96 protein-coding genes (1 of these 96 running past the window's edge) are annotated in these 115,343 nt (G+C 58.9%); 38 read left to right on the forward strand and 58 right to left on the reverse strand.

All coding sequences use genetic code 11. The features are described from left to right. Positions 1-239 (reverse strand): hypothetical protein (locus N645_RS17025; protein WP_036161293.1); only part of this gene is annotated, 239 nt, incomplete at its 3' end. A 1,070-nt stretch (positions 240-1,309) separates the two neighbouring features. Between N645_RS17025 and N645_RS0111440 the strand changes: the two genes are divergently transcribed. The 4 genes from N645_RS0111440 (at position 1,310) to N645_RS0111455 (ending at position 5,787) form a co-directional block, all read left to right on the forward strand. Next, complete coding sequence (locus tag N645_RS0111440) at positions 1,310-2,620, forward strand: CmpA/NrtA family ABC transporter substrate-binding protein (RefSeq protein WP_152521692.1); 1,311 nt, start codon at positions 1,310-1,312, stop codon at positions 2,618-2,620. 60 nt (positions 2,621-2,680) lie between these two features. Further along, entirely contained in the window at positions 2,681-3,667 is a 987-nt protein-coding gene (locus tag N645_RS0111445) for an ABC transporter permease (RefSeq protein ID WP_024461651.1), read from the forward strand. Positions 3,668-3,681: 14 nt separating this feature from the next. Next, on the forward strand, positions 3,682-4,533 hold the full coding sequence (locus N645_RS0111450; RefSeq protein ID WP_024461652.1) for an ABC transporter ATP-binding protein: 852 nt from the start codon (positions 3,682-3,684) through the stop codon (positions 4,531-4,533). A gap of 69 nt (positions 4,534-4,602) precedes the next feature. After that, positions 4,603-5,787 (forward strand): alginate export family protein, encoded by a 1,185-nt coding sequence (locus tag N645_RS0111455; protein ID WP_024461653.1) that lies wholly within the window; start codon positions 4,603-4,605, stop codon positions 5,785-5,787. Between the two features lie 12 nt (positions 5,788-5,799). Here N645_RS0111455 and N645_RS0111460 read toward each other — a convergent pair whose 3' ends face one another. Then, positions 5,800-6,015 (reverse strand): hypothetical protein, encoded by a 216-nt coding sequence (locus tag N645_RS0111460; protein WP_024461654.1) that lies wholly within the window; start codon positions 6,013-6,015, stop codon positions 5,800-5,802. 158 nt (positions 6,016-6,173) lie between these two features. Here N645_RS0111460 and gmk point away from each other — a divergent pair, with 158 nt between their 5' ends. The 3 genes from gmk to spoT all read left to right on the forward strand — a co-directional run bounded on the left by gmk (position 6,174) and on the right by spoT (position 9,355). Continuing rightward, positions 6,174-6,791: a guanylate kinase gene (gene gmk, locus N645_RS0111465; RefSeq protein WP_024461655.1), complete on the forward strand. Its 618-nt coding sequence runs from the start codon at positions 6,174-6,176 to the stop codon at positions 6,789-6,791. Positions 6,792-6,913: 122 nt separating this feature from the next. Next, positions 6,914-7,189: a DNA-directed RNA polymerase subunit omega gene (gene rpoZ, locus N645_RS0111470; protein ID WP_024461656.1), complete on the forward strand. Its 276-nt coding sequence runs from the start codon at positions 6,914-6,916 to the stop codon at positions 7,187-7,189. Between the two features lie 57 nt (positions 7,190-7,246). Continuing rightward, complete coding sequence (gene spoT / locus N645_RS0111475) at positions 7,247-9,355, forward strand: bifunctional GTP diphosphokinase/guanosine-3',5'-bis pyrophosphate 3'-pyrophosphohydrolase (RefSeq protein WP_024461657.1); 2,109 nt, start codon at positions 7,247-7,249, stop codon at positions 9,353-9,355. Positions 9,356-9,408: 53 nt separating this feature from the next. On the opposite strand, the gene galK is transcribed toward spoT, so the two are convergent. The 3 genes from galK to N645_RS0111490 all read right to left on the reverse strand — a co-directional run bounded on the left by galK (position 9,409) and on the right by N645_RS0111490 (position 13,093). Continuing rightward, entirely contained in the window at positions 9,409-10,554 is a 1,146-nt protein-coding gene (gene galK / locus N645_RS0111480) for a galactokinase (RefSeq protein WP_202960797.1), read from the reverse strand. Next, the gene (locus N645_RS0111485; protein WP_024461659.1) at positions 10,551-11,597 is read right to left on the reverse strand and encodes a UDP-glucose--hexose-1-phosphate uridylyltransferase; all 1,047 of its coding nucleotides are present in this window, start codon (positions 11,595-11,597) and stop codon (positions 10,551-10,553) included. Before N645_RS0111485 ends, galK begins: the two co-directional genes overlap by 4 nt. 311 nt (positions 11,598-11,908) lie before the next feature. After that, complete coding sequence (locus tag N645_RS0111490; RefSeq protein ID WP_024461660.1) at positions 11,909-13,093, reverse strand: MFS transporter; 1,185 nt, start codon at positions 13,091-13,093, stop codon at positions 11,909-11,911. Positions 13,094-13,356: 263 nt separating this feature from the next. Between N645_RS0111490 and N645_RS0111495 the strand changes: the two genes are divergently transcribed. After that, a complete protein-coding gene (locus tag N645_RS0111495; protein ID WP_024461661.1) occupies positions 13,357-13,740 on the forward strand; it encodes a RidA family protein in 384 nt (127 codons plus the stop codon). Here N645_RS0111495 and N645_RS0111500 read toward each other — a convergent pair whose 3' ends face one another. From N645_RS0111500 to N645_RS0111520, 5 genes are all read right to left on the reverse strand, one after another. Beyond that, complete coding sequence (locus tag N645_RS0111500) at positions 13,741-14,634, reverse strand: chemotaxis protein (protein WP_024461662.1); 894 nt, start codon at positions 14,632-14,634, stop codon at positions 13,741-13,743. It lies immediately after the preceding gene. Between the two features lie 82 nt (positions 14,635-14,716). Beyond that, a complete protein-coding gene (locus tag N645_RS0111505; RefSeq protein WP_024461663.1) occupies positions 14,717-15,709 on the reverse strand; it encodes an alpha-L-glutamate ligase-like protein in 993 nt (330 codons plus the stop codon). Next, a complete protein-coding gene (locus N645_RS0111510) occupies positions 15,706-17,280 on the reverse strand; it encodes an inactive transglutaminase family protein (protein ID WP_024461664.1) in 1,575 nt (524 codons plus the stop codon). Before N645_RS0111510 ends, N645_RS0111505 begins: the two co-directional genes overlap by 4 nt. Next, positions 17,277-18,068 carry an ATP-dependent zinc protease gene (locus N645_RS0111515; protein WP_024461665.1) on the reverse strand — a complete coding sequence of 264 codons (792 nt, stop codon included), beginning with the start codon at positions 18,066-18,068 and terminating at the stop codon, positions 17,277-17,279. Before N645_RS0111515 ends, N645_RS0111510 begins: the two co-directional genes overlap by 4 nt. Positions 18,069-18,169: 101 nt before the next feature. Continuing rightward, entirely contained in the window at positions 18,170-19,045 is an 876-nt protein-coding gene (locus N645_RS0111520; protein WP_024461666.1) for a lysophospholipid acyltransferase family protein, read from the reverse strand. A 193-nt stretch (positions 19,046-19,238) separates the two neighbouring features. Here N645_RS0111520 and glyQ point away from each other — a divergent pair, with 193 nt between their 5' ends. The 4 genes from glyQ to N645_RS0111540 are packed head-to-tail and all read left to right on the forward strand — an operon-like array spanning position 19,239 to position 23,667. After that, complete coding sequence (gene glyQ, locus N645_RS0111525; RefSeq protein ID WP_024461667.1) at positions 19,239-20,210, forward strand: glycine--tRNA ligase subunit alpha; 972 nt, start codon at positions 19,239-19,241, stop codon at positions 20,208-20,210. Continuing rightward, the gene (gene glyS, locus N645_RS0111530; RefSeq protein ID WP_024461668.1) at positions 20,207-22,282 is read left to right on the forward strand and encodes a glycine--tRNA ligase subunit beta; all 2,076 of its coding nucleotides are present in this window, start codon (positions 20,207-20,209) and stop codon (positions 22,280-22,282) included. The genes glyQ and glyS overlap by 4 nt, the downstream gene beginning before the upstream one ends. A gap of 3 nt (positions 22,283-22,285) precedes the next feature. Further along, positions 22,286-22,891, forward strand: a complete 606-nt coding sequence (gmhB, locus tag N645_RS17030; RefSeq protein ID WP_024461669.1) for a D-glycero-beta-D-manno-heptose 1,7-bisphosphate 7-phosphatase — start codon at positions 22,286-22,288, stop codon at positions 22,889-22,891. Between the two features lie 2 nt (positions 22,892-22,893). After that, positions 22,894-23,667, forward strand: coding sequence for a 1-acyl-sn-glycerol-3-phosphate acyltransferase (locus N645_RS0111540; protein ID WP_024461670.1), 774 nt, complete (start codon positions 22,894-22,896; stop codon positions 23,665-23,667). A 216-nt stretch (positions 23,668-23,883) separates the two neighbouring features. Here N645_RS0111540 and N645_RS18355 read toward each other — a convergent pair whose 3' ends face one another. The 10 genes from N645_RS18355 to N645_RS0111590 form a co-directional block, all read right to left on the reverse strand. Next, positions 23,884-25,842 carry a carbohydrate-binding protein gene (locus N645_RS18355; protein WP_024461671.1) on the reverse strand — a complete coding sequence of 653 codons (1,959 nt, stop codon included), beginning with the start codon at positions 25,840-25,842 and terminating at the stop codon, positions 23,884-23,886. A 257-nt stretch (positions 25,843-26,099) separates the two neighbouring features. Then, positions 26,100-27,137 (reverse strand): sensor domain-containing diguanylate cyclase, encoded by a 1,038-nt coding sequence (locus tag N645_RS0111550; RefSeq protein WP_024461672.1) that lies wholly within the window; start codon positions 27,135-27,137, stop codon positions 26,100-26,102. Between the two features lie 131 nt (positions 27,138-27,268). Next, positions 27,269-28,576 carry a glycosyltransferase family 4 protein gene (locus tag N645_RS0111555; RefSeq protein WP_024461673.1) on the reverse strand — a complete coding sequence of 436 codons (1,308 nt, stop codon included), beginning with the start codon at positions 28,574-28,576 and terminating at the stop codon, positions 27,269-27,271. Positions 28,577-28,584: 8 nt separating this feature from the next. Beyond that, positions 28,585-29,568, reverse strand: a complete 984-nt coding sequence (locus tag N645_RS17520; RefSeq protein WP_024461674.1) for a lipid A deacylase LpxR family protein — start codon at positions 29,566-29,568, stop codon at positions 28,585-28,587. Between the two features lie 163 nt (positions 29,569-29,731). Then, positions 29,732-30,046 (reverse strand): DUF3144 domain-containing protein, encoded by a 315-nt coding sequence (locus N645_RS0111565; protein WP_024461675.1) that lies wholly within the window; start codon positions 30,044-30,046, stop codon positions 29,732-29,734. After that, positions 30,030-33,179 (reverse strand): efflux RND transporter permease subunit, encoded by a 3,150-nt coding sequence (locus N645_RS0111570; RefSeq protein ID WP_024461676.1) that lies wholly within the window; start codon positions 33,177-33,179, stop codon positions 30,030-30,032. Before N645_RS0111570 ends, N645_RS0111565 begins: the two co-directional genes overlap by 17 nt. After that, a complete protein-coding gene (locus N645_RS0111575) occupies positions 33,176-34,408 on the reverse strand; it encodes an efflux RND transporter periplasmic adaptor subunit (RefSeq protein ID WP_193744975.1) in 1,233 nt (410 codons plus the stop codon). Before N645_RS0111575 ends, N645_RS0111570 begins: the two co-directional genes overlap by 4 nt. Before the next feature lie 53 nt (positions 34,409-34,461). Next, positions 34,462-35,406, reverse strand: a complete 945-nt coding sequence (locus tag N645_RS0111580) for a hypothetical protein (protein ID WP_024461678.1) — start codon at positions 35,404-35,406, stop codon at positions 34,462-34,464. Beyond that, complete coding sequence (locus N645_RS0111585) at positions 35,406-36,275, reverse strand: ABC transporter ATP-binding protein (protein WP_024461679.1); 870 nt, start codon at positions 36,273-36,275, stop codon at positions 35,406-35,408. The genes N645_RS0111580 and N645_RS0111585 overlap by 1 nt, the downstream gene beginning before the upstream one ends. Beyond that, positions 36,272-36,649: a GntR family transcriptional regulator gene (locus N645_RS0111590; RefSeq protein WP_024461680.1), complete on the reverse strand. Its 378-nt coding sequence runs from the start codon at positions 36,647-36,649 to the stop codon at positions 36,272-36,274. Before N645_RS0111590 ends, N645_RS0111585 begins: the two co-directional genes overlap by 4 nt. A gap of 262 nt (positions 36,650-36,911) precedes the next feature. Here N645_RS0111590 and N645_RS0111595 point away from each other — a divergent pair, with 262 nt between their 5' ends. Next, positions 36,912-39,245, forward strand: a complete 2,334-nt coding sequence (locus N645_RS0111595) for a Tex family protein (RefSeq protein ID WP_024461681.1) — start codon at positions 36,912-36,914, stop codon at positions 39,243-39,245. Between the two features lie 142 nt (positions 39,246-39,387). On the opposite strand, the gene N645_RS0111600 is transcribed toward N645_RS0111595, so the two are convergent. From N645_RS0111600 to N645_RS17530, 7 genes are all read right to left on the reverse strand, one after another. Further along, the gene (locus N645_RS0111600; protein WP_024461682.1) at positions 39,388-40,728 is read right to left on the reverse strand and encodes an HlyD family type I secretion periplasmic adaptor subunit; all 1,341 of its coding nucleotides are present in this window, start codon (positions 40,726-40,728) and stop codon (positions 39,388-39,390) included. Between the two features lie 66 nt (positions 40,729-40,794). After that, entirely contained in the window at positions 40,795-49,182 is an 8,388-nt protein-coding gene (locus N645_RS18035) for a calcium-binding protein (RefSeq protein ID WP_152521693.1), read from the reverse strand. A gap of 3 nt (positions 49,183-49,185) precedes the next feature. Beyond that, a complete protein-coding gene (locus tag N645_RS0111615; protein WP_152521694.1) occupies positions 49,186-49,980 on the reverse strand; it encodes a hypothetical protein in 795 nt (264 codons plus the stop codon). Next, entirely contained in the window at positions 49,977-52,253 is a 2,277-nt protein-coding gene (locus N645_RS0111620) for a peptidase domain-containing ABC transporter (RefSeq protein WP_024461685.1), read from the reverse strand. The genes N645_RS0111615 and N645_RS0111620 overlap by 4 nt, the downstream gene beginning before the upstream one ends. 176 nt (positions 52,254-52,429) lie before the next feature. Further along, positions 52,430-53,650 carry a glycosyltransferase gene (locus tag N645_RS0111625; RefSeq protein WP_024461686.1) on the reverse strand — a complete coding sequence of 407 codons (1,221 nt, stop codon included), beginning with the start codon at positions 53,648-53,650 and terminating at the stop codon, positions 52,430-52,432. Between the two features lie 152 nt (positions 53,651-53,802). Next, a complete protein-coding gene (locus N645_RS17525; protein WP_152521695.1) occupies positions 53,803-54,498 on the reverse strand; it encodes a hypothetical protein in 696 nt (231 codons plus the stop codon). Between the two features lie 102 nt (positions 54,499-54,600). Continuing rightward, positions 54,601-56,085, reverse strand: a complete 1,485-nt coding sequence (locus tag N645_RS17530; protein ID WP_024461688.1) for a sorbosone dehydrogenase family protein — start codon at positions 56,083-56,085, stop codon at positions 54,601-54,603. Between the two features lie 171 nt (positions 56,086-56,256). On the opposite strand from N645_RS17530, the gene N645_RS17535 reads away from it, so the two are divergent. Next, positions 56,257-56,841, forward strand: a complete 585-nt coding sequence (locus N645_RS17535; RefSeq protein ID WP_024461689.1) for a PH domain-containing protein — start codon at positions 56,257-56,259, stop codon at positions 56,839-56,841. After that, the gene (locus N645_RS0111645) at positions 56,819-58,300 is read left to right on the forward strand and encodes a PH domain-containing protein (protein WP_024461690.1); all 1,482 of its coding nucleotides are present in this window, start codon (positions 56,819-56,821) and stop codon (positions 58,298-58,300) included. The genes N645_RS17535 and N645_RS0111645 overlap by 23 nt, the downstream gene beginning before the upstream one ends. 67 nt (positions 58,301-58,367) lie before the next feature. Here the strand turns inward: N645_RS0111645 and N645_RS0111650 are convergent, their stop codons facing one another. The 4 genes from N645_RS0111650 to N645_RS0111665 form a co-directional block, all read right to left on the reverse strand. Continuing rightward, positions 58,368-59,345: a YheT family hydrolase gene (locus N645_RS0111650; protein ID WP_024461691.1), complete on the reverse strand. Its 978-nt coding sequence runs from the start codon at positions 59,343-59,345 to the stop codon at positions 58,368-58,370. Between the two features lie 11 nt (positions 59,346-59,356). Beyond that, positions 59,357-60,244: a fatty acid desaturase gene (locus N645_RS0111655; RefSeq protein WP_024461692.1), complete on the reverse strand. Its 888-nt coding sequence runs from the start codon at positions 60,242-60,244 to the stop codon at positions 59,357-59,359. 201 nt (positions 60,245-60,445) lie between these two features. Next, entirely contained in the window at positions 60,446-61,816 is a 1,371-nt protein-coding gene (locus tag N645_RS0111660; RefSeq protein ID WP_024461693.1) for an MATE family efflux transporter, read from the reverse strand. Next, entirely contained in the window at positions 61,813-62,292 is a 480-nt protein-coding gene (locus N645_RS0111665) for a YaiI/YqxD family protein (RefSeq protein WP_024461694.1), read from the reverse strand. The genes N645_RS0111660 and N645_RS0111665 overlap by 4 nt, the downstream gene beginning before the upstream one ends. 152 nt (positions 62,293-62,444) lie before the next feature. Between N645_RS0111665 and N645_RS0111670 the strand changes: the two genes are divergently transcribed. Together N645_RS0111670 and N645_RS0111675 are read left to right on the forward strand one after the other, a co-directional pair. Then, positions 62,445-63,326: a TraB/GumN family protein gene (locus N645_RS0111670; RefSeq protein ID WP_024461695.1), complete on the forward strand. Its 882-nt coding sequence runs from the start codon at positions 62,445-62,447 to the stop codon at positions 63,324-63,326. A 213-nt stretch (positions 63,327-63,539) separates the two neighbouring features. After that, on the forward strand, positions 63,540-64,082 hold the full coding sequence (locus N645_RS0111675; RefSeq protein WP_024461696.1) for a PEP-CTERM sorting domain-containing protein: 543 nt from the start codon (positions 63,540-63,542) through the stop codon (positions 64,080-64,082). Between the two features lie 114 nt (positions 64,083-64,196). Here the strand turns inward: N645_RS0111675 and N645_RS0111680 are convergent, their stop codons facing one another. From N645_RS0111680 to N645_RS0111690, 3 genes are all read right to left on the reverse strand, one after another. Further along, on the reverse strand, positions 64,197-64,550 hold the full coding sequence (locus tag N645_RS0111680) for a DsrE family protein (protein WP_024461697.1): 354 nt from the start codon (positions 64,548-64,550) through the stop codon (positions 64,197-64,199). A gap of 178 nt (positions 64,551-64,728) precedes the next feature. After that, entirely contained in the window at positions 64,729-67,941 is a 3,213-nt protein-coding gene (locus N645_RS0111685; protein ID WP_024461698.1) for an efflux RND transporter permease subunit, read from the reverse strand. Then, positions 67,938-69,002: an efflux RND transporter periplasmic adaptor subunit gene (locus tag N645_RS0111690; RefSeq protein ID WP_024461699.1), complete on the reverse strand. Its 1,065-nt coding sequence runs from the start codon at positions 69,000-69,002 to the stop codon at positions 67,938-67,940. Before N645_RS0111690 ends, N645_RS0111685 begins: the two co-directional genes overlap by 4 nt. 218 nt (positions 69,003-69,220) lie before the next feature. Between N645_RS0111690 and N645_RS0111695 the strand changes: the two genes are divergently transcribed. The 4 genes from N645_RS0111695 (at position 69,221) to N645_RS0111710 (ending at position 72,165) form a co-directional block, all read left to right on the forward strand. Then, the gene (locus tag N645_RS0111695; RefSeq protein ID WP_024461700.1) at positions 69,221-70,495 is read left to right on the forward strand and encodes an NAD(P)/FAD-dependent oxidoreductase; all 1,275 of its coding nucleotides are present in this window, start codon (positions 69,221-69,223) and stop codon (positions 70,493-70,495) included. Between the two features lie 30 nt (positions 70,496-70,525). Then, positions 70,526-70,951, forward strand: a complete 426-nt coding sequence (gene trxC, locus N645_RS0111700; protein ID WP_036161307.1) for a thioredoxin TrxC — start codon at positions 70,526-70,528, stop codon at positions 70,949-70,951. An 84-nt stretch (positions 70,952-71,035) separates the two neighbouring features. Next, on the forward strand, positions 71,036-71,635 hold the full coding sequence (locus tag N645_RS0111705) for an exopolysaccharide biosynthesis protein (protein ID WP_024461702.1): 600 nt from the start codon (positions 71,036-71,038) through the stop codon (positions 71,633-71,635). A gap of 65 nt (positions 71,636-71,700) precedes the next feature. After that, positions 71,701-72,165, forward strand: coding sequence for an NADAR family protein (locus N645_RS0111710; protein ID WP_024461703.1), 465 nt, complete (start codon positions 71,701-71,703; stop codon positions 72,163-72,165). 11 nt (positions 72,166-72,176) lie between these two features. Here N645_RS0111710 and N645_RS0111715 read toward each other — a convergent pair whose 3' ends face one another. The 13 genes from N645_RS0111715 to N645_RS0111775 form a co-directional block, all read right to left on the reverse strand. Continuing rightward, positions 72,177-72,467: a hypothetical protein gene (locus N645_RS0111715; RefSeq protein ID WP_024461704.1), complete on the reverse strand. Its 291-nt coding sequence runs from the start codon at positions 72,465-72,467 to the stop codon at positions 72,177-72,179. 150 nt (positions 72,468-72,617) lie between these two features. Next, on the reverse strand, positions 72,618-72,944 hold the full coding sequence (locus N645_RS0111720) for a type II toxin-antitoxin system RelE/ParE family toxin (protein WP_024461705.1): 327 nt from the start codon (positions 72,942-72,944) through the stop codon (positions 72,618-72,620). Next, complete coding sequence (locus N645_RS18190) at positions 72,941-73,114, reverse strand: hypothetical protein (RefSeq protein WP_193744976.1); 174 nt, start codon at positions 73,112-73,114, stop codon at positions 72,941-72,943. The genes N645_RS0111720 and N645_RS18190 overlap by 4 nt, the downstream gene beginning before the upstream one ends. A gap of 341 nt (positions 73,115-73,455) precedes the next feature. Next, positions 73,456-73,803 carry a hypothetical protein gene (locus N645_RS17050; RefSeq protein WP_024461707.1) on the reverse strand — a complete coding sequence of 116 codons (348 nt, stop codon included), beginning with the start codon at positions 73,801-73,803 and terminating at the stop codon, positions 73,456-73,458. 104 nt (positions 73,804-73,907) lie between these two features. Further along, on the reverse strand, positions 73,908-74,819 hold the full coding sequence (gene xerC, locus N645_RS0111735; protein ID WP_024461708.1) for a tyrosine recombinase XerC: 912 nt from the start codon (positions 74,817-74,819) through the stop codon (positions 73,908-73,910). 118 nt (positions 74,820-74,937) lie between these two features. Continuing rightward, the gene (locus N645_RS0111740; RefSeq protein WP_024461709.1) at positions 74,938-75,627 is read right to left on the reverse strand and encodes a DUF484 family protein; all 690 of its coding nucleotides are present in this window, start codon (positions 75,625-75,627) and stop codon (positions 74,938-74,940) included. A gap of 7 nt (positions 75,628-75,634) precedes the next feature. After that, entirely contained in the window at positions 75,635-76,465 is an 831-nt protein-coding gene (gene dapF, locus N645_RS0111745; RefSeq protein ID WP_024461710.1) for a diaminopimelate epimerase, read from the reverse strand. Positions 76,466-76,474: 9 nt separating this feature from the next. After that, complete coding sequence (lysA, locus tag N645_RS0111750; RefSeq protein ID WP_024461711.1) at positions 76,475-77,728, reverse strand: diaminopimelate decarboxylase; 1,254 nt, start codon at positions 77,726-77,728, stop codon at positions 76,475-76,477. Between the two features lie 20 nt (positions 77,729-77,748). After that, complete coding sequence (locus N645_RS17820) at positions 77,749-77,904, reverse strand: lipoprotein (RefSeq protein WP_081666090.1); 156 nt, start codon at positions 77,902-77,904, stop codon at positions 77,749-77,751. Positions 77,905-78,207: 303 nt separating this feature from the next. Next, on the reverse strand, positions 78,208-78,771 hold the full coding sequence (locus N645_RS0111760) for a gluconate 2-dehydrogenase subunit 3 family protein (protein ID WP_024461712.1): 564 nt from the start codon (positions 78,769-78,771) through the stop codon (positions 78,208-78,210). After that, positions 78,771-80,456 (reverse strand): GMC oxidoreductase, encoded by a 1,686-nt coding sequence (locus N645_RS0111765; protein ID WP_024461713.1) that lies wholly within the window; start codon positions 80,454-80,456, stop codon positions 78,771-78,773. Before N645_RS0111765 ends, N645_RS0111760 begins: the two co-directional genes overlap by 1 nt. A 197-nt stretch (positions 80,457-80,653) precedes the next feature. Next, complete coding sequence (locus tag N645_RS0111770) at positions 80,654-83,509, reverse strand: class I adenylate cyclase (RefSeq protein WP_024461714.1); 2,856 nt, start codon at positions 83,507-83,509, stop codon at positions 80,654-80,656. Then, a complete protein-coding gene (locus tag N645_RS0111775) occupies positions 83,509-85,266 on the reverse strand; it encodes a response regulator (protein ID WP_193744977.1) in 1,758 nt (585 codons plus the stop codon). The genes N645_RS0111770 and N645_RS0111775 overlap by 1 nt, the downstream gene beginning before the upstream one ends. Before the next feature lie 236 nt (positions 85,267-85,502). On the opposite strand from N645_RS0111775, the gene N645_RS0111780 reads away from it, so the two are divergent. From N645_RS0111780 to N645_RS0111800, 5 genes are all read left to right on the forward strand, one after another. Further along, positions 85,503-86,969, forward strand: coding sequence for a DASS family sodium-coupled anion symporter (locus N645_RS0111780; RefSeq protein WP_238559247.1), 1,467 nt, complete (start codon positions 85,503-85,505; stop codon positions 86,967-86,969). Between the two features lie 204 nt (positions 86,970-87,173). Then, on the forward strand, positions 87,174-87,872 hold the full coding sequence (locus N645_RS0111785) for an ABC transporter ATP-binding protein (protein ID WP_024461717.1): 699 nt from the start codon (positions 87,174-87,176) through the stop codon (positions 87,870-87,872). A gap of 15 nt (positions 87,873-87,887) precedes the next feature. After that, on the forward strand, positions 87,888-89,123 hold the full coding sequence (locus tag N645_RS0111790) for an ABC transporter permease (protein ID WP_024461718.1): 1,236 nt from the start codon (positions 87,888-87,890) through the stop codon (positions 89,121-89,123). A 6-nt stretch (positions 89,124-89,129) separates the two neighbouring features. Continuing rightward, complete coding sequence (locus N645_RS0111795) at positions 89,130-90,395, forward strand: ABC transporter permease (protein WP_024461719.1); 1,266 nt, start codon at positions 89,130-89,132, stop codon at positions 90,393-90,395. 33 nt (positions 90,396-90,428) lie between these two features. Continuing rightward, positions 90,429-91,505: an efflux RND transporter periplasmic adaptor subunit gene (locus tag N645_RS0111800; RefSeq protein ID WP_024461720.1), complete on the forward strand. Its 1,077-nt coding sequence runs from the start codon at positions 90,429-90,431 to the stop codon at positions 91,503-91,505. A 242-nt stretch (positions 91,506-91,747) separates the two neighbouring features. On the opposite strand, the gene N645_RS17825 is transcribed toward N645_RS0111800, so the two are convergent. Together N645_RS17825 and argH are read right to left on the reverse strand one after the other, a co-directional pair. Further along, positions 91,748-92,254, reverse strand: coding sequence for a transposase (locus tag N645_RS17825; RefSeq protein ID WP_081666094.1), 507 nt, complete (start codon positions 92,252-92,254; stop codon positions 91,748-91,750). 139 nt (positions 92,255-92,393) lie between these two features. Continuing rightward, positions 92,394-93,803, reverse strand: a complete 1,410-nt coding sequence (gene argH / locus N645_RS0111805) for an argininosuccinate lyase (RefSeq protein WP_024461721.1) — start codon at positions 93,801-93,803, stop codon at positions 92,394-92,396. A 132-nt stretch (positions 93,804-93,935) separates the two neighbouring features. On the opposite strand from argH, the gene N645_RS0111810 reads away from it, so the two are divergent. Then, positions 93,936-94,988 carry a sensor histidine kinase gene (locus N645_RS0111810; RefSeq protein WP_036161311.1) on the forward strand — a complete coding sequence of 351 codons (1,053 nt, stop codon included), beginning with the start codon at positions 93,936-93,938 and terminating at the stop codon, positions 94,986-94,988. Positions 94,989-94,991: 3 nt separating this feature from the next. Continuing rightward, positions 94,992-95,726, forward strand: coding sequence for a LytTR family DNA-binding domain-containing protein (locus N645_RS0111815; protein WP_024461723.1), 735 nt, complete (start codon positions 94,992-94,994; stop codon positions 95,724-95,726). 99 nt (positions 95,727-95,825) lie between these two features. Here N645_RS0111815 and N645_RS0111820 read toward each other — a convergent pair whose 3' ends face one another. Genes N645_RS0111820 through N645_RS0111835 form a run of 4 tightly spaced genes read right to left on the reverse strand, consistent with a single transcriptional unit; the run spans position 95,826 to position 98,307 of the window. Then, entirely contained in the window at positions 95,826-96,386 is a 561-nt protein-coding gene (locus N645_RS0111820) for a hypothetical protein (RefSeq protein WP_024461724.1), read from the reverse strand. 39 nt (positions 96,387-96,425) lie between these two features. Next, complete coding sequence (locus N645_RS0111825; RefSeq protein WP_024461725.1) at positions 96,426-97,298, reverse strand: hypothetical protein; 873 nt, start codon at positions 97,296-97,298, stop codon at positions 96,426-96,428. A 32-nt stretch (positions 97,299-97,330) separates the two neighbouring features. Continuing rightward, the gene (locus N645_RS0111830; protein ID WP_051174457.1) at positions 97,331-97,936 is read right to left on the reverse strand and encodes a zeta toxin family protein; all 606 of its coding nucleotides are present in this window, start codon (positions 97,934-97,936) and stop codon (positions 97,331-97,333) included. Continuing rightward, positions 97,933-98,307, reverse strand: a complete 375-nt coding sequence (locus N645_RS0111835) for a hypothetical protein (protein WP_024461727.1) — start codon at positions 98,305-98,307, stop codon at positions 97,933-97,935. Before N645_RS0111835 ends, N645_RS0111830 begins: the two co-directional genes overlap by 4 nt. Before the next feature lie 183 nt (positions 98,308-98,490). Between N645_RS0111835 and hemC the strand changes: the two genes are divergently transcribed. The 8 genes from hemC to N645_RS0111875 all read left to right on the forward strand — a co-directional run bounded on the left by hemC (position 98,491) and on the right by N645_RS0111875 (position 108,405). Beyond that, positions 98,491-99,426, forward strand: a complete 936-nt coding sequence (gene hemC, locus N645_RS0111840; protein WP_024461728.1) for a hydroxymethylbilane synthase — start codon at positions 98,491-98,493, stop codon at positions 99,424-99,426. Beyond that, positions 99,423-100,277, forward strand: coding sequence for a uroporphyrinogen-III synthase (locus N645_RS0111845; RefSeq protein WP_024461729.1), 855 nt, complete (start codon positions 99,423-99,425; stop codon positions 100,275-100,277). Before hemC ends, N645_RS0111845 begins: the two co-directional genes overlap by 4 nt. Beyond that, positions 100,270-101,487 carry a uroporphyrinogen-III C-methyltransferase gene (locus N645_RS0111850; RefSeq protein WP_024461730.1) on the forward strand — a complete coding sequence of 406 codons (1,218 nt, stop codon included), beginning with the start codon at positions 100,270-100,272 and terminating at the stop codon, positions 101,485-101,487. The genes N645_RS0111845 and N645_RS0111850 overlap by 8 nt, the downstream gene beginning before the upstream one ends. After that, positions 101,484-102,743 carry a heme biosynthesis HemY N-terminal domain-containing protein gene (locus N645_RS0111855; RefSeq protein WP_024461731.1) on the forward strand — a complete coding sequence of 420 codons (1,260 nt, stop codon included), beginning with the start codon at positions 101,484-101,486 and terminating at the stop codon, positions 102,741-102,743. Before N645_RS0111850 ends, N645_RS0111855 begins: the two co-directional genes overlap by 4 nt. A gap of 89 nt (positions 102,744-102,832) precedes the next feature. Continuing rightward, positions 102,833-104,932, forward strand: a complete 2,100-nt coding sequence (locus tag N645_RS0111860) for a di-heme-cytochrome C peroxidase (protein WP_036161314.1) — start codon at positions 102,833-102,835, stop codon at positions 104,930-104,932. Between the two features lie 245 nt (positions 104,933-105,177). Next, positions 105,178-106,338 (forward strand): serine hydrolase, encoded by a 1,161-nt coding sequence (locus tag N645_RS0111865; protein WP_024461733.1) that lies wholly within the window; start codon positions 105,178-105,180, stop codon positions 106,336-106,338. Beyond that, positions 106,335-107,477 (forward strand): GNAT family N-acetyltransferase, encoded by a 1,143-nt coding sequence (locus tag N645_RS0111870; protein WP_024461734.1) that lies wholly within the window; start codon positions 106,335-106,337, stop codon positions 107,475-107,477. Before N645_RS0111865 ends, N645_RS0111870 begins: the two co-directional genes overlap by 4 nt. A 67-nt stretch (positions 107,478-107,544) precedes the next feature. Further along, a complete protein-coding gene (locus N645_RS0111875; RefSeq protein ID WP_024461735.1) occupies positions 107,545-108,405 on the forward strand; it encodes a CPBP family intramembrane glutamic endopeptidase in 861 nt (286 codons plus the stop codon). On the opposite strand, the gene N645_RS0111880 is transcribed toward N645_RS0111875, so the two are convergent. The 5 genes from N645_RS0111880 to N645_RS0111900 all read right to left on the reverse strand — a co-directional run bounded on the left by N645_RS0111880 (position 108,387) and on the right by N645_RS0111900 (position 113,742). After that, positions 108,387-110,864 (reverse strand): EAL domain-containing protein, encoded by a 2,478-nt coding sequence (locus N645_RS0111880; RefSeq protein ID WP_024461736.1) that lies wholly within the window; start codon positions 110,862-110,864, stop codon positions 108,387-108,389. The genes N645_RS0111875 and N645_RS0111880 overlap by 19 nt on opposite strands. 54 nt (positions 110,865-110,918) lie before the next feature. Further along, positions 110,919-111,737: a response regulator gene (locus tag N645_RS0111885; protein ID WP_024461737.1), complete on the reverse strand. Its 819-nt coding sequence runs from the start codon at positions 111,735-111,737 to the stop codon at positions 110,919-110,921. A 105-nt stretch (positions 111,738-111,842) separates the two neighbouring features. Then, complete coding sequence (locus tag N645_RS0111890; protein WP_024461738.1) at positions 111,843-112,229, reverse strand: TfoX/Sxy family protein; 387 nt, start codon at positions 112,227-112,229, stop codon at positions 111,843-111,845. 150 nt (positions 112,230-112,379) lie between these two features. Beyond that, complete coding sequence (gene yaaA / locus N645_RS0111895; RefSeq protein ID WP_024461739.1) at positions 112,380-113,153, reverse strand: peroxide stress protein YaaA; 774 nt, start codon at positions 113,151-113,153, stop codon at positions 112,380-112,382. Positions 113,154-113,256: 103 nt separating this feature from the next. Further along, positions 113,257-113,742 carry a DUF4265 domain-containing protein gene (locus tag N645_RS0111900; RefSeq protein WP_024461740.1) on the reverse strand — a complete coding sequence of 162 codons (486 nt, stop codon included), beginning with the start codon at positions 113,740-113,742 and terminating at the stop codon, positions 113,257-113,259. A gap of 88 nt (positions 113,743-113,830) precedes the next feature. Here N645_RS0111900 and N645_RS0111905 point away from each other — a divergent pair, with 88 nt between their 5' ends. Together N645_RS0111905 and N645_RS0111910 are read left to right on the forward strand one after the other, a co-directional pair. Next, entirely contained in the window at positions 113,831-115,117 is a 1,287-nt protein-coding gene (locus tag N645_RS0111905; protein ID WP_024461741.1) for a M48 family metalloprotease, read from the forward strand. 87 nt (positions 115,118-115,204) lie between these two features. Beyond that, positions 115,205-115,343 carry the 5' end (the start) of a TRAP transporter small permease subunit gene (locus N645_RS0111910; protein WP_024461742.1) on the forward strand. The gene runs 446 nt beyond the window's last position, so the window shows 139 of its 585 coding nt (coding positions 1-139); it begins with the start codon at positions 115,205-115,207; its stop codon lies off the right edge, out of view.

The raw sequence follows: 115,343 nt of genomic DNA on the forward strand, positions 1-115,343 counted from the left end.
AGGTTGGTATCGGGGAACTTACCGATATCTTCGGCGGAAATGGCATCAACCACGCCCGAAGAATCGCGCTTGATATCCATTGCCCGCTCCAGGGAGCCACGGATACCGGTTACGACCACTTCTTCCAGCATGGGCTCACCCTGCTGCGCGAATGCACCGCCGCTGAAGCCAGCCAGGGCCGATGAGGCCACGACTGAAGCGATCAGGCGCTTTTGAAAACTCTTACGATTGGGATTCATGGAACTCTCCTTACTGAGACCAGGTTATTATTGTCGGCACACAAGGTGCCGCAAATCGTTTGCCAGCAATCTGTAAATAGCTGTTGTACGGTTTTTGGGTTGATCACCACCGCTGAGCCAGGGGCAGAGTCCCTTACTGTTTTTTGTCATTTCCTGCTTCGGCATCCAGACGCTCTCACTCTCCGAAAACCGATCACCGCAAACCCAATTCGGCGTCCGCTCACACGACACAGGCACCTAATTGCCAGCTGGCATAAGCGCGCTACTTTTTATAACTTAGCGGGCCCACTGACGCTTAGATAATCCTCTATGTGCCGACTACCCACATTAGGGTAATAGTGACCATAAATATTAGTCTTCTAGACTATTACACTCCCGCCCATACCTTGTCAACAACCAATTGCTTAGACGAAACAATCAGTTATGAGCGATTGATGAGTTATTCCTCATAAGTCAGGGCGTGCCCAAAACGCAAACAGTTACCTCCGCGAAAGGAAAGAGTGTACGCAGACTTTATTGTATTACTATATTATTTTTATTTAAGCATTTCCTCCTCATCAGCCTAACAGAGCCAACTGCATTGCCGTGCTTGCCCCATCCTCGCGCACCCGAAAACCCACCCGCCGTACCAACTTGGCGCACTCTTTGTGTCGCCATGCCCGCGCTTGAGGCAACCACCCGAGAATTATCCTGATCCACAATGAAGCATCCCCTTGTTTTTCGATCCACCGATGTGCAAATAGAACAATCCTCGCCTCATTTCCGGGAAATTTCCTAAATCTATTCAAACTTCGTTTCCTTGGCACAGCTTTTGAATACACCAGCTCGTGCACCCGACATTCATTTGTCCCTTTAGTTTGCGATCGTGAGCCAAGCCTACTGACTGTTCCTGTCGCCCATTCAGCGATCCGGAGCGATCAGTTCAGTCATCCGTGTTTTTCACTTTTCAGGAGTCAACAATGAACACCTTTCTTGACGCGCTTCGCTCTTTGCGTCGCTCATTGCGACGCCCTCTATCATCCTGCTTTTGTCAGATCTCAAAACGGTTGGGATTTGCATTGATTGCTTTAATGAGCCACTCCACATTGGCCGTTGGGCCACCCGAGAAAGCAGACCTGCGGTTTGGCTTCATCAAGCTGACCGACATGGCCCCTTTGGCCATTGCACTGGAAAAAGGCTACTTCGAGGATGAAGGCCTTTTCGTCGAGCTGGAAGCTCAGGCGAACTGGAAAGTGTTATTGGACGGGGTGATCGACGGGCAGCTGGACGGCGCTCACATGCTGGCCGGTCAACCACTGGCGGCCACTATTGGCTACGGCACCAAAGCCGATATCATCACCCCCTTTTCCATGGACCTGAACGGCAATGGCATTACCGTTTCCAACCAGGTTTGGGAGGCAATAAAGCCCCACCTACCAACCGACCCGGATGGGAACATACAACATCCGATCCATGCCGATGTCCTGAAGCCGGTCATTGAATCCATGGCCAAAAAAGGTGAAAACTTCAAAATGGGAATGGTGTTTCCCGTGTCTACACACAACTACGAGCTCCGCTACTGGCTCGCCGCCGGCGGTATACACCCGGGCTTCTACGCTCCCCACAAAGGCGACACGTCAGGCCAGAAACAGGCCGATGCCTTTTTGAGTGTAACGCCGCCACCCCAGATGCCTTCGACGCTTGAAGCAGGCACTATCCACGGCTACTGCGTCGGTGAACCCTGGAATCAACAGGCGGTTTTCAAAGGCATCGGTGTACCCGTCATCACGGATTACGAGATCTGGAAAAACAATCCCGAAAAAGTATTTGGGATCACCCGGGAGTTCTCCGAAAACTACCCCAACACCACCATCCGCCTGACCAAGGCGTTGATTCGGGCGGCCAAATGGTTGGATGCAGACGATAACGCCAACCGGGAGGAAGCCTCGAAAATTCTCTCTCAGCCCTACTACGTCGGGGCCGACTATGAAGTGATTGCCAATTCCATGACCGGCACGTTCGAGTATGAAAAAGGCGATACCCGAGAGGTTCCGGATTTCAATGTATTTTTCCGCCACAACGCGACCTATCCTTATTACTCGGACGCCATCTGGTACCTCACGCAGATGCGCCGCTGGGGGCAGATCAGCGAATCCAAACCGGATGAGTGGTACTTCGACGTGGCCCGACAGGTATATCGCCCGGACATTTATGAGCAGGCAGCCCAGGCGCTTATTGCGGAGGATTATGCGAACGCCGACGAATTCCCCGACTTCGATAACGAGTCCGGTTTCAAGCCCCCTCAGGATGACTTTCTCGATGGCGTTACGTACGACGGGACAAAGCCGACCAACTACATCGAGTCTTTGAAAATCGGTCTGAAGCAGAACGACACCCTGTAGTTTGGCATTTATATCTGTTGGGCGTCGCATAGCGCCCCACCTGACCCGGAGGACGTCATCATGACTTCCACAACCTTTCAGAAACCCAGATGGTTTCGCTGGCCCATCAGCGGCGATCGACTGACGAACATCGTCAGCGCCATCACCTTGCCCGTGATTGGACTGGCTCTTTTCATTGGCGCCTGGCACATCGGCGCCCAGCAGGTAAACACCTCGCTGGGCACCTTTCCCGGGCCCGCTGCCGTCTTTGAGCAGTGGCAGAACCTGATCGATGAACACCAGTCGGAGAATCTTCGGGCGCAAGCGTTTTACGAACGACAGGAGAAGCGTCACGAGCGGCAATTGGACAAGAATCCGGATGCACAGCTCACCTTTCGGGACTATAACCGTCGCCCGACATTTTTCGATCAGATAGTTACCAGCCTGTTTACCGTGATGACCGGTTTTCTTCTGGCTACTGCGGTGGCTATTCCATTGGGGATAGTCATCGGCCTGAGTACTACCACCTACAGGGCAATCAATCCGATCATCCAGATATTCAAACCGGTATCCCCTTTGGCGTGGCCACCGCTGGTCACCATGGTGGTGAGTGCGGTTTACGTCAGCGATGACCCGATGTTTGAAAAGTCCTTTATCACCTCGGTGATTACCGTGGCGCTGTGCAGCATCTGGCCAACCCTGATCAACACGGCCGTGGGCACCGCCAGCATTAACAGCGACCTGCTCAACGTCAGTCGGGTGCTGAGCCTCAACTGGTTCACTCATGTAAAAACCATTGTACTGCCCTCGGCCATTCCCATGATGTTCACCGGACTTCGGCTGTCACTGGGCATTGCCTGGATGGTATTGATAGCTGCGGAAATGCTCGCCCAGAACCCGGGGCTGGGAAAATTTGTCTGGGACGAATTCCAGAACGGGTCCTCCAACTCCCTCGGACGCATTTGCGTGGCGGTGCTGATGATCGGGTTCATCGGCTTTTTGCTGGACCGCTGTCTGCTGCTGATTCAGAGCCGCGTCAACTGGGATAAAACAGCGATCTCTCGCTAACCAAGGAGTTTGATATGAGTCAAGTTCACCTCGAATTAACCCAGGTCGGGATCGATTTCCCCACCCCCAAGGGTCCGTTCAACGCACTCAGGGATGTAAACTTGAAAATCGGTCAGGGCGAGTTTGTTTCGCTGATCGGCCATTCCGGCTGCGGTAAATCCACAGTGCTCAATATAGTCGCCGGTCTGTATCAAGCGACCAGTGGCGGCGTGGTGCTCAATGGCAGGGAAGTGAACTCTCCGGGACCCGAGCGTGCAGTGGTGTTTCAGAATCACTCGCTGCTCCCCTGGCTGACGGTTTACGACAATGTCGCACTCGCGGTCAAACAGGTCTTCAAGGGCCAGAAGTCCAGGGCGGAAATACGTGACTGGATCGAACACAACCTGGCACTGGTACAGATGACCCACGCCATGCACAAGCGCCCCGGTGAAATTTCCGGCGGCATGAAGCAACGGGTCGGCATTGCCAGGGCGCTGGCCATAGAGCCGCAGGTGTTACTGATGGATGAACCCTTCGGCGCGCTCGATGCACTGACCCGCGCACACCTTCAAGATTCGCTGATGGACATTCAGGCCACCCTGGGCAACACGGTCATCATGATCACCCACGATGTGGATGAGGCGGTTTTACTGTCCGACCGGATCGTGATGATGACCAACGGCCCATCAGCTACCATCGGAGAGGTTCTGCCCGTATCCCTGGAACGCCCGCGGAACCGACTCGATCTGGTGGACAGCCCCGAGTACAACGAGTGCCGCAGTGCCGTACTGCGTTTTCTCTACGAGAAGCAGAAGAAGATTGAATCCATTGACGCCAAACGAAAGGCCAAAAAAAGTTGGGCGCAAAAATTGAAAATTACCGGCTAGCTCCTCTATAGACAAAACCATCTTTTACCAAAAATCCATTACCCGATTACAGAACTGGAGAAACCTGCAATGCACAGAATGACTTATCCCCTGAGCGCCTCGCTCGCCCTATGCCTGAGCGCCCCGGCCGCTGTTGCTCAAAACGGTATTGTCGAAGCCCTGCAAAGCGGCGAGACCCAACTGCATCTGCGCACCCGTTTCGAAGATGTGGACCAGGACGGCGTGGAAGGCGCCAGCGCCTTCACTCAAAAAACCCGCCTGACCTATGCCTCCGGACGCTATGAAGGCTTCAGCCTGCTGCTGGAGATGGACGACACCACCGCGATCACCGATGTCGACTACAACGACGGCACCGGCATCAACCCGGGCACCGCCGTCATCGCCGACCCGGGAGGCACCGAGATCAACCAGTCCTACCTGGCCTATCAGGCCGGCGCCACCCAGGTGAAGTATGGCCGCCAACGCATTCTGCTGGACAATCAACGCTTCGTCGGTGGCGTCGGCTGGCGCCAGAACGAGCAGACCTACGATGGTTTCTCGGTCAGCAGCAAAGCGGTGGATCAATTCGAGCTGTTCTACGCCTACGTGCACAACGTGAACCGCATTTTTGGTGAGAGTGTGGCCGGTGGCGATCACAAGCATCAGAGCCATCTGCTCAACGGCATATACACCGGGCTTAATGCCGGTACCCTGGTGGCCTACGCCTATCTGCTCGACAATGAGACAGCGCCGGGGCTGGCCAGTGATACCCTGGGGCTGCGCTGGCAGGGCACCGTCAACGAGACCTTCAGCTACAACCTGGAATACGCCACCCAAAGTGAGGCGGGCGACAACCCGACCGAATATTCCGCAAGCTACCTGATGGCCGAAGGGCTGGCCAAGGTGGAGGGGTTCAATCTCAAACTGGGCTACGAGGTGCTGGGCTCGGATGACGGCGCCGCGCCGTTCGCCACACCCCTGGCCACGCTGCACGCCTTCCAGGGCTGGACGGACAAGTTTCTGGCAACGCCCGCCACCGGGGTAGAGGATATGTACTTCAGTGTGGGGCGACCGGTCGGGCCCGTGAACCTGACGCTGGTGTATCACGACCTGAGCGCCAATGAGGGGGATGCCGATTATGGCTCCGAGCTCGGGTTGGTAGCTGGCACCAAGGTGGGGCCGGTGGGCTTGACCCTGAAGTACGCGGACTACAGCGCCGATGAGTTCGCCACGGATACCCGCAAACTGTGGCTGATGGCGGCGGCCACTTTCTGATCGGTCGATTCGTCAGGCGTTATCTTCCGGGCCCAGTTCCTCATCAATCAGCCCGATCACGGTGCCCACACCGTTTTCGCGCAGCCGCTCCAGGAGCTGGGCCAGGTCGTCGACCCGCTGCGGGTCAAGCAGCCCCGCCTCGTCGGGCACCAGGCGGCCTTTGTCGATCATCCGCTGCACAAAGGCCTCGCTGGCATTCAACCGCTCGGCGGCGGCCTCTTTCGTCATACCTTGTGTCACATTCACCTCATTGGTCGTTTCTCACCGGTGTCCGGTCGATGAACCCCGGTTAAAGCTGTGTCATAATGCCGTTTTTTAGCGCCAAAGTCGCCCTGCATTGCCGGCGTTACCCACTCAACCCAGACCGACCCGAGAAGAGCAGCTTCATGAGCAGCAAAGGCATTCTCTACACCGTTTCCGCCCCCTCCGGTGCGGGCAAAACCAGCCTGGTCAACGCCCTGGTGAAATCCAGCCCGGAAGTCTGTGTCTCGGTGTCTCACACCACCCGCACCATGCGCCCCGGTGAGCAGGATGGCGTAAACTACCACTTTGTGGACCACGCCCGCTTTGAGGCCATGCTCGCCGAGAGTGCTTTTCTGGAGCACGCTCAGGTGTTCAGCAACCTCTACGGCACCTCCCGTCACTGGGTGGAAGATACCCTCAACCAGGGGCTGGACGTCATCCTGGAAATCGACTGGCAGGGCGCCCGACAGGTTCGCGAGCAACTTCAGGACACCGTCAGCCTGTTCATTCTGCCCCCGTCGCTGGCGGCCCTGCGCCAGCGTCTGACCGGGCGCGGTCAGGATCAGCCGGAGGTCATTGAGGCCCGTATGAACGAAGCGATCAACGAAATCTCCCACTACCGGGACGCGGACTATCTGATCATCAACGATGACTTCACGACCGCACTGGCCCAGTTCCAGGCCCTGATCACCAGCCAGCACCTTAGACGCGACCGGCAGGAACAGGTTCACAAAGCCATGCTGGACGAGTTATTGGGCTGACGCACGGCGCGCAAATTGTGTACAATATCCGGTCCGATTCCCGAATTTCCCGGCGCCGGCGCCCGGACCACTTGAAGGTCCAGGATACCGACGCCATATCAATACTGTGAGTACGAGACACTATGGCACGCATTACCGTTGAAGATTGCTTGGATCACGTCGACAACCGTTTCGAACTGGTGATGGTCAGCGCCAAGCGCGCCCGCCAGCTCGCCGTGGGCGGAAAAGACCCGCACGTTCCGGAAGAGAACGACAAGCCCACCGTCATCGCGCTGCGCGAAATCGAGGAAGGCTTTGTCGATGCCAGCATCCTGCTGGAAGCGGACGAGCCCATCCGCCAGGAAGCGCCCAGCGCCGAACACATTCAGGAGACTGAGGCCCAGCCCGGCAACGAGTAAGCGCCTCGCCATTTAATACCCGGCCGGGTCCGCCCCGGCCTCGTTTGGAGTAAGGCCTTGCAGACGATCGAAGCCTTGAGTCACAGGCTTTCATCCTACCTCGAGTACAGCCAAATCAATTTGGTGAAGCGGGCCTACTTTTACGCGGAACAAGCCCACGACGGACAACGGCGCCGCAGCGGCGAAGCCTACATTACCCACCCCCTGGCCGTCGCCGACATCCTCGCCAGCATGCACATGGACCATCAGAGCCTGATGGCCGCCATGCTGCACGACGTCATCGAAGACACCGGCATCAGCAAAAAAGCCATCGCCAAGCAGTTCGGCGATACTGTGGCTGAACTGGTTGACGGGGTGAGCAAGCTGACCCAGATCGAGTTTGAATCCCACGCCGAAAAGCAGGCCGAAAACTTCCAGAAGATGGCCCTGGCCATGGCCAACGACCTGCGGGTCATTCTGGTCAAACTGGCCGACCGACTGCACAACATGCGCACCCTGGGCGCCATGCCGCCCCACAAGAAGCGCCGCATCGCCAAGGAAACCCTGGAAATCTACGCCCCTATCGCCCACCGCCTGGGCATGAACGATATCCGCCTGGAATTCGAGGACCGGGGCTTCTACGCCATGCACCCGCTGCGCGCCAGCCGATTGCAGGCGGCCCTGAAAACCGCCCGGGGCAACCGCAAGGAACTAGTCGAGCAAATCCAGACCGCTATTGAGAAGCGTCTCGAGCGGGAAGGGCTGATCGCCATAGTAATCGGCCGGGAGAAGCATCTGTACAGCATTTACGAAAAAATGCGGCAGAAAAAGAAGTACTTCAAGGAAATCATGGACGTCTACGCCTTCCGCATCATCGTGGACAGCGTGGACACCTGCTACCGGGTACTGGGGGTCATTCACAACCTGTACAAACCGGTAGCCGGGGAGTTCAAGGACTACATCGCCATTCCCAAGGCCAACGGTTACCAGTCCCTGCACACCGTGCTGCTGGGCATGCATGGCGTCCCGATCGAAGTTCAGATCCGCACCAAGGAAATGGACGAGATGGCCAACAACGGCATCGCCGCCCACTTCCTGTACAAGAACAGCGGCGATGAGAGCATCAGCCACAGCCGGGCCCGCCAATGGGTTCAGGGCCTGCTGGAAATGCAGCGCCGGGCCGGCGACTCGCTGGAGTTCATCGAGAACGTCAAAATCGACCTGTTTCCCGACGAAGTCTACGTGTTCACCCCGAAAGGACGCATTGTCGAATTGCCCCACGGGGCCACGCCGATTGACTTCGCCTACGCGGTCCACACCGACATCGGCCACAACTGCGTGGCCTGCCGGATCAACGGCCGGCTCGCGCCCCTGTCTCAGCCCCTGCAGAGCGGTCAGAAGGTCAACATCATTACCTCGCAGGGCGCCCAGCCCAACCCCAATTGGCTCAATTTCGCCGTATCCGGCAAGGCCCGCAGTGCCATCCGCCACTTCCTCAAGCACCAGCGCCATCACCAGTCGGTCGCTCTGGGCAAGCGGCTGCTGAGCCGCTCGTTGGCGGATGTCGGCCTCAAGCTGGATCAACTGAGCGAAGAGCAGGAAAAGCAGTTGCTCACCGCCACCCAGATGAAGTCCATGGAGGACCTGCTCGAGGATATTGGCCTGGGCAACCGGGTCGCGCAGGCGGTAGCCAAACTGCTGCAGCCGGACGCCGACGTCAATCCCCCCAGCGGCAGCATCTACTCACCGCTGACCATCGACTCCGCCGAAGGCATGATGATCACCTTCGCCCGCTGTTGCCGCCCGATTCCGGGCGACCCGATCATCGGTCACATCAGCTCGGGCAAGGGCCTGGTGGTCCACCAGGACACCTGCCGCAACATCACCGAGCTGCGCCACAAGCCGGAAAAGATCAGCTACGTCAATTGGGCGCCCACGGTCACCGGCGAGTTCCTGGTGGACGTGCGAGTAGAAGTGGAGTCCGAGCGGGGCATCATCGCCACCCTGGCCACCCGGGTGACCGAGCAGGGCGGCTCCATTGAGCACATCAAGGTGAACGAACGGGACGCCCACAACAGCGTCATCAACCTGTGCATCGGCGTGCACAACCGCATTCACCTGGCCAATATCATGCGCCGGGTGCGCAATCTTAGTTTTGTGCTGCGGATCAATCGGGCGAAGAACTGATTCATTGACACCAAAGGATCGCCGCCGCCCGTTTGGGTATCAAGCCGGTCGGTTCACTCCAAAAATGCGCCGTTCTCCGGGGTACAGACATAGGTTTGCGCCCGCAAGCCCGTGCGCTTCTGATACTCCTCGGCCACGGCGCGTCGCACATCGTCAATCAGGTTCGTCGGCACCAGCGCAACCGCGCATCCGCCAAACCCGCCGCCGGTCATTCGAGCGCCCCCCTGCGCACCCAGCACCTGCTGAATGATCGAAACCAGCGCGTCGATTGGCGGCACGGTTATTTCAAAATCGTCTCGCATAGAGTCATGCGATTGCGCCATCAGCCGGCTCACGGCTCGGTAATCGGATTCCGCCAATGCCCGGGCCATTGCCAGGGTTCGCGTATTTTCTGACACCACATGGCGTGCCCGACGGAACACCACATCCGACATCGCTGATTGTGCCTGTAGCAGGCGCTCCATATCGACTTCTCTCAGGGAATTGACCTCCAACACACTGACAGCCTGCTCACATTGCTGACGACGAAGGTTGTACTCGCTTCCCACCAATCCGCGCTTGACGTTTGAGTCGACGATGACAATCTGGAAATCGGGATCAATGGCACGATGCTCAAACTGGAGCGACTGACAATCCAGAAGCAGAGCGCCCCCCTGCTTTCCCAGCGCGGAAGCCATCTGATCCATTACGCCGCAGGAACAGCCGACAAATTCATTCTCGGCCCACTGGCCGAGCAACGCCGCATCGACGCCAGAGAGCGGCAACTCATAAAGGCTGGCGATCGCTTTGAGCAAGGCAATCTCCAGGGAAGCGGAAGAGCTCAGCCCCGCGCCTTGTGGCACATTACCGGTGATGGTCAGCTCCAATCCGCCCACGGGGTGCCGGACCATTAGCGCCTTGAGCACACCTCGCACATAATTGCTCCAGGGTTGAACCGGATCCTGCGTGATATCATCGAGAGAGAAGTGATTGACGTCCCCAGAATAATCCAACGCCAACACCGACACCGTCCGATCCGGGCGTTTGGCGGCGGCCACCCAGGTGCCAAAATTGATGGCTGCAGGAAAGACAAAACCGCCGTTGTAGTCGGTATGCTCACCCAGCAGATTGACGCGCCCCGGGGCATAGGCCACCGTTTCCGGCCGGCGACCAAAGGTGCGCTCGAAAGACTGTGTCAGTGTCGCCGTCTCGTCCATCATTCCGCCTGCTGTTTGTAGTGAACACGGGGCAAAGCCCGCAAACGTTCTGCCGCCTGTTCGGGTGTGAGATCGCGCTGCGCTTCCGCCAACATTTCATATCCCACCATAAACTTTTTCACACTCGCCGAGCGCAACAAGGGCGGGAAGAAGTGAGCGTGCAACCGCCACTCGGGGTGACTCTCTCCGTCAAACGGGGCGCCGTGCCAACCCATGGAGTAGGGAAAAGACGTTTGAAACAGGTTATCGTACAGCGTGGTCAAGTGCTGGATGGCCTCCGCCAGTAACCGGAAGCGGTCCGTGCTGAGCTCCGATAAGCGCGCTATGGGAAAGCGCGGTAGCAGCAGGGTTTCATAGGGCCAGGCCGCCCAATAGGGAACCACTACCAACCAGTCCTGGTTCTGAAACACTACCCGGATTTGTTGTGCCGTTTCGCGCTCGACATAATCGTCCAACATGGCGCGGCCCTGCTCCTGGAAATACCGGGCGAACCGTTCCTGTTTTCGCGCCGCCAATGTGGGCAGCTGTTGCTGCGCCCATACTTGCCCATGAGGGTGAGGATTGGAGCACCCCATCATCGCCCCCTTGTTCTCAAACACCTGCACCCAGCGGTACTGCTCACCCAGTTCCCGGGTCTGCTCAGACCAACAGGCCACAACACGCTCCAATTCATCGATACCCAGCTCGGGCAAGGTCTTACTGTGATCGGGCGAAAAGCAGATGACCCGACTGCAACCCTGTTCGGACGCCAGAGTAAACAGTGGATCCTGGTCCTGCGTGACCGGTGTGTCCGGTGTGAGCGCTGCAAAGTCGTTGTCAAACACATAGGTTGCGGCATAGTCGGGATTCAGCTCACCATTGACTCGGCGATTACCAGGGCAGAGGTAACAGGTGGCATCGTACGCCGGTCGGCGCTGGGTATTGGGCTCCTCGGACTGCCCCTGCCAGGGGCGTTTGGAGCGATGTGGAGATACCAGCACCCAGTCACCGGTCATGGGGTTCAGGCGTCGGTGGGCATGTTCAGCCGGATCAAAGCTGTCATTCATAGTGGGTCACTCATTACTCCTGAACCAAAGCGCATGGACGGCCGATACGGCGCCTGGGGATAAGCAATGAGAGTAACAGGCGCCGGATGAATTACCACAAAGGTTATCGGGTTCTGACTCAGTTTTGAATGTCAGGATCTATCGCCGGGGCGATAAATGAGTGCCTTTTATACCTATTTTTATATATATAACGAAATAATATTGCTCTAATGATCAAAAAAACACACCCAGCCACCAATAATATTATTTATATTAGTTTTTGATGGCCTTTTCATCATTTGTCAGGCCTGACCACTCCGCCCGCGGCCTTTTTAAGCCTGACGCCGCTCCATCCGCCAGGCCAAGGCAAAGAACACCAGCCCCGCCACGGCCGTAGTGGCACCGACATAACCCGTCGAACTCCAGCCAAAGCCCGCCGAAATGGCCAGGCCGCCGAGCATGGGGCCAATGGCATTCGCCGTGTTGAAAGCCGCGTGGTGGGAGGCGGCGGCCAGGGTCTGGGCGCCTACCGCCACATCCATCAGATGGGTCTGAAGGGGCGGTGATACCGCGGCCACCGTGCCCACCAGGAAGGTCATCATCAGAATGCTCCAAAGCTCACCGGTGGCCGACGGGAACACCAGGTAGACCGCCAGGCTCCAGAGCAGAGCACCGCCCACCGCCTTGAACTGGAACTTGTCGAACAGCCAGCCGCCAAGAATATTGCCTAGAAAGCCGCCCGCGCCGAAGGTCGCCATGGCAATGGGAATCCAGCCTTTCTCCACCTCGGTGACGTACAGCAGGGTAGGGGCCAGATAGCTGAACACGCAGAAGACGCCGGCAAAGCCGGTGGCACCGATCATCAGGGCCAGCCATACCTGGGGGCGGTGAAAGGCCTTGAGTTCGGCCACCGGTCGGTTACGGGGCTGGTTTCGATCCAGGGGCAGATAAATGACGATCAGGATCACCGTGAGAAATGACACCGCCGCCACCAGAACGAAGGCATAGCGCCAGCTGATGGACTGACCCAACCAGGTCGCCAGCGGGTTGCCGATCAACACCGCCAGGGTCAGGCCGATCATGACCCGGCTGACCGCTTTGCCCCGGTCTCTGGGCGGCGCCAGACTGGCCACCACCAGGGCAGCCACCCCGAAATAGGTGCCGTGGGGCAGGCCGGCAATAAACCGGAACGCCAGCAGGGACTCGTAGCTCGGCGCCAGGGCACTGGCGATATTGGCCAGGGTGTAAAAGCCCATCAGCCCGATCAGCAGGTGCCGCCGGAACAGGCGGGCGCCAAACACCGCCAGCAGCGGTGCCCCCACTACCACACCCAGTGCATAGCTGCTGATGACATGACCGACCTGGGGCTCGCTCACCCCCAGCCCCTCGGCGATACCCGGCATCAGGCCCATGGTGGCGAACTCCCCGGTACCGATACCAAAACCGCCCACGGCCAGGGCGATTTCGATCAGCCACATCTGGGCTTTGGTCAGGGTCGGGCTGGTGGAAGTGGTCATGTGCGGTCCGTAATGTGAACGACGCCACCGCCGGTATGCCGCCTGCTGTGCTGCATACCGTCATTCGGAGCGTTGTTGTGATTGTCGTTTGTGGGGAAAGAGGCTTATGGTGGGCTGCACCACAAAGGCGCGCATTGTAACCCATTTCGGGTACCTCGCGCAGGGCGTCCCCATGAGAGCGCCGCGCAATATCTGGCCCTGACGCCCGCCAATCACTATACTGGGTGGTTTTCCCACGCAGAGCATTACCGAAGGATTCTGTTATGACCAACCGCGCCGTGATCCACACCGATAAGGCCCCGGAGGCCATCGGCACTTACTCGCAAGCCGTCAAAGTCGACAACACCGTGTACCTGTCCGGCCAGATTCCGCTGAACCCGGAAACCATGGAGTTGGTGGACGGAGGCTTTGAAGCCCAGGCCGAGCAGGTCTTTAAAAACCTGGCGGCGGTATGCGAAGCCGCCAATGGCAGCCTCAACCATATCGTCAAGCTGAACCTCTACCTGACCGACCTGGCCAACTTTACCGTGGTCAATGAAGTTATGGCCCGGCATTTCCGCCAGCCGTTCCCCGCCCGTGCTGCGGTGGGTATCAACCAGTTACCCAAGGGCGCGCTGTTCGAAGCCGAAGGCGTCATGGTGCTTTAATCAGCCCTCGGTCAGTTTTTTGGCGCCGCGGAGCATGGCATGGACCAGCTCCTCGGCGTCGAACTTGGTGAGCGCCTCATTGGCGCCAACCTGATGGGCATAGCTCACACTCATTTCACTGTTCAGTGAGGTGTGCAGAATAATATAGGCGTGACTCAGCGCCTTGTCGTCGCGCACACTGAAGGCCAGCTCGTAACCATCCAGCCCCGGCATTTCGATGTCACTCACCAGAATATCAATCGCGTTGTTGTCTTTGGCCGCCTGGCGCATGCGCTGCAGGGCTTTTTCGCCATTGGTCAGTACCTGGTAGGGAATATTCAGTCCGTCCAGCGCATCCTGGAGTTGCTTGCGGGCCACATGGGAGTCGTCCACCAGCAGGATATTCAGAGGTTTGAGCTGCTCCCGCTGGACATCGGTCAGCACCGCCCGACGGCGGCCCGGCGGATCGGGGTAAACCTGGGCAAAAAGCAGTTCCAGGTCGATCAACTGAACCGCCTGATCCTCGTGCATATACAGGCCGGTGACAAAGGCCCGCTTGCCCAGCATCTGCGGGGGCGCCTTCACCTCTTTCCAGTTGGCATCCACAATCCGGTCGATGCCGCGCACCAGAAAGCCAATGTCTTTGCGCTGGCAGTCGGTGATGATGATTGACCCCCGGCGCATTTCCTCGTCGGACAGGGGTCTGTAGCCCACCGCCGCCGCCATATCGATGACCGGAATGGTTTTGCCCCGCACGGTGGTCGCGCCGAGAATCGCCGGGTGTTCCTGCAGAATGCGGTTGAAGCGGGTATAGGGAATGATCTCACGCACCTTGAGCGTACCCATCGCAAAGCTCTGGGTGGGTGTGAGTTTGAAAAGCAGCAGTTTCTGGGCGTGTTGCGCCTTACCGTTCATGGGCGGTCTCGGAGTCCGAAGTACATCTGATGTCAGGGTGGTACACTAGCGTATCGGCGGTTTGCGCGTAAACCGAAGGGAATCAGGCAATTTTTTGGGCTGGCCCGGCCGCCGGGTCTTCGGGGATCGATTCGGCAAAGGCCTTCATCACATAATCCACCCGGGCCTCCGGCGTCTTGTGCAAGCCGGCCTTCAGGGACTCAATGTGGCGCAGTCGGGGCAGCAGCCCCAGGCCATTAGCCACCTGAATCGCCAGCCCCGGACGAGCATTGAGCTCCAGGAGCTGGGGCCCACGGCTTTTGTCGAGCACGATGTCAGTACCGATGTAACCGAGACCGGTCATTTCATAGCAGCGCGAGGCGAGCACCAGCATGGAGCGCCAGTCGGGTACTTTGATTTCATTGAGGGGTTTTTTGGTATCCGGGTGCACCGATACGCCCAGGCCAAACTGGACTGCTTTCAGGCAGCGTCCCGTGGCAATATCCAGCCCCACGCCCACGGCCCCCTGGTGCAGATTGGCTTTACCATCGGAAGCGTGGGTGGCCAGGCGCAGCATGGCCATCACCGGGTAGCCTTTGAAGACCACTACACGGATATCCGGCACGCCCTCGTAGGAATAGCCTTCAAAAATGTCGTCGAACTCAATCAGGTCCTCGACGATCACCACATCGGGCTTGCCCCCCAGGGAGTACAGGCCGGCGAGGGTGTTGGACATGTGCCGACGGATTTCCTCGATGTCGATCTCCGCCCCGGAGGCTTTGACAAACTTGTCGCCATGGCGGCCCGTGATCACCAGGATACCCTTGCCACCGGATCCCTTGGCCGGTTTCACCGCGAAGCCGTCGAGCTCATACAGCTGCTTTTCGATATGGCTGATCGCGTGCTGTTCCGACACCACAAAGCGCAGGGCCGGCGTTGCCAGACCAAACTCCTCGGTGAGCAGTTTGGTTTTCAGTTTGTCATCCACCAGCGGATAGCGCGAGCGGGTATTGTAGCGGCCAATGAACTCCCGGTTGCGGGCATTCATGCCGAGAATACCCAGCTTTTTCAGGCGCCAAGGGCTGATCCACTTCATGACTTGTCCGACTCCGCGGCGGCTTCCTGCTCCAGCGCCATGGCCCTGAAGCGGCGCAATTCAGACAGTTTGTAGCCGGTGTATTGGCCCATCAGCATGATCAACGCCAGGATTACCAGGTTCAGCTCCGGAAAGTTGAAGCTCAGGTGGTTGGCCAGAGGCAGTTGCATCAACAGATACGCCATCACTGCCACCAAAAGACTGCCTCCGCCCTGGATCACCACTTCGTGGGCCCCTTCCTCCTCCCAGAGAATCGACATGCGCTCAATGGTCCAGGCGATGATGATCATCGGGAAAAAGGTGATGGTCATACCGGTACTGAAACCCAACTGATAGCCGAGCAGGCTCAACACCGAAATCAGGAATATCACCAGCACCACCAGCGTCGCGATCCGGGCCACCAGTAGCAAGTTCAGATGTGACAGGTAGCTGCGCAGCATCAGCCCGAGCGACACCACCGCGACAAAACTGATCAGGCCGGGCAGCAGTGAGGTTTGCAGAAACGCCAGGGAGATCAGTACCGGCATAAAGGTACCGGAGGTTTTCAGGCCCACGATAATGCGCATGAACACCACGACCAGAGCGCCCAGCGGCAACAGAAAGAGCATTTTGAACATACTCTGCTCTTCAATCGGCAGCTGCTGAACCCCCAACAGGGCAAAGACACTGTCACTGAATTGCGCCGCCGCTAACTCTTCGGCGGGCACCGTCTGGCGGATCATGGAGAAGCTGACTCCGGAGTTACGTCCCCCGGTAACATCGAGCAGGGAGGCGCCGCCGCGATGCCAGAGCACCAGGTTCTCCGGCACGCCCTGTTCACCGGTCTGTGGGTTGAACAGCACCCACTCCTCGCCATTGTAGGCTTCCACCATCGGGGTCAGTGTCTGGCGACGACGGGCATCTTCCAGAAAGAGGCCCATCACTTGGCGGGCGGGAATATCGGCCTGGTTCAGCAGTCGTTCCAGCAGCAGGGAGCGGCTGCCCACCTCTTCGATCAGCAGGGATGCATTCTGATCGCCGGTCGGGTTATTCAGTCGCTTGATCAGCTCACGGGTCAGGCTCTCGGGGGTACTGGATGTCTCCAGCGCCCGGGACACCAATTGGTTGGCGGCCGTATCCTGAGGCTCCTCCCAGTACATCGGTCGGGGCTGAGGAATGTTCTTCTCGCCGGAGGTCGACTCAGGCACCGGCTCAGGTTCCAGCTCTCCGCCCGATGGACTGGCAATCAACTGAGCCTTGTAATAAAGGGTTTGCGGACCGCTGGCATCACGTTTGGACCACTCGCCCCGCCGATCCCCCCCCTCTTCAATAATGGAGAATCCGTATCCGGGGGAAGTGGCGTGCTCGGTATGCAGGCGAAACCCCGGTGGGCTGTCCGGCAAGTCCAGGCTCACCAACACCTCGTCGCCGGTGGCCTGCAGGTCCACCCGGGCTTCGACCAGCCACACCGGCCGCTGCTCACCGGGCCAGAAAGGCAGCTCCATTTCCACGTGCCGTGCCCAGGCGGTCGCCAGTCCGGCCACCACCAGACTTGCCACTATCAGGTAAAACGGGACGCGGGACTGGGTCATTGTTCAGAGCTCTGGTCTGTTTCCGAAGCCTTGGGGGGTTTAGGCTCAGTGATATTGTCCCGGGCGACGTCCACCAACATGACGTCGCGCAAAATATTTCGGCCAACGAGCAGCGGAAACTCCATATGACTGCGGTCGGACAAGGTGAATTCCGCCATCTGGGTCAAGGAGCCCATGGTGATGCGCATTTCCACCACCGGCCGCTTATCCACTTCCTCACTGCTGGCCTGAATAATGCGGACTTTGCGTGACCGGGGGCGCTCCAGCTCCACCATTTGGTCCAGGTCCGGGTCATGAATGGCAAACCGCACCCACTCGTCGCCATTGCGTTCAAAAATTTCGATGTCCCGCGCGTCCAGGGACGAGGTGGTCGCACCGGTGTCCACCCGGGACTGCAGAACAATGCCCAGGTCTGTAAACAGAACCCGCTCTTTGGCGCCGACTATTTTTTTATCTGTGGCGTCAGTAGGGGCCGATAGAGCCAAACCCTGGGGACAAACAGTACTGGACGCACTCTCGTTGGTGTTCTTCCCGCCATCGTCGTCACGCTCGCGGCGCCCAGCGCTGTCCTGGCGTTGCTGCTCCATACTCTGGCGCAAGAGGTCCAGCGTTTCGGCAATCTGCCGCTGTTGTTGCTCAAAAGTCAGATCGCGTTGCTGTTGCGCCAGCAGGCATTGATTGGCGGCTTCCATATCCGCTTTTTTGACGAGAACGTGATGGGTGCTGCAGGCCGACAGAAGGGCCAATAAAGGCAGCAAGGCCACCCATTTCAGGGGACGGTTGTTCATGTTTCCCTTCCGGTTATTGATCGAGTTTACATAGTGTACCTTAGCGCGGCGCCCAGCGACGCCTCGCGAACGCTTTACAAAGGTTAAGGCCTGTAAATTGTTCAATAGCGGGGCGCGTAGTCATCCGGTAGCCGGCGAAACCGCTTGTATTCCCATTGGTACTGGGTCGGCGCTCTGAGCACACAGTCTTCCACGCTGCGGTTCAGGCCAGCGACTGACGCATTCGCATCCTCCGCGTATATCCGTTCGTCTGCGGGCAGAACCACCATTTTGAAACCTTTTGGAACCCGCTGGGCGAACACACTCACGACCTTGCAGCCAGTGCGTTGAATCAGACCGTGCACCAGTGTCATGGTAAGCGCCGGTTGCCCGAAGAAGGGCGCCACTTCCGCACCATTGCCACGCTCGGGCACCTGGTCGGGCAGAATCGCGACAATCTCACCCCGCTTCAGCGCTTTAAGCAGTTGACTGACTCCTCGGCGATTGGTCGGCGCCATATCGATATTGTCTTTGCTGCGCCCTTTGAGAATCATCTCGTCCAGTGCCGGCTGACGAGGCGGCTGGTAGAGCGCCGTCAAACGGGCGTAGCTGGCCAGAAAGGGACCAACCGCTTCCCAGTTGCCTAAATGGGGCGCAAGAACCAGTACACCTTGCCCTTCGGTCAGGGCCGTCTTGAGCGCCTCGTCGTTTTCCACCTCGACAATATGCCGCTGCAGCCACTCCCAGGAGTGCAACCAGACCGCCGCCGCCTCCGCGACGGTTTTGCCGGTCTCGGTGAGGCTCTGGCGCACCAGCCGCTCCCGGGCCCGATCTTTGATATGGGGCTGGCACAGTGCCAGGTTCTGCCGGGTAATACGGGCCGAGCGGCCACTGCTGAGCCACATCAGCCAGCCGGCAAAGCCGCCGAACACTCGCCCCACAGACAACGGCAGGCGCCCGAGGAGCTTCAACATCCATACGGCGAACCGTTCTTTCATGCCTAAACCACCGTTAAATCGCCAAAGTGCGCGCAGTTTACGGCAACCAGCCGTACCAATCACCCCCCAACTACCGCTATAATTCGCGGCTGTTTTCGCTCAGGGCCCTGGTGCACCATCAGCGTCCTGGCGACTGGCGCGTTATATAACGCGACTTCAATTTCTCGACCTCATGCTCGGAGGCAGGTTACCCGTGTCAGACAGTCAAACCCCCGCCGGCGCCCACTCGCCCGATGTCAGTACCTTTCAGGGGCTGATTCTCGCCCTGCAATCCTACTGGGCACGCCAGGGCTGCGTGATCCTGCAACCGCTGGACCTGGAGGTGGGTGCGGGCACCTTTCACCCGGCCACTTTCCTGCGTTCGATCGGCCCGGAAACCTGGAACGCCGCCTACGTGCAGCCCTGCCGCCGGCCCACCGATGGCCGCTACGGCGAGAATCCCAATCGGCTGCAGCACTACTACCAGTTTCAGGTGGTAATGAAGCCCTCCCCGGCCAATATTCAGGAGCTGTACCTGGGTTCGCTGAAGGAGCTGGGCATCGATCCCGCGATCCACGACATCCGCTTTGTGGAAGATAACTGGGAATCGCCCACCCTCGGGGCCTGGGGCCTGGGCTGGGAAGTCTGGCTGAACGGCATGGAAGTCACCCAGTTCACCTACTTCCAGCAGGTGGGTGGCCTCGAGTGCTACCCGGTCACCGGGGAGATCACCTATGGCCTTGAGCGGATTGCCATGTACCTGCAAGGTGTGGACTCCATTTACGATCTGGTCTGGACCGTGAACCCGGCGGGCGACAAGGTCACCTACGGCGATGTGTTCCACCAGAACGAAGTGGAAATGTCCAAATACAACTTCGAGCAGGCCGACACCGAGTCGCTGTTCAACAGTTTTGATGTCTACGAGCGCGAGAGCGAGCGCCTGATCGGCGAGGGGCTGCCCCTGCCAGCCTATGAAATGGTGATGAAGGCCTCCCACGCCTTCAACCTGCTGGACGCCCGTCACGCCATTTCCGTGACTGAACGGCAGCGCTTTATTCTGCGGGTGCGCAGCCTGGCCCGGGCCGTCGCTCAGGCCTACTTCGACGCCCGCAAGGCCCTGGGCTTCCCCCTGGCCCCCGAAGCCCTGCGCAATGAACTTCTCGCGGCAGAGGGAGACGACCAATGAGTGCCGATTTTCTGTTTGAACTGGGCACCGAAGAGCTGCCCCCCAAAGCCCTGAAAACCCTGATGAACGCCCTGCGCGAGGGCATCGCCGGCGGCCTGGACACCCAGGATCTGGACTACGATGCCATTCACGCCTACGCCAGCCCGCGCCGCCTGGCGGTATTGGTGAGAGACCTGGCCGAGCAGACCCCGGTCAATGAGGTAGTCACCTACGGTCCGCCAGCCAAGATTGCCTTCGATCAGGACGGCAACCCCACCAAGGCCGCCGAGGCCTTTGCCAGTAAAAACGGCCTGAGCGTGACCGAGCTGACCACGGAGAATGACGGCAAGGCGGACAAACTGGTGGCCCGCTCCAAGGCCGGCGGCCAGTCGGTGGTGGAGCTGTTGGGCGATATCGTCAATGACGCCCTGGCCAAGCTGCCCATCGCCAAACGCATGCGCTGGGGCGCCAGCCGCACCGAATTTGTCCGTCCGGCCCACTGGCTGGTGATGCTCTACGGCGACGAAATCGTCGACGCCGAAGTGCTCGGCCTGCGCGCCAACCGCTGCACCCGCGGCCACCGCTTCCATTACAACCACGAGCTGGACCTGTTCAACCCGAGCGACTATCTCGAGAAACTGGCCTCCACCGGCTATGTGCTGGCCGATATGGACGCCCGTCGGGACCTGATTCGCGAGCAGGTGGACGCGGAAGCCAAAAAAGTCGGCGGTACGGCGGTGATCGACGACGATCTGCTGGATGAAGTGACCGCGCTGGTGGAATGGCCGGTGGCACTGCTGGGCAACTTCGAGAAGCGCTTCCTGAACGTGCCCGCCGAAGCGCTGATTGCCTCCATGAAAGAACACCAGAAGTACTTTCACCTGGTGGACGCTCAGGGCAAGCTGATGCCCCACTTCATCACCGTGGCCAATATCGAAAGCGACGATCCGGAGCAGGTCATCGACGGCAATGAACGGGTGATCCGCCCGCGCCTGTCCGATGCTGCCTTCTTCTTCGATACCGACCTCAAGCACACTCTGGAAAGTCGCCGTGAGCAGCTCAAGCCCATCGTGTTCCAGAAACAGCTTGGCAGCGTGTTCGAAAAAACCGAGCGCATCGCCGCCTTGGCCAAACAGATTGCCGCGCAACTGGGCGCTGATGAAGCGCTGGCCGAGCGTGCCGGCACCCTGTGCAAGTCGGATCTGGTCACCGAAATGGTGCTGGAGTTCGACAATATGCAGGGCATTGCCGGTTACTACTACGCCCGCAACGATGGCGAAAACGAAGACGTCGCCCAGGCCATGCAGGAGCAGTACCTGCCCAAGTTTGCCGGCGACGCGCTGCCGGAAACCACTACCGGGGCCATCATCGCCCTGGCGGATCGCCTGGATACCATTACCGGTATTTTTGGCATCGGCCAGCAGCCCACCGGCTCGAAAGATCCCTTTGCCCTGCGCCGGGCCAGCCTGGGCGTGCTGCGCCTGCTGGTGGACAAGCAACTCGACCTGGACCTGCGCACCCTGCTCGAACAGGCCGTGGCCCAGCACACCGGGCTGACCGACACCGATGGTCTGGTGGATCGGGTACTGGATTATATGCTCGAGCGCTTCCGCGCCTGGTACGAAGACGCCGGCATTCCGGTGGAAGTGTTCCTTGCGGTAAGCGCGCGCAAAGTGAGTAATCCGCTGGATATCGACCAGCGGGTGAAGGCGGTGCACGAGTTCTACCAGTTGCCCCAGGCCCAGGCGCTCGCCGCCGCCAACAAGCGGGTAGCCAACATTCTGGCCAAGTCCGGCGCCCCGGCCGGTGAGCTCGACCCGGCCCTGCTGCAGGAGTCCGCCGAGAAAGCCCTGGCCGAAGCCGTACAGGCCAAGGCAACCCTCGTCGAGCCGCTGTTTGCCAAGCGCGCTTACACCGAGGCGCTGACGCAACTGGCGGATCTGCAGGAGACGGTGGATGCCTTCTTCGACCAGGTGATGGTCAACGCTGAAGATGAGCAACTGCGCAATAACCGCCTGGCACTGCTCCAGCAACTGGGTGACCTGTTCCTGGCGGTCGCTGACATTTCTCTGCTCGCTCCGGCGAAAGGCTGAGCCATGAAACTGATCATTCTGGACCGGGACGGCGTGATCAACGAAGACGCCGGCGATTACATCAAGTCCGTCGAGGAATGGCAGCCCATTCCCGGCAGCATTGAAGCCATTGCCCGGCTCAGTCGGGCCGGTTTCACACCGGTAGTGGCCACCAACCAGTCCGGCCTCGCTCGGGGCCTGTTCGATCTGGACGACCTGGAGGCCATGCACGCCAAGCTCACCGCCCTGGTGGAAGAAAACGGCGGCAAGCTGGAAGCGATTTTTTACTGTCCCCACCACCCGGACGAGGACTGCAAGTGCCGCAAACCCAAAACCGGCATGCTCGATGCCATCGAGGCGGTGTTCAACACCTCGGTGCAGTCGGCCTGGTTTGTGGGCGACACCAGCAGAGATCTGCAGGCCGCACTGACCAAGGGCTGTCAGCCCTGCCTGGTGCGCACCGGGCGCGGGCGTGAGACCGAAGCCGAACTGGCCTCGTTCCTGGATGCCGCCGAGCTGGAACAGGTGCGCATTTTCGACCACCTGGAGGCCGCGGTGACAGCGCTGCTATCAGAGCCCGAACAGGCCGACGCCCCCTCCAATCCGCAAGACCACGAAGGACAGCGTTAACCGTGTTGTACAAAGCCTTTCTCTACGTCCGCACCACGATCTTCGATATTGGCTACTACGGATCGGGGATCCTGTTTGGTGCGTTGAGCACACTGATCTGGCCGTTTCTTCCCTACCAATGGCGCTACCGGCTGATCAATCAGTGGAACCGCTTTGTGATGTTCTGGCTCTGGTTCTGCTGCAATATCCGCATTGAGGTGCGGGGCGATATCCGCAACGATCTGCAACCCTATGTGGTGATGTCCAAGCACCAGGGCGTGTGGGAAACCCTGTACTTACAACTGTTCTTCCAGCCCATTTCCACCATTCTGAAAAAAGAACTGCTGCGCATCCCGTTTTTCGGCTGGGGCCTGGCCGCACTGAAACCCATCGCCATCGACCGAAGTAATAAAACCCAGGCGCTGCGTGATGTGAAAAAGAAGGGCGTTCAGGCGATCAAGGATGGCAACAACGTCCTGATTTTCCCGGAGGGTACCCGCACCCGTCCCGGTCAGGTGGTGCCCTACGCCCGCAGCGGCGCCGATATCGCCTGCACCGCTGGCTGCCCGGTCATCCCGGTGGCCCACAATGGTGCCGAATGCTGGCCCCATAAGGATTACCTGAAATACCCGGGCACCATCACAATGGTGATCGGCGAGCCGATTTCCAGCGAGGGGAAAGATCGCAAGCAATTGACCGAGGAAGTCCGGGACTGGATCGAGTCCACCGCCAAAACCCTCCCCGTCGGTCGCAAAGACGGCCGCAGACCCTGGCTTGAGTCCCAATCTGACGAATAAACCCCACGTACCAATAGTAACCGGCGGATGCGCTTCGCTCCGATGCGTCGGACCGATCCGCCCTACGTGTGGCACTGTAGATCGCGTAGGGCGGATCGGTCCGACGCATCGGAGCGCAGCGCATCCGCCGTAATTCAAACCCTGTCGCACAAAAAAACCCGCGGAGCGAACTCCGCGGGTGTCAGCCTAAACCGGGTTGGGGTCAGTCAGATGCGATCAGGGTGCAACGCAATTACTGATCACACCGGCACCGGCGTTGGCCAGTACATGCCCTTTGGCATCCGACGCGGGCAGCGCGGAGTAGCTGTAGGGGGGTGTGTAGCTGACCGTTGACTGGACATTGGGGCCGGCAATGATGTCGTCCCCTGAGCCTTCTTCCCAGGTGATATTGGAGAAGATGTTGTCCTGGACATCCCAGTAGCCGATTTCGTCACTGTAGAAAGAGACAATCGGGTTCTGGGAGTTTTCGAACACATTGCCGTCAATCCGGATGGTGGCCCCCATCCGCGAGTTGATACCGGTGCTGATCACGCCCTCGTAGTAGTTGTTGATGACATGGCCCTCACCAAAACGGAACAGTGGCAAACGGGAGTTGGCGTTCTCCCAGTGGTTGCCCCAGAAGGTCACCCGGCGGTGGGAGTCATCGCCATCACTGCTGCCCCACAGGGAGGTTTTCCAGCTATCGCGCAGGATGTTGTAGCTGACCGTGATGTTGTCGATGTCGCCCTTGCCACTGACCAACTCGTCGTAGTAGTCCTTGCCCACATCCAGCGAGTTGTAGAAGGTGTTGTGGTCAATCCAGATGTTGCTGGACGGGCCGTCAATGGTGATGTGGTCCTTGTCGCCAATACGGACATAGCGCATGGTGACGTTGCGGACAATCACATTGTTGGCACGCCAGATCTTGATCCCGATACCGTCAAACAGGGCGTTGTTGCCCACACCGATGATGGACACGTCGTTCATGTCCTTGATATCGAACTTGCTCACGCTGGAGTTTCCGGGCGTGATGGTTCCATCGACATAGATGGTCAGCGGATTGCTGCCTTTGTTATCCAAGGCCGCTTCCAGTTCGGTGCCCGAGGAAACGGTCACCACATCACCGCCGGCACCGCCCGTGGTGCCACCACCGAGGGAGGCAAAGCCGCGTACCGTGTTGGCCTCCTGACAGGAGAGCGGGGAACCCGGATCGCTGGGTACCGAGCTGGACGAGGAACTGGACGACGAGCTCGAGGATGAGCTGCTGGAGCTGGAGGAACCATCCCCGCCGCTGACTTCAATGTAATCGAAGTTCGGCCCACCCGAGGATACCGTGGCATCAGCTCGGATTACATTGCTGCCCGCCGCCAGGTTGACCGTCACGGTCTGGGTGTCCCAACTGGACCAGCCACCGGAGCCCTCGAAGTCAACGCTGGAATGCGCCACCTGGCCATTCACGCTGACCGTCATCGGACGGTTGGCGGTCGTGCCGTTGGCGTACCGGAACGTCAGGGTCGCGTTGCCGGAATCCGCCTGATTGACCACCCATTCAATGTAGCTGTTGCTGTCGTTGAGAAGGTCAACGAAGCCGCTGCCACTGTAGCCGGAGTGATTGGTGGCCACCACGCCGTCAAAATCGACCGCGTTTTCCGACTCGTAGCGAACGGTTTCGCCGCCAGAATCCGAGGAGCTGGACGACGAACTGCTGGAGCTGCTGGATGAGCTACCGCCGCCATCGGAGTCGTTGTAGATTTCGAATTCGGCAATCTGCGGTGCACTGTTGGCGCTTTCAATAACCAGGTTGACCTTGTACATCTGTCGGTCACCAAAGCCGCTGATCACCCGCTCGCTGCCCAAAGTAGAGCCTGACGCTAGCACTTCGTTGGTATCGTGATTTTCAAGACGCCACCCGGTGGTGGCGCCATTGAGTTCACGGATGATCACAGTATTGAACGTGGCATCAAAATTTTTCACGCCGATCCGCTCACCACTGGTGCCACTGGGCTGCCAGTAACTGTTCAGATCGCCGTCATTGACGTTGCCATAGCTGCTGCCACCGCCTTTACTCGAACCGTCAGCACCGCCGCTGAGCGCGAGGTTGCTGCCGAGATCGGCGTGGGCGATGGTGGCCAGGGAGCTGCACAGAGCCACGGCGAGGCACCGGCGTAAGAACCGGTTGGGGTTGATAGTTTCCATGATGCTTGAACCTTTTGATTAACGTTATGGTTGTCGGTTTAGGCTGTACGCATCCTTTCAGCACTGCTCCTCTCTCACGGGGCGATTCAAGCACATCGGGAAATTTCAAAAACGAGACGTCGTTCGCAGTTCGGGCCAGTCAAGTCCTGGCCCGAAACGACTTTCGTCAGAATCTTTTTTGGTTAGACAGATTTGAAATGCTGAAGATTTTTTATATTAAAAATGTTTAGATCGATCAACAATCGACGCAGCGTTGATCAAGCAAACGCCCGGAAGGTCATCCCGTTTCGACCAGCGGCTTTGGTGTCATAGAGCGCCTGATCGGCAGTATTAACCAATTTGGTGGTCAACACGCCGGGGCCGGCATTGGCGGCGGTCACCCCGACACTCAGAGTCAGGGGTATCTCCAAGTCCTCGACCGTCACCGGTCGACCGCTGACCCGCTCGACCAGCCGCCGCGCCAGAAACTGTCCCATGTCCGCCGGGCACTGAGCGGCAAACACCAGGAACTCATCACCCCCATAGCGCGCCACCACATCCTGCGGGCGCAGTGCACTGCGCAGTCGCTGTGCCACTTCGCGCAGAATTTCATCCCCGACCAGGTGACCATAGCGATCATTGACCTGTTTGTAGTGGTCCACATCCACCAGCATCACACACACATCGGAGCCCAACCGCTGCGCCACCGCCAACTCCCGTTGCAACAGGACGTCCATCCCCTGGCGGTTCCAGGCCTTGGTCAGCGGGTCGATCAGGGCGTCCCGACGGGCTTCATCCAGTTCCTCGAGCAGCTGGGTCTGTTCCGCACTGAGCGCTTCCACCCGCAGCTCGTTTTCTACCCAGGCCGCCAGACTGCGCAGGGTATCTTTCTGTTCTTCGGTCAAAGTCCCCGGCACATAATCCACCAAGCACAAGGTCCCGACCAGCTGGCCCTGATATTGAATGGGCTGACCCGCGTAAAAACGGACATGGGGGTCACCGGTCACCGCCGGGTGGTCTTGGAAGTCCGGATGCGTCTGTGCATCTTCCACCAACAGCAGCTCATCGTGGTTGATGGCGTGGGCGCAGAAAGCGATGTCGCGCGGCGTCTCTGGCACTCCGAGCCCCTGAGCGGATTTGAACCACTGCTTGTCCCGGGAGATCAGGGTGACCAGCGCAATCGGTACATCAAACAGCTTGCTCGCCAGTCGGGTGATCCGGTCAAAGCGTTCCTCGGCCGGGGAGTGCACCATCGCCAGGGCGTCAACGGCGGCTGTACGTTCAGCCTCATTGGCGGGAATGGCGGGCTTTTTCATGGAGAGACTGCCTTTGGGGTTTTGTCGGGCTTTTGTCGGGTTACGCTGCGCTAACCCGACCTACTCGGTATCGGTGGCACGGTTCGAAACTCGAGAATCGCAAACCGTTAGTACACAGTTAGCTTAACGGTTCAGGAACTATTGTGCGAATCGTCACGGGCCACGAGGCGGTTTTTGGCCTCGATCCATTGGCTCATGTACTGTGTGCTACGGTGTTGATGGTGACGCAACATGGTGCCGACAATATTGCGACGTCGATGGTCGACCAGAGTGGTTTGCAGGGTACCCAGGCGATCGAGCAGGGCACCCTCAAACCGTTGGGGGGAAAATCGCTGAGACAGGGTGGTCCGGCTTTGGATCTGGGCCGAGTGCCATCGGGCTTGATCCCGATACAGAGCGACCGCGGCCGCCACCAGGGCATCGGCATCATCAGCCACCGCACCCGGCCAACGGTCTGGGTCGGCCATGGCTTCGGCACCGATCGAGGTGGCCACACTGGGCGTGCCGCACACCATGGCATCCAGCAGCTTGCCCTTGATACCGGCCCCAAAGCGCAGCGGCGCCAGGCAAACGCGGGCCCGCCCCATCACCTGGCGGGCATCCTCGGCCCAACCGAGCACCCGAAAGCCCTGCCGGGGGTTATGCAGTGCGGTGGCTTTGGGTGGCGGATAGGCGCCGTATAAATGCAACTCCACGTCGGGCAGGGCGGCGCGCAGGCGCGGCCAGAGGTCGTGTTTCAACCACAGAACCGCATCCCAGTTGGGGGCGTGGCGAAAGTTACCGATGCTGACAAAGTGCTCGCGCGACTCGAAGGGCAGGGGGCTCGGCTCGGGCGAGGCCCAGAGGGGTAGGTACATCAGCAGCGACGGCGGCACCTCGAGGGTGTCCGTCAGCAGCTGCATTTCAAATTCGGAAATCATCAGGCTCAGGTCGCAGCGATAAATCGCGGCCAACTCGCGCTGTAACAGATCGCTGTCGGCCATTTCCTGAAACAGTTCGTCGGGGGCGGCAGTTTCCGGGGCCACCGACTGGCGCTCGGCTTCCGAGCCGGCAAGGGCCTGACGACGTTTCAGGCGTGCCCAACGGGCGGCGCGCAGGCTGTGCAGATCTTCGGTATCGAGCAGCCTCACGGCGTTTGGGCAGGTTCGCTCTACCCGCCAGCCAAACTGCTCCTCGGTCATAAAGCGATCAAAGAGCACGGCTTCCGGCGTCTGCTCGGCGAGCCAGTGATCAAAGCTGTCCGCATTCAGTTCAACGGCCGCTTCCGCGATACCCCGCGCCGGAAGATTGAGCCGGTGCGGGGAGGGCTGGGCCGCGCTGGCAAAGGTGATCCGCCAGTCGGCCAGCTGAAACGCCTCCAGCAGTTGCACCATGCGGGTGCCCGCCGCTGAAGAATTGGGTTCGGGCCAGACACTGCCGAGGACAATCAGGTGTGGCATAGCATGACTTACAGTTTCCAGCCCAGTTTCAAGGCGCCAAAACGCTGACGGGCGGTGGCGTTCTTATCCAATGTACTGTTGTTGACGAAGCTGAAGGTCAGGCTGAAACGCTCCCATGCGTAGGAGGCGCCGATGTAACCGGCGTATTGATCGTGGCGCAGATCACCGCTTTGCCCGGAGCGCAGGCCGCCCCCACTGACAAAGATCTGGTTGTACACATATTCCGCACCGCCTCCGATATAGATACTCCAACCGCCATCAATGGCCATGGGAGTACTGACCCGCCCGACAATCTGGGCCGCGGTACCAAAGCTGCGGTCGAGTCGGGTGCCGTAGCGGAGGATGACCGCCGCCCCGGCGGCGCTCTCCAGATTACCCAGAGTACCACTGCCCACCAGGAGCAGATCGGCATGAGGCTCTTCGCTCGGCGCCGGACCAAACCGCCAGACGCGGGTGCGCTCAACCTGGCCGACCGGCTCGTCTTTGACCTGATAGTCCCAGCCCCGGGGTTTGGTCGCCCCCACCATTTTGTGCACGGCCCGTTGCACTTCTTCGGCGCCGGAGGACGGGCCGACAATACCTACGGTGACCCCGAGCGTATCGGCCACATCGTCCCCGATCACGGTATAGGCCGCCCGCAGTTGCAGGAGACCGGCGTAGGGCGCATCGTTCGGGTCTGGCACCGGCTTTTCAATGTCTTTCGGAGTCAGCATGGCCTGGCCGATGGTGAACTCGGTCACCTGCAGTTCGCCATAGGGGTCGGGCAGTAACCACCCCTCAAAGGGCCTCACCAGAAACGGCACGTCGTACCGCTCCGGAACGGTATCGGCGAGGTCGAACCAGGACACGTAGAGACCGTTGGTATAGCCACCCCCATCGGTACCGGCAAAGAGGTCGTTGTGCCAGACACCGGTAATCCAGTCCACATCCGCGTAAGCAGGGAGAGTCAGTAAGGCTGAAACGGCACCGGCCATCAGCTTGGGTAAATGCATGCTTGCACTCCATCGAAGCCGATCCGAAAGCCGTCGGCGAGTTCAAAGGTGACACAGGGGTACGCAGGGTAAAGCTGGCTGGATGCCCAGCCCACCCGACGACGCTCTGGAGGCTAGCATAAGCCGGCGTCACCACACCGTAAAAAAGTGTTGGAATGTGACTTCAGTGCAAGGGTTCATCCGGACGTTCGTTGGCGATGTACACCTTGTAATGCTCCCGATAGTCCTCCAGGTCCGCCTCCAACTGCTCGCGGAACTGGCCGCTCAAAAACGACAGAGCCGACGGAATTTCATCGGTGTACTCCTTGCGATCCAGGGATGAGGTCGCCACCACAAAGGCACTGAAACGGGAGCAGGCCTGGAGCAGGGCGGCGGATACCAGCGCCGGGTCACCGGCCTGGTCCACCGCCTGATTGGCGTTTTCGATAAATTCGTCCACCAGGTTCCAGAAGGTGTCTTCGTCATGGGGTTGGTTCATTCAAGGCTCCTTCGTCATCAATGTCTGGACCCTGACGACGCCCGCGCCAGGTCGCCCAGCGCTGCCCGACCCGGTCAGCGGCCAGGTACAGGGTCGGCACCAGTATCAGGGTCACCGTGGTGGCAAAGAGTACCCCAAAGGCCAGGGAAATGACCATCGGAATCAGGAACCGCGCCTGCACGCTCTGCTCGGCCATGATCGGCATCAGGCCAATAAAGGTGGTGACCGAGGTGAGCACAATGGCCCGGAAGCGGTCCCGCCCGGCCTGAAGTACCGACTCCAGCACCGCCAGGCCCTGATGGCGCAGGCTGTTGATCCGGTCCAGCAGGACCAGGTTGTCATTCACCACCACCCCGGCACAGGCGATAAAGCCAAGCATGGACAGCATGCTGATTTCCCGGCCCATCAGCAGGTGGCCGATAACCGCGCCCATAAAGCCGAATGGAATGGCGGTCAGGATGATCACGGGCTGCCAATAGGAGCGGAAGTTGACCGCCATGATGCCGTAGATCAAGAGCACCGCCAGGACAAAGTTCTTGCTCATCGAACTCATGAAGTCCGCCTGGTCCTGCATATTGCCATCGGGGGACAGGGTCAGCCCCGGGAACCGCTGCTGCCACTCGGGCAGGTGTTCACGCAACAGTTCCGACACGATGGCATTGGCGTCCTCGCCCTCTTCGACGCTGGCGCTGATACCGATGGTGCGCTTGCGATCACGGCGTTCAATGGTGGAGTAGCCGGGCACGAAGTCGATCCGGGCCACCTCCAGTAGGGGTATCTGGGTGCCATCGGCCAGGCGAATACGCATCCGGTCCAGTTGGGAGATATGCGCCCGCTCCTCGCGCGGGTAGCGCACCAGAACCCGAACGTCCTCAATACCCCGGGGAATGCGTTGTACCTCGGCGCCGTAAAACGCCTGACGCACCTGCTCGGCCACCTGACCGAGGGTCACCCCCAGGGACTCCGCCGCCGGACGCAACTCGATATTGATTTCCTGGCGGGCCTTCTCGATGGTGTTCTCCACGTCATACACCCCCGGAAACTGGGCCAGCACCCGACTGACCGCTTCGGCGGCCTCGCGCTGGGCATCCAGATCGTTATCGGCGATGCTCAGGTTCAGGTTGATATCGTCCCCGGCGGCGTTGATGGTGAAGTCCAGCCGGAATTCCTTGGCCTCCGGAATATCGCCGATCAGTTCCCGCCAGCGGCGGCTCACTGCCGGGCTGCCGATGTCCCGCTCCTCGGCACCGACCAGGCCCACCGACACATAGACGTTTTCACCCCAGGCCCAGGTCTGGATGCCTTCAATGAGGTCTTCTTCACTCCCGCCGGTCAGCTCCTCATCCTGATCCAGCCCCAGGGCCGCCGATTCGACCTGACGCATGATGCGGGTGGTTTCATGGAATGGGGTGCCCTCGGGCAGGGTGACCCGTGCTTCCAGGTAGTCCGAGGGCACCATGGGCATAAAGCTCACGATCAGCCAGCCGCCGATAAACACCCCCAGGGACAGCAGAAACGCGACCGCAAACCCCGCCAAGGTGGCCAGTTTGTGTTCCAGCATCCGGGTGAGGTAACGCAGATACACCCGGTCGGCGAACCAGTCCAGACTGTCCGCCACTTTTTGGCGGGCGTGAGTCAGTTTGCGCAACAGTGGGTTCTTACTCTCCCGTTCCGGTTTCAGGTGAGAGAGGTGGGAAGGCAGTATCAGTAGGCTCTCAATCAGGGAAAACAATAGGCACAGAATCACCACCACCGGGATGGCAAAAGTGACGGTGCCCATGGCGCCGGGGACGGCCATCATGGGGGCAAAAAAGATCATGGTGCTGATTACCGCCAGAAATACCGGCGTCGCGACCATTTTGGCACCGCTGGCCGCGCTGGACGTGCCTTTGAGACCATGCTGATGGCGGGTGTAAATACTCTCACCCACAATAATGGCATCGTCCACTACAATCCCCAGAACCAGTAAGAACGCAAACAGGGAGATCATATTCACGCTCACCCCGGCATAGGGCAGCAACCAGACCGCACCGGCAAAGGCGGTGGCGATACCCACGCAGACCCAGGCCGCCAACACCGGGCGCAGGAATAGCATCAGCACCACAAACACCAGCAGCAGGCCGGTAATGGCGTTTTCCAGCAGCAGGTTCAACCGGCTCTCATACAGGGTCGACATATCCCGCCAGACTTCCAAGGTCATCCCCGCCGGCAAAATGTCCCGGGTCCGCTCAATGTAGGCTTCCACCTCCCGGGCGGAGGCGACGATGTCCGGATTCTCAGTGATCGACAGGTCCAGAAAGACCGCCGGTTTGCCGTTGAACTGAGCGAATACGCTCCAATCATCAAAGCCGTCCCGGATCTCGGCCACATCCCTCAACATCACCTGGGTGCCATCGGCGGCGGTGATCACCGGGATTTTGCCGAAATCCTCGGCGGTGTAGGCCTGGTTGCGGGTCTGAATCTGGATATCGCCGCCGTGGGCGCGAATCACCCCGGCGGGCACATTCAGGGACGAGCCGGCAATGGCGCGAGACACATCCGAAAAGCTCAGGCCATAGCGACGCAGGCTGGCTTCGGACACCTCGATACCCATCTCATAGGGGCGGGTGCCGTTGAGCTCCACATGGCTGACCCCATCCAGCAGTGTCAACTCATTGCGCACCCGCCAGCCGGTTTCCTTCAGGGCCGCCTCACTGACGTCCCCGGACAGGGCCAGGCTCATCAGAAAACTGCGCCCGACAATCTGCCGGGTCACCGGGCGCTCGACGTCACCCGGGAAGGTACTGATGGCATCCACTTGGGTCTTGATGTCGTTCAGCACCCGCTGGGGGTCATAGCCTTCCACCACTTCGGCCCGCACCGAGCCCCAGCCCTGGTTGGAGGTGGAGGTGATTTCCTCGATGCCGTCGATATCGGCGATGGCCTCCTCGATCCGGATGGCCACCTGTTCTTCCACTTCCGAAGGCCCGGCCCCGGGGTAGTTCATGGAGACTTCAATGAAGTTGAGCGATACCGTCGGGAAGACTTCTTTATCCAGTTTGCTGGTGCTCACTAACGCGCCGATGAAGATCAACACCATCAGGAGGTTGGCAGCCACCCGATTCTCGACAAACCACTGAATCAACCGGTTCATACGCCGCCCTCAGCCTCCGGCTCCGCCGGCGCGTCTTCGTCTTCCGCAGGCTCGGGGGTTGGCTCCTCCTCACCGGCAATCCGGACCGCCACGCCCGGGCTGACATAGCCCTGGCGGTCGATGATCACCGGCTCACCGACGCGCAGGTCTCCCTTGACCCAGATCCGTTCCCCGTCAATGGTCAGTACCCGCACCTGCTTTTCCACCACCTCGCCGTCATCACTGACACTGTACAGCCGGTCGCGCTGAAACACGGCGGTGATCGGTAAAGAAACGATATCGGTCAGCGGCTTGCCTTCAATCTCGGCGGTCACAAAGGAACCCATCAGCAGCGGCGCGCCATGACGCTCGGTGTTGAAGGGCTCCGGCAGTTCCGCCACGGCATATAGCATGCGCGACTGCGGGTCCAGGCTGGCCTCGGTGCGCACCAGGCGGGCCGACCACTGGTGGTCTTCGCCCAAGGCTCGCCCGTGCAGGGTCACCGACGGCTGGGCCGCTTGGGTCAGTTCATCACCAAACGGCAGGTTGAGCAGCGCCGCCTGAGCATCGGTCAAGGGCAGGCGCACCTGGGCGAGGGTGTCTTCATAAACGTCCGCCACGGGCGTGCCCGGCCCGATAAACTGCCCCTGATCGGCCATGGTCTGTCGGATGCGACCATCGAAGGGCGCGCGTACCTCGGTGCGCTCCAGGTCTAACTGGGCTTGGTCTCGCGCCGCCCGAGCGGAGGCCACGGCCGCTTCGGCCGCGGCAATCTGGGGCTGGCGCAGAAACAGCGCATTGGCCTCGGCATTGCCCAGGTCCCGCCACTCGCGCTCGGCCTGACGGGCCCGGCCGCGCTCTTCGGCCAGCAGACGCTCCGCCTCACGCAGTTGAGCTTCGGCCTGGGCGAGGGCATTGCGGTAGTCCCGAGGGTCCAGCCGCACCAGCCAATCCCCTTTCTGGAACCGACCGCCGGGCACAAATTGCGGTGCCGACTCGATGATCTGCCCACCCACCTGACTGACCAGTTGGATATCCCGACGCGGCGTGACGGTACCCTGGGCCTCGACGGTCAGCGCCCGGTCCTCCAACTTCACCCGCTCCACCTCCACCACCGGCCGGGGTGGCTCGGGCTCCGGGCGGGGCTCGGGCCGGGGCTTGAGATTGAGCAGCGCCACGAAGCCCAGCACGCCCACCACAATAATCAACAGCGACAAAGGCACGCGCCGCAACCAGCCGAATAACCTCAAAATCGTCTCCTTAATGTGTTTCCCAGTCTGCAAACCATAATGCGGGCATCAGTTTACAGCTCATACCGGTAATTGCGCAGCCAGATGGCACCGACGGTAAAACCTGCCGCGACCACCAAGCCCGCCCAGAACGCCGGTTCACTCAGGGTTTCACCCCACTGGCTCAGCCAGGCGTCCGGTTGTGCCTGGGCCTGCACCAGCCCTTCGAAGGACCGATGGGTGGGCACCCAGATCGCCTGCCACAATTCCACACTGCGCAGTATCCACAGCTCCAGCACCATCGCCACCGCTGGCACCCCAAAGGCCACCAGAAACGGGGATTTCTTGGCGTAGGCGGAGGCCAGCAGCAACCAGGCCCACAGCGGCAGGAACCAGAGTGAGAACTGCAACCAGCCGGACACCAGCGCCAGGCTATGGCCCAGAAAGGTGCCGATCAGGCTGCCCATATCCGGCAGGTCCACCCCCAACTGCCAACTGATATACCCCAGCAACATCAGCAGGTGCAGCAGACCCACCAGCAGCGAGGCGCCAATAAAGATTCCCGGCCCCACCAGCGCACCGAACGCCAACTTGGTCAGTACCACCCGGGTTTCCGACACCGGCAGGGATTTCCAGAACAGAATGCTCTTGTCGCGCCGGTCCGAGTAGAGGCTGCCCAGCAGGTAGACCTGACTGACCAGCAGCAGCGTCAGAATAAAGGGGATGGCAATCGCCGCCAGCGCCGCCCGAAGCACCTGAGGATGGGTGCTGAACAGATCCCCGGACATCAGCGCGCCCACCAGATCCGCGCCGTTTTCAAACTTCTGCAGGTTTTCGGGCGCGCCGCGCAGCTCGTTGAGCGCCGCATTCAGTTCGATATTGCCGGTGATCATGCCCATGGCCATCAGCGCGGCAATCACCGCCGCCACCCACAGGGGCGTGCGCAGGAAGGTACCCCGGGATTCCCAGAATTCGCGCTGGCATTGCATCCACACCGGACGCCATTGAGTCAGGTTCATCAGGCGGCCCTCCCCGGTTGTACCCGTTCCAGCTTGGCGACAAACAGATCCGCCAGCCCCGGGGTTTTCACCTCGCCCAGAGGCGCCAGGCGCTCCGCGCTGACCCCCTCAAAAATCAGACACTCACCACCCAACATGGAACGCTGATGGATCGGGCCCAGCGCTTGCGCCTCCGCCAGCCGATCGCCGGTGACCCGCAGCTCAATAAAATCCTGCTCCAGCGCTTCCATCGAGGTGTTCAAGCGCAGCTCGCCATCCCCGATAAACACCACGTCGGTGAGCAGATGCTCGATCTCCTCCACCTGATGGGTGGTCACCAGAATGGTTTTCTGCTCGTCGAAGTAGTCGTTCAGCAGGCTGGTATAGAACTGTTTGCGGTAGAGAATATCCAGCCCCAGGGTGGGTTCATCCAGCACCAGTAGCTGACTGTCGATGGCCATGATCAGCGCCAGATGCAGCTGGGTGACCATGCCCTTGGACAGCTCTTTTACCAGCGAGCGCCGCTCGATGCCGGTTTTCGCCAGAAAGCCCTCGGCTTTGGCCCGATCGAACCGGGGGTGCACCCCGGCCATATAGTCCAGCGCCTCACTGACCTTGAGCCAACCGGGCAGGATGGCGGTATCGGCAATAAACGACACCCGCTCCATCAGGGCGGTGCGCTGACGCTGCGGGTCCAACCCGAGCACCCGCAGATGTCCCTCCACCCGGGCCAGACCGAGAATGCCCTTGAGCAGGGTGGTCTTCCCCGCGCCATTGGGGCCGATCAGGCCCATGATCCGACCCGGCTCCAAAGTCAGGTCGATGCCTTTCAATACCGTTTTGGGCCCATAGGCCTTGCGCAGGCCGCGCGCGTCAATCACCGCTGTCATGCCTTATCCTCCCGTTGATAATCCGCCAGAGCGCGCCGCAGCGCCTCGCCCTCAATGCCCAGACGACGCGCCCGCGCCACCACCTCGGGCAGTTCCTGCTCCAGAAATAGCTTGCGCTCGCGCGCGAGTAAGTACTCACGCGCACCGGCGAGAACAAACATCCCCAGGCCCCGTCGCTTTTCCACCAACCCCTCGTCCACCAGGGCCTGATAGGCTTTCGCCACGGTGAGGTGGTTGATCTGATAATCCGCCGAGAGCTGCCGCACCGAGGGCAGGGCATCCCCCTCGGCGATCTCCCCCTGCAATATCAACCGCACCACCCGCTCGTAGAGCTGGCGATAGATGGGTTGGTCGTCATTCCAGATATCGGCCACAATGGTTCCCTTGGTGAACTGGTGTTATACATAACTATAACACCAAATCGAAACTTCACAAGTACATTTGAGCATCACGACCGGGCCGGGAAGGAGTTACCCAGGCGGAGCATTCTGTTCGAAGTACCTACAATCAGAAATCCGGCCTAGCCGCTCTCACAAAAATTCCCCAAAAACAAGACTGGTCTGGCGGAGCCAATTGCGGATAATGAGCGGCCTTGGCATTTTGTTTAACCAGAGATTCTCAACCTTAGGTCAGCGCATGAACAGCATCTCCCAACGCATCGCCGAAGAACTGAACTGCCGCGAACAGCAGGTCGCCGCCGCCGTCGCCCTGCTCGACGAAGGCGCCACCGTGCCCTTCATCTCCCGCTACCGGAAAGAAGTCACTGGCGGGCTGGACGACACCCAGATGCGTAACCTCGAGGAGCGCCTGCGCTACCTGCGGGAGCTCGAAGATCGCCGCGAGGCCATTCTCAAGAGCATCGCCGAGCAGGAAAAACTGACCCCCGAGCTCGAGCGGGACATCAAGGCGGCGGATACCAAGACCCGCCTGGAAGATCTCTACTTACCCTACAAGCCCAAGCGTCGCACCAAGGGCCAGATCGCCATCGAGGCGGGCCTGGAGCCCCTGGCCGAGGCGCTGCTGGGGGATCCGAGCCTGGATCCGGAGACCGAAGCCGCGAAATACCTGAACCCCGAACACAAGATCGACGACACCAAGGCCGCACTGGATGGCGCCAAGTACATCCTGATGGAGCGCTTCAGCGAAGACGCCGAGCTGCTCGGCAAGCTGCGCCACTTCCTCAAGCACGAAGCCAACCTGAGCGCCCGGGTGGCGCCGGGTAAGGACGCCGACCAGTCCCAGGAAGTGCAGAAGTTCCGGGATTATTTCGAGCACGATGAGCCCCTCAAGAGCGTGCCCTCTCATCGCGCGCTGGCCATGTTTCGGGGCCGCAACGAAGGCATTCTCAACCTGTCTCTGACGCTGGGTGAGAAGGAGCCCGAGCGCACCGAAGCCCACCCCTGCGAAGCCATGGTGGCCGATCACTGGCAGATTCGCGACCAGGGCCGGGCCGGGGACAAGTGGCTGGGCGAGGTGGTGCGCTGGACCTGGCGGGTCAAACTGCTGACCCACCTGGAAACCGACCTGCTCAGTGAGCTGCGGGAGGTGGCCGAGGAAGCCGCGATCAAGGTGTTTGCCGCCAATATGAAAGACCTGCTGCTGGCGGCCCCCGCCGGTCAAAAGGCTACTATCGGCCTGGACCCGGGCCTGCGCACCGGGGTGAAAGTGGCCGTGGTAGACGCCACCGGCAAGGTGGTCGACCACGGCGCCATTTTCCCCACCGCGCCTCAATTCAAAATCGCTGAAGCCGAAGCGGTCATTGTCGCGTTGTGCAAAAAGCACGATGTGGAGCTGATCGCCATCGGCAACGGTACTGCCTCCCGGGAAACCGAAAAATTTGTTCAGGACATGCTGAAAAAGCACAGCGACCTGAAAGCCAAGAGCGTGATGGTGAACGAGTCCGGCGCCTCGGTGTACTCGGCCTCCGAGTTTGCCGCCAAAGAATTTCCGGACCTGGACGTCACCATTCGCGGTGCCATTTCCATCGCCCGCCGTCTGCAGGACCCGCTCGCAGAACTGGTGAAAATCGATCCGAAATCCATTGGTGTGGGCCAGTACCAGCACGACGTATCCCAGACCCAACTCGCCCGGGAGCTGGACGCCGTGGTGGAAGACTGTGTGAACGCCGTGGGCGTGGAAGTGAACACCGCTTCGGCGCCGCTGCTGGCCCGCGTGTCCGGTCTGAACCAGACCCTGGCCAACAATATCGTGGAATTCCGCAACGCCAATGGGGTGATCCGCTCGCGCAGCGAACTGAAAAAAGTGCCGCGCCTTGGGGACAAAACCTTTGAGCAGGCAGCGGGCTTTTTGCGCATCGCCGGCAGCGACAACCCACTGGACGCCTCCGGCGTGCACCCGGAGGCCTACAGCGTGGTGGAGAAGATCGCCCAGATCAACGCCCGCGAAGTGAAAGGTCTGATCGGCGACTCGGCGTTTCTGCGCAGCCTGAAAGCGGCGGAGTACACCGACGAAAAATTCGGGGTCCCGACGGTCACCGATATCATCCGCGAGCTGGACAAACCCGGCCGCGACCCCCGCCCGGAATTCAAAACCGCCCAGTTCCAGGAAGGCGTGGACACCATCAAGGACCTGGAGCCGGGCATGATTCTGGAAGGCTCGGTGACCAACGTCACCAACTTCGGTGCCTTTATCGATATCGGCGTTCACCAGGATGGCCTGGTGCACATCTCCGCCCTGTCCAACACCTTTGTGAAAGATCCCCGCGAAGTGGTCAAGGCGGGCGATGTGGTGAAAGTCAAAGTGATGGAAGTGGACGTGCCGCGCAAACGCATCGGCCTGTCCATGCGCCTTGACGATGAGCCGGGTGAGAAAACCGACGGCCCCAAAGGCGGCCCGCGCCGCGCACCGAAATCAAGCGGTGGCCAGAACCGTCAGGGCAACCGTGGTGGTCAGGGTGCCGGTGTGGGCAGTATGGGCGCCTTGTTGCAGGAAGCTTTGAAGAAGAAGTAAGGGCGTTTCAACGTTATTTCAACGGCACGACACGCGTGCCGTTTGGTTGGGTGTCCACGGGTACGGGCGCGCCCCATGCTTCTCTAAGGGAGCCTGAAATTATATGGCACCGTCTTGGTTCCCTACATACCTGAACCTGCCGTCAACGCTCATGCGCCGCCTCAGACAACGTTTTCCTGACGGGTGACAGCAGATACTCAACCACCGACCTGGAACCCGTCTTTATCTCCGCTGACACCTGCATACCCGGCCGTAAATCAAAGTGTATACCTTGCTTTACCAGTTGCTGCTGTTCGAGCGTAAGGATTGCCTTGTATCCAAACTGCCTGGATGTTGATGTATCACTACTATTCTGGTCACTTATAGAGTCTGCACTAATATTCTCGACAGTGGCATCAATCATTCCGTAACGTTGAAATGAATAGGTCGATAATTTAATCTTCGCGTTCTGTCCAGAATCAATAAAGCCAATATCCTTGTTCTCGATAAAGACTTCCGCTTGTAACGGCTCATTGTCAGGGACGAGTGTCAACAATACGGTTCCCGAGGGAACCACCGAGCCTTCAGTGCTCACCGCGACATTCTGGACAATGCCATTTTGTGGAGCCGTTAACTCGAGAAGGTGATTTCTATAAAGCTGCTTGCCCAAATCCTCCTTGAGCTGAGCGATTTTCTGATTGTTAACGCCTCGCTCTTGCAATAGTCTTTGGCGGTACATAGTGGTAATGCGATCCACGCGAAATTCGGCTTGCGCCATTTCGGCCTGAAGGGCTTTGATATTATGGCGTTGAGCACGCAAGTCCTGCTCCGCTTCTATCCGATCCTTTCGCTTGTCCATTAATTCAAGTCGCCCACTGTTACCCACCTTCGCCAACTTTTCGTAGGCTTCCTCATTAGCGCGATAGATCGGCAGTAGCTCTTCCAGCTTTTCTTTTACTTGCGACGCAGAAGCCAATTGCTCCTGAATCCGGATTAGCGCTGATTTTTGTTCATTGAGATCGGCAGTCAATGCTGCTCTATTTATAAGGAACTGCTCATGAACCTGCTGAAATAGGAGCGCGTCATCTTCATCAACGGATTGAAAGGGTCGTTCGTCGAGCTCCGCCTCAATCCGCCTAACTTGCAGCTCGGTCAGCTTAAGCTCCAACTCAAGCTTTCGCGTATCCGCTTGAGAGATGGCAGAATCCATCAATATAAGGGGTTGACCGGCGTCGACCAACTCCCCCTCACGCACCAGGATCTTCGACACTCGCCCGCCTTCCAGAGGCTGAACGACCTTAAGACGCGTTTGGGGAATGAGTTTACCTTCCGCACGGGCAACGATATCGAGCTTCCCCCAAAAAGCCCAAAGAACAACGAGACCTAACAGCGTCAGGAGAATCCCAAGGATCAGCCGAGGTAACGGGGAGGGAGGTGCACGCAAAATACTCAACAAATGCGGTGAAAAATCCGTAGTGTTCTGGGACGTAGGTTTATATACCATGTTATTCGAACTCTTCTGTAGGCCTACCGGAAACGCCAGTCCAGTAGGCCTATGGAGAAGCAACTACTAGCTGTTGCTCGCCAAACCGGGCTGAATGGATTGAGGATTGCTGCGTGACGCCGACAATGTAGACAGAATGTCTTTATGCGACAGCTCGGACAGCTCGCCTTTCAATCCGTATTGGTAAGCCACTTCTCCGCCCAGGGCGTCAGTATCGCTGCCTTCCAGATGGGCATCCAGAAGGGAGTCCATCACTCCCCACCGATCCTTGCCCGATGCATTGAACTTGTCCACCAAGTTATTCAGATCAAACTGTTGCACTTTATTGGCAAACAGTGCATCGCTTGTGCTCTCACCGAAGTCGCCCGCAGCTTCCATGACGATCTGCAACCGAACTTCTGGGCTTTCATCGGCTTCTCGGTCATACCAATCATTTAATATTAATCCCTCCTTATCACGCCAGTGGCGACCCTGTCCCGTCTCAAGGACAAGATTATTTCCATGACGTTTTAGCATTAAATCATCCAAGCAGACCTCCCCGCCCAGAGAGATCGCATAGTTATCCACGTCCTCATCAACGGTAACACTATCCATGCCATCTCCCTGGTTGTGCAGGAGCAATTCGGCATTAGACTCCACGTCAAGCAAGTCGTCACCTGAACCACCAATCAGGATATTATTCCCCTGGCCTCCGGAAAGGGCGTCGCTACCGCTTCCTCCCGACAATAAATCATGGCCGCAAGCCCCGGATAGAGTATCGCTCCCCTGACCACCTACTAGAACGTCGTTTCCATAACCACCATTGAGCTGGTCTGCCCCCTCTTCGCCGAACAGCTGATCGTTCCCGGCCTCTCCATACAGGCTGTCTTTCCCGGAACCGCCGTGAACGAGGTCATGACCACCTCCGGCATGAACTTCATCATTGCCTTGGCCGGTATAAATCACGTCATCATTATGCTCAGCTGTTATCGTGTTTCGGCGTTTATCTCCATAATGCGTTTTCTCAGACACCAACAACTCACTTAATGACACCTCATCTCCATTTTCAAACCGGAACGTGGATACCGGACTGTTCCCCTCTTCATCAATATTGAATGTCAACCCCTGATCAGCCAACTCATTACCATGACGATCAACCATATAAACCTGTACGACGTTTGACTCACCCTTTACTGAGCTACGCGCCACCACGTTACTTCGGCCGATATGCTCACCAAACTGAACGCTGTTGGTGCCGGAATTGTCCTCAATGGTATCCAGACCATTCCCTAAACGATACACATATGTATCATCACCTAGACCACCTTTAAGCACGTTATTTCCGGCATTTCCTACCAAGGTGTTGTTACCCGAATTGCCTTCTCCGGTAAGATTGGCATCGCCCACTAGCATGAGATTCTCAAGGTTTTCTGACAGTTTATAATCGATAAAGCTTTCTACTGTGTCGACACCTTCTCCCGATCGCTCAGTAATCTGATCGGCGTCGCTATCTACCACGTAAATATCATCGCCCAAGCCTCCGTGCATTTCATCATCACCTCCTTGGCCGTCCAGGCGATTATTGGCTTCATTCCCAAACAACACGTTATCAGAAGAGTTGCCGGCACCGTCAATATCCTCGGTACCAACCAAGTGCAATTCCTCCAAGTGGTCATCCAAGGCGTAGGTAGCGGAGCTGTAGACAATATCGTAGCCCTCATCCGTCTCTTCATGAACTTCGTCTGTATACCAAACCGTTTCCGTATAACCAGAGCTGGAATCACTTCCGTTCAGGTCAACACCAAAGTCGCCTTTGCCATCACAGTTTGACTCATTCGTTCTCTCTGTCCCGCACGCATGATCTTCATTGGAGTAATGGTCGTTTACTTTTTTACTGTCGCTGCCATTTTTACCTCCCTTACTGCCCGGGTTACCTGGAGAGGTTCCCGGCCCATCGTTCCAGTTATAATCATGCCCTGGCGGGGGTGGGTCTTCGCCATTCCCTACGCCCTCATTGCCTTTTTGCGGTTTATCATCGTCACCGTCCTGATCATCTTCGCCGTCGCCGGGGTGTATGATGGTTTTCGAATAACCGTCTACATAGTAAATATCATCGCCGGCTCCACCCGCCATGAAATCAAAACCTTCACCGCCGTCCAGACGGTCATTGCCATCTCCTCCAAACAGCTCATCTTCACCAGTGCCGCCGTCCAGTTCGTCATTGCCAGATCCACCATCCAACACGTCATATCCGGAACCGCCAAACAGAATGTCGTTATTGTTATTGGCATAGCTGACTTCACCGTAGTAGGGGTAGCCACCGTAGGAGGTACCTCCATACGAACAGGCATCCGATTTCAGGCCATCATCTCCTCCATAGAGGTAATCGTCGCCTTCACCTCCATAAAGCATGTCGTCGCCGGACCCACCATCCAGGTGGTCATTGCCAGCGCCGCCATCCAGAACATCATCATTGGATGTTACGTAGCAGCTATAACCTCCGTAATAGCCGCCATAGTAGCCTCCATACGAAGAAGAACTTTCCAGAACAGCATCATCGCCACCATAAATATAGTCATCGCCGTCGCCACCGTAGAGTTCATCGTCACCGCCGGCGCCATCCAGGTTATCATCCCCGCCTTCACCCTGAATCAGGTTCTGGAAATCATTACCATTCAGTTGATTATCCCCGTTGTTACCGAGTACATTCAGGTCTTTTTCACCCGTCAGCGTCAGTTCCTCTACGTTCTCGGATAGACTGTAACTGACGGAGCTTTGAACACTGTCATAGCCATCGTCAACCGATTCGTTGATGGTGTCCTGAGCATTGTCAACGATGTACTGATCATTACCCGAGCCACCTTCCATAAGGTCGGCACCAGCGCCGCCATCAAGAAAGTCATCACCACCTTTGCCAATCAGGTGGTTATCCCCACTATTACCGTGAATCTCGTTGTCTGAACTATTGCCTACGCCTTGAGTATCATCGTAGCCACCCAATTCCAGCGCTTCGACGTTAGCGGACAGTGTGTAGTTCACGGAGCTATGTACCGTGTCATACCCTTCATTGATGTCTTCTTGAATTTGATCAGCCACATTGTCCACGTAATAGCTGTCATTGCCTTCTCCTCCGGCCATGGTATCGGCGCCTTGACCGCCGTCCAGCCGGTCATGCCCCTGACCACCTATCAAATCATCATTACCCGCCTGGCCGAAGAGTTCGTCGTTACCCGCTCCGCCCTTCAGAGTATCGCCACCCTTTCCAGAACGGATCTCATCGCTTCCACCTCCGCCTGACAACTCGTTAGCGGCATCATTGCCAATGATCAGATTACTTAGATCATTACCCGCGCCATCAATAGCCTGGTCACCCGTAAGGGTCAGATGTTCCAGGCTATCGCCCAATGTGTAATCTACGCGGCTTTCTACCGTATCGATCCCCCCCGCGAACTCTTCGATTACCGTGTCGTTTTGGTCATTAATGACGTACGTATCATTTCCCAATCCACCAATCAGGGTATTGGAACCTCCGACCCCATCAAGCCGATTATTGCCGTCGGTGCCCGTTAGGGTGTTGTCCAAATCATTACCGGTACCGTCCAAATCACCGCCGACAAGCAACAGATTTTCAACGTCGCTGCCCAGCGTGTATGACACATGGGCTTCGACGGTGTCTCTGCCTTCCCTCTCGGCTTCTACGACAATATCCTGCCCGGACCGAACAATGTAGGTATCGTCGCCGGCCCCGCCGGAAAGGGTGTCATTGCCTTCTCCACCATCCAGCGTGTCATCGCCGTCGCCACCGCTCAAGTAATCGTCGCCGTCACCACCGAACAGAAAGTCGTTACCGGCCCTGCCATTGAGCGTGTCATCGCCCGCACGGCCTTCGAGGCGGTTGTCTTCATCGTTACCGGTTAAGCGATTGTTAATGGCGTTACCGATAGCGTCAATGGATTGATCGCCAGTTAAGGAAAGACTCTCCACATGACCGTTATCATCGGAAAGCTCGTAAGAGACCGAGCTGAATACTTGATCTTGGCCGGCACCGGTACGTTCGATGATACGATCATCCGCATGATCGACGATATAAGTATCATCGTCTGCGCCGCCCTCCATGGTGTCGGCACCGCTTCCACCATCCAGATAGTCGTTTCCCGAGCCCCCAACGAGCTCATCGTCACCGGTGCCCCCCAGCAAGGTATCATCGCCGGAACCACCCAAAAGCCGGTCATCACCAGCCATGCCCGACAAAGTATTATCGAGCTCGTTGCCCGACAGGTTGTTATCAAGCACATTGCCTTTACCACTAACGGCCGCGCCCGTCAGAATCAACTCCTCAACATTGTCTGGCAATTCGTAGTTTACGGATGCCTCAACGCGATCCTGCCCCTGATCTTCATTTTCATGAACTTGCTCGTCGACATTGTCTACAATGTACACATCATCGCCACTGCCACCACTCATGTCGTCCGCGCCGGACCCGCCATCAAGCAGGTCATCGCCGTCTTTGGCGATAATGACATCGTCACCTTCATAGCCAAACAGGCGATCATCGGCGTTGGTTCCCGTCAGTGTGTCATCGCCGCTGGTACCTTCCAAGTCAAAACCAAGTTCGAGCACCTCTTCATAGCTGGCAATGGTGCCATCTGAGAACTCAAAGTAGCTGATTGCGGGCTCCCGGTACGGATTGTCCGGATCAAACCCTTCAATATGAATTTCATCGCCCTCATTGCCCGTGCGGATCAGCAGAGACCCCAGTCCGAGGCTGATATTGCCGAAGGTAATTGAACCGCCGAAGCGCAGGGTGTTCTCTCCGCCTGAGGCGCTATCAACAATTGAGACTGATCCTTCTCCCGGGGTATAGATGTAAATATCTTCGCCGGCCCCGCCAATAAGCGTATCGCCGCCACCGCCACCGATAAGAACGTCCTGACCCTCGCCACCTTCCATGATATCGGCACCAGCACCACCACTTAGGTAATCGCTGCCATTTCCACCCAGCAGAATGTCGTCGCCACTGCCACCTTCTATATGGTCCTCACCATCACCGCCTATCAGGGTATCGTTCCCTCCATGGCCAATCAGTGTGTCATCTCCGGCTCCACCATCCAGGTGGTCGTCCCCTTGATACTGTTCCAGAATATCGCTTCCGTCCCCCAGAAGCTGATCATCTCCATCGCCGCCAAGCAGCGTATCCGAACCACCTCCACCAACCATCGTATCATTACCGACTCCGCCACTAAGCCAGTCATCAGCGTGATACTGTTGGTCGGTGTTTCCTCCGTCCCCCAGTATTTGATCATTGCCGCTGCCACCGTAAAGTTGATCGTCTCCGCCATAGCCGGCCAACTGATCATTACCCGCATTACCATAGAGTGTGTCGTTCCCATGATAGGCACCATTCAGATCAGCGGAATCTCCAACCACCAAGTCTTCTCCATCACCCCCCAGTAGCAGGTCATTTCCGCCACCCCCGGATAGCTCATCATCGCCTTCACCGCCATCCAGATAATCGTCCCCATGAAATTCAGGATCAACGTTCAAGCCATCGCCTTCGAGACGGTCATTTTCCGGCCCACCGACAAGTGTGTCGTCTCCTCCGCCTCCTACCAGGGTATCTTCGCCAGATCCACCATATAAATAGTCGTTTCCATGATATTCTCCGTCCAGAGTACTCGCATCATTATCGCCTACCAAGGTATCTGAGCCATCGCCTCCAAGGAGAGTATCTCCGGCTCCGCCACCAACCAGTAAGTCATCACCTGTTCCTCCTGACAAGTAATCAGACCCATGGTACTGGCCATCCAGCCCAACATCGTCGCCCCACATTCTGTCCTTCCCTGATCCGCCAATCAGTGTGTCTTCGTCGGCTCCACCAACAAGCTGGTCGTCACCAGCCCCACCATCCAGCAAGTCCTTACCTACATTAGCTGGATCCACATCACCGGGGTTCAAATCTTCACCCCAAAGGTAGTCATCCCCACTACCGCCGTATAAGCTGTCGTCTTTGGCACCACCAAACAGCCGGTCATTTCCGGAGCCACCATCCAGATAATCGTTCCCCGCGTACTCGGGATTCATTCGAGTCGGGTCCGAGTCATCTCCCCAAAGAAAATCGTCGTTCTCGCCGCCAAACAAACGATCATCATGGGCACCGCCAACCAACCGGTCATTGCCTGAGCCGCCACTCAGATAATCCTCTCCTGCGTATTCTACGGGAGTATTTTGATAATCATCGTTATCACCCCAAAGACGGTCGTCCCCCTCGCCGCCGTAGAGCTCATCGTTGCCACCTTGTCCCAGGAGTATGTCATCACCCTGGCCACCATTCAGGTAGTCGTTACCATGCAATTCGGGATCAATGGCACCGATCAACCCTGGAATATGCGTACTGTCGCCTCGGATGTAATCGTCATCTTCTCCACCGAAAATCTTATCGTTTCCGGCACCACCTCTTAGCGAGTCCTCTCCCGAGTTGCCGTATAATTCGTCATTACCGTAGCCGCCGTCGACGACATCATCACCATCGCCAGCCTCCACATAATCGTTCCCATCGTTGACAAGGGTTACCCCTGAAGCTCCTAAAGTGTGACTTGCATTGTCACTGCTAGCAGGGTAAACAGACCAAGTGGCGCCCACGATGATCGCATTATCCGGAGCTACGTAAGGTGTTTCTTCAGGGCTCGGTATCCGATAGCCCGAATAAGTGCCTCCCGCATAAATGTAATCGTCTCCGGCTCCCCCAAATATTCTATCTTCCCCGGAACCACCGCTTAACAGGTCACTCCCTTCTCCACCCTCTATCAAGTCATCTCCGTCGTACCCGACAATAGAATCATTTCCAGAACCACCACTTATACTGTCGCTACCACCGGATCCAAAAAGAACATCGTTGTACCCATGCAGTGCATTGCCTGTTGTCACCACATTGTTCAGCTCGTTATAGCGATACTCACCATCATCCTCCAGCGGTTCCAAGTCGCCGTTTATCACATACTGAAAAACTGGGTCTTCGGGCTCTTCCTCTTCTTCCCCAACCCAAATCAGCTCAATTCCAAGATCTCCCTCGTTCCAATCCTCTATTCGGAAAATTTCGGAATCAGCCAGACTCACCTTCAAACTGTTAACGCCCTCACCATCCTCAGATAGATAGTATCGGGCACCGTTGCCAGCATCCCAATAATCCTGATCTTCTTGTCGCTTACCCTCTCCCAACTCATTGCCGTTAACGATGATTCGGCCTTGCCCGTCCTCATCCTTAATAAGACCAACGCCATCACCGTCACGGTATACGTAGGTATCAAATCCTGTGCCACCTTCTAGGGTATTTAGACCCTCACCTCCAACAAGCCAATCATCGCCGGCTCCGCCTTTTAGCGTATCGTTCTCCTCACCACCCCAGAGGATATCATTGCCGTTACCTCCCTCCAGATCGGATCCACTGTCGCTTCCCACCAATAGATCGTTCTCTTCGCCGCCGGACATAGTCGGAACGCCGTCACCGGAGCCTTGGGAGTCTCCCTCGTTATCCAGACGGTCTACCCAAATGTTCTGAAAATCAATGGTCTCCGTCAGACTTTCGTCCAGACTGGTGACGTACTCTTCCATTAAATAGCCCGTGGCGGGAGACAGCGCCTCTTCCAGCGTCGGAATACCGGTATCCGGAGAATAGTCTTCATTGGCTTCCGCAATCATATTCCGGTTGCCATCGCTCCCATCCGGGTTTACACCATAGCGGGATTCATAGTCGAGAATATCCTCTCGCCGCCGATTGAACATTCTGTATACTTGGCGAGCTTGATCATTAGTGATCGTCTCAGCGTCCACACCGTCATCGTATAGACCAAAGATGTGACTTTCATGGTATCGTCTTTTGGCGATACCAGCGTCATCTCCACCGTTGCTGGCATACCTAATCTCGTACCATGCTTCTGCGCGATTCCCCTCATCCAAAGCACTAGAAAGCCCGGGGCCTATCAGAGTATAATTTGTGTAGGCCAATGAAGTAAGCGCCACTAACTCATGAGTCTCCGATAACTCGGTAAATATTTCAGCGGCTCTTTCAGAGTTCAGATGTCGAGCCAATTGACCCTCAATAGCGTTTTCCGCTCTCTCCCTTTCAGCATCAAATAACGTGTTCGCTTCGTCTTCATCAACAGTTAAATCAAATTCATAGTCATCCATTATCTCTTCTGCTGTAGTTTCCGACTCTCCATTTAGAGCGGCCACTATTTCCTCCAGCGAAAGCTCGTCCTCTAAAGACAGCGTGATTCCCAAGGACTCCATATCATCCGAAAGAGTTGCCTTAACTTCCCATTCATTCTCGCCATTTACAACCAAAGCGTAGCCATAGCCAATTGTTGGAATATGATTGACACCATCATCATATACGGAACGACTAAAGCCCTCGCCTTCAGTAATAACTGAGCGGACTTCAGTGGCGTAATCATCCACCCGCCTAAAATTAATTGTCATATTTTATAGCTCCTTGCTTTCTCCGATTGCTGAACACTTACTTTTACCAATTGACATATTACGAAAGTCAAACAACCTAATAATGTATGAGTCTTCTTGATTTGGAAGAGAAATAGACAGCATATATTTGTTTTCTTTATAGTTTATAATAATGCTTTTCCTATGATTAGCTTCTCTCCTTGTAATAGGTGATGACTTCTCCCTTACTGACTCTATTTTTTTACATCTAGGCAACTCAATTTCATGGAAAATTCCTCCATATATGAACTCTTTATCAAGAGCTTCTCTTTCCCTTTCAGGAACATAACCTACTTTTCTTTCAGGAAGCTGGTATCGGGGTCCGGTATAGAGTATTACGGTGTTATTACTTCCGTCGTCCCATACAGCGTACTGGTCATCGGCGTAGAAAAACTTTCCGGAGGGAATTTCTGTCGACTCTCCGCCCCCTGTCTTAACCCTTGAGTATTCCTCTCTCGTGGTAAATTCTCTTTTCTTGCAACTTCCTACATACCGTTGCAACTTATCATCATTCCAATCATCTACTTCTACGGTCGGCGGAACAATGGTAATTAAGTCCGGATTTTTTGTCAGATCATTGATAAACTCATTACATATATCGCCATATGACATATACGATGGAATCGACCACTCAACGGAAGACCATGATTGAATCATCTCACGAGCTCTTTGCTCTGCGGATCCTTTCCGGTAAGGCCCTTCCTGATTCTTTAAATCATTTGCCGAACATGCAAAAGATGTGAGCGCCATAAGAATAAGTATCAATAAAGACTGTTTCATGATGGTTCGTGCTCCAAATTTGAACTTAGGGGTGTTTCCTCTTGATCCTTTCTATCCACGGCTAGATGGCACTCAAGCTGGCTTCCAAGCGTCACCACTTTATCCACCATTAGTCCTTTAGGCAGTTGGTGCGTAATAAACAGCAAAGTTACTTTTCCCCGTAGTTTATTAACGGTTCTCGCAAATTGTTCAGCCGTGGATTGATCAAGAGCGCTAGTGGCTTCATCAAATATCAAGACGCCCGGGCGTTTAAGCAATGCGCGAGCAATGGCCAGGCGCTGTTTCTGGCCTCCCGATAGGCCAACACCACGCTCACCCAGTTCGGTTTGGTAGCCCTTTGGAAGCTGCTCGATAACCTCATGAATTTCCGCCATTCGACAAGCCTGGGTGATCTGTTCAAAAGTAGCGCCCGGGTTTGCGACTATGAGATTTTCATGTACGGTACCAGAGAATAGCTGTGTCTCCTGAGGTACTACACCAAAGTATTGCCGCAGCTCATTGGCTGCGAGATGCCTGACATCCCGGCCATCGATTTTTATCCGTCCATCAGACGGACGATGGAAGCCCTGGAGTAGTTTGGCCAATGTGCTTTTACCAGAGCCCGAGGGCCCCATAATTGCAACGGCACTACCTGACTCTACAGTTAGATCCAGTTTCTGGTACAAGTAGGGAAGGTCTGCACTGTACCGAAAGCTTAGGGATTGACACTCAATATGACCTTTGTCGGATTGGGTCCGGACCGGAGTAACCGCGTAGGGCTCAGCCGGGGCGTCCATTACGTCGCCCAGTCGTTTGACGGCGATGTTTGCCTGTTGGAATTGTTGCCAGAGGCCCACCATACGCAGCATTGGCTGAGAGAGGCGGCTGGCGAACATCTGGAAAGCGACGAGCATGCCTATCGTCAATGTATCGGTGGTCATTACCAGCCACGCACCTACGCAAAGTACTGCTAGCGTCTGAAACTGTTCGAGCGTATTCGCGGCAACGTTGTAGGTGTTGGACAGACTGCGTGACTTAAAGCTCGCCTGCAGGTAAGTAGATAAGAATCCACCAAACCGCTGGCGTAGCTGAGGTTCCATTTGAAGTGACTTCACTGTCTCCATGCTGTTGATGTACTCGGTGAGGAACGCCTGGTTTCGGGCGCCGTGTTGAAACTGTTTATTCAAGCGTTCGCGCAAGGTGGGCGTAATCGCCAGACTCAACACACTGATCGCAAGGATCACCGAAAGCACAATCAAGGTAAGCTGCCAACTGTAGTAAAACATGATGGCCAGGAATATAAAGAGGAAAGGCAGATCCAGAATAAGGGTAACGGCCGCACCGGTGATGAACTCCCGGATCGTTTCCATTCCCTGAATACGGGCTACCAAGGTCCCGGTAGGACGATGCTCGAAGTACTTAAGCGGTAGGTTGAATAAATGACTGAATACGTGGCTTCCCAGTATTGCGTCTATGCGGTTACCTGTGTGCAGCACCAAATATTGTCGCACCCAGGTCATCGCTGCGGTAAAAATCATAAACATACAGAGTGCAACACCAATAACAATCAAGGTATTGAGGGTATGGTGGACGATTACTTTGTCGATGATCACCTGAGTAAATATAGGCGTGGCCAGGGCGATGATCTGGATCGCAAGTGACGCCAGCAACACGTCACGCCAGATGGGTTTGTACTTGACCAATTCCGGGATAAACCAGCGGTAGCCAAATTTCTTGGGCTGGCTGTCCAGTTCGTCTTGCTTTGGCTCCTCCTCCACAACAGAGAATTTCAATTGAAGGGGATAAAGTCCGCAGGCTGCCTCAGGGGCATTCAGCAACTTTGGGGTATTGGTGCCAGCGTCAAAGTAAACAAGCTGTTGATCTTGTTGCCTTTCGAAGAGCAGAACGAGCAAGGTATTGCTAGAGGAGTTCAGCTCTTTCGAAATACCAACTCCACCAGATTCATTTTCAGAACCCTCAACAAGAAACGAGAAACAGGGCAATTCATGAGAATTCAGGCTATCGGTGGATTTCTCGGTAATCTCAATTGCGAAACCCAGAGCACGCCCCGCCAGCGCTATTGAGGCCACTGTGTAAGGAGGTGGGAATTGCTGACTGATTAACTTTGGACTGAAAAGTACCTGGTTGAGCCGACAAACACTGCCCAGAGCCCATAGGAAATGGTCTTGTGAAATTTCGAGCTCGTAAATATCGGTGGAGCCTTCTAAGCCCCCATGTGAGTTCGCCCCTCTTTTGAGGTTCCCCCACATTTCCTGATTGTTAACCGCGTCCATTGGTTTGTCCCTTTCACCTACTTCTCTAGCCAGAAGGTAGCTTTGTTTTTTATAATACAATCGTATTAATTGAGATCTCTTACGTTGTGCCTTTTATCTTATCTTAACGAAATAAGGTTGCAAATTGCGACATTGGAAACAACTGAAGTAGTTGAATCGTAAGAAATGTGACGCAGCTAACACTTTAAAAGCTGCAAACAACGGTTGGCCACTCGGTCCACGGTAGAGGTGGTGTGTTGTGTCGAATCACAACCGAATGAGTCCTGGACTCGATCGCCGCCCCCGCTTTTCCTGAGCAATTGCTCAATCTGTTTCTCTATGTCGTCTGATGTATGCTGTGGTCCGATAATTTCTCCCCTGCCCAAGCGCTTTATATTTTTGGCCATAATCAGCTGTTCTGTATGCAACGGTGCCAGAAGCACCGGAACATTATGAGAAAACGCAACTGCCATTGTTCCATGACCAGCGTGACAGATGGCCAAGTCGCAAGTGCTCATAGTGGCTTCAATGCAGTAAGGCTCTCTGCTGAAAATAAGGTTCTTGGAATCATACCGATTTACCAGACTGTTACTTATATCTGGAGAAAATATAAGTGCATATGCTCCGCACTTCGCCAATGCATCCAGAAGAGCGGTTTTATTTCGGTATCCGTTTTTCAGATAAACAAAAACTCTTTTCCTTTCGTTGCTAGGCCAATTTGGCACAATCCCGTTTGAATTGTTGTCGAAGCAACCCCAATATTCCTCGCCGCATCTTCCCCTGTAATGATCCAGTTCCGGGAGGGTACATAGAAATTGTTCATCCACATTAAAAAGATGGTGAAAGGACTCCAGTGGATTCAGGTTCATGTTACGCATGCACACATTGATCGTGTTCAGCACTTGGCCCTCGCTTTTCAACAGCCGATCCCGAGAAATCTTTCCAGAATCATCGAAACTGGGCATTGGGGTCTCTTTGGGGGGCAGGAAAAAGCCGTTTCCGATGGTTGCTTTTGGGCAACTGAATCCTCTGGCAGCCAGCATCGCCGTGGGTGCGTAATCAAAGACCATTAAGTCTGGTTGAATGTAATCGAACAACTTTCGCCAAGCGCGAAGGACTCCCAATAAACCATGCGCACTCTGGTAACCATAATGCAGGAGAATTTCCGGGTAGCTGCGCGGGGGGTTGGGTGCGGTGCGCGACATTGGTAGCCATAGCGGGGCTTGCAGTAAATCGTACCCATAACGACCAATCGTCTTTTGGGCTCTCGATAGGTCTCTAAGTATGAAAATGACTTCGCAGTCCGATTTTCGTAGTGCATCCGCTAGCGGCAGGAGTCTGTTTATATGGCCCAGATCAGCTCCGAGCTCCCAGACAATTACGACCTTTTTCATTTTATCCCTTAATTTTTTATTCATTCCTATTGTTCGATCCCGACCTTCTTCTGAGCAGGGGTTCTGCCGACTGAGCAAAGCTTCAGGCTTATAAATAGGCTATCAGCAATTAGCTGACTTGTCACCGGTACCCTAACCCGATGTTGGCCTTTAAAAGTCGACCGGGAAAATGCCAATCAGTCACAGTCTTCCGCCGAAAGACCGTTGATCCAATCGCGCAACAGCGCTTCGCCGTCTTCATCCACCCGATTGCTGCCGATCGGTGGCATCTGGTCGGCGTGGTCGCGCAGTGCCATGCGGCCGACCAGAACCGAGGCATCGGCATCGCCCGGGTCCAGACGCAGCGCTTCCTCATCGCTGTTCTGAGCGGTGACGTTACAGAGATTCATGTCCGCCAGGGCGGTGGTATGGCGCAAATCCATATCCAGATTGGTGGGCCCATCCGGGCGGTGGCATTGGGCACAGTTGGTGTGCAGATAGGCTCGTGCCCGGTCTTCCAGATCCGCCGCTTCTTCATAAGGGTCGGCCAGTTCAGGGCGCGCTGGCGCCTGTGCCAGTACGCCGATGGTATGCAGGGTGTCGAGCTGGTGGCCTTCGCGCCCCGTGCTCGGGTAGGTGAATTCCCTGTTGAGCTGGGCACTTTCCAGCCCCAGGGTACGGCCCGCCGCCCGGGTGTGACACTCCAGGCATTGACTGCCGCTGGGATAGATCCAATTCTGCCCCTGGCGCTCTACCACCAGACCGCCGTCGACCCTTTCGGCGTCGGTGCCATCCTCATTCCAGGCATAGGTGTAGCCCGCCCAGCGCTCGTCCGTGTGGTGCATAAACAGGCGGGTTTCAATCAGCGCATCGGCCAGGTAGAAATTTTTCACCACCACGCTACCCGGCGGCAGATGCCAATCCTGATCCGCGTCGATCTGCAGGGTCTCTCCCTCCGGCAGGGCCAGCCAGCGCTGTTTGTCCGCGCCGTCGGATCAGAAGGGCGCCTTGACGGTGTAGGGAATCAGGCCCTCGGCGGGCTCCCGGGGATCGTCCGGATCGACACAGCCGGTCTCGGACAGCCGCTGCGGCAGGGGCTCGCCTTCGTTGTCGTCGGAGGGCACCACCTGATACAGGCCGCCGTTGTAATCCACCAGGTAGACTTCCCCCGCCAGGTCTTGGGCGAAGGAGGCAATATTGAGCCCGGTTTGCTCATCCAGGTGTTCGATCTCACGCAGGCCATCTTCGCCAGTCTCATCGGTGAGAGCGTAAAATCGGCCGGTGATATAGTCTCCGAACAGATAGCGACCCCGCAGAGAGGGGACGGCCTCGCCCCGATACACCACCCCGCCGGTAATGGAGCGGAACTCCGGCTGGGGCACTTCCGCCATCGGGTCGATCAATCCTCCGGTCTCGCAGTCGTCGGCGTTGTAACAGTGGGCGCCCTCGCGGATATTCCAGCCGTAGTTGCCGCCCCGGCGGATGCGATTGACTTCTTCCCACTCTCCCTGGCCGACATCGGCCAGCCAGAGGTCGCCCGTGGCCCGGTCGAAGGACCAGCGCCAGGGGTTGCGCAGCCCCCAGGCATAGAGTTCCGGGCAATCGCCGCCGCTGGCCTGTTTGTCCTGCATCTGTTCGTTCGAGTCGCACAGGAAAGCCGCCTGGTCGGCGAAGGGGTTATCCTCCGGTATGGAGTAGGGCGCCTCGCCATCCACGTCGATGCGAATGACGCTGCCCCAGAGGTTGGCGGTGTTCTGGGCCCGGTCCTGCGGGTCGCCGGCGCTGCCGCCGTCGCCAATGCTCAGGTACAGGTAGCCTGCCTCGTCAAACGCCAGGTGACCGCCGAAGTGATTTTCATAGGGTGCCGGAAAGGACAGCAGCACCTCAGCGGAATCCGGGTCCAGGGCCGTGCCCTGATCATTGACCCGGTAGCGCACCAGTTGGTTGACACAACAATCATCCTGAACGGGTTCCCCGGTGTCCCGGGAGACCTGGTAGTAAAGAAAAACGTCACCGTTATCCGCATAGTCGGGGTGAAAGGCCATGGAGAGCAGTCCGGATTCACCGGAGCCCGCGCTATTGTCGACCCGGTCGCGCAGGTCGGCAAATTCATCCACCTCGGTCACTTCCGGATCCTTATCGAACACGATGATTCGCCCGGACTGTTCCAGCACAAACCATCGGCTATCGTCCAATGGCGCCTGCAACAACGCCACCGGCTGATTGAAGGACAGCCCGGGATAGACCCGCTCGAGTGCTACTCCACCACCACTGGCGGGCGACTCACCGGCCGGGCAGTGTTCGTTGACCGGGCGTTCGTCCAGCCCGCTGCGCTCCGGGTCGGTGGATGACGCGCTGGACTGATTGGCGGTATCACTGGACTGGCTGGACGAGTTATTCGCACTGCTGCCAACGCCCCCGGAACCACCGCAAGCCGTCAGGAACAGGGTCGTCACGATCAACGATGCCGGGAAGCGCATGGGTGTCTCCTTCAGTCGGAAAGCCACTACCTCTAGTGCTATAACACACTAGCACCGGACCGGAGACCATGCCGTGCGGCAATTCATAGCCACTGAATTCCATCGAAGACTTCTGTTATAGTTTTTGGCGCTCTGACACGTTCCACACCCTGAAAGCCGTAAGGATGCCTTATGAGGACCACCCTGGAAGATCCGCCAGTCAATAGCCAACACCTCCCCCCACTGGAACCCGAACTCTGGGAGCCGATCGATCCCCGCCATCGCAACGTATTGCGACTGCGAATGCTGTTGATAGGGTTGATCGTGAGCCTGGGACCCTGGCTTCCCGTGGTCTTTTCAGGCCAGGTGACGCCGTTCAGTTGGGTACCCTCCATCGTGGGCGCGCTGGTGGTGTTGTTTATGGCGGTTGTGTGGGTACCGCGAAGAGTGCGGCGTACTCAGTACCTGTTGCGCGAACGGGATCTTCATTTACGTACCGGCTGGTGGTGGTTCCGCACGGTCTCGGTGGCCATCAACCGAATCCAGCATGTGGAAATCACCCAGGGCCCTTTTGAACGCCTCAACGGCCTGAGTGAATTGGTGATCTATACCGCCGGAGGCTTCAAGTCGGATGTCAAAATCCCGGGCCTGGAAACCGACCTGGCCCAGCGGCTCAAGGCGCATATCACTCAACGCACGACCACAGAGGAAACGGGAACCCCGCTGGCAGATGAAACCTCGGAGGAAGACACTGATGTCGACACCGAGCGACCATAAATGGCAGCGAATATCACCCGTCTCCGCGGTCTACTTTTTTATCAAGGCAATCCCCAACCTGGTCAATCTGTGGCCCCTGGCGGCCGGGGCCGTCGCCAGTGGCGAAAAGGCGCGGGAGTTTCTGCTGATCTACGGCGCGCCGTTGGCACTGGTGCTGCTGTTATTGAACGCGCTGGTGCAGTATTGGGTGTTCCGCTTTAATGTCGGGAGCGATCATATTCAGATTCGCTCGGGCCTGTTTCACCGCAAACGTCTGAGCCTGGACTTCGCGCGGGTGCAACAGTCGGATGTCATAAAACCCTTTTACTTTCGACCCCTGGGGCTGGCCACCCTCGGTTTTGAAAGTGCCGGTTCCGGGCAGCAGGAAGTCAATATTCCGGGCATTCCCGTCGCGCTCGCGGAAGCATTGCGGCAGCGGGTTCTGGACTATCAGGTCGCGGCTCCCGAGGGGGCGCCATCCGAGCCGGACTATCAACTCTCGTTGTCACCCACCGAAGTGGCCCGATATGGGTTGATGCACAATGCCCTGCTGTTCCTGGCGCCCCTGGCGGCGCCCCTGGGCCAGTACCTGGGGCCCGCCATGGAAAGCTGGGTGAGCTGGCTACAAAGACTCCCCTGGGTGGAAACCCTGACTCACTCGGGATGGTCAGCGTTCCTGGCCGCCCTACTGGCGGGCGTGGTGTTTATCCTGATAGGTATCGTGCTGTTGTTTGCGGTGTCGATGCTGACCGCCACTGTCTATTACGGGAACTATTCGCTCGTGCGCCACGGCGACCGTTTCCAGGCGCACTTCGGGTTCGCGACCCAACGTACCCGCGGACTGCGCCTGCACAAAATGCAGCGCCTGCAGATTACTCAAGGTGTCCTCGCCCGCCTCCTGCGACGGCACAGTCTGTTGATCAGCAAGGCCGGTCATTTCCAGCAGGGTAAAGCCCAGCTTTCCCAACGGTTCATCGTGCCGGTACTCACCGACGAACGCCTGAAGACGCTGCGTGACCAGTTGACACTTCCCGACCCCGACTGGCGGTCCATTCACCCTTGGTACATTGCCGACTACACCCTGACATTTGCCACCCTCAGCGCGCTCGCGACCGGCGCCATTGCGTTTTCATTTGGTCAAAACGCCTGGGAGTCCCTGGGCTGGGCACTGTTGTGGTACCCGACGTTTGCTCTGATCCTGTGGCGCCGGTGGTCGCAAACCCGATACCACATTCAGCCGGATTGGCTGGCCGTGCACCACGGCTTTATCGGACATAAAGAGCAGTGGATCCTAACCGGAAAGCTGCAGAAAATCAGCGTTCACGAGCCGCCGATTCTGAGGCGTATGGGCCTGAGTCACCTGATCGTCTGGACCACCGACGGGCCGACGACCATAGGCTACTTGCCGGTTGAGACATCCCGTTCACTGCGAGACCGTCTGCTGGCCGATGTGACCGAGTTTCACGGCGCCTGGTTTTAGCGTTTACGCTGGGCGCGTGTGGTGTGCGCCGGGTTACGGCGGATGCGGGCTTCGCCCTTATGCCGCCCTACGCAACCGTCGACTTTTCCATAAACCACCGGAATCGGCGTTCGTACCAGTGGTATGAGTCTGATTGGCGCTTTACAAAACCGGTATGGCCGCCGTGCGTGGCAATTTCAAGATAAAGATTCGGGCTTTTTTGGGCCAGCTCGACGGGTAGTTGATCGTTATCGATAAACGGGTCGTCTTCGGCGGTAAGAATATAGGTCGGAACGGTGATGTTTTTCAGGTGGGGCAGGGAGCAAGCATGCTGGCGGTAGTGCTTCGAACTTTCGAAGCCGTGCATGGGTGCAAACAGTCGATCCTCAATCTGGTCCACACTTTTGCAGTCCCGCACCCAGTCCATATCCACTTCGTTACCAAAATCGATATAGGCCGCTTTACGTTCAAATTTGTCGAGCAATGAACGCACAAAATGCCGTTGGTACAACCAGTTGTTCAGAGGCTTGGTCATGGCCGCATGAAACGAGTCCAGCTCCAGCGGTGGCGATAACAAAAAGGCGCCTTTGACAACCGGGTTGACCTCCGAGCTGTCCTTCCCCAGATAATTTGCCGTGATGGTTCCACCCAGACTGACACTGACCAGATAGATCCGGCGATAGTGTTGACTGTAGTGATTCACCAACGCCTTCAGATCCTGATAGTCATGGCCGAGGTAAAACCAGCGTGTGCGGTTGAGCCGTTTGCCACAGGAGCGCATGCTCCAGTTCAGGGTATGGCAGCCCCAGCCGGACACCGTGTGGGCGAAACTCAGTAGCGGCCCATCTTTGGCATGACTCTCCAGGCCGTGGCTGAAGATTACCAGGGTGTCACTCTGTCCAGGGCGGTACCAGAACAGTTCCAGCTCGTCGCCATCATCGGTACTGAAATGATCCGGTTCGGGCCGTTCGCTCGGTCGATGCCGGAACAGACGCAGTGACAGTGTCTGCAGGTGGCCGTTGCGAAACAGCCAGGGAGCGCGATAGTCAGAGTGAATGATGGGCATAGCTCGGCGCCTCACTGAGCGGTATCGGATGAGTGTTGAGTGCGGGAGCGACAAGCCGGTCGACGACGTAACGGTTGGCAAACGCGAGAGAGCAATCGATCCAGGTGATCGATCCAGTAATAGATGGGCACGGTTCGGGTGTAGCAATGCGCTGGAATCAGCGGTTCCAGTTCTTTATGCAGCTGCGGCAGTTTGGACCAATGAAGACCACACTTGTGGTGGTGCGCCGTGTGGTAACCGATGTTGCCCGTCAGAATGTTCAGCCACTTGGAGTCCACCACATTGCGACTGGCGGCCATGGGATCTTCCAGGTCGAGCTCCAGGTGGTGATAGTAGGTGGCTCGCATGGTGACAATCAGCGAGGCAAGCATCGGTAACCAGAACACCAACAATGCCGGTAGCGGCCGGTAAAGCGTCAGCGCCAGCAGGATAAGGAGGCTGACCGACAACTCGATCAGGTACCGGCGCAATAATGTCGGCCGTGAACGGGCGATAGCCATGGCGCGCGGGTAGGTAAGGAACAGACCCTCGGCGATATAACGCCATAAGCTGATGGTGGTGCCGCTGGCCTGCCAGCGCGAGGTGTCCCGATCCTGATCAAGGTAGTGGCGGTGGTGGCCGTGGATATGGTGCAAGGTCCAGGTGCTGGCGAGCATTCCGGTCTGGAACCCGTAAACAATTTCCAGCAGCCGATTCATCCAGGGGTGGTGAAAGGTCCGGCAGTGATGATGGTTATGGTTCCAGACACAGACATTGGTTTTTGGGAAGATGCCGAGCAAAAACCAGAGCGTCAGCCAGGCAAGACTGTCCACGAAGGCGTACACACACAGGTCCAACAAGAAGTACGCAAGGATGATTCCAACCGGTAATCGATCCTCTGCATGGCGGAAGAGTTTCATCTGCGCCCCCCGAAGCGGAGGCTTTGGGACAAGGAGGCTTTCAGGGGTGGCCGGGTATGAAGTACAACGGGAACTGCAGCTGGCGTCACGCATCACTCCTTGATGATTGTGCAAACTTGGCGATTCGACTTGGCGCCACTTTAACGTGATTGACGAACCGATACAAGGAATCGGGTCACAGTTCGCGACCAGGGTGCGTTTTTAATCCTCTTGTGTCAGATTTTTCATCCAAAATCGTTTGCCAATACGTCGCCACATCGGAAAAAATTTCAGCGCGTCTTCCAGAAACATCAGTCCGTAGATGACCAAAAACGGCCAGCCAAAACCAAAGATGGCCAGGGCACACAGCGGTATTCCCACTCCCCACATGACTGAAACATCGGTGATCAGCACGAATCGATTGTCGCCACCGGCGCGCAGCACACCGATGATACGCATCATGTTGAATATCTTTACCCAGACCAACGCACAGAAAATGCCCAACGTCGCCCGAAGCAGTTCTGCCGTATCCTGTTCAACCTCACCGAAGACACCCAGAATCCAGGGGCTGATCAACCACAGGGTCAGCGATAAGGTCAGCACCAGTATCAACGTCAGGCGATCAAACACTTTGTGCAGGCGCCAGGCCTCCTCGGTGTTGTCCGCCCCCAGGGTGCGCCCGACCATGACCGCACTGGCACTGGCCAGGCCGACAAACAGCGCGAAAAACGCGCTTTCAATGGGCACGATCACCCCCATCACCGCCAGGGCGTGGGTGCCGGTAAACCCGGTCATCACATGGTAGGTGGCATTGCCCAGCCCCCAGAGCCCGTAGTTGGCCACCAGGGGCATGGAGAAGGCGAGAAAGCGTCGGGCGGGCTGCCAGGCGAGCGCCGGCTTGAATTGCGCCCAGCGCAACGCAAAGCCGTGTTGACGGCCATACACCCAGCCGAGAATGAACAACAGTTGGCAGAGGCGGGCGATCAGCGTGCCCCAGGCGGCCCCGGCGACCCCCAGGGCGGGAAAGCCGAAATGACCGAAGATCAGGATATAGTTGAGCGAGACGTTGATCAGAATGGACAGGGTGCCCGCCAGCAACGGCATGCCGGTGTTGCCCAGGGCTCGTAGGGATGCCTCGTAAATGGCGATCCACTGAGTGAGCAGCAGTGCTGGAGCAGTGATCACGAGGTAGCGGGCGGCGAGCGCCACCACTTCCGCATCCGGGTTGAGCCAGCCGAGCCAGATATCCGGTCGCACACCGAACAGCAGCAGAAACGGCACCATGGTCAGGGTGCCCACCATCAGGGTAACGCCCAGGGTACGCTGGCAACTGGCAAACTTACCGGCACCACTGTATTGCGCCACCAGCACACTGCAACCCGTCGCCAGGCCACTCATCAATACCAGCAACAGGAAGTGCAACTTGGCCGCCAGGCCCACGGCGGCGATCGCCTCGGAGCCCAGCCGGCTGACCATCACCACATCGGCCATGCCCAGCAGCGATTGCAGAAGCATCTGCAAGGCGACGGGCAAAGCCAGCAGAAGGACCGTCCACCAGAACTGACGGTTATCCGGGCGTAGCTCTGTCGTCATTTCGGCGACGTTCCTGAACCCTGGGCACGGCGGGCGTTCTTCTGCAACCAGCGGTCAAGCTGGTCGGCAAACTGCTTGCGATCGGTCTGGGAAAAACCGGACGGCCCACCAGTCACCTCGCCGGTACTGCGCAGCTCTTCCATCAGGTTGCGCATGGCCAGACGCTGGCGAATGTTTTCCCGGGTGAAGGGCTGGCCGCGCGGGCTCATGGCCACCGCTCCGTTTTCCACCACCTCCGCCGCCAGCGGAATATCCTGGGTGATCACCAGATCACCCGGTTGCAACAGGCGCACAATCTCATTGTCAGCCACATCAAACCCGGCCATCACCTGGCGGGTTTTGATAAACGGCGAAGGCGGCACGCGGATACCCTGATTGGCGACAAAGGTGGTGGTGATTTTCCAACGATCGGCCGCTCGGCAGAGAATGTCTTTCACCACCACCGGACAGGCGTCGGCATCAACCCAAATTGGCATAATGTCACTCACAATAAATGATCAGCCGCCATTGTAGGCAGTGTCCCGCGCTTTCACCAGCTCGCGTTACCAGAAAGCGTTGCGCCTTGACCCACGGCAGTTTAGGCTTTGCGCTCAGGATTTTGATAAACCATCACAAGGAGCACCGCGTCATGTTTTACCGTCTCATCTATGCCCTGCTGCTCAGCTCAACGCTGATGGCCGCAAGTGTCGTCCAGGCAGACACCACGCTATATACCGTCAGTAAAGGCGAGCAGCGCATTTTCCTCGGCGGCACCATCCATCTGTTACATCCGGATGATTTCCCCCTGCCCGCCGAGTTTGACGCCGCCTACGCCCAAGCGGACGCGCTCTATCTGGAGACCGACCTTGGAGTCATGCAGGACCCCACATTTGGCCAGAAAATGATGCAGGTCATGATGTACCCGCCCGGCAAAACCCTCAGCTCCGAGCTCAGCCCGGAGGTATGGAAGGAGCTGCAAGCCTATTCCCAGGCGAACCAGTTCCCGGTACAGCAGTTTATGGGCTTCGATCCGGCGTTTGTCAGCATGGTAATGACTGTGATGCTCGCCCAACAGAACGGCATTCAGGAGGGCGTTGACGCCTACTTCTACCAGAAAGCACAACGCGATGGCCTGCCGATGGGCGAGCTGGAAACCGCCGAGCAGGTGTTGGATTATATGCAGGTGATGACCGGCCACGACGGCGACGCCATTATTCAGGCCACCCTGACCGACCTGAAGCGCTTTGACCAGTTGATGACCGAGATGGTCAATGCCTGGCGCACCGGGGACCTGGAAACACTGGACCGGGAAATGGCGCAGCCGATGAGAGAGCAGGCCCCCGGGATGTATCGGACACTGATGACCGAGCGCAACAACGATTGGCTCCCAGTGCTGGAGTCCCTGTTTGAGCAGGAAGGCACCGAGCTGGTTCTGGTGGGTTCTCTGCACCTGGCCGGAGACGATGGTCTGCTGAGCGCCCTGGAACAGAAAGGGTACGCGGTCGCCCCCTACGCACCGAAGACCGACTGAGTTCGACACCGTAGAACCCGGCGCCAACAGGCGATTTTTTGCGTCGGGTCACTTTACAAAACCCGCTTCCGTCAATGACACCCAATTAAACAACGTCAATGATGGCGCGGGTTTACCCGCCTTGGCACAGTCCCTGCTTTAGTACCTGCGATGCCGAATGCTCGAGCCTCGGCACGGACACAATACGCTGTTCGATTCAAGTAGGTACCTATCATGAACATTTTATCAAAAGGAATTCGTGTCGCTCTGGCCACGGTTATGGTGGCGTTCGCGAGCCATGCACAGGCTCTGTTGTTGGGACCGGGAGATGCAGACTGGACCAGCAACTCTACGTCCAACCTGAATGGAACCCAGGTAGCCGACATTGTCGGAACCAGCTCGATGTTGGAGCTTTACTATAAAAGAGATTACGACACTGGTGTGGAAAGCGGAGATTTTACCACCTCTTACAACACCACTTTTTCGGGCGATCCCAACAACGCTTTGATTACTTATGTTAGCGGACCGTCGATTGTGTGCCCGGAATGTTATTTGATCGTCAAGGACGGTAACCAACCCCAGTATCTGTTCGATCTCGCAGACTGGGACGGCCTGGAAAGCCTCGACTTGCAAGGTTTCTATCCCAATCAGGGCGCCATCTCCAACGTCGCCATCTGGGGTAAAACCGGAGTCAGCGTACCGGAGCCCAGCGCTCTGATACTGATGGGATTGGGATTGATCGGCTTGGGAATGGCCCGGCGCCGGGTAGCCAGCTAAGGAGAAGCTAATCAGCAAGGAGGATTACCCAGATCAAGGATGATGCATCTTCTACGAAAAAGCCCGCAAGGAACTGCGGGCTTTTTTCTTTTGGGGTCGGCGTTCGGTTCGTTTTCAGAACGCCATGGACTTGCAGTCGTCCCGAGCCACCTGTTTGTAAAAATCCCCCATGCCCCCCATTCGGGTGCCGTCGAGAATCTGGCCGTCCCCGATACCCCGAGCTTCGGCGCAGGGCTTACAGACAATAATCTCCGCGTTCTCGTGCGCAAACACCTCGGCAAACTTGGCCGGCGGACCGCAGGGCACCACCTTCTCATGGCAGCCTGGAACCGCCAGGGTCACCGCATCGTGAAACAGAATCAACGTCACCGTATCACCGGCTTCCAGCGCCGTATTGGCGAAAATAAAGGGAATCGCCGCCCGGGTGGTATCGCTCGGACCCCAGGTGGTGGAAATGGCGTAGTGCATAGTCAGCTCCTGTTTCGATTGCATTCAACATTGGCACCGCATGGGTGCCCTGGTATGTTTGGTTTTGGGTCCGGCGGATGCGCAGTTCGTTCGCTGCGCTCTGCCCCTACGCCAACTGCCATGCTATCCGTAGGGCGGATAAGGGCGGAGCCCGCATCCGCCGTAACCTCACTCCCAACTACGGTGTCGGCTCATGTTGGTAATGGTACGCGTAGTAGACCACCGGAATCACCAACAGTGTCAACAGCGTAGACACCGCAATACCAAAAATCAGGGACACGGCCAGGCCACTGAAAATCGGATCGTCCAGAATGAAAAACGCGCCCATGGTCGCCGCCAGAGCCGTAAGAATAATCGGACGGGCACGCACCGCCGCCGCATCGATCACCGCTTCGGCCAGGGGCTTGCCCGCCTTCTGCTGATGCTGAACAAAGTCCACCAACAGAATCGAGTTGCGCACGATGATACCCGCCAGGGCGATCATGCCGATCATGGAAGTGGCGGTGAACTGTTTATCCAGCAAGGCGTGGCCTGGCAGAATCCCGATCAGGGTCAGCGGAATCGGTGCCATGATGATCAGTGGCAGTCCGTAGGAACGGAACTGCGCCACCACCAGCAGGTAAATCAGGATCAACCCCACCGAATAAGCGATGCCCATATCCCGGAAGGTTTCATAGGTGATCTGCCACTCACCGTCCCATTTCAGGCTCCAGGCGTAGGGGTTGTCCGGCTGGTCGGTCCAGAATTGGGCCAGGGGGTCGCCCTTGATGGGAGTTTCGTTCAGCGTTGAAACCACATCCAGCATGCCATAGAGCGGGCTGTCGAGCGGGCCTGCCATATCGGCGTAGACGAAGGTCACCGGCAACAGGTCCTTGTGGTAAATGGTCTGGTCCCGGGTGGTTTCCCGGAACTGCACCACTTCACTCAGGGGCACGCGGGTGCCGCTCTGGCTGATGACCGAGAGCGAGCCCAGTAGTGCCTGATTGGCCTTGTCGGCTTCGTTCAGCTCCAAACGGATCGGAATAGGCGCCTTGCTGGCGGTGCCGTGCAGGTAGGTCACATCGGAGCCGGACAGCGCGGCGGTCAGGGTATCGGCAATCGCCTGTTGGCTCACCCCCAGACGCGCCGCCCGCTGACGGTCCACTTCTGCAACCAACTTGCGCTGGGGCGCTTCGATATCATCGTCAATATCCACGAGGTCCTGGGTGTTTTCAAACACCGAACGAACCTCCTTTGCGACTTCCATCTGACCACGGTAATCCAGCCCGTAAATCTCGGCCACGATAGGCGCCATGACCGGCGGCCCCGGCGGCACTTCGACGATTTTCACCGTGGCATCGAGTTCTCGGCCAATGTCCTGCAGGGGCGCACGCACCGCGCGGGCAATGTCGTGGCTCTTTCGGTCGCGCTTGCTCTTGTCCACCAGGTTGACCTGAATATCACCCTGATGTGGCTCCCGGCGCAGGTAGTACTGGCGCACCAGGCCATTGAAATTGATGGGCGAGGCGGTACCACTGTAGGTCTGGTAGTCCAGCACCTCCGGCACGGTTTCCAGATGATCGCCCAGAGCATTGAGCACCCGGTTGGTCTGCTCCACCGGGGTGCCCTCGGGCATTTCCACCACCACCTGGAACTCGGACTTGTTGTCAAAGGGCAGCATTTTCATCACCACCGCCTGAAAGCCCACCAGCGCCATGGAACCGCCAATCAGCACCAGCAGAACCACCAGCAGACCCACCCGGGCACCGCGGCCCTCACGGGCGCGCAGGAAGGGCGTCATCAGGCGCTCGGACAGTCGGTGGGCAAAGCCCGAGCGATCGTTTTCGTCCACCGCCTCGTGATGCTCCACCCGGGCAAACAGTCGGCGGTAGAGCCAGGGGGTGAACATGAAGGCGACGATCAGGGAAATCAGCATGCCCATACTGGCGTTGATCGGAATCGGCGCCATGTAGGGGCCCATCAAGCCACTGACAAAAGCCATGGGCAGCAGGGCGGCAATCACGGTAAAAGTGGCCAGAATGGTCGGCCCACCCACTTCTTCCACCGCGTAGGGAATGCGATCGGTCATGGTGTTCAGGCTGCCGGTGGCGCGTCGGTGGATGTTTTCCACCACCACAATGGCATCGTCCACCAGAATCCCGATGGAGAAGATCAGGGCGAACAGGGAGACCCGGTTCAGGGTAAAGCCGTAGGCCCAAGAGGCGAACAGGGTGATGGCCAGGGTCACCACCACGGCGGCCCCCACTACCAGGGACTCGCGCCAGCCCAGGGTGACCAGCACCAGCAGCACCACCGAGGCGGTGGCAAAGAGCAGCTTTTTGATCAGCGTCTGGGCCTTGTCGTTGGCGGTTTTGCCGTAGTCGCGGGTCACGGTGGCGTTGATGCCCTCGGGCACGAAGGTACCCTGCAGGTGCTCAAAGCGCTCGATCACCTGCCGTGCCACCTCCACCGCATTGGACCCCGGCTGCTTGGCCACGGCCACTGTGACGGCAGGTTGACGGGGCAGGGACAGGTCGTGGGCCGGGCCCATGCCAAAGCTGACATACTGTTCGGGTTGGTCTGGCCCCAGGGTGATGTCGGCAACGTCCTTCAGAAATACCGGGCCGCCCCGGTTCATGCCCACCACCAGTTCGGCCACCTCGGTGGCACTGCTGAGAAAGCTGCCCGCCTGCACCTGAATGACCCGGTTGTCCGCCACCACATTGCCGGCTTCGCGGGAGACGTTGGAGGCCATCAGGGCCTGACTCAGCGACTGAATATCCAGGCCATAGCCCGCCAATTTCTGCGGGTCCAGGCGCACGTTGACCGCCCGGGTGGGGGCACCGATGGTGTCGATATCCCGGGTGCCCGGGACTCGCTGCAGCTCGGTCTCGATGGTGTGGGCTACCCGCGCCAGCTCGTGGGCGCCCACGGCCGGGTCGTCGCTCCACAGGGTACCCGCCACGATGGGGACATCATCAATGCCCATGGGTTTGATCAGGGGCTGACCGATGCCCGCATTGGCGGGCACCCAGTCCTGATTGGAGTAGAAGGCGTTGTACAGCCGGACGATGGTCTCCTGGCGGGTTTCCCCCACTTCGAACTGCACCGTCAGTACTGCCATGCCGGGGCGGGAGGCAGAGTAGATATGCTCGACGCCGGCAATTTCCGACAGAATCTGCTCCGCCGGCGTGGCCACCAGTTGTTCCACCTCCCGGGCCGCGGCGCCGGGGTAGGGGATAAACACATTGGCAAAGGTCACGTCGATCTGGGGCTCTTCCTCCCGGGGCGTGACCAGTACCGCAAACAGCCCGAGCAACAGGCCCACCAGGGCCAGCAACGGGGTGATTTCGGTGGTCAGAAACTGCCGGGCGATTCGGCCGGACAGGCCGAGACGGGGTTCCTCACTCATTGCGCCTGCCGCTCCTTCAGGGCGATGCCCGCCGAAATGGGATCCAGCGCCACACGCTCGCCGGCGGCCAGCCCAGACAGGATGACTCGATGGCCGTCCGGGGTCAGCTCACCGGCACGGACCTGACGCAACTCGATGCGATGATCCGGGTGCACCACGTACAAACCGGTGACTTCACTGCGCTGCACCACCGCCGAGGCGGGCACCCGCAACAGGTCCTGCTCACCGCGCTTGAACGCAACCTTGACCAGCGTACCGGGAAACACCTGATGATCACCCTCGGGCAGGGTCACCCGGGTGCGAAAGGTATGGCTTCCCTCGCTCGCCGCCGGCGAAATACGCACATCGGTGGCGGCCAGGCTGGTGCCGTCGGGCAGAACCACCCGGGCCTCGCCATGCTCCCGCAGCGGGCCCACCAGAGATTGGGGCACTTCCACCACCGCGCGCAAGTGCTCCAGAGACAGTCCGGTCAGCAGGGGCTGGCCCGCACCGGCGGTTTCCCCAAGTTCGATATGCCGCTCTTCCACAATGCCGCTGTAGGGCGCCCGCACCACCGTGCGCTCCAGGTTTTCCTGAGCCGCGCGCACGCCGGCCTCGGCGGCACTGACCCGCGCCTGGGTCGATTCGAAGGTGGCGGTCAGCCGGTCCAGCTCAGCCCGAGCAATCAGCTCCCGCTCAAACAGTTCTTGCCCCCGTTCATACGACTGACGCGCCTCGGTCAACTGGGCGCGGGCCTCCTGCAGGGTCGCCTGGGCGGTGGCCATCTGGGCCTGTTGGTCGGCATCGCGAAAGCGCACGATCACCTCGCCTTTTTCGACGTAATCGTCCACATCAAAGGGCAGCTCCATGACCCGGGCGCTGACCTCCGACGATACCGTGGAGCGGTGCACGGCTTCGAGCACACCATCCAGACGGGTTTCTTCGGCGACGCTGACCGGCTCTATGCGTTGGGTATCCAGGCCAGGATCAGACCGATCGGATGACGCCGTGGCGGGGGAATCAGAGTCCGAGCAGGCGCCCAAAAACAGGGACACGGCAATCAGGGCGATCCATCTTTTCATTGGGCAACTCCGGTGTACTCATCTGGGGACGATATCGACTGTTAGTATGCGCAGGGTTATACCTCCTGCGCTTGATGTGCATCAAGGTTTACCAACCCTTGCACTCGCATACTGGACAGGTCATGTCTACAACAGAATGTCCTGGGCGACAGGCCTAAGCATAGACCAGAATCGACCCGGTCACGGTTCAGCACAATACGTCTTCAGAGGGTAAGACTATGGCCACCATAGCGATCATGGGGGCCGGACTGGGCGGTATGCAGGCCGGCTACGATGCAAAGAAAATCCTCGGTGCCGGACACCGGGTGGTACTGATCAACCCCAGCCCACACTTTCAATTTACCCCGTCCAATCCCTGGGTGGCGGTGGGCTGGCGCAAGCCGGATTCGGTCACCGTGGATATCGGCCCGGCGGTCAGCGCCAAAGGGGTGGAGTTTATTGCCGCCGGCGTGACCCACATCGATCCCAAAGCCAACCGGCTGACCCTGTCCAACGACGAGCAGGTCGACTTCGACTACCTGATCATCACCACCGGCCCCAAGCTCGCCTTCGATGAAATTCCCGGTTTCGGTCCCGAGGGTTATACCCAGTCGGTGTGCACCAACCCCCATGCGCAGTCGGCCTTTGCCGCCTACGAACAATTTCTGGAAAACCCCGGCCCCATTGTGGTCGGTGCCGTGCAGGGGGCCAGTTGTTTTGGCCCGGCCTACGAATTCGCTTTCATTCTCGACGCGGACCTGCGCAAGCGCAAACTGCGCCACAAGGTGCCCATGACCTATGTCACCAGCGAACCCTATATTGGCCATATGGGCCTGGGTGGGGTGGGTGACTCCAAAGGCCTGCTCGAATCCGAATTTCGTCAACGGGATATCCGCTGGATTACCAACGCCAAGGTGGATGAAGTTACCCAGGAACACGTCAAAGTGACCGAACACAATCTCAAGGGTGAACCGGAAAAAACCCATGAAATCAAAAGTCGCTTTACCATGTTGCTGCCCGCCTTCAAGGGCGTGGATGCGGTGGCCGCGGTACCGGAGTTGTGCAACCCGCGCGGCTTCGTGCTGATCGACGATTATCAGCGCAACCCCACCTATCCACACATCTATTCCGCCGGGGTGTGTGTCGCCATTGCACCGCCCGAGCCCACGCCCATTCCCACCGGGGTGCCCAAAACCGGCTATATGATTGAATCCATGGTCACGGCGGCGATCGAAAACATCAAAGCCGATATCGAGGGCAAAGCGCCCCACGCCCAGGCTACCTGGAACGCCGTCTGCCTGGCGGACATGGGCGATACCGGCGCCGCCTTTGTGGCCCTGCCCCAGATTCCGCCGCGCAACACCACCTGGGCGAAAAAAGGCAAATGGGTTCACCTGGCCAAAGTGGCCTTCGAGAAGTACTTCCTGCACAAAATGCGCAGCGGCAACACCGAACCGGTGTACGAAAAGTATGTCCTGAAGGCGCTCGGTATTGAGCGTCTGAAAGAGAAATAGCGGTCAACTACCAAGGAGCCCGACAGCACCATGATCCAGACCCTGTGCCCCCACTGCCTGACGCCCAACCGAGTCGATTCAAGCCGGCTGGGCGACAGGCCCAAGTGCGGTAAGTGTCACCAGGCGCTGTTCGTCGGCGCACCCCTGGCCGCCGACGATGCCCAGTTCCAACGGCTGCTCGGCAAAGAGCAGCTCCCGTTGGTGGTGGACTTCTGGGCCGACTGGTGCGGCCCCTGCAAGGCCATGGCGCCAGTATTTGCCAAAGTGGCGGCGGAGCAGGAGCCCCGAACAAGGTTTGTCAAAGTCGATACCGAACGGGCCCGCCAGGCCGCGAGCCAATTCAATATTCGCAGCATCCCGACGCTGATGATTTTCAAAAACGGCAAGCCGGTGGCCCAGCAAGCCGGGGCCTTACCCTATCCGAACCTGGTGCAGTGGTTGAACAGCACTCTGTAGTAAAAAGTCGCGACTCGTTCATGGTGAAACACTCACGGAAGCGCTACCCTATAGACCTTTACCCACATCGGTAGAGGCCCGACTTTGGACACCAGACCCCACGTCGCATCCCTGGATGAAGTACTGGACCGGGTGGCAGACATCTGCGATCACCGGCCGAGAGTTTCCATCGACGCCATCATGGACGCCATCGGCCAACGTTCCTTTGGCCCGGTGTTGCTGCTGATTGGCCTGATCGTACTCGCCCCCATCATTGGCGATATTCCCGGCGTACCCACCCTGTGCGCACTGATGGTGCTGACCATTTCGGTACAGCTTCTGCTGCACAAGGAACACTTCTGGCTCCCCCGGTGGATACTGGCCCGCTCAGTCACCACCGCGCACCTGCTCAGAACCATCCGGGTATCGCGTAAACCGGCCCGTTTTATTGACCGGCTGGTCAAGCCCCGGCTGATCTTCCTGATTCGCGGCTACATTCCCATGCGCTGTGTCGCACTATCCAGTATGGCCGTGGCACTGATGATGCCGCTGATGGAATTTATCCCCTTCAGCGCTAACCTGGCCGGGGCGGTGCTGACCTTTTTCGGACTGGCCATTATCGGCCGGGATGGGTTGTTGGCACTGTTGGCGTTTGTGTTTACCGGGGCCAGTGGGGCGGTGATTGGGTGGGCGCTGCTGGGGTAGGCCTGCCAACGGACCCTATCTGTTAAACTCGATCTCTTCAAATCACGCAACCTCAGTGCCTGCCCATGACCCTGTTTCAAGCTTCCGAACTCGAGCGCGCCGTTCACGTTTCCCGGCTACAACCCGAGGATCCACTGGGATGCACCATTCAGCGACCTTTTGAACTGGACGGATTTGAGTGGCCCACCGCCGAGCATTACTACCAGGCCATGAAGTACCCGGGACGAAAGCGGTTTGATGACATTCGTCAGGCCCACACGCCCGAGCAGGCGAGACGCATCGGTCGCGGCTGGCTCAAGCGACCCCGCCCCGACTGGGACAAGGTGCGTACCGTCGTCATGACCCGCGCGATTTATACTCAATGCCAGATGTATCCGGAGTTCTCCGGAGCCTTGTTGGCGACGGGCGATAGGAAGATTGTTGATGTGAGCCAGTACGATTATTTCTGGGGGCTCGGGAGGGATCTTCGGGGCGAGAATCAGTATGGAAAGGTGTTGATGGCAATTCGGGAGAAAATTTCTTCTCCTTGAAAGCCGGTGTTTCAATCAACGACTCTGACCCCTTTGGTTTCCGAGGAGTCACCCGCCATCCTGCCGTTGGCGTCGTCCGAGTAGCTCTGGTCGTCGCTGGTTTTACACAGCGCGTGGGGGCCTGCGCCTTGCTGGCACTTGGAGCCATAGCTGTAGCTGCTCACATCGGACTTCTTACTGATGTTGCCCAAGTTGTCGTAACCCTGAGCCTGGTGGTAGCCGTCGCTGGCCTCTACCTCGATCAGGGTGCCGGTATTTTCCGAAGTGGCGGCGAAGCAGGAATCCAGAGCACGGTTTTTCAAAGCCGATACCGAGCGGGTCCGTTAGGCCGGGACCGCACTGACCTTTTTTGGCTTGGCTATTATCGGCCAGAATGGGTTGTTGGCACTGTTGGCGTTTGTGTTTACCGGGGTCTGTGGCAACCGCTTCCTCTCGAAGGCGGGCCTTGCCCGTCAGTCTTCTTCGCTACGACTCTTGAGACCCTGGGCGATGTACTCCGCTTTCACGATCTGGCTCTGTTTGAGCAGCCGCAGTACGTACACGCCGTAGTCGCGCCGCAGGTAGAAGATGACGTAGGGGTTGAACTCGATCCGGCGCAGGCCGGGGTAGATGTCTTCGGCGGCGCGTCCAGATTCGGGGAAGGACGCTAGCAGCTCAAGGCTGTCGAACAGCTGGTGGAAGAACTTGTCCGCCTGCGGCTCACCGAACTGCCAGAAGCCGCGGCGGTACATTTCCGCCACGTCGTGTTCGGCTTCGTCGCTGAGGCGGTATTCACTCACTGGCCGGTGGAGGCGTGGCGCTTGAGTTGCTCTTTGGTGTGGGCCAGCCAGGCGTGCCGGTCGAAGGCCTTTTGGGGCTCAGGCCGGGCCAGCGCTGCCTCGACCGCTTCGCGGCATTTGGCTTTGTCTAGAGCCTCATCTGGGAGGAGGGCTTTGGGGACTTCACGCATGGTGTCACCTATTAATACAAAATCATTATCCATTGTACGCCCTTACGCGTTCGCTCGCACCTGCCCTCTAAAGTGCGAGCTCCCACTCATCCACTTTACCCCTCCCAAGGCCGCCCACAGCTTGCTCTCGCTGTGGGCCTGACGGCCCTCGTCTTCCGCCCACCGAGGTCATGGCTGGCAATGCGGTCAGCGCACAGGTAGCGGGTCCCGACTCGGGTTGTAGGCAAAACGGAGGTGTTATCGCCGGGGGCGGTGATTGGGTGAGCACTGTTTGGGGTAGACCACCCAGCATATCCAACCCATAGACTATGCCCTTCTGGTATCAATAGACCATCAGGACATTACAGCAAGTCCGACTTCAACACCGGCTCACCACAGTATAGACACTTGATGTGACGTTGAGCCAGCGAGCGGCTGCATTTGGGGCAGTTGTACGACTTGGCGCATTTCCCGTCCAACTGACCGTCGCGCAAATCGATTTCCTGTATTTTGGCGAGTACCATTTCCTTGCTGAACCCAACATTCTCCATCAGTTCACACATGGCCTGACAGACCAGAGAGAGGTGATCCACATGGTCTTGAAGCACGGAAATTTCGGTTTTATTACCTGTTGTTTTACGGGATACCTTGTCGACTTTATCCTTGGTAACGCCGATTCTGAAGTTTTGAAATACGTCGTATAAATCCATATTAACTCCCTATAGTTTAGTGCCGAACGAACTCTATTTCCGATTCGATTATAGCGATTTTGCGCTCGTCATTTACATTCCCAATGTTTCTATTCGGAACCTTCCTAATCTCGTGAAGACTTTTTCTGCGCCCGCGGATGCGCCTTATCATAAACCTTCGCCAGATGCTGAAAATCCAGATGGGTGTACACCTGGGTCGTTGAAATATTCGCGTGACCCAATAGCTCCTGCACCAGACGCAGATCGCCGCTGGATTCGAGCATGTGACTTGCGAAGGAGTGGCGGAGCATGTGGGGATGGACTGGCTCGTCCATGTTCTGTCGGATGCTGAGCTGCTGCATTCTCAGTTGCACGGCGCGGGGCGTAAGGCGCTTGCCGCGCTGGCCGATAAACAGTGCAGTTTCCTCCGGGGGCGCCACCAGGGCGCGCTCCGGAAGCCAGGCTTTTACGGCATCGCGTGCCTGTCGGCCCACCGGCAATTGCCGGGTTTTATTGCCTTTACCGGTGACCGTGACGGCGCCTTCGCGCAGGTCGATGTCGTTCAGGTTGAGGCCCACCGCCTCCGCCAGGCGCAGGCCGGAGGAGTAGATCAGCTCCAGCAGGGCGCGGTCGCGTTTGCCCAGAAAGCCCTCGTCCTTTACTTCCACGAATTGCCCGGCCTGATCCACGTCCAATACTTTGGGCAGTTTCTTTTCTACCTTGGGGGCCTGCAGGCCGTCGGCGGGGTTGGTTTTCAGCCAGCCGCGGCGGATACCGAAACGGAAGAAGGCGCGCAGGGAGGAGAGCCAGCGACGCAGGCTTTTTCCGGTGAGGCCTTTGCGGTGCAGCGATGCCAGGTTTTCCCGCAGGTGGTGGACGGTGATGGCGGACAGGTCGGTGATCTGTCGGGTTTCGCAGTAGGCGAGGAATTTGTCCAGGTCCCGGGCGTAGGCGTCTTCGGTGCGCGGGGAGAGGTGTTTTTCCGTGCGCAGGTAGGTGAGGAAGGCGGTGCGTTCGTTTGAGAAAGGGTGGGGCATGGGTGCTGTCCGTTATGGGAGACGGCGGATGCGCCTTTGGCTTATCCGCCCTACGGGCCGCGCAGCGGTACAACCAAACATACAAGGGCACCCATGTGGTGCCGACAACCGTTTCAGCTTAGCGCGGGAGGTGTTCGGGGAGCAAGCGGTTGAGGACTTCGGCGATGTAGCCGAGGAACAGGGTGCCCATGCTGGAGCGGTAGTAGTGGGGGTCGCGGTTGCCGATGGCGAGTAGGCCGTAGGCATTGCCATGCACCAACGGAACGGTGGCGACGGAGCCAATCTGATGGGCGTTGTCGCCAAACAGAAATTGCAGCTCGCCTTCGCCCAGCGTGCCGCACATGGCGCGGTTGTTTTTCAGCAGGGGCGCAATGTGCTGGCGCGCCTCGCCGATAGTAACCACCCGAGCCTGGCTGCTGGGAACGCGATCTTCGTGACCGAACAGCAGGATGCTGGTGTAGTGAATATTGAAGTCCTGGTCGAAGCTGAAACACAGAGCATCGATGATATCGCCCATGTCCCGACCTTCCAGCAGGGCCAGCACCAGGCGCTTGGTTTTGTCGAACAGCTTGTCGTTTTCCCGGGCGTTGTCCAGCAGTTTGCTCAGCCGGTGGCGCATGTCCATATTGCGTTCACGCAGTACCGACACCTGACGCTCCACCAGAGAGACCGCCGGACCACTTTCGTGGGGCAGCTCCAGGTCGGCGAGCAGTTTGCGATGCTGAACAAAAAAGTCCGGATGCGCTTCCAGGTATTGGGCAACCTGCTCGTCGGTCACTTGGCTGGCTTCGGTGCGTTGCTCGCTCATAATGGCCTTATATTTTTACCTGTCCGTGAAACACCGTGGTGGCGGGTCCGGTCATGATAACCGAGTGGCCGGGGCCGGGCCAGGTGATGCTCAGGCTGCCGCCGGGCAGGTTGACCTTGACGGTTTCCTCCAGCAACTGACGCAACCGGCCCGCCACCACCGCCGCGCAGGCACCGGTGCCGCAGGCGAGGGTTTCCCCGGCGCCGCGCTCGTACACCCGCAGGTTGATCTCGCTGGGGGAGACCATCTGCATAAAGCCGGCATTGACCCGACGCGGGAAACGCTCGTGGCTCTCAATCAGCGGCCCCAGGGTTTCCACGGGGGCACTGTCGACCTTGTTGACCATCAACACGGCGTGGGGGTTACCCATGGACACTGCGGAGATATCCAGCGTCTGCTCCGGCAGCGCCAGATCGTAACGGATCGCTTCGGCGTCTGCCTGAAAGGGAATTTCCTCCGGGTTCAGGCGGGGTATGCCCATATCGACCTGAACCTGTCCCTGCTCGGTGACCTTCAGGGTGATATCGCCACCGGCGGTTTCCACTTTGATGGACCGCTTGCCGGTCAGCTTGCGCTCGAGCACAAAGCGGGCGAAACAGCGAGCACCGTTGCCGCAGTTTTCCACCTCGCCGCCATCGGCATTGAAGATGCGGTAACGAAAATCGATATCCGGTCGCGTGGGCGTTTCCACCAGCAATACCTGATCGCAACCGACACCGAAATGCCGATCCGCCAGGGTACGGATTTTCTCCGTGCTCAAACGCACCTTCTGGGTCACGCCGTCGATCACAACAAAGTCGTTGCCCAGGCCGTGCATTTTGGTAAAGCGCAAACGCATGAAACTTCCTTACTCCGAGTCGGGGAGCACCTGCTCACCGCGCAACTGGTCATCTATGGTTTCCCGGGCACGCACCCGATGCGCTCGATCGCCGTCCACCAGCACTTCCGCCGGGCGGCCCCGGCTGTTGTAGTTGGAGCTCATGCCAAAGCCGTAGGCCCCGGCGGAGAGCATGGCCAGCACGTCACCGGCCTGCAGTGCGAGCGAGCGGTCTTTGCCCAGAAAGTCCCCAGTTTCGCACACCGGGCCTACCAGGTCCCAGGTTTTTACCTCACCCCCATGCTCCCGCACCGGCACAATGTTCTGCCACGCCTGGTACAGGGACGGGCGAATGTTGTCGTTCATGGCCCCGTCAATGATGGCAAAGTTCTTGTGTTCGGTCGGCTTGAGGTAGAGCACCTGAGTCAACAACACGCCGGCATTGGCGGCAATGGAGCGGCCCGGCTCAAACATCAGACTCAATTTACGATCGCCGAGTCTGGCCTTGATCGCGTCCATATAGTCACTGACCGGCGGCGGGGTTTCGTCCCGATAGGTCACCCCCAGGCCACCGCCCAGGTCCAGGTGATGAATGTGGATGCCTTCGCCCGCCAGCTCGTCGACCAGCACCAACAGACGATCCAGCGCGTCCATAAACGGGGCGAGCTGGGTCAGCTGAGAGCCGATGTGGCAGTCCAGACCCTGCACGGACAACCCGGGCAGCTCTGCCGCCCGGCGGTAAACGGCCGGGGCGCGTTCGATATCGATGCCGAACTTGTTCTCTTTCAGCCCGGTGGAGATATAGGGGTGAGTCTGGGCATCCACATCCGGATTGACCCGCAGGGAAATATTGGCGGCTTTGCCAAGCTCACTGGCCACCTGTGAGAGCTGCTCCAGCTCCGCTTCGGATTCGACGTTGAAGCAGAAGATCCCGGCGTTGAGTGCCTGGGTCATTTCCTCGCGGGTTTTGCCCACCCCGGAAAACACCACCCGCTTGGGATCACCACCGGCGCGCAGGACCCGCTCCAGCTCGCCACCGGAAACAATATCGAACCCGGCGCCCAACCGGGCCAGCAGGTTCAGCACCGCCAGGTTGGAGTTGGCCTTGATGGCGTAGCACACCATCCCCGGGTGATCGCCCAGGGCCTGGGCGTAGGCCAGGTAGTGCTGGGTAAAGGCGGCGCGGCTGTAGACGTAGGTGGGCGTGCCGAACTGCTCGGCGATGCGGGCCAGGGGGACGTCTTCCACAAACAGTTCGCCGTCACGGCGTTCAAAAGGCTGCATATCGGGTCTCAAATCGGGGGTTATTCGCTCTGGCTGCCTTCCGGCGCGGGTTGCTCGTTCCGGGGTTCACCGGATTCGGCATCTTCGGGCAAGTAGAGAGGGCCTTTCTGACCACAGGCTGCCAACAATAAGGTGGACAGCAATACCGCACTCAAGGTGGCGTAACGGGGGGTCATGGGCACTCCTGCAGGGCTCGGGCGAAACAAGGCGGGCAGTATAACCCTGAGGGTGTGGGGGCTCAACAAATGGGAGAGGGGACCAGACGGTGGATGACGGGGCTTCGCCCCTTATCCACCCTACGGCTTTGGGTAACGGCGGATGCGCGCTTCGCGCTTATCCGCCCTACGCGAACTGCCGTGCCACCCGTAGGGCGGATAAGCGCGAAGCGCGCATCCGCCGCGACCAAACCGACCCCACAGCCATGCGTAGGGGCTGAGCGCAGCGATTAGACTGCGCACCCGCCGTTACCTGACCCTGAATCAGGTCGCCCAGGCCCGGTCGCCTTCCTCGTACGGCATGCAGCCATCGTAACGGCCCGGGATGGCGATGTAGCGCAGCACCTGGGTGGCCCCCACCTGGGAGGTAAAGAAACCAAACAGGGTCAGCTGCTTCATCATGGTGAAGTAGTGCGGCGGTGTGGTGCCGGCGGCGGCCACCGCTTTCGCCTCGGCATCCAGCGCCCGGATGAACTCGGTGCGCTGCTCGCCACTCAGGTTCATGAAGTCGCGGCCGTACTGCTCGTTGGCCGCGGCGTTCAATTGATCCATGCCGCTGTGGAAGATCGCCTGCTCGGCCTCGGTATAGCAGTCCCGGACAAACACGGTCATGAACTGGCCCACTTCGGCGTCTTTGGCCCCTGGGGTGTTGGTGCGTGGCAGGATGGTTTCCGCCACTTCATCGAGCAGGAACACGTCCTGTTCGGTGAAGCTCAGGCTCGGGGCCGCCTCCTCTTTGGAGGCGCAACCGGCGATGACCCCGGTACTGCCGATCATGGCGGTGCCGGTGGCGGCGGTGATCAGTTTGAGGAGTTCACGTCGATTCATCACAGATTCCCCTTCTTCAGTTCATTCACCGCGTGGTCCACAGCACGGGCGGTCAGTGCCATATAGGTCAGGGACGGGTTTACGCAGGAGGCGGAGGTCATGCAGGCGCCGTCGGTGACGTAGACGTTGGGCGCGTCCCATACCTGGTTGTGGGCATTCAGCACCGAGGTTTTGGGGTCCCGGCCCATACGGGCGGTGCCCATTTCGTGGATGCCCATGCCCGGAGCGTAACCCCAGTCGCCGCCCTGAACATTCTTCACACCCGCGGCTTCGAGCATATCCACCGCGTCCTGAATCATGTCCTTGCGCATTTTCTTTTCGTTGTCCTTGATCTCGACGTTCATCGCCAGCACCGGCAGACCCCAGGCGTCGGTGACGCTGTGGTTCAGGGAGATGCGATTGTCGTGATAGGGCAGAGTTTCCCCAAAACCGATCATGCCGATGTTCCAGGCGCCCGGTTCGCTGAGTGCCTGCTTGAGATCGGCGCCGACCTCAAACTCGGCGATGTTGCGATCCCAGTTCTGGCGACTGGCGGAGCCCTGGTAACCAAAGCCGCGTACATAATCACGCTGATCACCGCCCACGTTGCGAAAACGCGGGACATAAAAACCGGCGGGACGACGGCCGTAATAGTATTTGTCGTCAAAACCTTCCACTTGGCCGCTGGCGCCGGCCCGGAAATGGTGGTCCATGACGTTGTGGCCCAGCTCCCCGGAGCTGCTGCCCAGACCGCCATCCCAGACATCCCGGGCGGAGTTCATCAGAATCCAGGTGGAGTTGAAGGCCGAGGCGTTCAGGAACACCACGTCGGCGGTATACTCGTAGGTCTGGTTGTTTTCGGTGTCGATCACCTCCACGCCCTTGGCCCGCTTTTTGTCCTTGTCGTAGATGATTTCTTTCACCAACGAGAAGGGCCGCAGGGTCAGGTTGCCGGTTTTCATGGCCGCCGGCAGGGTGGAGGACTGGGTGCTGAAGTAGGCGCCGAAGGGACAGCCCAGCCAGCACTTGTTGCGGTACTGGCAGTTGACCCGGCCCTGCTCGGGCTTGGGTTCAGTGATATTGGCCACCCGGCTGTGGATCATGTGCCGCTTGCCGCCGAACGCCTTTTCGATACGCGCCGCCACGTCTTTTTCCACGCAGTTGAGCGGGATGGGGGGCAGGAACTGACCATCGGGGAGGATATCCAGGCCTTCCCGGGTCCCGGCGATGCCGGCGAATTTTTCGACGTAGTCGTACCAGGGGGCGATGTCGTTGTAACGGATCGGCCAGTCGATGGCGATTCCTTCTTTGGCATTGGCTTCAAAGTCCGCCGGCGCCAGGCGGTAACTCTGACGGCCCCACAGCAGGGAGCGACCGCCCACGTGGTAACCGCGGAACCAGTCGAAGCGCTTTTCTTCAATGTAGGGGTTTTTCTGCTCGTCGGCCCACATCCCGAAGGTGGACTCATTGAGCGGGTAGTCCCGGCTGAGGACCGGGTAGTTTTCGATCATTTCCTGGGTGGGCTTGTTCCGGTGCGGATAGTCCCAGACTTCCTTGGTGGCGTTCTTGTAGTCCTTGACGTGTTCGATATTGCGACCGCGCTCCAGCAGGAGCACTTTCAGGCCTTTTTCGGTCAGCTCTTTGGCGGCCCAGCCGCCGCTGATGCCGGAGCCGACCACAATTGCGTCGTAGTGGTTGTCTGCCATAGTTACATCTCTGTCTCGTTATATTATTGACCCGGCGGATCAAGCATCGCTAATACGAATTGCCGATCTGAGCGATTCGATGTCTTTTCATAAATCCCACCTGGGGAAGGCCGTCAGGCTTGTATGACGAACCCCGGCATAGCCTACCCTGCGCCCGTGCAAATTTCCACGGGCCTCACGGTTCTTAACACAAGCGCTTACAGATCCAACAGCGCCCTGTTGAGCCGCCGCTCCAGCTGAGCCTTGATATCCAGGTAGTGACTGAGCTGAAGCCCCAATTGCGGCGCCAACAGGTCCCGGCACTGGCTGAGGTCCAGGTCGGTGATATAGCAGGGATAGCGCTCTTTGGCACGACGCATGGACAGGATATAGCGCGCCACTTCGGTGAACAGCTCGTCTCCATAGTCCAGGGCCGAGAACTCCCGGTCGTTGCAGTACACGGTGTACAGGATATCGCCGTCCGGAGCCGGCTCGGCAATCACCTGAATATTGGTGAAGGTCAACCGGCTGAGGTCTCCGGCGCTGGCACGTTCCTCCAGGTAGCCGCGACCCTGATCCACCCGGCCACACAGCTCAAACAGCCGAACCGGGGGCGTCGCGTCTCCTCCCTGATCGGCGCTGGCGCTCTGACGGGCCACGACGGAACGCAGGAAATGATGGAGGGGACGCAGAAGCGTCGTGTGGCTGAAAAACGAGAGCCGGATCACCAGCAGAGACCCCAGCTCATCAATCAAGGTCACTTCGGCCTCCTCTTCCTGCACCTGATAAAACAGATAGACCCCCGGCTCGCGAGCCTGGTCGGCCATCAGTTTCAGAGGACGATTTTTCAGGGCGTGCCGATCGACCACGATGGGGCTGTATTCCAGTTGCGCATTGGTCAGCTTGTCGATCAGGGCATCGTAGCTGCCATAACGGGTGACGTGGGGTTGTTGCTGGAGGAACTGGATCAGCACATAGCCTTCGGCGGTTTCCAGCACATAGCGGCTACTGGCGGGACGGGTGCCGGAGTAATAACAGCCGACCAGGTCCTGCCAGAGCTCCTCCAGACGCTGTACCACCAGGTTACCCTGGGCTCCCAGGCAGCGGATGGTCACCTCCGGCGGGGCCAGCCCCCGTCCCGGAGGCGCCAGACGCAGGTAATACTGGAGGCCGTTGATCAGTGCATCGTCGTCATAGTGACGGCACAGCACTTCGCGCCAACTGTTGATCTGGACCAGATCCAGGGTCAGCACCAGATTGTCGCGCAGGCCACTGAAGTCCAGGGCATCGCGCTGGGCGCTGAGCATCTGCAGGCCCCGCTCGTGAAGATTGGCCTGGGGTTCAACCCCCAGGTTGAACAGTAACAGCAGGCGTTCCGCCCGGGCCGCCCGCTGAAAAGGCTCATGGGCCCGGGTCACCAACGGCAAAGGCAGCCAATGATGCAGCCATTGCCAGAGCTGCTGGCGCTGAGGGGCGGTCAGGCTGACCCGCTCGCCCTGCACATCAAACCAGGCACCGGCGCCGAGCACGCCGTTGCCATAGGTCCACAGCAGCAACTCCCCCAGATAGCGCGCGCGCTTGAGGGGCGGGCCGTCCGGTTGGCCATCCCGGCTGCGAAACACGGCCCAGAAGCGCGGCCCTTCGGGGCTCGTGTCCGGCTCTTCCACAAAAATCAACGCCGGTTCGGCGATGTCCTGAGAGATATCGGGGTTGAGCCATTCCACCTTGCCCGCCTTGCGTTCAAACGCCGCGTGCAGTTTGCGCCCCAGCACCATCAGCTCGTCATCGCTGATCCGGGTCTCGGTGGACGCCTTACTGACCGCGTTGATCAGCCGGTAGCTGGCACTGAGCTCTGCCACCAATTGGCGTCGTTCCTCCATCACATCCGGTACTTTCCAGTGCCGACGCTGATCCAGCCGCTGCAGCTCGGTGTGGCTCCACCCCCACTCCGCCACCAGTTGCTCGAGTTGCTCCCGCTGCCAGGACTTGCGCCCGCTGCGGGGCGGGCGGGTCAGCGGTTTGTCCACTTTGAAGTACAGGCACCGGCGGGCCAGGTTGAGGCGGTCTCCCGGGTCACCAGAGTCGATCAGGTACTGCTCCAGACGCCGGTAGATCATCACATAGGCGTCGAGGCGATCCGGGTGTGGCGCCTGTTGATACATCGCCTCTTTGAAGGTCAGCGCCAACGGGCGGCGATCCTGACCCTGCAGATAGGCCTCCAGCAGCATCAGCTTCAAGACCGATTTGTGGGGCGACTCAATGCCTTTATAGAGGTGCCAGATGCCCGCACCCACGAATTCATCGGTGGGGATGTCCGGCAGGCCGCCAAAGTCGATCACCTCGGCGGCGCGCAGGAACCGCTGCCCGAGCAGGGTTTGAGTGTAGGCGGCGTAGTCGCGCTCACAGCTACTGGGCACAAACCACCACAGAGGTAGCTTGCCTCCCAACCAGAGGGCGGTGCGGTAGAACTCATCCAGCAGGAGAAACCTCTGGGCGGAGCCACTGCCTTCCGCTGAAAGCTGGCCCAGTTGGCCAGTCCGGAACTGGTCGGGCTCCATCAGAAAAAAATGCACTTCCAGGCGCACCTGCTGTTCCGCCCAGAGAGACAGCTGGCGGCACTTGCGCCGGAGCTGATCGCGCGCCTCGCGCTCCAGGCCCGCTCGATGACACACCCAGACATCCAGGTCACTGCCTTCGCTCTGGGCGATGGTGCCGACGCTGCCCATGACAAACAGCGCATCGATGTCACAGACGCGGGCGCTGACGTCGCGCTGATAGTGGAAGCTACGGGCCAACCCCCGGGCGCGGCGGATCTGATCCCGATCGGGTTCGTAACCGCTGAGGCCGGCGGGGGTGGTGCCGGAGACGTATCCGGGCAACATGGGGTGGTTGACGTGAAACAGCAGCGGCAATAGAACCACCAGGTCCTGCTGACGGTCGCTCAGGCCCTCGAGCATGCGCCGATGGCGCACCCGGTTGAGATCGAGAAAACGCTGTTTGAGCCGCTTGAGCTGTTTCCGGTCGAGCCCGCCATCACTATGATCGAGTTCAATGATGTCTGAGCGTAGGCCCATTACTTTCCCTGGGGTGTGGTTGCCGCCTGAACCACCTCGAACAGGGTCTGGTAGAGCAGGGCCGGTTTGATGGGTTTGGTGATGTAGTCGTTCATGCCCTCAGCCAGGCAGCGCTCGCGGTCGCCCCGTAGTGCCTGAGCGGTCAGGGCCACGATGGGAATGTCCGGGCGCTGGTCGCCGGCGCGAATCTGCCGGGTCGCCTCATAGCCGTCCATTTCGGGCATTTCCAAGTCCATCAATATGACATCGAAATGATCCACATTCCGGTAAAACTGATCCAGAGCCTCGCGGCCTGTAGCGGCCAGTGTCACCTCGGCGCCGCGCTTGCGCAGAATGCCCTGGGCCACCTGCTGATTCACCTTATTGTCCTCCGCGAGCAGGACATTCAGCCCGGCCAGGGATACCTCCGCGCCGGGCGTGGTGGTGGCCTGGGCGTTCAGATGGCCGCTGAACAGTTGACTGAGCGCGTCAAACAGCCGCGATTCGCTGACGGGCTTGTTCAGGAACCCATCCACCAGTTCGGCATTCTGCTCGCCGTCGAAAATCTCATCGCGATGGTAAGACGAAATCAACAGAACCTGAGGTGTATGGGCCAGTGCCGAATCCGACTTAAGTGCTTCGGTCGCCTCCAGGCCGTTCACCACCGGCATCTGATAATCCATCAGTACCAGGTCGTAGGGTCGGCCGGCCCGCTCGGCTGTGCGCAACTGGTGAATCGCCTCCTCGGCGGACGCTGCGCAGTCGGCATTAAGCTGCATATTGTGCAGGGTACGCGCAATGATCTCCCGCGCCAGGGCATTATCATCGACGATCAGGGCACGAAGATGCTCAAACTGGTTCGGGCGCTCCGTCAGCGTCCGGGCTCCGATCTGGCTGTGTTCAAACCGGGCGGTAAAGCTGATCCGGCAGCCCCGGCCGGGCTCGGTCTGGATTTCCAGTTCGCCGTGCATGAGCTTGATCAGGTGATAGCAGATGGTCAATCCGGTGCTGGTCGCCACCCCCACTTGCCGGGGGAAGTCACCCCGGGCCATGGCGTCGAAACTGGCCTCCAGTGCCGCGACCTGCTCCGGGCTCATTCCCACCCCGAAATCGGTGATGCAGAATTTCAGCTCGACGCCTTCCGAAGTGGCGTTGATCTGACGCACGCTCAGCAGCACCTGATCGCTGGTGGAATACTGCATGGCGTTATTGACCAGATGACTCAGTATCTGGCTCAGGCGGGCGGTATCGCCCCGGAGAAAGCGGGGCACCTCCGGGTGAAGGTCATAGGTGATGTCCACCTGCCGGTGGATGGCGCTGACCTCGAACAACCGGGCGAGCTTTTCAAACACCTGCTCCAGATCGAAGTGAGCGGATTCGAGGACGATTTTGCCGGTCTCGATTTTGGAGAAGTCGAGCACCTGGTTGATGATATGAAGCAGGGAGTCCGCCGCCGCGCCCATGCTGTCCAGATAGCTGCGCTGTTGGTCGTCCAGCGGGGTGTCGCCCAACAGGTGCCCCAGGCCGATGATGGCGTTCATGGGCGTGCGGATTTCGTGGCTCATTCGGGCCAGAAATTCACTTTTGGTGCGGTTGGCCAGGTCGGCCTGGGTTTTGGCGGCAATCAGGGCATCCTGGGCGCTGGACAACCGATCCGATGCCTGCGCCTCGGAAAGCGCACCGGCAGGCTCTGAAGAAGCCACTCGGGCTTTCAGCTCTGCCAGTTCCTTCTCCAGCGCGCGGATGCGCTGTTGCACAGAGGGATCATGTGTCGCCATTACCAAGGCACCGCTGGCCATTTATCGGATAGGGCGGCGCCAGAGCCGGCTTGCTTCAGACGGCTCGAAGCGCATACAAGGTATATACTTCGAGAGCCGTCAGCGGTCTGCTTTCGCCCGGAGGGCCCGCCCAGACTGTGCTGAGAACGGACTACAGCCCCTAAGGCTAGTGCATTTTTGGCGCGATGCCAAAGGAAAAATCAATGTCCGGTTATAACCACTCAAAGAGGCCCGTCTTGCCCGATATCCGACCCACTCAGGGAAAATGGCTCAGTTTACTGCTCGGGACCACCGGCGTGCTGCTGGTGACCCTTACTCCGGCCCCCGGCGATCTGTCCACCGAGGCCTGGCGCGCGCTGGGGCTGGCCTGGCTGATGGCCGTGTTCTGGATTGCCGAAACATTGCCTCTGGCCGCCACCGCGCTGCTGCCGATTGTGCTCGGCCCACTGCTCGGTCTGGTCGAGCCCGGTGCGGTAACTCGCGATTATGCCCACCCGCTGATCTTCCTGTTTCTCGGCGGGTTTGTATTGGGCCTGGCCATGGAGCGCTGGCGCCTGCACGAGCGGATGGCGCTGCGGATTCTGTCCACCATGGGCGGCACGCCGGCCCGGGAGTTGGCGGGCTTCATGTTGGCCACGGCGTTTCTGAGTATGTGGGTCAGCAATACGGCCACCGCGATCATGATGTTGCCCATTGCACTCTCGGTCATTCAGGTGAAAGGGGTCGATGATGCCCGTTCAGGCAACCCCTACGCCGTGGCCCTGCTGCTTGCCGTTGCCTATTCCGCCAGTATCGGCGGCATTGCCACTCTGATCGGCACCCCGCCAAACGCTCTGCTGGCCGCCTATCTGTCCGAACAGCATGGTATCGAACTGGGATTTGGCGAGTGGATGATCATCGGCTTGCCGGTCAGCCTGACCATGCTGACGGCGGCCTGGCTGTGGCTGGCCCACGTGGTGGCCCGCGGACGGACCGCCGGCACCGGCGACGCCCCATCTCACAGAACCGATCACGGCCTGTTCCGGCAGCGCCTCGCCGAGCTGGGGCCCATGACCCGGATGGAAAAGCGGGTCACCTGGGTGTTCATCCTGACAGCGGCGGCCTGGATTTTTCAGCCCCTGCTGGCCGGGTTATTACCCGCCGGCGCGCTCACCGACACCAGCATCGCCATTGCCTGTGCCATTGTACTGCACGCACTTCCCGCCGGTGATGGAAACGGCTCACGCCTGATGGACTGGGAATCCAGCCAGAAACTGCCCTGGGGGGTATTGCTGCTGTTTGGTGGCGGGCTGGCACTGGCCGGTATCATCCAGGATTCCGGGCTCGCCCAAGCCATTGCCTCGGGCCTGGAAACGCTGGACCGCTGGCCCACCGCGGTCATCGTTCTGGCGGTGACGGCAACCATCATCTTTCTGACCGAAATCACCAGCAATACCGCGACAACGGCCGCCTTTCTCCCCCTGCTTGGCGCGCTGGCCATTGCCCTCGGCCTGCCGGTGGAGGCGCTGGTGGTGCCCACCGCCATTGCCGCGAGCTGTGCCTTCATGTTGCCGGTGGCCACCCCACCGAATGCCATCGTCTTTGGCTCCAACCAGCTATCGATCAAACAAATGGCCTCCGCCGGGCTGGCGCTCAACCTGATCGGTACCGCGCTGGTGGCGGCCCTCGGAACGGCGTTGATTCACTGGCGGTTGTTCCACTAGCGCTCACTGGTTAGTTGGGCCCAAAAGGGATATAGTCGTGCCGACCGGATGATAATAATCAGCCCACTGTGAATCCAAACCTGTTGCCGCTCGCGTCCCAACCCAGAGCACAACGGGTGTGCCAACCGCCGGCTTTCCGTAGCGGTCGGCCACACGGTCTCAGTCTGGGCTATCAAGCCAGGAAGCCAATTTGCGGACAGCGTCATGATCAAACTCGATAATATTCATAAATACTACGCCACCGGCGACCAGCGCCTGCATGTGCTCAAGGGCATTAACCTGCACATTCGCGAGGGCGAGCTGGTGTCGATTATGGGCTCCTCGGGCTCGGGCAAATCCACCCTGCTGAATATTCTGGGGATTCTCGATACCCACGATGAGGGCGACTACTTTCTCGCCGGGCGGGAAATTCGCCACCTGAAACAGAAAACCGCCGCGCAAATGCGCAACCAGTTGCTCGGCTTCATTTTTCAGTCATTCAATCTGTTGCCCTTCAAAAACGCCCTGGAGAATGTGGCCCTGCCACTGTACTACCAGAACGTCGGGCGCAAGGAGCGCAACCGGACCGCCGCCCGCTACCTGGAGATGGTGGGGCTGAGTGATCGCGCCCTGCACATGCCCAACGAACTCTCCGGCGGCCAGAAGCAGCGCGTGGCCATTGCCCGGGCGTTGGTGACCCAGCCCAAAGTCATTCTCGCCGATGAGCCCACCGGCGCCCTGGACAGTAAGACGACCGAGGACATCATGGCGCTGATCAAGGAAGTGCACAGTCTGGGCAACACCATCGTGATCGTCACCCATGAACAGGATGTCGCCAACCAGACCGAGCGGCAGATTGTGCTCAAAGACGGCCAGATTATTTCCGCCGCCGACCTGCACAGATCGGCCCTCGAACACGCCTGAGCGCCGAGGCCAGACATGGACGGATTACAGGAAATTCTCTACACCCTGCGCCAGAACAAACTGCGCACCGCGCTCACCGCCTTCGGCGTGTTCTGGGGTATTTTCATGCTGATTCTGCTACTCGGCGCCGGCCGGGGCATGCAGAACGGCGTGTACGACAGCTTCGGCACCGACGTGCGCGATTTTGTGGTGATCTGGTCCGGGGCAACCTCGGTGGCCCATCAGGGCATGTCGGTGGGTCGGCGCATTCAGCTCACCACCGCTGATCTGTCGGCCATCAAACGGCAGGTTCCCGGCGTCGGGTTTATCGCGTCGGAGAACCGCATCAATAACGCCAGCATTCGCGCGGGCAACAAAACCGGCAGTTTTTCCCTGCACGGTATTCCCGATGACTTTTTCCGCATCAAAGGCGTGGAGCCGTTCGACTTCGGACGCGAACTGAACCGTCTGGACCAGGCCCAGCTGCGTAAATCCTGTCTGCTCGGGCGCACCGTGGTCGAACGATTGTTTGGCCCCGGAACGGACCCGGTCGGCCAGGAAGTCACGGTCAACAACGTGGTCCTGACGGTGGTGGGTGTGTTCTACGACCGGAACAACCGCGGCCAGGATTCAGAGCGCATCTACATCGCCGATACCACCTATCGCACCGTCTTCGGGGGCGGCGACAACATTCAGACCCTGTGGCTTCGGCCGGCACCCGGCTACGACGGAGTTCAGGTGGAACAACAGGTGATTGAGCTGCTGAAGCAGCGTCATCAGGTGGCGGAGGAGGATCGCCGGGCAATCCAGTCCTTCAACATGGCCGGCCCCGCGAAAATGGTCAACGGGCTTTTCCTGGCGATCAATGCCTTCATCTGGTTTGTCGGCTTGGGCACGCTCACCGCCGGTATTGTGGGTGTGAGCAACATCATGATCATTACGGTAAAAGAGCGCACCCGGGAAATCGGCATTCGCAAAGCCCTGGGCGCAACGCCGTTCAACATTGTGAAGACGCTGCTGCTGGAATCCATTCTGGTCACCAGTATCGCCGGCTATGCCGGGCTGGTCTTGGGCGTGGGGCTGATCGAACTGATGGCCTTCGGTCTGCGCTCGGTGGGTGCCAACCTGCCGTTCTTTCAGAACCCGGAAGTCAACTTCCAGGCGGCGATCACCGCCATCGTATTGCTGGTGATTGTGGGTGCCCTGGCGGGTCTGGTGCCGGCGCTGAAAGCGGCCCGGATCATGCCCATTGAAGCCATGCGCGCGGAGTAGCCACCAGTGATTATTGATACCCAAAAGTGGCAGGAAATTTTCATCACCCTGCGCCAGCACAAACTGCGCACCGGGCTCACCGCCTTCGGGGTGTTCTGGGGCATTTTTATGCTGACCGTGCTGCTCGGCGCGGGCAAGGGACTCGAGAACGGCGTGATGGAAGGTTTTCGCGGCGTACCCAATGCGGTGTGGATCTGGTCTCAGGGACGCACCCAAGTACCCTACCAAGGCATGCCCATTGGCCGCCAGATCATACTGCGACCCGATGATCTTCCGGCGATTCGCGACAATATTCCCACCGTCGATCGTCTCTACCCCCAGAACAGTGTGGGCATCTGGGGCGGTTCACCAGCCTACACCGTGTACGAACAGAACAGTGGCAGTTTTTCTGTGCAGGGCGCCATGGCCGGAATGGCCGGAATCTATCGGCAGCGGGTTGTGGAAGGGCGCTATCTGAACACGCTCGACGACCGGGAACGGCGCAAAGTGGTGATCATCGGCCAACGGGTTAAGGACCAGCTATTCGCGCCGGGCGAGGCGGCCGTCGGACAGTATCTGACCATCGATGGCATCAGCTTTCAGGTAGTGGGCGTGTACGCCAGTACCTCGACCGAGCCCGACAGCAGTGAGGAAGAACGCATCTACATGCCCAACGATACGCTGCGCCAGACCTTCAACCAGACCGCCTGGATCGGCAGCATGGTGGTAATCCCCAAGCCGGGCGTTCACGCCGCCGACGTCGAGCAGCAGGTCAAATCATTTTTGCACGAACGCAAGCAGGTGGCGCCCGATGATGTCGGCGTGTTGGGCAGCTTCAACCTGCAGACCGAGTTCGACAAGATCAACGGGCTGTTCACCGGCATTCAGGTATTCAGTTGGTTTGTGGCCATCGGCACCATCATGGCCGGCGCTCTGGGTGTGGGCAACATCATGTTGATCGTGGTTCGGGAGCGCACCCGAGAAATCGGGTTGCGCAAGGCGCTGGGCGCAACACCTACGTCCATCGTGGCCATGATCGTGCAGGAGTCCATCTTCATTACCGCCGTGGCCGGCTACACCGGTCTGGTGGCGGGCGTCCTGCTGCTGGAGGGCGTCAATGCCCTGCTCGCGGCCAGCGGCGGCCGGGCCGGCATGTTCAGCAACCCGGAAGTGGATTTCACCACAGCGCTGATGGCCTTGGCCGTGTTGATTGTTTCCGGGGTCATTGCGGCGTTGCTACCCGCCGCCAAAGCGGCCAGCGTCAATCCGATCGCGGCCCTTCAGGACGAATAATTTTCACGTTTGCTTCACTACGAGATCGTTACCATGAAAAAGGTATTCACAGTTCTTCTGCTCGGGTTTATCGCACTGATCTTTATCAGCACGGCGGTATTTCTGTACAACAAATCCCAGGCCAAACCGGTGACCTACGAAACGGACGCGCCTGCGATCATGGACATTGTCCAGAAAACCGTGGCCACCGGCCGGGTGGTTCCCCGCAAGGAGGTCAACGTGACCTCCCAGGTGTCCGGCGTGGTGGACACCGTGTATGTCACCGCCGGACAGACGGTCCGCAAGGGCGACCTGATTTCGCGCATCACCCTGGCTCCCAGTATGGTGATGCTGAACAACGCCGAGTCCCAACTCGACTCCGCACGGATCAGCCTGGCCAACGCTGAAGAGGAGTTGGACCGACAGAGCAAGTTGTTTGAAAGCGGGCTGATTCCCGCCTCGGAATTCAGCCGGTTCCAGTTGGACTACGAGCTCAAGCGCGAAGCGGTTCGCTCGGCAGAAAATCACCTGCTGCTGATCAGCGAGGGCGCCACCAGCGATTCCGATCTGGTGTCCAACGTGATCCGCGCACCGGTCGATGGCATGATCCTGGATATTCCCAATAAGGAAGGTGCGTTTATCGTTGAATCCAGCACCTACGGAGCGGGTACACCGGTCGCCGTGATGGCCGACATGAGCGATATGATTTTCGAGGGCAAGGTGGACGAAGCGGAAGTCGGTAAAATCGAAGAGGGCATGTCACTGATTCTGCATGTGGGCGCGCTACAGGACGAGACCTTCGATGCGACCCTGGAGCACATTGCTCCCAAAGGCGAAGAAGATCAGGGCACCATCAAATTCGAAATCCGCGCCGCCGTGACCCTGGAAGACCAGGTGTTTCTACGGGCCAATTACAGTGCCAATGCGGATATTGTTCTGGCCGAACGCAAAGACGTGTTGGCCATCAATGAAGGCAACCTGATCATTGAGGGCGATGAGTATTTTGTCGAAGTCGAAACCGCCGATCAGGTGTTCGAAAAACGCCCCGTCGAGGTGGGGTTATCCAACGGCATCCACATTGAGGTCGTTGAAGGTTTGACTCAGGACGAGAAGATCAAGAAACAGTCCTGATCCACGGAAAGGCAGCGACTGTCGGGTTACGCTTCGCTAACCCGACCTATGGGAACGGTGGCGCGGGCTGATATTTGTCGGGTTACGCCTTCGGCTAACCCGACCTACTGGAACGTGCCGTGGAATCTTCGGGTTGGAGTAGGTCGGGTTAGCGAAGCGTAACCCGACAGCGCACGGAGACAGCAACGGCGTTAGTAGCTAAAAACGCCAAAAGCGTCATTGTACAACGTCCCACCCAAAACTCACTCCTTTCCCACTCCCCTAAAATCCGGCACAACGCCGCCCCAGTCTTCAGGATATTCCCCTCGCTCTACAAACCGATGGAAACTTGAATGCGGCCAGTCCCGCACCCGCCTCACCAATCCATGTTTAACCGGATTAAAATGTATGTAATCTCTATGCCTCTGCCAATCCCGTTCGTCTCTCAGAAAGTGCTCCCAAAAACGTGGCTGCCAGAACGGTCCCTTCAAACCAAAGGTCTCCCGAAGTGTTCGACTTAGTCCCGACTTTATCAGACGCCAACGGATTGAAAAATCACTGTCATTCTCAGGTAGAACCCAGATACAGTGTAGATGATCCGGTAGTACGACCATTGAGTCGAGAACAAACGGGTATTGGATTTTGACCTGTCGAACACGCTGTCTGAGTAGGCCAACAACACTGGGATGATCAAATAGAGGGCGTCGTCTTGCGGTAACGACGGTGAAGAAATAGGCAGCGCCGGGGTGATAATAACGTCGGTATTGCATAAACCCTCCGTGGTTTACGAGTTGGTGTTGGTGGTTGCTTCGGGTTACGCTTCGCTAACCCGACCTACGGAAGCGTGCCGTGGAATCTTCGGGTTCGAGTAGGTCGGGTTAGCGAAGCGTAACCCGACAAAGTGCTCCATCACTTTTGCAGGAGGGTGGTTCGCGCTCGCTGGACCGCGGCGCGCACCTGATCCGGGGCGGTGCCGCCGATGTGGTTGCGGGCCGCCACGGAGCCTTCCAGAGTCAGCACGTCAAACACGTCCTGCTCGATGGTATCGGAGAACTGCTGCAGTTCTTCCAGCGTCATTTCCGACAGATCCTTGCCGGTTTTCAGGCCGTAGGCCACGGACTTGCCCACCACTTCGTGCGCGTCACGGAACGGAGTACCCTTGCGCACCAGGTAGTCCGCCAGGTCGGTGGCGGTGGAGAAACCGCGCTTGGCCGCCTCATACATATTGTCTTTACGCGACTCGATGGCCGGAATCATATCGGCGAACGCACGCAGGCAATCGCGGACGGTGTCGACGGCGTCGAACAGCGGTTCTTTGTCTTCCTGGTTGTCCTTGTTGTAGGCCAGGGGCTGAGACTTCATCAACGTCAACAGGCTGATCAGATGACCATTCACCCGGCCGGTTTTACCGCGCACCAGTTCGGGTACGTCGGGGTTTTTCTTCTGCGGCATGATGGAAGAGCCGGTGCAGAAGCGATCGGGCAGATCGATAAAACCGAACTGGGCCGAGGTCCACAACACCAGCTCTTCACTGGCGCGGGACAGGTGGGTCATCAGGATGCTGGCGAAACTGCAGAACTCAATGGCGAAGTCCCGGTCGCTGACCGAGTCCAGGGAGTTTTCCGTGGGCTTGTCAAAACCCAGCAGCTCGGCGGTCATGGCCCGGTCGATGGGGTAGGTGGTACCGGCCAGCGCGGCGGCGCCCAGGGGCGACTGGTTCAGGCGGGCCCGGCAGTCGCGCAGACGGCCGTGATCGCGCTGGAGCATTTCGAACCAGGCCAGCAGGTGATGGCCAAAAGTGACCGGCTGGGCGGTCTGCAGGTGGGTGAAGCCGGGCATGATGGTGTCGGCTTCGCGCTCGGCCAGATCCAGCAGGCCGGTCTGCAGACGGCTCAGCTCGCCACTGATGACATCGATGGCATCGCGCAGGTAGAGACGAATGTCGGTGGCCACCTGATCGTTGCGCGAGCGGCCGGTGTGCAGCTTTTTGCCGGCAATGCCAATGCGCTTGGTCAGGGCCGCCTCGATGTTCATATGCACATCTTCCAGGCTCACGGACCACTCAAATTTCCCCGCTTCGATATCGGCGCGTACACCTTCGAGGCCTTTAATAATCAGGTCCCGCTCGGCTTCGGTCAGCACCCCGACCTTGGCGAGCATGGTGGCATGGGCGATGGAGCCCTTGATGTCCTGAGCGTAGAGGCGATAATCAAAACCGACGGAGGCGGTAAAACGCTCCACAAAGGCATCGGTGGGCTCGGAGAAGCGACCGCCCCAGGACTGGTTGGTCGACTCGGTGTTTTGATCACTCTGGCTCATGAAGACACTCGCTGTAATTGGACGTAGATAATAATTGGTTCACAAATCGGGCGCGTAAATCGCCTCAGGGTGCGCAAAACGCGTAGGATAGCGGCACGAAAGGCGCACAGTATAACGTAATCGAGGCCTACTTTGACGGATCACCCAACAGCCAGACCCGCCCCCGGCGAGAGCACAAGCTTCCTGCCCAACCTGTGTGCACCCCAGGCGGTGCTGCTGCTGGTGTTGGTGGCGGAGCTGCTGGCGGTGTTGCTGGCCATGATCAACCGGGGCTTGGCCCAGCTCAGTTGGGATTCCATCGCCCTGTACTCGTTTCTGGTGCAGTGGATCGTGCTGGTCAGCGCCGTTCTGCTGTGCCGCCTGCAGCCGCGCCTGAACCGCTGCTCCCCGGTGCGGGCCGGCGCTCTCAGCTACGGGCTGGTGTTGGCCGTGACGGTCATTTTCTCCCTGCTCGGGCAGTGGCTCTTGCAGGCCTTTCTGGGCGCCGAGCTTCGGCTCGACGGCTGGCAACTGGCGGAGAATCTGCTGGCCGCCGCCATTCTGGCGGGCATCGGCTTGCGTTACCTGTATCTGCAGCAGCAGCTGCGGAACCAACAGCAGGCCGAGCTGAGCGCCCGGATTCAGGCCCTGCAATCGCGCATTCGCCCTCATTTTCTGTTCAACAGCCTCAACAGCATCGCCAGTCTGATTGCCACGGCGCCGGACCGGGCCGAACGGGCGGTAGAGGATCTGGCCGGGCTGTTTCGCGCCAGCCTGGCCGAACCGGCCCTGATCCCCCTGAAGCGGGAGTTGGCGCTGTGCCGGGGCTATCTGGCCATGGAGCAACTGCGCCTGGGAGACCGGTTGCGGGTGGATTGGCACTTGGACGAGCTGCCAGAGAGCACGCCCATTCCCGCCCTGTTGCTACAACCGCTATTGGAAAACGCCGTTTTCCACGGCATCGAGCCGCGCCCGGAGGGGGGCGACATCCAGATCCAGATCGCCCGCTCCGGCAACCAGGTGGCGATCCGCATCGATAACCCGCTGCCCGCCGACCGCCACCCGGAGCAGGCCCGACAGACCAACCGCATGGCCCTGGATAATGTCCGCCACCGCCTGCAGGCGCACTTTGGACCGGCGGCGCGCTTGTCCGAGCGCCGCGAAGGCGGTAGGTTTACCCTGATCATCACTTACCCGACGGAGTGACCCATGGATGTCCTGATTGTCGACGATGAACCTCTGGCCCGCGAGCGACTGGCTCGCATGGTCGACCAGTTGGACGGCTATTCCGTGGTGGCCCAGGCCGGCGACAGCGCCTCGGCTTTGACCGCCATTGCCCACCACGACCCGGATGTGGTCCTGCTGGATGTCCGCATGCCGGGTGACGACGGCGTCACCGCCGCCCACCGGATCGGCGAGCTCGAGGACCCACCGGCGGTCATCTTCTGCACCGCCTTCGACGAGTATGCCCTGGATGCCTTCGGAACCCAGGCCGTGGGCTATCTGCTTAAACCCGTGCGCGCCGAACAGCTACTGGAAGTACTGGAAAAAGCCCGCACGCCCAACAAGCTCCAGAGGCGGGCCCAGCAGGGCCGTCACCCGGCAGGTAAAGAACGCAGTCATATCAGCGCCAAAACACCCCGCGGCGTCGAGCTGATTCCGCTCGATAGCGTGCGCTATTTTATGGCCGACCAGAAGTACGTCACCGTCTATCACGACAGGGGCGAACACCTGCTGGACGACACCTTGAAAGAGCTGGAAGAGGCTTTCGGCGATCGCTTTCTGCGCACCCACCGCAGCGTGCTGGTGTCGGTCAATCACATCCAGGCCATGGAGCGGGACAATGAGGGACATTATCAGGTGCGTCTGGCGGATACCGACCACCGGCCGCCGGTGAGCCGGCGACATGCCAGTGCGCTGAAGGAGTTACTACAGAAGATATGAGGCGCCTCGTTCTGAACGCAAAGCCTTCACCGGGCGCGCCAACAATAAGAAGCTACTATTATTACTACGCCTTATGGAATCACCACCGCCAAATCACTATCACATGACCCAGTAAGCTACAACGGCAAGCGCACTTAACACTGTGTGAATTGCGGTAAAAATCAGAAGCCCTACCAACAGCGTGAACAGAATACCGACGTAACGTCCTGATCCTGTGTCAATCACGGGTTGAATGGTTGCACGGTTGATCAGGATCAACAGAAACAGCGCTGCTATCGTGAACAAACTGGCGCCAATAATCTTAAGCAATGGCGAACTGATTGGCGCCACGAAAACAGAACCACCATAAATAAAAATTAGAGTTATCAGCCACTTGTAACGGAATGCAAACAGTGAGAGCTTTCTGAAAATCACTATGAGGAGATCAAAAAAACCACTATCACTCCTTGGTGTCGATCCAACTTCCGTAACACGTCGGTTCGATCGAACAACTGCAAGAACGAACCACGCAACCCAGGAAACCAATAGGGCCGCTATCAACCACCACTGCTTTTCCGAGCGAGATACCGTTTTATCTAAGGCGATCCCTAATAGCGGTAGAACCCAAACAGTAATAATCGTAGACGTGATGTATATATCTCTAATGTCAAATGAACTCATAGCGACTTCCGTTTACAAGCATCAATCAATTGTTATTTTTTAGATCTTCCATAATCGACTTTGCCCGCTGCATCTTGGTAAAAAGTGACGGTATTGTATTGTCAAAATCATCCATTCCCAGATCCCTACGCTGTAGCTCCATAGATTGGTACCACTCTTCAGATTGTTGGGAAATTTTTCTCGGTCTTCATCGGTAAGATCAAGCTCCAATCGCTCCATATGGCGCTGGATACTGGCTTCACGAAAATATCCACCTAAACGCACTCGATTTAAGCCGCGCCGAGTGGCCAGATCGGTCCATGCCAGTGCTTCCTGCAAGTGTTTCCTGGCGCGGTTATCGTCTTTTGTATCTATCATACGATTAGTCGCATTGTAGGCCAGAAGATCCAATGCGTACACAGAGCCATTAATGGCAGCCTTACGCAACAATCTTTCTGCTTGATCAAATTCACGCTGATCAATCAGTCGCTCACCCAGTTTCTGCTGCGCATACATATCACCGTTTTCAGCCATCGCCTGCAACGTTTTGTTGTCATAGTGTTTGTAACCGGAAGACTCTGGACTGAGGCCTCTCTCCTGCGACCAAGCTCGTGCCTCTATTATCTCTTTTTGAGAAACTCCTATGGCTTCTACAATTTCATTCATTGTGGCAGAGTCAGATAGGTTTGCGAGACGGCCTCGCATATCGTTCTCGGCAGAGGATTCTGCTGGCTCTTCCAGCTCGCTGGCAACAGATTCGTCTTCGTCCTCGATCTGGTCATGTAGTTGAGCCCGGCTTGCTTGGGTATCTTTGTGGTCATTTTGATTTGAAATTACTGTCTGATCCCTATCAGACATGACCGAGGGGTACCAGAAGTACCAGGCTGCTAAACCGGTGAATATCAATATGAAAGACCATAGCAGTTTGCGCATTACATCTCCTTGAGTTAGGGAATTATTATGTACTACTGTAGCTCATCAGACACCCACTTGACCCAAGGTTCAGGGGCAGCAGATGAGCTAATTAGAATTCCGCTTCGAAAGCGCGCCTGAACACGAAACGGATTGTCGGCATAGCTGTTATCGATTAGTAGTGTTTGATCCACGATAGGAATGACGTTTACCAACTGTTGCAACGAACGCTCAATTCTAGGGGCTATCTTTTCCGCTGGCACCGAATGACCACCTTCGTGAACTCGCTGCTCGATGCGCATCCGATTCAGTTCGGGAGAAACCAGGTGAATTGCGTAGATTTCGACGGCATATCCGGCGCGTTTTGCCTCACGGATAAAGTCGAGTTTAGAGGGGTGTGAAAACACGGTTTCAAAGCAAAACGACCGCTTTTGCGCCAGTGCCAAGTGGCGGCTGCGCTCGACCAATCGCATCGCCTCGTAACTATGCACTTCCGGATCATCAGGCCAGAGTTCACGCGCCAGGACATCGGCATTGAGAAAGGGAATCTGACGGTGTGCCAGGTACTTCTGATAGAACGTGGACTTACCGGCGCCGTTACCACCGACCAGCAGAATGACCGTTGGTCGGGGCGTACTGTCCGATAGTGAGGTGGTCATAAGCCGGACACGACCCGCTTGCCCTCCGCACTGTAAGCGACCAGCTTGGAGGGATCGTCCGGATCAACGCCGTAGCGCACCGGTGCCTCACTGACCCGGCCAGGCAAGCGGCCGGACTGTCGGTCTGATTCAAGCTCTTCCAGAATGCTGTCCATTGACAGGTCCTTGGGCTGGCTCTCTTCCAATCTCAGGGTGACCAAGCCCTGCATCAGGGCCAAACGCTGATCCGACGTCATCATGCGGGAGATAAGTTGTCCGAGTGACGCCCAGTACTCAATTTGACGAGGTACAGAACGATGCTCCAACGCTGCCTCCTGCTCCGCTTTGCGCATCAACTCCGGGTTCAACCGAATGGGTTTTTGCTGAGCCATCGAAAACCTCACAAGCCTCGTTCGAGCATAATTAAAGGAGCCTCTATTGTAGCGCTACGCACTATAATGAGCAAATTGCTACACCACATCAGCCCCTGTTCAGGAGAGGCTATCCTTTCGCCTTTGCATCCCCCCTGGTCTGGTATCATCCCGCACTGACACGCACTCGCAACGGGATGAATTATGTCCGAGACCCTACGCATCGCCACCCGCAAATCCCTGCTCGCACTCTGGCAGGCCGAATACGTCAAGGCCGAGCTGGAACGCCACCACCCGGGGCTGACCGTGGAGCTGGTGCCCCTGGTCAGCCGGGGCGACAAGATTCTGGATGTGCCCCTGGCCAAAGTGGGCGGCAAAGGGCTGTTTGTTAAAGAGCTGGAGCACGCGATTACCAGTGGCGAGGCGGATATCGCGGTGCACTCCATGAAGGATGTGCCCATGGAGTTCCCGGAGGGGCTCGGCCTGCCGGTCATCTGCCCGCGGGAGGATCCGCGCGATGCCTTTGTCTCCAACCGTTACGACCAGCTCAGTGATATGCCCGGCGGCACCGTGGTGGGCACCTCCAGCCTGCGCCGGCAGTGCCAGATTCTGGCCGCCCGGCCGGACCTGGAGGTCAAGTTTCTTCGCGGCAACGTGCAGACCCGCCTGCGCAAGCTCGACGACGGCGAGTACGACGCCATTGTCCTGGCCACCGCTGGCCTGGTGCGTCTGGAGCTGGAGAAGCGGATTCGCAGCCGCATCGCCCCTGAAGAATCCCTGCCTGCAGGCGGGCAGGGCGCGGTGGGCATTGAGTGCCGCAGCGACGATCAGCGCACCATTGAGCTGATTGCACCGTTGCATCATGAGCCCACTGCCGAACTGGTACTGGCGGAGCGGGCCATGAACCGACGTCTGGAGGGCGGCTGCCAGGTGCCCATTGCCTGCTATGCTATACCCAGTGAGGAAGGGCTGTGGTTGCGCGGTCTCGTGGGCTCACCGGACGGCACGGAAATGCTCTACGATGAGATTCGTGGCCCGGTCGCCGAGGGTGAGGCGATGGGCATTGCGCTGGCCGAGCGGCTGCTGGCGGCGGGCGCCGACCGGATTCTGGCGGACGTGTACGGACGGGAGCTGAAGTGACCCGGAGCGCCGGAGCGGACACGCTGACCGGCCTGCAGGTGCTGGTCACCCGGCCCGAAGCCCAGGCCGAGGCCTGGGCGGACACACTCAGGGCGCTGGGCGCTCACGCGGTGGTCGCCCCCCTGCTGACGCTGAGCCCGGTCTCGACGCCCGAGGCGAAGCAGGCGATCAAACAGTGCATACTGGATTTCGACCTCTACCAGAAAGCGATTTTCGTCAGCCAGAACGCCGTCGCCTATGCGTTTGAATGGCTGGAGGATTACTGGCCGCAGTTGCCCATCCGGATCGAGTATTACGGGGTCGGCGAACGCACCGGCAGGGCGCTGGAAGCCTATGGCGTACCGGTGACCGCCTGGCAGTCGGACGGCGCCATGAACAGTGAGGCCCTGCTGGCGGCCCCCGAATTGCAATCCGTGGCGGGCGAGCGCATTGTGATCTTCCGCGGCGTAGGCGGCCGGGGCGTGCTGGCCGAAACTCTGCGTGAGCGCGGTGCCCGGGTGGATTACTGTGAGTTGTACCAACGCCAGTGCCCGGATGACGCCGCCACACAGCTGACCCAGGCGCTGACGGAACTGAACGAAACACCCCTGGTGGTGGCCTTACACAGTGGTGAGACCCTGGAAAACTTTCATCAGGTCAGCCGGGCACTGCCTTCCGCCCAGGCTCGGCGCCTGGCCCGAGGGACACTGCTGGTGCCCGGGGAACGGGTCGCCCAGCAGGCGCGCGCACTGGGCTATACCCGCGTGCTGACCGCCGAAAACGCCACCGACCCGGGTATGCTGGCCGCCCTTGAACGCGCCGCCATCGACCCGACCCTTTTGCAGACAGACGGAACCCACGACTGTGACTGATAACGACCAGACCAACGACACCACCCCGGAATCCACGCCCCCCGCCGACAAGACACCGGCGGACACCACCAGTGACGGGGCGGACAAGGGCACCCCCAAACGCCCCAGCAAGAAAACACCGGCCAACAAAAGCGGCCGTGCGCGCCGATGGGGCTGGCTGTTGCTGGTGTTGATCTGCGTCGGCCTCCCACTGGCCGCTGGATACGGCGTCTGGTGGGTCTGGCAGGATCTGGAGCAGCAGCGTGAGCAGGTGACAGCGCTGCAGCATCGCCTGGCCGAGCAATCCCAGACCCTCCGTCAGCAGGACCGCACCCTCGACCAATTGCCCGGTCAGCTCAGCAGCGATTTGCGAGCCGATGTACAAAGCGCCCAGCGTGACCAGGCCGAGATCATCAGCCAGATGGAGCAGCGTGTGAACCGGGTGGACCGCCGCCTGAGCGCCATCGCCAGTACCGACCGGGAGGACTGGAAGCTGGCCGAGGCCGAGTACCTGTTGCGCCTGGCCAACCAGCGCCTGGTGCTGGAACGGGACAGCCGCAATGCCCTGGCCCTGGCGGAAACCACCGACGCCATTCTGCGCGATCTGGGCGATGCGGACCTGCTGCCGATCCGCCGGGCCCTGGCGCGGGACATCCAGGCCCTGAAGCTCGCCGATCAGGTGGATCGGGAGGGTCTGTACCTGCGGTTATTGGCCCTGAACGAACAGGTGCCGACCCTGCCGCTGGTGGAACCCATGCGCAGCGCACCCGAAAACAACGCCCCCGATGAGGCGTCGGCTGAAGCCAACACCGGAGCCTGGGCGACCATCAAGCAGAGTTTCGCTCGCCTGGTCGAACGCATCAGTGGCCATATCCGGATTCGCCATCACGATCAGCCCATTGCCGCCCTGGCCGACCCGCGCGAACAATTCATTCTGCGCCAGCAACTGCAGTTGATGTTGGAGCAGGCCCAGGCGGCGCTGTTGCGTGAGCAGACCGAGCTCTATCAGTCCAGCCTCACCCGCGCGGCCGACTGGCTCGAACAACACTACGCCCTCAATCCCCAGACCGAATCGGCCCTGACCAGCCTGCGCGAGCTGGCCGCCGTCGAGATCGCTCCCGAGCTGCCGGACCTCAATGACGCCCTGAAGCTGCTTGAGGTACACATCGAGCAACAGCACCGGCTGTCCCCGGACTTTCAGCGCGCGCCGGGTGAGGAGTCCGACTCATGAAACGGACGCTGCTGATTCTGATTGTCGCGATGTTGCTCGGCGCGCTGACGCTGAGCGCCATTCAGGCCGACAGCGGCTATGTTCTGATCGCGCTGGGCAACACCAGCGTGGAAATGAGCTTCTGGCTGGCGTTGATGTTGCTGCTCGGAGGGCTGGGATTGATCTGGCTGGTATTGCGGCTGTTCCGGGGCAGCATCAGGGCGGGGCAGGCCGTCACCGAACGGCTGTTCTCCGGCACCAGCGCCCGGGCCCAACGGCGCACCGCCAGCGGCCTGGTCAGCTTCATCGAGGGGAACTGGAAACAGGCCCAGCGCAAACTGCTGCGCGCGGCGCCCAAATCCGGAACACCGCTGATCAATTATCTGGCGGCGGCCCGCTGCGCCTTTGAGCAGGGCGACAATCACACCGCCCTGGAGTTGCTGCACAAGGCCGAGCAGAGCAGCACCAACAGCGAGCTGGCGGTCGCCCTGACCCAGGCGCGTATGCAGCTGATGAGCCGGCGCTACGAGCAGTGTCTGGCCACCCTGGAGCGGGTCAAACGCAAAGCCCCCCAACACCCCGTGGTACTCGACCTGTTGCGTCAGGTGTATATCGCCCTGCACGACTGGGAATCGCTCAAGCAGTTGATGCCCAGTCTCCGCGCTTACGGCAACCAGGACGAAGCCGCGCTTGAGGCGCTCTCGAGCCAGTTGCACCGGGCCCTGCTCGAGCAGGCCGGGCAGCGGGTTCGTGGGCTGGGCCCGGAGCGGGCGCGCGAGGCCCTGGCGGGCACCTGGAAAGACATCCCCAGCGCGGTGCGCAAACAACCCGACGTGGCGCTGCTGTACGCTCAGCAATTGGTGGACAACGACCTGCACATCGACGCAGAAGCCCTGGTGCGCAAAACCCTGGAGAAGCACTGGTCCCCAGAGCTGGTTCGGCTCTACGGCCTGATTCGGGCCAGCGATGCCGGGCAGCAGCTGATCACCGCCGAAGGCTGGCTGAAAAAGCGCCCCGCCGATGCCCTGCTGATGCTCACCCTCGGCCGCCTGAGCCTGCGCAATCAGCTGTGGGGCAAGGCCCGGGATTACTTTCAGAGCAGCCTGACCCTGCACAAGCACCCGGAAACCTGTGCCGAGCTGGCTCGTCTGTTGGCCCATATGGGAGAGCACAAAAAGAGCACCGAGTACTACCAGCAGGGGCTGCTGTTGACTACCGAACGGCTCCCGGACCTGCCGCTGCCCAAAGAGCCCGAGCCACACTTGCAGTCATCGTAGGGAAGCGCATAATAGCCGGCGACCAGATCGAATAATAATAGGTTTACATCGAGAAGTAGGGAACCTATCACCGCTCAAAGGAGTTTGTCATGCCTCTGCCGGCACTGCTGCGGCTCGCGTTTGTCGTGCTGCTCGCGCTTCGTTATCGTCTGAAACTCATCCTCGGCATTGTCGTCGCCGTGGTGGTCGGGCTCAGCCTCACCTTCATTTCCGGAAAGATTTATCAACACCTGGATCGGGATCCGGACCGGGGCGCCATTGCACTCGAAGACGGGGCCTTCGGGGAAAGCTACTCGACCCCCATCTATCTGGACCAGGGCTGGAATCCAGCCGACACCCTCTGGTACTACAACACCACCCAGGGTTCGGCCCTGCTGCCCTATGACCTGTTCGTGGCCCTTGAGCAACCCGCCTCGGAGGAGCTGTTCCGCTCGGACCACAACATGGACCGCTACCGCTACCTGCCCCAGAAGCCCACCTTCTTCAATCCCGATGGCCTACCAGTGGGGTTTGCCAAGGACAGTTACCAGGGCAAAGACTATTTGGGCTTTACCTGTGCGGCCTGCCATACCGGCCAGGTGAACTTTCAGGGCAAGGCCATCCGCATCGACGGCGGCCCCGCCCTGGCGGATATGGATGGCTTCCTGCACGGACTGGAAAAAGCGCTGTCGGCAACCCGGGATATTCCCGCCAAACGTGAACGGTTTATTGATCGAGTCCTGCAGCGGGACAATGACTATCGCTCGCCCGAGGCCGTCGAGGCGGACCTGGCCCAGTGGACCGAACAGATCCGCATGTACAACACCATCAATCACAGCCATATCCGCTACGGTTACGGTCGCCTGGATGCCTTTGGCCGAATCTACAATCGGGTGCTGCGCCACGTGGTCAACCGCAAACAGATGCGGGACCTGTTGCTCGCCGCCGAAGGCCCCACCGGCGAGCTGCTACTGACCGACGCCGAGGTGGACCGGGTATTGGCGGGTATCGAGCCCACCCTGATTGATGATGTGGCCTTCACCCGCATCGTGAGCCGTTTGCAGTCGAGCGACGAAGGGCTTCCCGGACTGTCCCAGCGCAACCTGCTGCGCTTGCGGAACCAGTTGCTGAACGAGCCGAACGCACCGGTCAGCTATCCGTTCCTGTGGGACATCACCCACTCCGATTACCTGCAGTGGAACGGCCTGGCCAACAACGCCGAGCTGGGGCCCCTGGGGCGCAACGTGGGCGAGGTAATCGGCGTGTTCGCCAAGCTCGACTGGGAAGTGAAAGAGCCCGGCTTCAGCCTGTCCGGACATCTGACCGGGCAAAGCAACAAACGCGAGCGCATCGCCTTCACCTCCAGCATCGACCTGGTCAACCTGCAGCGCCTGGAAGCGCACCTGAGCCGGCTGACCTCACCGCAATGGCCGGAGGAGATTCTGGGGGAGATCGATCGGGCGCAGGCCGCCCTGGGCAAGCGTCTGTACGCCCAGCACTGCCAGAGCTGTCACCAGGTCATTGATCGTACCGCCTGGGATCGGCTGGTGGTAGCCAAAATGACCGATATCGACATACTGGAAACCGATCCAAAAACGGCGGAAAACAGCGTCAACTACCGGGGAAAAGCCGGCAACTTCGAATACACACTGCAAAACACCTCGGTTGGTCCCCTGGTTCTGGAGAGCACGGCACCGGCGGTGCAGATCCTCACCTCGGTGACCAAAGGCGCGGTTTCCACCCCCGATGCCGACAAGGGGCCGCTGAGACGCACCCTGGACTGGTTTTATGTGCTGGGGCTGTCCTGGTTTGATAACGACGTCAAGTACAGCGTCAAGGCGGGAGACTATCGGCCGGATACCACGGCTCGCCCCTACCAGTCGCTGCTGGCCTACAAGGGCCGATCCCTGAACGGCATCTGGGCCACGGCGCCCTATCTGCACAATGGCTCAGTGCCCACGCTGTACGACCTGCTATTGCCGGCACGGGAGGAGGGCGACCCGGAAGAGGGGGCCTATCGCCCCGAGACCTTTCAGGTGGGCAGCCGGGAGTTCGATCCGGTCAAGGTTGGCTTCCGCACCGAGGGCTACGAGGGCTTCACCCAGACCACGCACCGGCTTGGAGACCACAACACCGGTCACGAGTACGGCACCGATACCTTGACCGAGGCCGAGCGCTGGGCGTTGGTGGAGTACCTCAAGACGCTGTAACCCCGAGACGATCCGGACGTACCCATCGGGACCTGACGAACCATCGGGAACCATTGGCGCGAAAAACACACCAATTCACGGCTTGTTTTGAATACTGGCGCCGTTAGGCGAGGTATTTTTAGTGTATTTCGCGCCAACTGCGTTTATCCTGTGGCCGTTTTGAGTGTCGATTGTTGATTCCATCTGTGATCATGTCTGTTTTGCGTTCCCTTAAGGCGACTCTCAGCGCGCCCGCTATTCATGCTTTGCCCATTCTTTTGTTTTCCGCTCTGGCGCGGGCCGATGATGACCTGGCGCATCGCCCGGTCGATTTTGTTCAGGCCACCGAACAATACGTGGTGGAAGAGATAATGCCCCATATTCCGGGCGCGGCGCTGGCCATCATCGCCAACGGGCAGATCGAGCTGCTGCGCGGCTACGGGGTGCGTAAGGCCGGCGGGAAAAAGCCGATCAACCGGAACACCGTGTTTCGCCTGGCCTCGGTATCCAAAACCATCGCCGGTACCGCCGCCGGTGTCGCGGTGAATGACCGCGCTCTGCAATGGCAGACGCCGGTCAGTCAATACGTCCCACTGGATGTCAAAAACCCGGACTATCTGGACCAGATCACCTTGCAGAGCCTGCTGTCCCACACCACCGGACTGATGCCCCAGGCGTACACCAACCTGATCGAAGCCAATGTGCCCTACCAGAAGGTGATCGGGCGACTGGACGAAGTGTCCTTCATCTGCCCACCGTCCACCTGCTATAGCTACCAGAACGTGGCCTTCAGCCTGGTGGGAGACCTCCTGATGGCAGCGACCGGGGAACGCTATGAAGACTTTACCCGCCGCCGCCTGTTCCAGCCGCTGGGCATGAAAACCGCCTCATTTGGCTGGCAGGCCTTTACCAACAATTCCAACCGAGCCACGCCCCATATCAAGCGTCGCGGGCGCTGGACGCCCGTAGAACCCGACCGGAATTACTACAATGTGGCGCCGGCGGCCGGGGCCAATGCCAGTATTGCCGATATGGCTCTGTGGGTCCGTGCCCAGTTGGGACAGCGCCCCGATGTGGTGCCCCACGAAGTTCTTGATCAGTTACACAGCCCCCAAGTTGCCACCAGTTACCGTCAGGCGCATTATCGGGCCCATCCGGAGCTGCGCAACATTCACTACGGCCTGGGTTGGCGGGTGTTTGATTTTGGCGAGCACCGCCAGTTCGTCCACCATGGCGGCTGGGTGCAGGGCACCCGCACCGAGGTGTTGTTCAACCGGGAGCTGCAGCTCGGGCTGGTGTTTCTGTCCAACTCGGAGAACCGATACGCCCGGGAGGTCGTATACCGCTTTCTCGAGCTGTTCACCGACTACTACCGCCAGGTGGAAGCCCCGATTCTGCTGCAACAGGCCCGACAGGCACCGCCATGACCCCAGAGTTCATCGATCGCATTGACGCCGTCAGTCCCGAGGACTGGGACCGCCTCTGCCCATCGGATTACCCTTTTACCCGGCATGCCTTTTTGGCGGCACTGGAAGACAGCGGCAGCGTCGGAGCGGACACCGGATGGCAGCCTCAGCACCTGCTGTTCCGTGACGACCAGGGCGAACTCAGGGCGGCGATGCCTGTGTACCGCAAGGACCACTCCTACGGCGAATACGTGTTCGACTGGGGTTGGGCACAGGCCTACGCCGAGCACGGGCTGGACTATTACCCGAAACTGATCAGCGCCATTCCATTTACCCCCTGCACGGGCCCTCGGTTGCTGGCGGCGGGGCAGGAGGCCCAGTATTGGCCCGCGGCCATCGCCGCCCTGCAGCAGCAGACCCGGACCTTGGGCGCCTCGGGTTGGCACTGCCTGTTTCCCGACGAGACGCAGGCCGAGGCGCTGCGGTCAGCCGGGTTGGCGGAGCGCACCGGCTGCCAGTTCCACTGGATAAACCGCCAGTATCGGGATTTTGACGATTTTCTCGGCCAGCTCAGCTCCCGCAAACGCAAGAACCTGCGCAAGGAGCGTCGTCAGGTCGCCGACCAGGGCTTTCACTTTCAGTGGAAAGTCGGCGCGGACATTCAGGATGAGGACTGGACGCTATTTTACGGCCTGTACCAACTGACCTATCTCAAGCGCAGTGGCCACGGCGGCTATCTGACCCCGGCGTTTTTCCGCCAACTGGGTGAACGGATGCCCGAGCAGACCCTGATGGTGCAGGCTCGGCTGGGGGAGGAAGCAATTGCCGCCGCCCTGTTCCTGTTCGACCGCACCACCCTGTATGGCCGCTACTGGGGCTGTCGGGCGGAATTTGAATTTCTGCACTTTGAAACCTGCTACTACCAGGGGCTGGATTTTGTCCTGGAGCGAGGGCTGGCGCGCTTTGACGGTGGCGCCCAGGGCGAGCACAAGCTGGCCCGGGGCTTCGAACCCCGCCTGACCACCTCGTTTCACCAGTTGATGGAGCCGGCCTTTCAGGAGGCGGTGGAACACTTTGTGGCGCGCGAACGAGCCGAGGTATTGGGCTATCGCGACGCGGCCCGAGCACACCTCCCGTACCGGAAGACCGACCGGCAATGAGGTTCGCAACCGGCGTCTAAATCAGGTTAAATAGCGCCTCTCTGCCACGGATTCATCGAGCCACCCCATGCCTCAACCGTCTCTCACAAGGTCCCGACCGTTTCTGCATCCCGGCCGAATTCTCGACTGCCTGGACGAAATCGATCAGAGCCCTGACGCCTACCAACTGAGCCGCCCCCGGGCCCTGCGCCGGGTGTTCGTTACCCTCGCCAGCGTCAGTGTCTGCCTGCTGATTCTGCACTACGCGAAGAACTCCTACCTGCTGTACGAGCTGCTCGGTTGGCTGGCGCAGTTGCAATCCCTGCCAGGCGACCACTACACCGACGGTCTGCGTCAGTCCCCCTGGCGACATCTACTCGGCTATGCCTGGTGGACCGGTTGGCACCTGATCTGTTTTCTGTTGATTCCGGCGTTGGTGATCCGACACCTGTGGCGCGAGCGGGTGTGCGATTTTGGCTGGCGTTGGGGCGAAACCCATCGGCATTGGCGGGGTTACCTGCTACTGCTGAGCCCGATTCTGGTGTTTGTGGTTCTGGTGAGTCAGGGGGAAGATTTCGTCAATCACTACCCCTTCTACCCCCACGCGGGGCGCAGTTGGCTGGATTTTCTGGCCTGGGAAGCGCTCTATATGACCCAGTTCGTGGTGCTGGAATTCTTTTTCCGGGGTTACATGCTGCGGGCGGTGCAGCCCGCGCTCGGGGCCAATGCGATCTGGATCATGTGCGTACCCTACCTGATGATCCACTTCCCCAAGCTCTGGCTGGAAGCCACCGGGGCCATCCTGTTTGGCCTGTTTCTGGGTATACTGGCGCTGCGCTCGCGCTCAATCTGGGGTGGTGTGCTGGTCCATGCCGGGGTCGCACTGAGTATGGATATCGCCGCGCTGATTCAGAAAGACCAATTGCCCACTCAGTGGTGGCCCTTCTGATGCGCGCCGATCGCGGCCTCGGTTGATTCAAAACAGCGACCGGCCTGATCGGCGGACAGCGGGCGCGCAAAGTAATAGCCTTGCCCCAGCTCGCACCCAAGCCCCGCCAGGCTGCGGGCGACGTCTTCGCTTTCGATGCCCTCGGCGATCACCCCCAGCTCCAGTGCGTGAGCCATGGAAATGATGGCCCGAACTAGATGCAGGCCGGTACTTTCCTTGATCTTGGCGGTAAAGCTCTGGTCGATTTTGAGCACCTCCAGCGGAAATCGCTGCAGGTAACTCAGCGACGAGTAGCCGGTGCCAAAATCATCCACCATGATGCCGCAACCCATGGCCAGCAGCTGACGCATCCGGTCCACTATCTGCGGGTTGTCGTCCACCAGAATACCCTCGGTCAGCTCCAGCTTCAGCTGACCGGGTCGGACGTTATGCTCACTCATGGCCGAGCGTACCGTCTCGATCAGGTTCGCCTGGAAAAACTGCACACTGGACAGGTTCACGCTGATGTAGAAGTCCTGCTCCGACCCCTCGTTCCGTTGCCACTGCCCGATCTGCCGACAGGCCTCACGCAGGACCCAATCGCCGAGTGGATTGATCAGGCCGGTCTCCTCGGCCAGGGCGATAAACTCTCCGGGAAACACGCGGGAGCCATCGGGTTTGCGCCAGCGGATCAGGGCCTCGAACCCGGTCAACTCACCGTCCGGCAAGCGGACGATCGGTTGATACAACAGCTCGAACGCCTCGTCTTTCAGGGCCTGGCGCAGGTCCCGCTCCAGGGCCAGGCGCCCCTGGGCGCTCTGGTGCATGACCGCATCAAACACACAGCTGCGGGTCTGGCCCTGCTGTTTGGCCCGCTCTTTGGCGAGGGTCGCATCCCGGTAGAGTGCTTCGGCGTCGCGATAGCGGGGATGGAACAGGGCAATACCCACACTCAGCGATAGAAAAAACTCCTGCTCCCCCAACCGGAACGGCTGCTCAAACGCCTGATGCAACCGCTCCGCGTCCCGCTCGATCAACCGAACCTGGGGAGCGCCCTCGAACAACACCGCAAACTCGTCGCCGCCCACCCGGGAGACAAGTCCGGACCGGGGCAGGGCCGACTTGATCCGCCGGGCGATGACCTTGAGCAACTGGTCGCCCTTGCTCATACCAAAGTTGTCATTGATCAGCTTGAACCGGTTGACGTCCACAAACATCACGGCGAATGGCGGAGTCGCCGGATTCGGGTGGGGCCGTTGGGCCCACTCATTGATCAGGGCGCTCAGCCGGTTCATGAAAAACTTGCGGTTGGGCAGATCGGTCAGGGGGTCGTTGAACGCCAGGTAGCGTAGCTCCTGCTCCATCTGTTTGCGCTCGGTAATGTCAAAGGCGCTGCCCAGATAACCCTTGGCACCGCTCTGCAGTCGCCCCAGGGTCACATACAGCCACCGGTGATGACCCTGCTTGGTGGTGACAAAGGTTTCCCGGTACAGATGCTCTTCCTGGGCACGACCGGTGAACTCCAGGTCGGGATCAAAGCCGAGCAGATCGGACACCGGCATCTGGTACAGCTCGCCCTCGCTGTAGCCGGTGATGACACTCATCGCCGGATTGATGTAGTCAAACGACTGCTCGCAGGTAAAAATGCCACTTTCGCTGGTTTGCGCCAACAGCTCGAAGCGTTTTTCACTGCTGTTCAGGGACGCGCTGATCAGGCTGAACCGGCGATCGAGCAGAACCGCGAGGAAGAGCAGCGCAATGATGATGGTCACCGCCACCGACACCAGAATGCTCAACACCTGATAGTCCATCGCCAGACCAGTGACCTGGCCCTGCGAACTGGGCGCAAACACCGTGGCGGCCATGGCCACATAGTGCATGGCGGACACCGCCAGGCCAAGAATGGTCGCACCAATCAAATAGGCCCAGATTCGGCGCACATGCCGCAGCAACCAGATATTACTGCCCAGCCCCAGCCAGGCGACCCCGACCGCAACCACCAGAGAGAGCGCAAACAGGCCCGGCCGGTAGTGCATGCTGACCGCCGCCATCAAGGCCTCCATACCCACGTAGTGCATGGCGCCCACTCCCAACCCGAGCGACAGGGCGGCGACCCAGAGGCGGTGTTTTCTCGGCAACGGCAGGCGGGCGCTCAGCAGGGTGCCAGCGGCCCCGAGCACAATCGGCACTATCGACAGGAAGGTGATGCCGGGCGAGTAGGTCACCGCCACTGGCAGGCGGTGGGCCAGCATCGCGGTGAAATGCATGGCCCAGACACCGCAGCCCATGGCCAGGGCACCGGCCAACACCCAGCCCCAGCCCGAGCGGAGCGACGCGGCGGAACGGCAACGCTCCAGCACCGGCAACAGGGTCGAGGCGGCCAGAATCGCCAGGAGTACCGCCAGAAGCACCAGACCCGGGTTATGCTCGGCCATCAGGGGCACACTGTCTTCCGGAAGAGGATCGAACCGCCACATCATACTGCTACTCATCATTATCGTTTTTGTCGGAAGGGATAACCGCCATTCCGATGGTCACAACCGCTCCAGGTAGCGTTTCAGAGCGGATTGCTTCTCTTCGTCCTGATCGACGAATCGCACCGTCACTCGAACCACCTGGGTATCGGGGTTGGCCTCAGCCGCTTGAAGGCTGTGTATATAGCCATTGAGCTGCGAAGGCGCCTCACCCTCATCGGATTCGATATCCACCACCACGGCGTCAAACAGGCGGGGCAGGGCATCGGTACGCTGAATCAATCCGGTCAAGGCATCGGGAGACAGCTCCCGCAGCACACAGCGCAACCCCTCACCCCGGTTGCCTAATCGCAGTTGAGCCCGGCCCTTGAGCTTTTTGGTTGAGGAGGAGGATGGCCGGGACTCCGGTTTCGGGGAGCGCGTCGCACCGCCGGTCAGCACATTGACCGAGTGCGCCGCCACCCCCTGGGCCGCGCTGTGCGCACCGGCTTTCGGGACTTTGCCCACGCGCGCCAACTGCTTGGTCACCTTGCGCAGCAGCTCTTCCGGGGTAAAGGGTTTGACCAGATAATCCGAAGCACCGGCCTCGACGGCCGCCACCACATGGTTTCGATCGCCCCGGCTGGTAACCATGACGAAGGGCACATCGCCGCCTTCGGCCTGCTGGCGGACCGTTCGCAACAACTCTTCGCCGCTCATGTTGGGCATTTCCCAGTCCGACAGAATCAGGTCCATTGTCTGGTTTTTCATTGCCGCCAGCGCCCGATTGCCATCTACCGCTTCGAACACCTCCACCCCTGGAATGCGTTCACGGAGCTGTTTTTTCACCATATCGCGGATGAAGCTGGCGTCATCGACCACCAGAATGCGAATTGCCATTCAGTCACTCTCACGTTGTTTTTTGGCATACCGACAGGACGGGTATCGGCCGAAAATGCCCAATAATGAGTAAGGGTAGCCGATTATGACGCCAATGGGGAATGCTCAGCCGGCAGAAAAGCGGCGTACGGGCGATTGCGTGGGCGCGGTTACGTAAGCCGGCTCCGGCAGTGGCGCCTGGCTGGCCTCGACCGCGGCCCGCATCCAGAACAACAGTTCGGAGGAATCTTCAAGGACGGCGTCGGGCAATTGGTAGAAATGACTGACGGAAGAACCGGCGCCGCGAGGCTGAAGGGCAGGCATGGCCCGGTCAAGGTAGGGGTAGCGCGAGGCGTCATCGACCCGGAAGTAGAGCCGATCGTCCGCCATGATCGCGAACAGGTACTGCTGATGATAGAGCCCGATACCCGCAAAAATACGCCGGTAGGACACCGGTGCCACTTGGGACAAGTGGTGCAGGGCGCGACTGAGTGCGGGCTGGCTGACAGACAAGAGTCACTTCCTTTGGTTAACAGGTGGCTTCAAGCCGCAGGTAATACCGTTGAACGGCACGAGTGTCCTGACTCGAAATTCGATTTTACGCGCCCTGCTCGCAGATGTAAGGGCCGGTTAAGATCTTTTTGTTGTTTGCAGAGGCCTTTTTTATGCGTTATCGCGAGTAAACACCCATTGGGCACCCTTGGACAGATCGTCATTATAGGTGTAGCCCTCGACATCAAACGCCTTCAGCGCTTCAGCATCCTGGATGCGGTTCTGAATCGCGTAAGCCGCCATCAGTCCGCGGGCCTTCTTGGCGTAAAAGCTGATGATCTTGTACTGACCGTTTTTCCAGTCCTTGAAGACCGGCGTGATCAGCGGCGCCGAGAGCTGCTTCGGCTGGACCGATTTGAAGTACTCATTGGAGGCGAGATTCACCACCACCGGGCTCTTCAACGTGGCGAGCTGGTCGTTGATGGCTTGCGTAAGGCGCTCGCCCCAGAATTGGTAAAGGTTGGCGCCGCGCGGGTTCGACAGCTTGGTGCCCATCTCCAGGCGGTAGGGCTGAATCAGATCGAGCGGGCGGAGCAGCCCGTAGAGTCCGGACAGGATCCGCAGATGTTTCTGGGCAAAGGTGAAATCGCCCGCCTTGAACTGCTCGGCATTCAGGCCGGTGTACACGTCCCCTTTGAACGCCAGGGCCGCCTGTTTGGCGTTGCTCGAGGTGAAGGGTGTGTGCCACTGTTGGTAGCGGTCGTAGTTGAGCTGACCGAGCTTGTCGCTGAGGCTCATCAGGCTGGAGATGTCCTGGGGCGCCAGATCCCTGAGGACGCCAATCAACTCCCGGGACTGGTCCAGAAAATCCGGTTGGGTCGCTTTGTCGGTGACCGGCGCGGTTTCAAAATCCAGGGTCTTGGCGGGGGATAGCAACATCAACATAACGCAAACGCTCACTGTCGGTAAGGCGGTTTAGTAAGGGCAGGCCTGTCCTGCCGTTTTGCGGCTCCAGCGGACTACTTTGGCTTCACTGCTTTAGCTTCAACTACTCTGGCTTCAACACATCCTGCCACCAGTTCAGCGGCGTCGAACCATCGGTCGGGTCGTACACATTGCCGTACATCCAGGTGCTGTCCGGGTCTTTGCCCAATACCTCGTTCATGAGCTTTTCGATGGTTTCAAACCCGCAACTGACGTGGATGGAGACCACCAGCATACGATCATTGTGCAGATCCAGCTCACCCCCGAGCTTTTCCAGCGCCGGCACTAGGGCATCGGCAATGGGCGCCATATCACCCTTGGTGAACACCCGCAGGCTGAGGTTGCCGCTGCGCCGCACCAGCTCGATTTCCTGGGTCTGGGGTAGCAGCCGCACGGTGTCACCACTGGCAATGCCCTGGGCAAAAGCGGGGGAGCGCACCAGCTGCAGGTCACCAGACTCCAGTTCATTGACCGGCAACTGTTCCACAATCGGCTGGCCGTCCGGCCGGGTGCCGGCGAATAATTCGATGGTGCGCAACGCTTTCTTCATTCGGGTCCCCCTGCTATAAAGGGCAACATTATACACACTGAGCCCATTGAACCCGATGGGCCCATGCCGTCACTGGAGGACCTCTCTCATGAAACGCTGTCTGTCTCTGCTGGCCGTCACTGGCCTGATACTGGGCGCCACGGCCTGTTCCGTCAATCCGGTCACCGGGGAGCGTCAACTGACTCTGATGTCCGCCGATCAGGAGCTGGCGATCGGCGCCGAAAATTATCAGCCGAGCCAGCAATCCCAGGGGGGCCGCTATGTTGTCGACCCCGAACTGGGGCTGTATGTCAGCCAGGTCATGGAAAAACTGGCGGCGGTCAGCGATCGACCCGGCTTGCCCTATGAGATCGTGGTGCTGAATAACGGCGTCCCCAACGCCTGGGCCTTGCCCGGCGGCAAGATGGCGATCAACCGGGGGCTGTTAGTAGAACTTGAGGACGAGGCTCAACTGGCCTCGGTGCTCGGTCATGAGATTGTCCACGCCGCCGCCCGTCACAGCGCTTCCCAACAAACCCGCAACGTCTTGCTCCAGGCCGGTATGCTCGCCGCCGGGGTGGCCGCGTCCCAGTCGGATTCGGATTATGCGGGGCTCGCCATGGGCGCTGTCGGTATGGGCGCCATGGCCTGGCAGGCCAAGTACAGCCGCAGCCACGAGCTGGAATCAGACCGCTACGGTATCGAGTACATGGTGGAAGCCGGCTACGACCCCCAGGCCGCCGTCGAATTGCAACAGACGTTCGTCCGACTGTCGGAAGGTCGGCAGAGCAACTGGCTGGAGGGGCTGTTCTCCAGCCATCCCCCATCTCAGGAGCGCGTCAACGCCAACAAGGCGCTGGCCGAACAGTACAGTGGGGGCGTACGCAACGAGGCGGCTTTCGATCGGGCCATGGCGCAGTTGCGGCGCGATCAGCCCGCCTACGAGCAGTATCAGCAGGCCCAGAAAGCCGCATCTGAAAAACAGTATGACCGCGCTCTGACCTTAGTGGAGCAGGCCATTGACCACCAGCCCAAAGAAAACCTGTTCTGGGAGTTGAAAGGGCAGTTGTTAATGCAGAAAAAGCAGCCCGGCGAGGCCATTGCCGCCTTCGACCGCTCCATCGCGGCCAACCCGGAGTTCTTCCGCCCACTGGTCTACCGGGGTCTGCTGCACAAACAGCAGAACAACAGCCGCCAGGCGCGGGAGGATCTGGAGCAGAGTCGCCAGCTGCTGCCGACCCAGCTTGGCAGTTACCACCTGGGTGAGCTGGCCCAACAGCGAGGCGATCGCGAGGCGGCCGTGAGTTATTACCGTGAAGTGGCCTCCGGCGGCGGCGAGCTGGGCGAAGCGGCCCAGAGCAAGCTCTCGCAACTGGGCGTGCAGGCCGGGTCCTGACCGTCCGGAACACCGGGAGCCGGACTCACCCCGGCTCCCTAATTCGGTATACTGCGCGCTTCGAAGCACCCAGACTCCATAATCATAATGCCCGAAGACACCCAGACTCCCAAGCCACTGGCCGCCGTTCGTGCGCTGATCCGCGCGCTTGACGCCTGCACCGAAGGGCTCGGGCGCACCGTCGCCTGGCTCGCCCCGGTCATGGTCGTCATTACCTGCACCGTCG

Origin of the sequence: Marinimicrobium sp. LS-A18 (assembly GCF_000463525.1) — a bacterium.
Classification (GTDB): domain Bacteria; phylum Pseudomonadota; class Gammaproteobacteria; order Pseudomonadales; family Cellvibrionaceae; genus Marinimicrobium; species Marinimicrobium koreense.

Excerpts from the sequence above, each read along its gene's own strand:
- N645_RS0111440 (WP_152521692.1), top strand. The coding sequence starts at position 1,310 with ATGAGCCACTCCACATTGGCCGTTGGGCCACCCGAGAAAGCAGACCTG.
- N645_RS0111445 (WP_024461651.1), top strand. The coding sequence starts at position 2,681 with ATGACTTCCACAACCTTTCAGAAACCCAGATGGTTTCGCTGGCCCATC.
- N645_RS0111450 (WP_024461652.1), top strand. The coding sequence starts at position 3,682 with ATGAGTCAAGTTCACCTCGAATTAACCCAGGTCGGGATCGATTTCCCC.
- N645_RS0111455 (WP_024461653.1), top strand. The coding sequence starts at position 4,603 with ATGCACAGAATGACTTATCCCCTGAGCGCCTCGCTCGCCCTATGCCTG.
- N645_RS0111460 (WP_024461654.1), bottom strand. The coding sequence starts at position 6,015 with ATGACGAAAGAGGCCGCCGCCGAGCGGTTGAATGCCAGCGAGGCCTTT.
- gmk (WP_024461655.1), top strand. The coding sequence starts at position 6,174 with ATGAGCAGCAAAGGCATTCTCTACACCGTTTCCGCCCCCTCCGGTGCG.
- rpoZ (WP_024461656.1), top strand. The coding sequence starts at position 6,914 with ATGGCACGCATTACCGTTGAAGATTGCTTGGATCACGTCGACAACCGT.
- galK (WP_202960797.1), bottom strand. The coding sequence starts at position 10,554 with ATGATGGACGAGACGGCGACACTGACACAGTCTTTCGAGCGCACCTTT.
- N645_RS0111485 (WP_024461659.1), bottom strand. The coding sequence starts at position 11,597 with ATGAATGACAGCTTTGATCCGGCTGAACATGCCCACCGACGCCTGAAC.
- N645_RS0111490 (WP_024461660.1), bottom strand. The coding sequence starts at position 13,093 with ATGACCACTTCCACCAGCCCGACCCTGACCAAAGCCCAGATGTGGCTG.
- N645_RS0111495 (WP_024461661.1), top strand. The coding sequence starts at position 13,357 with ATGACCAACCGCGCCGTGATCCACACCGATAAGGCCCCGGAGGCCATC.
- N645_RS0111500 (WP_024461662.1), bottom strand. The coding sequence starts at position 14,634 with ATGAACGGTAAGGCGCAACACGCCCAGAAACTGCTGCTTTTCAAACTC.
- N645_RS0111505 (WP_024461663.1), bottom strand. The coding sequence starts at position 15,709 with ATGAAGTGGATCAGCCCTTGGCGCCTGAAAAAGCTGGGTATTCTCGGC.
- N645_RS0111510 (WP_024461664.1), bottom strand. The coding sequence starts at position 17,280 with ATGACCCAGTCCCGCGTCCCGTTTTACCTGATAGTGGCAAGTCTGGTG.
- N645_RS0111515 (WP_024461665.1), bottom strand. The coding sequence starts at position 18,068 with ATGAACAACCGTCCCCTGAAATGGGTGGCCTTGCTGCCTTTATTGGCC.
- N645_RS0111520 (WP_024461666.1), bottom strand. The coding sequence starts at position 19,045 with ATGAAAGAACGGTTCGCCGTATGGATGTTGAAGCTCCTCGGGCGCCTG.
- glyS (WP_024461668.1), top strand. The coding sequence starts at position 20,207 with ATGAGTGCCGATTTTCTGTTTGAACTGGGCACCGAAGAGCTGCCCCCC.
- gmhB (WP_024461669.1), top strand. The coding sequence starts at position 22,286 with ATGAAACTGATCATTCTGGACCGGGACGGCGTGATCAACGAAGACGCC.
- N645_RS18355 (WP_024461671.1), bottom strand. The coding sequence starts at position 25,842 with ATGGAAACTATCAACCCCAACCGGTTCTTACGCCGGTGCCTCGCCGTG.
- N645_RS0111550 (WP_024461672.1), bottom strand. The coding sequence starts at position 27,137 with ATGAAAAAGCCCGCCATTCCCGCCAATGAGGCTGAACGTACAGCCGCC.
- N645_RS0111555 (WP_024461673.1), bottom strand. The coding sequence starts at position 28,576 with ATGCCACACCTGATTGTCCTCGGCAGTGTCTGGCCCGAACCCAATTCT.
- N645_RS17520 (WP_024461674.1), bottom strand. The coding sequence starts at position 29,568 with ATGCATTTACCCAAGCTGATGGCCGGTGCCGTTTCAGCCTTACTGACT.
- N645_RS0111565 (WP_024461675.1), bottom strand. The coding sequence starts at position 30,046 with ATGAACCAACCCCATGACGAAGACACCTTCTGGAACCTGGTGGACGAA.
- N645_RS0111570 (WP_024461676.1), bottom strand. The coding sequence starts at position 33,179 with ATGAACCGGTTGATTCAGTGGTTTGTCGAGAATCGGGTGGCTGCCAAC.
- N645_RS0111580 (WP_024461678.1), bottom strand. The coding sequence starts at position 35,406 with ATGAACCTGACTCAATGGCGTCCGGTGTGGATGCAATGCCAGCGCGAA.
- N645_RS0111585 (WP_024461679.1), bottom strand. The coding sequence starts at position 36,275 with ATGACAGCGGTGATTGACGCGCGCGGCCTGCGCAAGGCCTATGGGCCC.
- N645_RS0111595 (WP_024461681.1), top strand. The coding sequence starts at position 36,912 with ATGAACAGCATCTCCCAACGCATCGCCGAAGAACTGAACTGCCGCGAA.
- N645_RS0111600 (WP_024461682.1), bottom strand. The coding sequence starts at position 40,728 with ATGGTATATAAACCTACGTCCCAGAACACTACGGATTTTTCACCGCAT.
- N645_RS18035 (WP_152521693.1), bottom strand. The coding sequence starts at position 49,182 with ATGACAATTAATTTTAGGCGGGTGGATGATTACGCCACTGAAGTCCGC.
- N645_RS0111615 (WP_152521694.1), bottom strand. The coding sequence starts at position 49,980 with ATGAAACAGTCTTTATTGATACTTATTCTTATGGCGCTCACATCTTTT.
- N645_RS0111620 (WP_024461685.1), bottom strand. The coding sequence starts at position 52,253 with ATGGACGCGGTTAACAATCAGGAAATGTGGGGGAACCTCAAAAGAGGG.
- N645_RS0111625 (WP_024461686.1), bottom strand. The coding sequence starts at position 53,650 with ATGAATAAAAAATTAAGGGATAAAATGAAAAAGGTCGTAATTGTCTGG.
- N645_RS17530 (WP_024461688.1), bottom strand. The coding sequence starts at position 56,085 with ATGCGCTTCCCGGCATCGTTGATCGTGACGACCCTGTTCCTGACGGCT.
- N645_RS17535 (WP_024461689.1), top strand. The coding sequence starts at position 56,257 with ATGAGGACCACCCTGGAAGATCCGCCAGTCAATAGCCAACACCTCCCC.
- N645_RS0111645 (WP_024461690.1), top strand. The coding sequence starts at position 56,819 with ATGTCGACACCGAGCGACCATAAATGGCAGCGAATATCACCCGTCTCC.
- N645_RS0111650 (WP_024461691.1), bottom strand. The coding sequence starts at position 59,345 with ATGCCCATCATTCACTCTGACTATCGCGCTCCCTGGCTGTTTCGCAAC.
- N645_RS0111655 (WP_024461692.1), bottom strand. The coding sequence starts at position 60,244 with ATGAAACTCTTCCGCCATGCAGAGGATCGATTACCGGTTGGAATCATC.
- N645_RS0111660 (WP_024461693.1), bottom strand. The coding sequence starts at position 61,816 with ATGACGACAGAGCTACGCCCGGATAACCGTCAGTTCTGGTGGACGGTC.
- N645_RS0111665 (WP_024461694.1), bottom strand. The coding sequence starts at position 62,292 with ATGCCAATTTGGGTTGATGCCGACGCCTGTCCGGTGGTGGTGAAAGAC.
- N645_RS0111670 (WP_024461695.1), top strand. The coding sequence starts at position 62,445 with ATGTTTTACCGTCTCATCTATGCCCTGCTGCTCAGCTCAACGCTGATG.
- N645_RS0111675 (WP_024461696.1), top strand. The coding sequence starts at position 63,540 with ATGAACATTTTATCAAAAGGAATTCGTGTCGCTCTGGCCACGGTTATG.
- N645_RS0111680 (WP_024461697.1), bottom strand. The coding sequence starts at position 64,550 with ATGCACTACGCCATTTCCACCACCTGGGGTCCGAGCGATACCACCCGG.
- N645_RS0111685 (WP_024461698.1), bottom strand. The coding sequence starts at position 67,941 with ATGAGTGAGGAACCCCGTCTCGGCCTGTCCGGCCGAATCGCCCGGCAG.
- N645_RS0111690 (WP_024461699.1), bottom strand. The coding sequence starts at position 69,002 with ATGAAAAGATGGATCGCCCTGATTGCCGTGTCCCTGTTTTTGGGCGCC.
- N645_RS0111695 (WP_024461700.1), top strand. The coding sequence starts at position 69,221 with ATGGCCACCATAGCGATCATGGGGGCCGGACTGGGCGGTATGCAGGCC.
- trxC (WP_036161307.1), top strand. The coding sequence starts at position 70,526 with ATGATCCAGACCCTGTGCCCCCACTGCCTGACGCCCAACCGAGTCGAT.
- N645_RS0111710 (WP_024461703.1), top strand. The coding sequence starts at position 71,701 with ATGACCCTGTTTCAAGCTTCCGAACTCGAGCGCGCCGTTCACGTTTCC.
- N645_RS18190 (WP_193744976.1), bottom strand. The coding sequence starts at position 73,114 with ATGCGTGAAGTCCCCAAAGCCCTCCTCCCAGATGAGGCTCTAGACAAA.
- N645_RS17050 (WP_024461707.1), bottom strand. The coding sequence starts at position 73,803 with ATGGATTTATACGACGTATTTCAAAACTTCAGAATCGGCGTTACCAAG.
- xerC (WP_024461708.1), bottom strand. The coding sequence starts at position 74,819 with ATGCCCCACCCTTTCTCAAACGAACGCACCGCCTTCCTCACCTACCTG.
- N645_RS0111740 (WP_024461709.1), bottom strand. The coding sequence starts at position 75,627 with ATGAGCGAGCAACGCACCGAAGCCAGCCAAGTGACCGACGAGCAGGTT.
- dapF (WP_024461710.1), bottom strand. The coding sequence starts at position 76,465 with ATGCGTTTGCGCTTTACCAAAATGCACGGCCTGGGCAACGACTTTGTT.
- lysA (WP_024461711.1), bottom strand. The coding sequence starts at position 77,728 with ATGCAGCCTTTTGAACGCCGTGACGGCGAACTGTTTGTGGAAGACGTC.
- N645_RS17820 (WP_081666090.1), bottom strand. The coding sequence starts at position 77,904 with ATGACCCCCCGTTACGCCACCTTGAGTGCGGTATTGCTGTCCACCTTA.
- N645_RS0111760 (WP_024461712.1), bottom strand. The coding sequence starts at position 78,771 with ATGAATCGACGTGAACTCCTCAAACTGATCACCGCCGCCACCGGCACC.
- N645_RS0111765 (WP_024461713.1), bottom strand. The coding sequence starts at position 80,456 with ATGGCAGACAACCACTACGACGCAATTGTGGTCGGCTCCGGCATCAGC.
- N645_RS0111770 (WP_024461714.1), bottom strand. The coding sequence starts at position 83,509 with ATGGGCCTACGCTCAGACATCATTGAACTCGATCATAGTGATGGCGGG.
- N645_RS0111775 (WP_193744977.1), bottom strand. The coding sequence starts at position 85,266 with ATGGCGACACATGATCCCTCTGTGCAACAGCGCATCCGCGCGCTGGAG.
- N645_RS0111785 (WP_024461717.1), top strand. The coding sequence starts at position 87,174 with ATGATCAAACTCGATAATATTCATAAATACTACGCCACCGGCGACCAG.
- N645_RS0111790 (WP_024461718.1), top strand. The coding sequence starts at position 87,888 with ATGGACGGATTACAGGAAATTCTCTACACCCTGCGCCAGAACAAACTG.
- N645_RS0111800 (WP_024461720.1), top strand. The coding sequence starts at position 90,429 with ATGAAAAAGGTATTCACAGTTCTTCTGCTCGGGTTTATCGCACTGATC.
- N645_RS17825 (WP_081666094.1), bottom strand. The coding sequence starts at position 92,254 with ATGCAATACCGACGTTATTATCACCCCGGCGCTGCCTATTTCTTCACC.
- argH (WP_024461721.1), bottom strand. The coding sequence starts at position 93,803 with ATGAGCCAGAGTGATCAAAACACCGAGTCGACCAACCAGTCCTGGGGC.
- N645_RS0111815 (WP_024461723.1), top strand. The coding sequence starts at position 94,992 with ATGGATGTCCTGATTGTCGACGATGAACCTCTGGCCCGCGAGCGACTG.
- N645_RS0111820 (WP_024461724.1), bottom strand. The coding sequence starts at position 96,386 with ATGAGTTCATTTGACATTAGAGATATATACATCACGTCTACGATTATT.
- N645_RS0111825 (WP_024461725.1), bottom strand. The coding sequence starts at position 97,298 with ATGCGCAAACTGCTATGGTCTTTCATATTGATATTCACCGGTTTAGCA.
- N645_RS0111830 (WP_051174457.1), bottom strand. The coding sequence starts at position 97,936 with ATGACCACCTCACTATCGGACAGTACGCCCCGACCAACGGTCATTCTG.
- N645_RS0111835 (WP_024461727.1), bottom strand. The coding sequence starts at position 98,307 with ATGGCTCAGCAAAAACCCATTCGGTTGAACCCGGAGTTGATGCGCAAA.
- hemC (WP_024461728.1), top strand. The coding sequence starts at position 98,491 with ATGTCCGAGACCCTACGCATCGCCACCCGCAAATCCCTGCTCGCACTC.
- N645_RS0111855 (WP_024461731.1), top strand. The coding sequence starts at position 101,484 with ATGAAACGGACGCTGCTGATTCTGATTGTCGCGATGTTGCTCGGCGCG.
- N645_RS0111860 (WP_036161314.1), top strand. The coding sequence starts at position 102,833 with ATGCCTCTGCCGGCACTGCTGCGGCTCGCGTTTGTCGTGCTGCTCGCG.
- N645_RS0111870 (WP_024461734.1), top strand. The coding sequence starts at position 106,335 with ATGACCCCAGAGTTCATCGATCGCATTGACGCCGTCAGTCCCGAGGAC.
- N645_RS0111875 (WP_024461735.1), top strand. The coding sequence starts at position 107,545 with ATGCCTCAACCGTCTCTCACAAGGTCCCGACCGTTTCTGCATCCCGGC.
- N645_RS0111880 (WP_024461736.1), bottom strand. The coding sequence starts at position 110,864 with ATGATGTGGCGGTTCGATCCTCTTCCGGAAGACAGTGTGCCCCTGATG.
- N645_RS0111885 (WP_024461737.1), bottom strand. The coding sequence starts at position 111,737 with ATGGCAATTCGCATTCTGGTGGTCGATGACGCCAGCTTCATCCGCGAT.
- yaaA (WP_024461739.1), bottom strand. The coding sequence starts at position 113,153 with ATGTTGATGTTGCTATCCCCCGCCAAGACCCTGGATTTTGAAACCGCG.
- N645_RS0111900 (WP_024461740.1), bottom strand. The coding sequence starts at position 113,742 with ATGAAGAAAGCGTTGCGCACCATCGAATTATTCGCCGGCACCCGGCCG.
- N645_RS0111905 (WP_024461741.1), top strand. The coding sequence starts at position 113,831 with ATGAAACGCTGTCTGTCTCTGCTGGCCGTCACTGGCCTGATACTGGGC.